This window comes from Burkholderia sp. 28_3, assembly GCF_003253915.1.
Taxonomy (GTDB): Bacteria; Pseudomonadota; Gammaproteobacteria; order Burkholderiales; family Burkholderiaceae; genus Burkholderia; species Burkholderia cenocepacia.
The window spans coordinates 1-112063 of sequence record NZ_QKZF01000022.1 but is presented as its reverse complement, the minus strand read 5'-3'; the positions used below and the strand labels follow the sequence as shown (position 1 = coordinate 112063).

Sequence of the window (112063 nt, the reverse complement as noted above, 5' to 3'; positions counted from 1 at the left end):
ACCAGATCGCCTTCCTCCTGCCGCACCTGCGCATATTCGCGCTCGACCTGCACGAGCGCCTGCCGGTGCGCGACCTCGTCGGCGAGCGGTAGCGGCCAGTCGAGCGCATCGCGCGCGATCCACAGCGCGTTGGCCGCGCAGCCGAATGCCACCGGCGGCAACTGGTCGCGATAGCGCGCGAAATACGCGGGTTCCGGCCATGCGAATTGCAGCGTGATCGGCGGCGACGCGCGGCCGGACCATTGCGAGATGTTCTGTGCGAGCCCGGTCAGCACGAATTCGAACATCACGTGATGCTGGAGGACGGGATTCGCCTGCACGCCGTGCAACTCGAGCGTCGCGCCGCGTTCGTCTTCCGCATAGGTCAGCCGGTACTGGCGATTGCGCATCCGGAAGTAGCGCTGCGTGACCGACAGCGCTTCTCGAATGTCCCGCGCGGTCAAGGTCGCATAACCGAGAAAGCCGTGCACGGTCGGCTTCAGCAGCAGCCCGAACGCGAGCCCGATGCCCGGATCGCCGCCGATTTCGATCGCGTTGAGCACGAGCCGCCCCCATTGCGACGGCGCGACGCGCGCGTCCGGTTCGGCCAGCACCGCGTCGCGCAGGCCCGTGCCGGCGCGCACGGCCGCCAGGTCGACGCCGCGCGCGGCCAGCGCCTGCAGCAGCAGGCGCGTATAGGCGACCGGAATCGTCGGCCGGCGTAGCCCGAGGCGATCCTTGCGAGACGGGGAAGTCATGTCGATTTGGCCGGAAATGACAAGCATTATGGCTGTTTGCCCCCTCACGTTCAAGGCGGCGCGCGCCTACGATGGCAGCCATCGCTTATTGGCCGACTCATCATGACGACACCCTTTCCCCACTTGCTCGCCCCGCTCGATCTCGGCTTCACGACGCTGAAGAATCGCGTGCTGATGGGCTCGATGCATACCGGCCTCGAGGACAGCCGCAAGACGCTGCCGCGCCTCGCCGAATATTTCGCCGAACGCGCGCGCGGCGGGGTCGGCCTGATCGTAACGGGCGGCTTCGCGCCGAACGTGGCCGGCTGGACCAAGCCGTTCGGCGGCACGCTGATGACGTCGGCCGCCGCGCGCCGGCATCGCGAGATCACCGGCGCCGTGCACGCGGAGGACGGCAAGATCGCGCTGCAGATCCTGCATACGGGCCGCTACGGGTATCACCCGTTCGCGGTCGCGCCGTCGAAGATCAAGTCGCCGATCTCGCCGTTCGCGCCGCACGAACTGAGCGCGCGCGGCGTCGAGCGGCAGATTCGCGCGTTCGTGCGCTGCGCGAAGCTGGCCCGCGAAGCCGGTTACGACGGCGTCGAGATCATGGGCTCCGAGGGCTACCTGATCAACCAGTTCATCTCGATGCACACGAACAAGCGCAGCGACGAGTGGGGCGGTGCGTACGAGAACCGCATCCGCCTGCCGATCGAGATCGTCGAGCGCACGCGCGAAGCGGTCGGCCGCGATTTCATCCTGATCTACCGGCTGTCGATGCTCGACCTGATTCCGGACGGCAGCGACTGGCGCGAAACCGTGCAGCTCGCGAAGGCGGTCGAGCGCGCGGGCGCGACGATCATCAACACCGGGATCGGCTGGCACGAGGCGCGCGTGCCGACGATCGCGACGTCGGTGCCGCGCGGCGCGTTCGCGTGGGTGACGAAGAAGATGAAGGGCGAAGTGGGCATCCCGCTCGTGACGACCAACCGGATCAACCGGCCCGAAGTGGCCGAGCAGATTCTCGCGGACGGCTGCGCGGACATGGTGTCGATGGCGCGCCCGCTGCTCGCGGATGCCGAGTTCGTCGTCAAGGCCGCGCAGGGCCGTGCCGACGAGATCAATACCTGCATCGGCTGCAACCAGGCGTGCCTCGATCATGCGTTCAAGAACAAGATTGCGTCGTGCCTGCTGAATCCGCGTGCATGCCACGAGACCGAGCTGAAATACACGCCTGCGTCGCAGCCGAAGCGTATCGCGGTGGTCGGCGCGGGGCCGGCCGGGCTCGCGTGCTCGACGGTGCTCGCGCAGCGCGGCCATCAGGTCGACCTGTTCGACGGCGCGGCCGAGATCGGGGGCCAGTTCAACATGGCGAAGCGAATTCCGGGCAAGGAAGAGTTTCACGAAGCGCTGAATTACTTCGGTCGGCAAGTCGAGCTGACCGGCGTGAAGCTGCACCTGAACCGCCGCGTCGACGCGAGCGACCTGATCGCGGGCGGCTACGACGAGATCGTGCTCGCGACCGGCGTCGCGCCGCGCGACCCGAAGATTCCGGGGCAGGACGGGCCGAACGTGCTCAGCTATATCGACGTGCTCGCGGGCAAGCAGCCGGTCGGCCGGCGGGTCGCGGTGGTGGGCGCGGGCGGGATCGGCTTCGATGTCGCCGAATATCTGGTGCAGGACGGCGAGTCGCCGGCGCTCGATCTGGACGAATGGAAGGCCGAGTGGGGCGTGACCGACCCGGCCGCGACGCGCGGCGGCGTGACGCGGGCGCAGGTGTCGGCGCCCGCGCGGGAAGTGACGTTGCTGCAGCGCAAGGCCGCGCCGCTCGGCAAGGGGCTCGGCAAGACGACCGGCTGGATTCACCGCGCGACGCTGAAGATGAAACAGGTGAAGATGATCGGCGGCGTGAACTACGAACGGATCGACGCGCGCGGGCTGCATGTGTCGTACGGCGAGCAGCGCACCGATCACGAACTGATCGAAGCCGATACGATCGTGCTCTGCACGGGGCAGGAGCCGCAGCGCGCGTTGCTGGCGCCGCTGCAGGCGGCCGGGCGCTCGGTGCACCTGATCGGCGGCGCGGAGCTGGCCGCCGAACTCGATGCGAAGCGTGCGATCGATCAGGGTGCGCGGCTGGCGGCGCGGTTGTAACGGGCGGCCGTTGCGGTGGCCGATTCGGATGATCGTCGCGTGGCGATGATCAGTGTGCGCGACGGTTGGCGGACTGATGCGCCCATTCGCGGGCGCGGCAACCATGACGAACCGCGGCGCCGATGGCGCCACCACGCAACGTGGCGGCGCGCACCCGCAGACCGTGCCCGCGACCGACCGGCGCGACTCAGGCCGCTTCGGCCCGCTCTTCCGCTTCCGCTTCGAGCATCGCCTTGACGATCAGGTAGACGGCCGGCAGATCGTCGTCGTCGCGGTGCCAGTCGACCGGTTCCTCGACGTCCGCGGCGACCAGCCGGCTGTCGCGCAGCCGGATGAACGCGTCGACGACGGTCGGATCGTTGCGGTTCAGGAACCCGGCATTCGAAAACGCCAGCTCCTCGACGTTCAGCAGCGCCTGCCAGCTCATCGTGCGCACGGCCGCCGGATGGGTGCGGCGGCGCAGGCCCAGCGCCCGCTGCGCGGGGCCGCCGACGACACGCTGCAGATCGACGACCGCCCGCTGCGCGGCGCGCTCGAAGTGGACGGGATTGAAGCCGGGTTGCTCGGGATCGAATGCGGAAGCCTGGAACATGGTCGCCTCACAAAAGTCCGTTCGTCTGTGGATGACGGAATTCGGGTCAAATGGTGCAAAAGCACTGTAAATATATACAGTGTTCGGCGCGGTTTCAAGCCCCGAATGCAGGATTTCGTGCATCGGCGATCGATGCGGGCGATCGCGTCGATCAGACGGACGATCTACACCGCCGCCGCGATCGTCTCCCGCAGCCACCGATGCGCCGGATCGCGATGCACGCGCTCGTGCCACAGCATCGACATTTCATAGCCGGGCACCTCGACCGGTGCGTCCACCACGCGCAGCGCCGGCACGTCGCGCACCAGCCGCTCGGGCAGCATCGCGACGAGATCGGTGCTCGCGACGGCCGACATCACGAACAGGAAGTGCGGCACCGACAGCACGACGCGCCGCGTGGCCCCGACCTTCGCGAGCGCTTCGTCCGTCACGCCGAAGAAGCCGCCGCCGTCGGGCGACACGATCACGTGCTCGAGCGTGCCGAACTGCGCGAGCGTGGGGCGCCGCTTCAGCTTCGGGTGGCCGGCGCGGCCGATCAGCACGTAGCGCTCGACGAACAGCGGCAGGCGCCGCATGTCCGGTGGCGACCCTTCGGTCGTATGAAAGGCCAGGTCGATGCCGTTTCGTTCGGCATCCTGCTCGATGCGTGGCGGCACCAGTTCGACGACGGCCAGCCGCGTGCCGGGCGCGGCCGAACGCAGCGTGTGCAGCGCGGGCAGCACGATCGTCGATTCGCCGTAGTCGGTCGCGGCCACGCGCCACGTGTTCGTTGCGGTCGCGGGATCGAACGGCGTGGCCGGAATCACCGCGCGCTCGACCGCTTCGAGCGCATCGCGCAACGGCTCGCGCAGCGCTTCCGCGCGTGCGGTCGGCCGCATTCCGCGCGGCCCGGGCAGCAGCAGCGGATCGCCGAACACGTCGCGCAGTTTCTGCAGCTGCACGCTGACCGACGGCTGCGACATGTTCAGCTTCTCGGCCGCGCGCGTGACGTTGTGCTCGGCGAGCAGCACGTCCAGCGTGACGAGCAGGTTCAGATCGAGCCTTCTGAGATTATTCATGGCTATACCTGAAATATCAGGAATTCATTTCAAATATACCGTCGGAGGCCGCATCCTGCAGTCATTCAATCCACGGAGTGACGAAGATGAATGTGCTGATCGTGTATGCCCATCCCGAACCGCGTTCGCTGAACGGCGCGCTGCGCGATTTCGCCGTCGCGCATCTCGAAGCGGCCGGCCACGCGGTGCAGGTGAGCGACCTGTATGCGATGAACTGGAAGGCGGTGCTGGACGCGAACGACGTGACCGATCGCGCGCCCGACGCGCGGTTCGATCCGTCGCTCGATTCGCGGCGCGCGTTCGCGGCGGGTACGCAAAGCGACGACATCGCGCGCGAGCAGGACAAGCTGACGTGGGCCGACGCGGTGATCCTGCAGTTTCCGCTGTGGTGGTTCTCGATGCCGGCGATCATGAAGGGCTGGTTCGAGCGCGTGTACGCGTACGGTTTTGCGTACGGCGTCGGCGAGCATTCCGATACGCACTGGGGCGATCGCTACGGCGAAGGTTCGCTGGCCGGCAAACGCGCGATGATCGTCGTCACGACGGGCGGGTGGGAGTCGCACTACAGCCCGCGCGGCATCAACGGGCCGATCGACGACTTGCTGTTTCCGATCCAGCACGGCGTGCTGTATTACCCGGGATTCGACGTGCTGCCGCCGTTCGTGATCTATCAGACGGGCAAGATGAACGCCGCGCGCTTCGACAAAACCTGTACGGCGCTCGGCCAGCGTCTCGACGCTCTGTGGACCACGCCGCCGATTCCGTTTCGCCGGCAGAACGCGGGCGATTACGAGATTCCGGCGCTGACGTTGAAGGAGGACATCGCGCCGGGGAAGGTGGGGTTCGCCGCACACGTGACCGCCTGACGGTTACTGCACACCCCGACGCAGGGCGGCACGGACAACCGCCGCCATACGCAAGATGCCGGACGCGGAATGCAAACGACCCGGGCGGCCTGCGTGACATCGCCGGCCGCCCGGGTCGTGCTTCTCGTGGCATCTCGTGCCATTTCGCGGCCGTGGGGCACGGCCGCGATTCATCGCTGCTTACCGATCGTCGTCCCGCACCGAAGACGGATGCCGGCACAGCGCCCGCACCTCCATCTCCATATACGGAAACAGCGGCAGCTGGCTCAGCACGTCATGCAGCTGCTGCACGCTTTCGACGTCGAAAATACTGACGTTCGCATACTGCCCGGCGATCCGCCACAGATGGCGCCACGTGCCTTCGTTCATCAGCCGCTGGCACATCGCCTTTTCTTCGGCCTTCAGCGTGGCCGCCTTGACCGGATCCATGTCCGCCGGCAGGCGAACGGTCATTTCCACATGAAACAGCATCCTGCACTCCTTGCGTTGTCGATTCGTCGAACGGGAAGGGCGCTCACGCCTGCGCGCGGGCCCGCTCGACTTCGCTGCCCGGCACGTCCTGCTTGTCCTTGAGCAGCGTGAAGTCGAAGTCGATCAGCGCGAACTGCCCGTCGACGCCATACGGCTTGCCTTCCGCGCCCTCCGCCTGCTTGACCGGCGGGATCAGCCCGTCGCGCGTCGCGAACGCGAAGTCGTCCCACAGGTGCGGATCGCCGTCGATGTTGATCTGCGTCGTCAGCTTACGATAACCGTCCGCCGAAACGAAGAAGTGAATGTGCGCCGGACGATGGCCGTGGCGGCCGAGCTGATCGAGCAGTTGCTCGGTCTTGCTGCCCGGCGGCACGCTGTAGCCGACCGGCAGCACGCTGCGGAAGCTGTAGCGGCCTTCGGCATCGGTGCGGATCGAGCGGCGCAGGTTGAACGCCGGCTGCGACGCGTCGAAGTACGAGTAATTGCCCAGATGGTTCGCGTGCCACACCTCGACCAGCGCGTTCGCGAGCGGCGCGCCGTCCTGGCCGAGCACCCGGCCGCGCATGATCAGCGTCTGGCCCGGATCGGTGCCGTCGTCGAGCCGCGCGTGGCCGACCGATTCCGGCGCGCCGGCGACGTACAGCGGCCCTTCGATCGTGCGCGGCGTGCCGCCCTGGATGCCGGCCTTGGCCTCGGCTTCGTCCATCCGCACGTCGAGGAAGCGTTCGAGGCCGAGGCCCGCGGCGATCAGCCCGAATTCGCGGCCGGCTTCGTTCAGGTAGTTCAGGGCCGTCCAGAATTCGCTCGGCTGCACGTCGAAGTCCTCGATCGTGTAGCAGATGTCCTTCACGATCCGGTTGACGATCGCGCGCACGCGCGGGTTGCCGGGCTTTTCCGCGGCGTCGTCGAAGGTCTTCAGCAGGGCGTCGATGGCTTGCTTGTTCATCTGTGTCTCCGGTGTCGGTTGTCGTGTGGGGATCAGCGGGCGTCGCGTCGCATCCGTTCGATGCGGGCCCAGTCGAAGGTGATGCCGAGGCCGGGCGTCGCCGGCAGATGCAGCTTGAAATCCTGGTAGCGCAGCGGCTCGACGAGGATCTCCTCGGTGAGCAGCAGCGGGCCGAACAGTTCGGTGCCCCATTTCAGCGAGTCGAACGTGCTGAATAGTTGCGCGGACGCCATCGTGCCGGCCGCGCCTTCGAGCATCGTGCCGCCGTACAGTTCGATGCCGGCCGCCGCCGCGATCGACGCGACGCTCGCCGCGCCCTGCAGGCCGCCCGACTGCGCGATCTTCACCGCGAACACGTCGGCCGCGCGATCCTGCGCGAGCGCGAACGCATCGACGGGGCCGTGCAGCGCCTCGTCGGCCATGATCGGCACCTGCGCGAGCTGCGTGAGGCGTTTGAGCCCCGCGCGGTTGGTCGCGGCGATCGGCTGCTCGACGAGGCTCACGCCGGCGTCGGCCAGCCGCGCGCCGGCCCAGATCGCATCGGTTTCGCTCCAGGCCTGGTTCACGTCGACCCGCACGTCGCCGCGCTCGCCGAGCGCGCGCTTGATCGCGACCACGTGGGCCACGTCGTCGGCGACCGCGTTCGAGCCGATCTTCAGCTTGAACGCGCGATGGCGGCGGGCGTCGAGCATCGCTTCGGCTTCCGCGATGTCGCGTTGGGTATCACCGCTCGCGAGCGTCCACGCGACATCGACCGCATCGGTCCGCCGGCCGCCGAACAGCTCGGACAGCGGTACGCCCAGGCGCCGCGCCTGCGCGTCGAACAGCGCGGTCTCGATCGCGCATTTCGCGAAACGGTTGCCCTGGAACAGCTTGCGCGCCCGCGCGATCGCGGCGCCCGGGCGCGTCGCGTCCATGCCTTGCAGCAGCGGCGCGAAGTAGGTGTCGATGTTGACCTTGATGCTTTCGGGGCTCTCCTCGCCATACGCGAGACCGCCGATGGTCGTCGCCTCGCCGACGCCTTCGATACCGTCCGTGCATCGAACGCGGACCAGCACGAGGGTCTGGCAATTCATCGTCGCGACCGACAATTTGTGGGGCCGGATCGTCGGCACGTCGACCAGCAGCGTGTCGATGCGTTCGATGGTGGCGGCAGTTGCTATCATGCGATTCCTCCTGTTGGTGCACATGGTAGGAATTCCCGCCCCGCGTCGTCCAACACTCTTTCCGACTACTTCCATACCTTTGAGGCATGAAATGGAATTGCGTCAGCTCCGTTACTTCATCGCCGTCGCCGAGGAAATGAACATCACGCGGGCCGCGGAGCGGCTGCACATGACGCAGCCGCCGCTGAGCCGCCAGCTTCAGGCGATCGAGGAGGAGATCGGGTTGCCGCTGTTCGAGCGCGGCGCGCGGCCGCTGAAACTGACCGATGCCGGGCGCGTGTTCCATGCGCAGGCGAAACGTCTGGTCGACCAGGCCGACGAACTGGGGCCGCTGACGCGGCGGCTCGCGCAACTGTCGGAGCGAATCGTGATCGGCTTCGTGCCGTCGACGCTGTACGGCGCGCTGCCGGACGTGATCCGCGCGTTTCGCGAGGCGCAGCCGGACGTCGAGCTGTCGCTGATCGAAATGTTCACGCTCGAACAGCTCGGCGCGCTGAAGGGCGGGCGGATCGACGTGGGGTTCGGCCGCCTGCGCTTCGACGACGACCAACTGGTGCGCGAGGCGCTGATCGAGGAAAAGCTGATCGCGGCGCTGCCGGTCGGGCATCGGCTCGCCGATCCGGGCCGGCCGCTGACGCTCGCGGATCTCGCCGACGAGACGATGATCGTCTACCCGAGCACGCCGCGGCCGAGCTTCGCCGATCAGCAATTGTCCGCGCTGCGCGACGGCGCGGTCGTGCCGGCGGCCGTGCACGAGGTGCGCGAGCTGCAGACCGCGCTCGGGCTCGTCGCCGCGCAGGTCGGCGTGTCGCTGGTGCCCGAGAGCGTGGAGGGCGTACGCGTGAAGGGCGTGGTCTACCGGCGGCTGCCGGAGCCGGGCGCGACGTCGCCGATCATCATGAGCCGCCGGCTGCACGGCGAAAGCGCCGCGACGGCGGCGTTCTGCGCGATTGCGCGGGAGATGATCGTGCCATCGGCGTGATGGCTGACGGCCGACACAAAGCGATCGCCGCATGCCGATTATTGCCGCACATGGTTTTTTCTATCCTGCCGGCAGCCGATAAATCGGCCATGTCGCTCTCCGTAAACAGGGTTGGACGCGGGATTTCCCGTTCCGCTTCGCCCTGGAACAGTGGAGGAGAGCAGCGTGAGCCGATTGGGGAAAAGCATCAAGTTCAGGATCTTTTTCGCGCTTGCCGCGTGTGTCGCGCTCATGGTCGCCATCGGCGTGTTCGGCCTGTTCGGTCTGTCGAGACTGAATTCGAACGTCCATGATGCTTATACGGACAACACCTTGCCGATCAGCGAATTGTCGGAAATTCGCGCCGCGACCTTCGAGACGCAGCTTCGGATGCGCGGGGCATTGTTCGAGCGCGATCCCGCGCGGGTCCGCAGCGGGATCGACGAGACGCGTGCCGGGCAACGCCGTCTCGACACGATATGGAACCGCTATTACGGCCAATCGATCACGAGCGACAAGGAGCGCCGCATCGCGGCCCGGATTCGCGACGTGCTGCCGCGGTTCCGGGCCGGCGTGGACGCGGCACTCGCGGCGGTGGGCGGCGGGGACCGCGACGCGGCCGCCGCGGCGATCGACCGGCTGGCGCCCGCCGCCGGCGCGCTCAAGCAGGCGCTCGACGACGACATCGCACTGAACATCGATCAGGCGAAGTCGTTCGTCGACGACAGCGCGTCGACCTTCGTCATGATCCTGTGGATCGCGATCGGCCTGATCGGCATCGGCGTGCTGGTCGCGGCGTGGGTATCCGCGCACCTGATGCGGCACATCTCGACGCCGCTCGGCAAGGCCGTGCGCGTGGCCGACGAAATCGCCGGCGGGTCGCTGGACAACCGGATCGACGTCGACTCGCACGACGAATTCGGCCGGTTGCTCGGTGCGTTGGCGACGATGGATCGGCAACTCGGTGCGACGGTGCGCGGCATCAAGCGCAGCGCGGAAGCGGTGGGGGTTGCGTCGCGCCAGATCGCGAGCGGCAATGCCGATCTGTCGGCCCGCACGGAAGAGCAGGCCGCGTCGCTCGAGGAAACCGCGTCGAGCATGACGCAACTGACCGAGACCGTGAAGCAGAACGCCGACAACGCGCAGCAGGCCAATACGCTGGCGACGCGCGCGACCGGCATGGCCGATGCCGGCAACGATGCCGTGCAGAGCATGGTCGCGACGATCGGGCAGATCAGCAGCAGTTCCAGCCAGGTTGCCGACATCACGGGCGTCATCGAGAGCATCGCGTTCCAGACCAACATCCTCGCGCTCAACGCCGCGGTGGAGGCCGCGCGCGCCGGCGAGCAGGGGCGCGGCTTCGCGGTGGTCGCGAGCGAGGTGCGCAGCCTCGCGCAGCGCTCGGCGGCGGCTGCGAAGGAGATCAAGGAACTGATCGGCGCGTCGGTGTCGATGATCCGCGACAGCGCGCGGCAGGCCACGGGCGTCGGCGCGACGATGGAGCAGGTGAAGCTCGCGATCAAGCAGGTGTCCGATATCGTCGCCGAAATCGCGGCCGCGTCGCGGGAGCAGAGCCAGGGGATAGGGCAGGTCAATCTGGCGATCGAGCAGATGGACCAGGTGACGCAGCAGAACGCGGCGCTCGTCGAGCAGGCGGCCGCGGCGGCGCATTCGCTCGAGGAGCAGGCCGGCCGCCTGCAGGCGGCGATGGCGGCGTTCAAGCTCGCGCCGAATGCCGACGATGCGCCGGTCATGGCGTCGTCGGCGCCTGCATCCGCGCTTGCCGTCGCACCGACGAAACCGCTGGCGGCGGGGCTGAGCGCCCCTGTCGCGGGCGGCGCCGTCGACTGGAAGGCGTTTTGATCGGGATAACGGTTCGCAGCCTGCTGCGACGGGAGTATCGACCCTTGAATGGCTCGACGCGTTCTGCTCACGTGGTACTCACGCTCGATGCGCTCGTCGACGCATGCGTGCGTTTCGATCCGTTGGACCGGGATCAGCGGCTGATCGTCCGGACGCTGGTCGTGCCGATGCTCGCGCGGCGGCTGAAGTGGCTGGGGCTGTTGCTGCGCGCGAGCCCGCGCAGCGAGGCCACGCGCGCGATGCTCGAACGGATCGAAGGGGCGCTGGCGTGCGCGGCGGCACGGCTCGACCCTGCGCGCCGGCCATCCGCGGATGCGGCGAGCAACGCCGTGCCGCGGCGCGGGCCGCCGGCGTAGATCGCGACGCGAGGTCGTTGCGCGAGTGCGACCGGCCGTCGATTGGGGCGACCGCGCTCATGCGCGGAAGGCGCGAAGGGTGGGAACGGCGATCGGCAGGACGGCGCGCGAAATGCAGCATGCAGCGTGGGGCAGTGCGTGTGCGGACGGCTGCTTCAGCGCCTGGCGTCGAGCGTTTCCGACGGCGATTCGCCGAACTTCTCCCGATACGCGATCGCGAACCGGCCCAGGTGGGTAAACCCGCAATCGAGCGCGATATCGGCGATCCGTCGCTCGGATGTCGACCCACGCAGCAACTCCCTCGCATGGTCGAGCCGCGTCGCGCGCAGATATTGCATCGGGCTCATCCCGCGGAATTGCAGGAACGCGTCGCGCAGCGTCCGTTCGGGCACGTTGGCGGCCTGGACGATATCGGCGAGCTGCAGCGGCTGCGCGTAGTGCGCATCGACGAACTCCTGCGCGCGCCGCACGAAGCCCGGCGCCGGGTCGCGATGCGACGCCTGCGGCATGGACGGCGGATGGCCTTCGATCAGCAGGTCGATCAGCAGATGCTCGAGCTGCGACGCGACGCGCGGGTTCGCGTTCGCGCGTTCGAGCAGCTCGGGCGACCGCGCGACGAGCATCAGTTGCTGACGCCACGCGGCGAGCGCGGCGTCGCTGACGTGCAGCACGGGGTCGAGCGTCGCGCGCGGGTCGCCGGTAAGCGAGCCGACGGTCGCCGCGTCGATGCGCAGCACGAACTGCTCGCAATCGGCCGACAGCACCGCGTCGAAGCGTTCACCGGGCGCGCACAGCACGCCGGTCTGGCCGTCGACGCCGAGCTGCCGCCCCATCGCGCGCACTTCGGCCTGGCCGGACAGGCAGAACATCAGCAGGTAGTAGCCGTCGACGGCATCGACCTGCACGCGCATCGCGTCGCCGAACGCGATCGTGCCGATCCCGAGCCCGCCCAGCTTGACGAAATCCATGTGCGACGCGCCCTGCACGCGGCCGCTCGGCAGCAGCGCGTGCGGCTGCATCACGCGCGAGATCCGCTCGCGCGTCTCGTCGAGATCGCGGGATTCGAACAGCCGGTGCGCGCGTAGCGCGAGCGGCTCGAACGACGTTGGGGACATGGGCCTCAGCCTTGGTAGGGCGACGCGCGCTTCGATCCGACGAATGGGTCGCGATCGTGCGACGGGTCGCGTGTGCCGTCATGCTAGCGCAGAAATCCGCCGAAAGTGGATATTGCACCGCCGCAATCGCACTTTCCGGATAGACGCTGAATATTAGCTTTTCAAAAATCGGCTCCATGCATTCAACGCAACGGATCGACAAGGAGTCCGACATGGAGCAGACAGAATCGCCCGTCGTTTTCGCGGAGCGCGGCGACGCATCCGACGTGACCTTTCCGCACGACGACGGCTCGCGCGTGCCGTACAAGGTGTTCAGCTCGCGGGCGGTCTACGATCGCGAGCAGGAACGCATCTTCCGCGGGCCGACGTGGAACTTCGTCGCGCTCGAAGCGGAGATCCCGAACGCCGGCGATTTCAAGAGCACGTTCGTCGGCGACACGCCGGTGGTCGTCACGCGCGCCGAGGACGGCACGCTGTCCGCGTGGGTGAACCGCTGCGCGCACCGCGGCGCGCAGGTGTGCCGCAAGTCGCGCGGCAACGCGAGTTCGCACACGTGCGTCTATCACCAGTGGAGCTTCGACAACCAGGGCAACCTGCTCGGCGTGCCGTTCCGGCGCGGCCAGAAGGGGATGACCGGGATGCCGGCCGATTTCGATCCGAAGCAGCACGGGCTGCGCAAGCTGCGCGTCGACAGCTATCGCGGGCTCGTGTTCGCGACCTTCAGCGACGCGGTCGCGCCGCTGCCCGAGTATCTGGGCGAGCAGATGCGTCCGTGGATCGACCGGATCTTCCACAAGCCGATCGAGTATCTCGGCTGCACGCGCCAGTATTCGAAGTCGAACTGGAAGCTGTACATGGAGAACGTGAAGGACCCGTATCACGCGAGCATGCTGCACCTGTTCCATACGACCTTCAACATCTTCCGCGTCGGGATGAAGGCGCGCTCGATTCCGGATGCGAATCACGGGCTGCACAGCATCATCACGGTGACGAAGACGAATGACGACACGTCGGCCGCATACAAGCAGCAGAACATCCGTTCGTTCGACGAGGGCTTCCATCTGGAAGACGAATCGATCCTCGATCTCGTATCGGAATACGACGAGGATTGCACCAACCATATCCAGCCGATCTTCCCGCAGCTCGTGATCCAGCAGATCCACAACACGCTGGTCGCGCGGCAGATCCTGCCGAAAGGGCCCGACAACTTCGAGCTGATCTTCCACTTCTTCGGCTATGCGGACGACACGCCCGAGCTGCGCGCGCTGCGCATCAAGCAGGCGAACCTCGTCGGGCCGGCCGGCTACATCTCGATGGAAGATACCGAAGCGACCGAGCTCGTGCAGCGCGGCACGGTGCGCGACGCCGATGCGACGTCGGTGATCGAGATGTCGCGCGGCAATCCGGACCAGCAGGACACGGTGATCACCGAGAGCCTGATCCGCAAGTTCTGGGTCGGCTACCAGAAGCTGATGGGCTATTGAGGCGGGAGCAGGAAAATGACGGAAGACATGAAGACGTGGTTCGAGATTTACATGCTCCAGAACCGCTACATCGGGCACCTCGACAACGATCGGCTCGAACACTGGCCGGAGATGTTCACCGAGGACTGCACGTACGAAATCGTGCCGAAGGAGAACGCCGATCTCGGGCTGCCGGTCGGGATCGTCCACTGCACGAACCAGCGGATGCTGCGCGACCGCGTGGTGTCGCTGCGGCACGCGAACATCTACGAGGAGCACACGTACCGGCACATGACCTCCGGCCTGACGATCGTCGCCGAGCGCGACGGCGAAATCGATACCGAGAGCAACTACGTGGTCGTGCAGACGCGCAGCAACGGCGAATCGAACGTGTATCAGGCCGGCAAGTACTACGACACGGTCGTGCGCACGCCCGACGGCCTGCGCTACAAGACCAAGCGCGTGATCTACGACACGTCGCGCGTGCAGACGCTGCTCGCGACGCCGATCTGACCGCTCTGATCGATCTGACGAAGCAAGGAATCGACATGACTGAAGCAACGCTCGCCCAGTGGCATCCGCTGGGCGCTTTCGACGAATTCTCCGAAGACGAACCGGCGGCGCGCGTCGCCGGCCAGAAGCCGATCGCGGTGTTCCGGATCGGCGACGAACTGTTCGCGATGCATGACCTCTGCACGCACGGCCATGCGCGGCTGTCCGAAGGCTATGTGGAGGACGGCTGCGTCGAGTGCCCGCTGCATCAGGGGCTGATCGACATTCGCACCGGCGCGCCGAAATGCGCGCCGATCACCGAGCCGGTGCAGACCTATCCGATCCGGATCGTCGACGGGCAGGTGGAAGTCAATGTCGGCTGATCCGTTCGTGATCGTCGGCGCCGGCCATGCGGCGCGGCGTACGGCCGAAGCGCTGCGCGCACGCGATGCGGCGGCGCGCATCGTGATGATCGGCGCGGAGCGCGAGCTGCCGTATGACCGGCCGGCGCTGTCGAAGGATGCGCTGCTGACGGACGGCGGCGAACAGCGCGCGTTCATCCGTGATGCCGCGTGGTACGACACGCAGCGCATCGCGTTGCGGCTCGGCACCCGCGTCGACGCGATCGAGCGCGATGTGCAGCGCGTGCGGCTCGACGACGGGGCGACGTTGCCGTACGGCAAGCTCGTGCTCGCGACGGGTTCGCGTGTGCGCACGTTCGGCGGGGCGATCGACGACGGTGTCGCGGTGCATTACGTGCGCACGGTCGACGATGCGCGTGCGTTGCGGGCGCAACTGGCGCCCGGGCGCCGCGTGGCGGTGCTCGGCGGCGGCTTCATCGGTCTCGAGGTCGCGGCGGCCGCGCGTCAGCTCGGCTGCGACGTGACGGTGATCGATCCGGCGCCGCGGTTGCTGCAGCGCGCGCTGCCGGAAGTCGTCGGCGCGTATGCGCGGCAATTGCACGATGCGCGCGGCGTGCTGTTCCGGATGGCGACGCTGCCGCGCGCGATCCGGCGCGCGCCGGGCGGCGGCGCGGTCGTCGAGACCGATCAGGGCGACGTGCCGGCCGACGTCGTCGTGGTCGGCATCGGCGTGGTGCCCAACATCGAGCTGGCGCAGGCGGCCGGGCTCGACGTCGACAACGGGATACGCGTCGACGCGGGCTGCCGCACGGCCGATGCCGCGATCTTCGCGGCGGGCGAGGTGACGATGCACTTCAACCCGCTGCTCGGGCGGCATGTGCGGATCGAATCGTGGCAGGTGGCCGAAAACCAGCCGGCCGTCGCGGCCGCGAACCTGCTCGGTGCCGACGAGACCTATGCCGAGCTGCCGTGGCTGTGGTCGGATCAGTACGACTGCAACCTGCAGATGCTCGGGCTGTTCGGCAGCGAGCGCACGATCGTCGTGCGCGGCGAGCCGGCGAGCGGGCCGTTCACGGTGTTCGCGCTCGGCGACGACGGCAGGATCGTCGCGGTGGCCGCGGCGAACCTCGGACGCGACATCGGCGCGTCGCGCCGGCTGATCGCGGCAGGGGCGGTGCCCGATCCGGTGAAGCTGGCCGATCCGGCCGTCAACCTGAAGACGTTCATGTAGCAGCGGTGCGCGCGGTGCGTATGCGCGGTGCGTGCCCGCGCGGGCCGCGGGTTTGTCGGCTGCGGCGAAATCGGGGATATTAGCGGCATCGCCGATCCGCTCGTCCTCCATGACGCCAGACAAAGCCCTCGAACTGAAACGAAGCAAGCGCCGTGCGCTGTGGCTGCTGCTCGCGGCCGTCGCGGTGTTCGTCACCACCATCGTGCTGCCGCGCGGCCCGTGGGTCGACGGTTTCAAGGCCGTCGCGGAAGCCGCGATGGTCGGCGCGCTCGCCGACTGGTTCGCGGTCGTCGCGCTGTTCCGCCGCGTGCCGATCCCGTTCGTGTCGCGCCACACCGAGATCATCCCGAAGAACAAGGACAAGATCGCCGACAACCTCGCGGTGTTCGTGCGCGAGAAATTCCTCGGCCCCGACGCGCTCGCCGCGCAGATCCGCCAGCACGATCCCGCGCAGAAGCTCGGCGCATGGCTCGGCGAGCCGGCGAACACCGACGCGCTCGGCGGCTACGTGACGAAGCTGATGAGCTTCGCGCTCGACATGACCGACGACGCGCGGATCCAGTCGTTCGTCCACGATGCGTTCCGCGCGGTGATCGACCGGGTCGACCTGTCGCAATCGGCCGGCGCGATCCTCGATACGCTGACGAAGGACGGCCGCCACCAGGCGCTGCTCGACGACGCGATCGAACAGGTGGTCGACGTGCTCGACAAGGAAGAGAACCGCGAGGTGATCGCGGGCTTCATCGTCGAATGGCTGAAGACGCAATACCCGAAGGTCGAGAAGATCATGCCGACGCAATGGTTCGGCGAGAACGGCGCGCGGATGCTCGCCAGCGCGGTGAGCCGCGTGCTCGAAGGCGTCGCGGCCGACCCCGAGCACGAGTTGCGGCAACGCTTCGACCGGACGGTCGTGCGGCTGACCGAGCGGCTGAAGCACGACCCCGCGTTCCTCGCGAAGGGCGACGAGATCAAGCGCTATATTCGCGACGGCGACGCGTTCAACGAGTACGTGCGCGACTTGTGGGACCAGTTGCGTGCGTGGCTGAAGGCCGATCTCGCGCGCCCCGATTCGGCGCTGCACCGGCAGGCCGCGACGCTCGGCGGCTGGCTCGGCGCGCGGCTCGCCGAGAGCCCGGCGCTGCGCGCGTCGCTCAACGAACATGTGGAGCGGGCCGTGCACGAGATGGCGCCCGATTTCGCCGATTTCCTGATGCGTCACATTCGCGACACGGTGCGCAACTGGGACGCGCGCGAGATGTCGCGCCAGATCGAGCTGAACATCGGCAAGGATCTGCAGTACATCCGCATCAACGGCACGCTGGTCGGCGGGCTGATCGGGCTCGGCTTGTATCTCGTGTCGCTGGTGCCGCGCTGGGCGGCCGGGTGGCTGCACTGACACGGGCACGGACGTTGCGCACGTGGCGCGATGCCGTGCGCCGCCGGATCACGCGGCAGCCTTGGCGCCGTGCAATTGCAGGCCAAGCGCCTTGATGACTTTCAGGATCGTGCCGAAGCTCGGATTGCCGTCGTGCGACAGCGCCTTGTACAGCCCTTCGCGCGACAGGCCCGCATCGCGCGCGACCTGCGACATGCCGCGTGCGCGGGCGATCACGCCGAGTGCATGCGCGATGAAGGCCGGATCGTCGCCGGCCTCCTGCAGGCATGCGTCGAAGTAGTCGGCCATGTCGTCTTCGGTTTTCAGGTGTTCGGCCGAATCCCACGGCCGCGTCTTGATCTTGTCCATCGATCACTCCATGTCGAGGTGCGCGAGCATTGCGTGCGCGGCGCGGATGTCGGCCTGTTGCGTCGATTGATCGCCGCCGCACAGCAGGATGACCCATATCGTTCCGCGCCTCACGTCATAGACGCGATAGCCGGGGCCGTGGTCGATACGCATTTCGACGACGGGGGAGCCGGCGGATTTCCAGTCGCCCGGATTGCCCATCGACAGGCGGTCGATGCGCGCCTGGATGCGGCGATCGGGCAGGCCGGCAAACCAGGCGTCGAAGACGTCGGTGGTCCGGATGCTGAATGCAGGAGGACTGTAGGGCATGCATTGCAATGTGTAAACCATGGTTCACATGTCTGTTGAATGGAACATCGTTGCCATGACAGCCCGCCGGTCGCGTCACCGGGTGTCGACTGGCCGTCAGGCCGATCTTTCCGCTGCCGGAGCCGGCCATCCGGTCGAAGCCGGAGTTGCGCGAATCCGTCTACAATCAAAAACGTCTTTGCCGCCTGCGCGTGCTTGCCGCGTGCGGGCGGGTCCGTCCGTCCTCCGGTGTTCGGGGGCGTCGCCGCGCATCACGCATCGCGTCGTGCGCGGCGGGCAGTGCCGTGGTCAGTGTCCAGTAGGTAAGGCGTCCGCGTGCCGTAGGCCGGCGCGCGTCATGAACGCCGCGTGTCCGTAGGCCGGGCAGGCGGCATAACCGAGAGTCCCCATGAAAGCATCGGATCTGTTCGTGAAGGCGCTGGAAGCCGAAGGCGTCGAGTACGTGTTCGGCATTCCAGGAGAAGAAAACCTCGATCTGCTCGAATCGCTGCGGCGATCGAAGATCAAGCTCGTGCTGACCCGGCACGAGCAGGCGGCCGGGTTCATGGCCGCCACCTACGGCCGTCTCACGGGCCGCACCGGCGTGTGTCTCGCGACGCTCGGGCCGGGCGCGACGAACTTCGTGACGGCCGCCGCGTATGCGCAGCTCGGCGGGATGCCGATGCTGATGATCACCGGGCAGAAGCCGATCAAGTCCAGCAAGCAGGGCCACTTCCAGATCGTCGACGTGGTCGACATGATGCAGCCGCTCACGAAGTTCACGCGGCAGATCGTGTCGATCGGCAACATCCCGTCGGCCGTGCGCGAGGCGTTCCGCCGTGCGGAGGAGGAGCGCCCGGGCGCCGCGCACCTCGAACTGCCCGAAGACATCGCGCACGAGGAGGGCGACGGCAAGCCGATCCCGCGCAGCTACAGCCGGCGGCCGGTGGCCGAGGAGAAGGCGGTCGCGCATGCGGTCGACGCGATCCAGGCCGCGCGCCATCCGCTCTTGATGATCGGCGCGGGCGGCAACCGCAAGACCACCTGCAAGATGCTGCTCGAATTCGTCGACAAGACGGGCATTCCGTTCTTCACGACGCAGATGGGCAAGGGCGTGATCGACGAGACGCACCCGCTGTGGCTCGGCAACGCGACGCTGTCCGACGGCGATTTCGTGCATCGCGCGATCGAGCACGCGGATTGCATCATCAACGTCGGCCACGACGTGATCGAGAAGCCGCCGTTCTTCATGCGCACCGACGACAAGACCGTGATCCACGTGAACTTCCTCGGCGCGCAGGTCGACCCCGTCTATTTCCCGCAGATCGAGGTGGTCGGCGACATCGCGAACGCGGTGTGGCAGATGAAGGAGGCGTTGACGCCGCAATCGCACTGGGATTTCGAGCGCTTCAAGATGATCAAGGCGCATTTCGACGCGCACCTGGAAAAGGGCCAGCACGATCCGCGGTTCCCGATGTACCCGGTGCGGATCGTCAACGACCTGTACAACGCGTTGCCGGTGGACGGCATCGTCTGTCTCGACAACGGGATGTACAAGATCTGGTTCGCACGCTACTGGCGTGCGCACGAGCCGAACTCGCTGCTGCTCGACAACGCGCTCGCGTCGATGGGCGCGGGCCTGCCGTCGGCGATCGCGACCAAGATCGTGCATCCGCAGCGCAAGGTGATCGCCGTGTGCGGCGACGGTGGCTTCATGATGAATTCTCAGGAGCTCGAAACGGCGGTGCGGCTGAAGCTCGACATCGTCGTGATGATCCTGCGCGACGACGCGTTCGGGATGATCCGCTGGAAGCAGGAGAACATGAATTTCCCCGATTTCGCGATGACGCTGCAGAACCCCGATTTCGTGTCGTACGCGCAAAGCTACGGCGCGCACGGGCATCGCGTCGAATCGGCCGACGATCTCGAGCCGCTGCTGCGCGAGTGCTTCTCGTCGCCGGGCGTGCACGTGATCGACGTGCCGATCGACTACTCGGACAACGAGCGCGTGCTGAACCGCGAGATCAAGCGCCTGTCGGCGCAACTCTGAATACCCGTTCACAGGAAGGAGTCGTTCCATGTTGAAGGAAACCTATCCGTACTACCTCGCCAACGAAGCCGTCTACGCGAACACCGATCTGGAGGTGACCGACAAGTTCAGCGGCAAGGTCGCCACGCGCGTCGCGCTGGCCGACGCGAAGGCGATCGATGCGGCGATCGCCGCCGCCGTCGACGCCACGAAGCCGATGCGCGAGATGCCGGCCTACCGGCGGCAGGCCGTGCTCGATCATTGCGTCGCGCGCTTTCGCGAACGGTTCGACGAGCTGGCCGAGGCGTTGTGCATCGAGGCCGGCAAGCCGATCAACGATTCGAAGGGCGAAGTCACGCGGCTGATCGACACGTTCCGCGTCGCGTCCGAGGAATCGGTGCGCATCGACGGCGAGATCGTCAACCTCGAGATCTCCGCGCGTGCGCAGGGCTATACGGGCTACACGAAGCGCGTGCCGGTCGGCCCGTGCTCGTTCATCTCGCCGTTCAACTTCCCGCTGAACCTCGCCGCGCACAAGGTCGCGCCCGCGCTCGCGGCCGGCTGTCCGTTCGTGCTGAAGCCGGCGAGCCGCACGCCGATCGGCGCGCTGATCATCGGCGAGGTGCTCGCGGAGACCGACCTGCCGAAGGGCGCGTTCTCGGTGCTGCCCGCGCATCGCGACGGCGCCGACCTGTTCACGACCGACGAGCGCTTCAAGCTGCTGTCGTTCACCGGCTCGCCGGCCGTCGGCTGGGCGCTGAAGGAGAAGGCCGGCAAGAAGAAAGTCGTGCTGGAGCTCGGCGGCAACGCGGCCGCGATCGTCGATGCCGACCAGCGCGAGCGGCTCGACTACGTGGTCGAGCGGCTCGCGTTCGGCGCGTACTACCAGTCGGGCCAGAGCTGCATCGGCGTGCAGCGGATCCTCGTGCATGCCGATCTTTACGACGCGCTGCGCGAGAAGCTGATCGCGAAGACGCGTTCGCTGAAGATGGGCGATCCGAAGGATCCGTCGACGTTCGTCGGCCCGATGATCTCGGAATCCGAGTCGCGCCGGCTGTCGGGCTGGATGGATGCGGCCGTCGCGGCAGGCGCGAAGATCGTCGCGGGCGGCAAGGTCGACGGCGCGATGTTCGAGGCGACGCTGCTGGAGAACGTCGGGCGCGAGCAGGACCTGTACCGCAAGGAGGCGTTCGGCCCGGTCGCGATCCTCGAGAAGTTCGATCGCTTCGACGACGCGCTCGCGCGCGTGAACGACAGCGACTTCGGGCTGCAGGCCGGTGTGTTCACCGATTCGCTCGCGCATGCGCACCGCGCATGGGACGAACTGGAGGTCGGCGGCGTCGTGATCAACGACGTGCCGTCGTTCCGCGTCGACAACATGCCGTACGGCGGCGTGAAGGATTCGGGCCTCGGCCGGGAAGGGATCCGCTACGCGATCGAGGACATGACCGAGCCGCGGCTGATGGTGGTGCGGCGCCGGTAACGCGCGGCAGGCAGCGCGGCGCCGCGACGGCACGCGGGCGGGCGATCGGGCCGGCCTGCGTGCCGTTTTGCATGGCGGCGCGTGGAGCGGCACGGCGCCGCGCATGTGCCGCGCATGTGCCGCGCCGCGGGCCGCCTGAAACAGGCTCGACTGCGGGCCTCGCCTCGTGATGTAATCGCGCGAAACTGCCGACCGGGGTACGACGCCGGAACGCGCGAATTCATTCTTCACGAGGTCGATTCATGTCCCCCGTCTCGGCATTCAAGCTGGTTCTGTTGTCATTCCTCGCGATCGTCGCGCTCGAATGCATCGCCAAGCGGCTGCGGCTGCCGCCCGCGGCCGCGCTGCTGATCGGCGGCATCGGCATCGCGTTCATTCCCGGCCTGCCGCCGATCAACCTCGATCCCGAACTGGTGCTGCTGGTGTTCCTGCCGCCGCTGCTGATGGACGGCGCGTACTTCTCCGTGTGGGAAGAGTTCAAGCGCAACGTCGGCGGCATCCTGATGCTGGCGATCGGCGCGGTCGTGTTCACGACGTTCGCGGTCGGCTTCGCCGTGCACTGGGTGGTGCCGGCACTGCCGTGGGCCGCGTGTTTCGCGCTCGGCGCGATCGTGTCGCCGCCCGATGCGGTCGCGGCGAAAGCCGTGCTCGAACGCGTCGCGCTGCCGCGCCGGCTGATGGTGCTGCTCGAAGGCGAGAGCCTGCTGAACGACGCGGCCGGCCTCGTGCTGTTCCGCTTCGCGGTCGCGGCCGCGCTCACCGGCGCGTTCAGCCTCGAGCACGCGGTCGTGCGCTTTGCGGAGCTCGGGCTCGGCGGCGTGGTGGTCGGCTTCGTGGTCGGCAAGCTCGTCGTGTGGTTCCTGAAGCTGCTCGACGACGACTATCTCGTGATCACCGTCGCGGTGATCGCCGGCTGGATTTCTTACATCGCGGGCGAAATGGTCGAGGTGTCGGGCGTGATCGCGACCGTCACGACCGGCATGATCGTCGGCTGGCATCAGCACGAGGTGTTCTCGGCGGCCGTGCGCACGCGTGGCACGGCATTCTGGCAGGTCATCGTGTTCCTGCTCGAGGCGATGGTGTTCGTGTTGATCGGGCTGTCGCTGCGCGGTGCGATCCATCGGCTCGGCGGTTTCGAACAGGTGCTGGGCACGATGGTGCCGCCGGTGCTCGCGGTGCTGGCGGCGGTGATCGTGTCGCGCTTCGTGTGGATCTACGCGGTCGAGGCGCTGAAGTGGCCGGTGCGCGGCGTCGTACGGCGCGGCGAGGCGCCCGACTGGAAGGCCGCGACGATCATGAGCTGGGCCGGCATGCGCGGCGTGGTGACGCTGGCGATCGCGCTGTCGCTGCCCGAGGCGCTGCCCGGCCGCGACGTGATCCTGGTCGCGTCGTTCGCGGTGATCCTTGTCACCGTGCTGCTGCAGGGCACGACGATCGGGCCGCTGATTCGGCTGCTGCGCCTGCCGCAGCGCGACGAGCGGGCCGCGCACCATCTGACCGAGCCGCAGACGTGGGCGTACGTCGAGGCCGCGCAGCTCGCGGCGATCCAGCCGCTCGTGCGCGACGAGAACGGCGTCGTGATCCATCCGCGCCTGCTCGAGCAATACACGTATCGCGCCGAGCTGACCGAACGCTCGAAGAACGAGCCCGCGTATCCGGCGGAAGTGCGCATGGCGCACTACGACGTGGTGCTGGCCGCGATCCGGGCCGGGCGTGCCGAACTGTTGCGCCTGCACCGGTCGGGGCGCATCCACGACGAGATGCTGCACGCGCTCGAACGCGACCTGGATCTGCAGGAAGTATCCGCGCAGCACGCGCGCGGCTAGGGCGCCCGGCTCGCGAATCGCACGGGCCGGCGCCGTGCCGGCCCTGACCCGCGCGCGGGGCGAGCCACCCCCGTCGCGCGATTTTCCCCTCCCGCCTGCCGATTCGGAGTATCTGAATCCGGCCCTCGATATGACCGACCCCGAGCCTTGCAGCGCATGCAAACCTCATGGCGCCGGTCTCGCAAACGTTATCGTCTCTCGAATCCGGAAATGATCTGATTTAACTGTTTCCGTCTCTTTCTGCATATTTGGCAAAACTAAACCGGAAGGAGATAGATGCTGTGTTCTAATTTCATTTAGAATCAGCCGGTTATGTTTATTGAGAGAAAGAATGCGGAGGTAATGCGGTCGTCGACGGGGGAACAAGCGGCGTCCAAAGCCCCGCAAGGCAGTGCCGACAGGCCAAATCGGCGGAATCAGGCGGGTTTTTCAACTGCCAATATAAGATAGCGTCCAAGTCGGATAAACAACTCCTATGAAAGAATCGATTGGAGATTCGGCGTTTGAAACTGTATTTATGAAAGAATCGAGCAGTGATAATGCCTCGGATTACCTCGAATCGGGGTTATCGGTCCTCCTGGTCGACGACCAGCCGTTCGTCGGCGAGGTGATCCGCCGCGCGTTGCGCAGCGAGCACGACATCGACCTGCACGTGTGCACCGACGCACACCGGGCGATGGCGGTCGCGCGCGACGTGAAGCCGACGGTCATCCTGCAGGATCTCGTGATGCCGGAGATCGACGGCCTCGATCTCGTGCGTGCGTGGCGCGCCGACGCCGGCACCGCCCGCGTGCCGATCATCGTGCTGTCCGCGAAGGAGGAGCCGATCGTCAAGCGCGAGGCGTTCATCGCCGGCGCGAACGACTATCTGGTGAAGCTCCCCGACGCGATGGAGCTGACCGCGCGCATCCGCTATCACTCGAATTCTTACCTGATGTCGCGGCAGCGCGACGAGGCGCTCGATTTCCTGTCGCACGACATGCGTTCGCCGCAGACGTCGATCCTCGCGCTGCTCGACGTCTACCGGACCGAACACGGCGACATGCCGGCGATCATGGAGCGCATCGCCGGCCATGCGCGGCGCGCGCTCGCGCTCGCCGACGGTTTCATCCATCTGACCCGCGCGCAGTCGGAGCGCCGCGCGCACGAGGTCGTGAGTCTCAACGAAATCGTGCTCGACGCCGTCGACCAGCTGTGGGAGAAGGCGGCCGGGCTCGGCTGCCGGGTGATCGCGCACGTGCCCGATACCGAGTGCGTGACGATGGGCGACCGCATGATGCTGACGCGCGCGGTCGCGAACCTGGTCGACAACGGGCTGAAATACGGGCCGGCCGGGATGGACGTACATTGCACGCTGGGCGGCGAGGACGGCGCCTGGCTGATCGGCGTCGAGGACGCCGGCGCGGGCATCGCGCCGGAACAGCGCACGGCCGCGACCGAGTCGTTCGTGCAGCTCGAATCCGCGCACGGCGCGGCGCGCGGCGGCTTCGGCCTCGGGCTCGCGTTCGTCCGCGCGACGGCGGCGCGGCATCGCGGCCAGATCCTGATGCGCAATACGGCGCGCGGCTTCATGGTCGCGCTTCGGCTGCCGGCGCAAGCGGAGCGGTGATTTCGCGGCGCGGCCTGCCGGCGCCGCGCCGCTCGCGAGACCCCGATGCGCTCGTGGCGCGCCACCCGGCGCGCATGCGGACGCGGATTTTTTCAACGCTGAATTTAGAAAGCCCATAACGAACATGGCCACCGTGACGCCCCGCGCGACCAATGAAAGCCTGCATCCGACCATCGGCGCTGGCCGGCTGACGCTCGGCAATCGCATCCTGCTCAGCTTCGGCGTGCTGTTCGTGCTGATGCTGGTGACCGCCGGCGTGTCGTACGAGCGACTGCGCGCGATCAACGCCGAAGCCATCAGCATCGAGCGCGACTCGCTGCCCGGCGTCTACCTCGCGTCGACGCTGCGCGGCTCGGTCAACGAATCGTTCACGCTGCTGCAGCAGGCGACCTTCGTCGATACCGAACCCGAAACCGTGCAGCGCGATCTCGCGAAGATCCCCGACGTGCTGAAGGACATCGAGTCGCTGTCGGTGGACTACCAGAACACGACGTTCCGCGACGACGACCGGCAGCGCTTCGTGGCGTTCCGCGGCGCCTACGATCATTACGCGCCGCTGCTGAACGAAGCGGTGCAGAAGGGCCGCGTGTCGCACGAGGAAGCGGTCGCCGCGTACGCGAAAGTGCTGCCCGCGTGGACCGAGGTCGTGCGCAACGCGAACGTGCTGGTGCAGGAGAACCGCAAGTTCGCCGAGCAATCCGCGAAGCTGATCCGCGAATCGGTGCAGGACACCGAGATCGTGCTCGCGACCGCGCTGGCGTTCGTGCTGCTGTCCGCGCTCGGGCTCGGGTACGTGCTGTACCGTTCGGTCACCGTGCCGATGGCGCGGCTCGTCGAGGTGCACGACGTGATGCGTACCGGCAACCTGACGCGTCGCCTCGATCTGCGCCGTCGCGAGGAATTCGGCACGCTCGAGACGGGCTTCAACCGGATGGCCGACGAGCTGACCGAGCTGGTCTCGCGCGCGCAGCAGTCGTCGCTGCAGGTGACGACGTCGGTGGCCGAGATCGCCGCGACGTCGCGCGAGCAGCAGGCGACCGCGAACGAGACCGCGGCGACGACGACCGAGATCGGCGCGACCTCGCGCGAGATCTTCGCGACGTCGCGCGACCTGCTGCGCACGATGAACGAGGTGGCCGGCGTGGCCGAGCAGTCGGCGACGCTCGCGGGCGTGAGCCAGAGCGGACTCACGCGGATGGGCGAGACGATGCGCAGCGTGATGGATGCGGCCGGCTCGGTGAACGCGAAGCTCGCGATCCTCAACGAGAAGGCGCTGAACATCAACCAGGTGGTCGCGACCATCACCAAGGTGGCCGACCAGACCAACCTGCTGTCGCTGAACGCGGCGATCGAGGCCGAGAAGGCCGGCGAGTACGGCCGCGGCTTCGCGGTCGTCGCGACCGAGATCCGCCGCCTGGCCGACCAGACGGCCGTCGCGACCTACGACATCGAGCAGACGGTCAAGGAAATCCAGTCGGCCGTGTCGGCGGGCGTGATGGGGATGGACAAGTTCTCCGAGGAAGTGCGCCGCGGGATGCTCGACGTGCAGCAGGTCGGCGGGCAGCTGTCGCAGATCATCGCCGAGGTGCAGACGCTCGCGCCGCGCTTCCAGATGGTCAACGAAGGGATGCAGACGCAGGCGAACGGCGCCGAGCAGATCACGCAGGCGCTGTCGCAACTGTCGGAGGCCGCGCAGCAGACGGCCGAATCGCTGCGCCAGTCGTCGCAGGCGATCGACGACCTGACGCTCGTCGCGAACCAGCTGCGCACCAGCGTGTCGCGCTTCAAGGTCGACGCGTGACGCGCGCCGATCCGCAGAACGGCGCCCACGCGCTGTTCCTGATGTTCGAGCTCGACGGCGAGCGCTATGCGCTCGACGCGGCCGGCATCGACGAGGTGCTGCCGCTCGCCGTCATGAAGGCGGTGCCCGGCGCGCCGGGCTGGATCGCCGGGCTGCTGATGCGCGGCGGGCAGCCGGTGCCGGTGATCGACCTGCCGATGCTGGCGCTCGGGCGGCGCGCGCAGGCGCTGCGCTCGACGCGGCTCGTGATGGTCCGCTGTCGCGCGAGTCACGCCGGCCACGCCGACGGCGAACGCACGATCGGCCTGATCGTCGAGCGCGCGACGCAGACGATGCGGATTGACCGCGCGGCGTTCCGCGTGAGCGGCATCGCGACCGCGCGCACGCGCTGGCTCGGGCGGGTCGCGAACACGCCCGACGGCGTCGTGCAGCAGGTGTCGGTGTCCGACCTGATCGACGACGTCGCACGCCTGTCTCTGTTCGACGGCCTGCCGGGCCACGGGGAGGAGTCCGCATGAACGTGTCCGAATCGCGATTTCGCGGCTGGTTGCTGCGCGAGACCGGCATCGACCCCGATTCGCTCGGCAACGATTTCCTGATGCGCGCGCTGACCGATCGCATCCATGCGTGGCAGGCGGACGGCGAGCGCGTGCCGTCGGCCGCGCGGCCGCCCGTGACGCCGGAAGCGCTCGACGCGTACTGGCAGCAGCTCAACGCGTCGGCCGACGAACGGCGCGCGCTGATCGAGCTGTTCGTCGTCCCGGAAACGTGGTTCTTTCGCGACCGCGAGGCGTTCGCGACGCTTGCGCGGCTGGCCGCCGAACGGCTCGCCGCGATGCCTGGCCGCGTGATCCGCGTGCTGAGCGCGCCGTGCTCGACGGGCGAGGAGCCGTATTCGGCGGCGATGGCGCTGCTGGATGCGGGGCTCGAACCGGCCAGCTTCGCGATCGACGCGATCGACCTCAGCCCGCGCGCGATCGAGCAGGCGCGGCTCGGCTGTTACGGGCGCAATGCGTTCCGCGGGACGGCGACGGAGTTTCGTACGCGCTACTTCACGCCGACCCGCGACGGCTGGCTGCTCGACGAGCGCGTGCGGGCGTGCGTGCAGTTCAGTCACGCGAACCTCGTCGAACCGCTGGCCGATACCGGCATTCGCTACGACTTCGTGTTCTGTCGCAACGTGCTGATCTATTTCGACCGCGACGCGCAGGATCGCGTGATCCGCTCGCTCGACGAGCGTCTTGCCGACGACGGCGTGCTGTTCGTCGGGCCGGCGGAGACGGGTGTCGCGATGCGGCACGGAATGCGCTCGGCGCGGGTGCCGCTCGCGTTCGCGTTTCATCGCGAGCCGGCCGGCGCGGCGGCCGAGGCTGGCGCGGCGCGACCGGTCGCGCCGCTGTCCGCGGCGGCGCCGTATCGGGGCGCGGAGCGCTTCACGATCGCACCGCTCGCCGCGCCGCGCCCGGTGGTGGCCGTCGCGCCGCCCGCCTGGCTCGGCGACGTGCGTCAGCCGTTCGCGGCGGTGCCGCCGCCGGTCGTGCCGGCGGCCGCGATCGACGCCCGGGCCGACCTCGCGCTGGCAACCGCCGGGACGGCCGCCCCGGCCAACGACGGCATCGCGGCGGCGCTCGACGATGCTCCGACGCTGGAGGATGCGCAGGCGCTGGCGAACGCGGGCGCGTTCGACGAGGCCGAGCGTGTGCTCGCGCAGTTCTCGGCGCGCGTCGGCCCGCATGCCGATGCGTTTTATCTGAACGGACTGATCGCGGATGCGCGCGGGCGCGCCGCGGAAGCCGGCGACTTCTACCGCAAGGCGCTGTACCTGCGCCCCACGCATCACGAGGCGCTGACGCATCTCGCGACGCTGCTCGACGTCGGCGGCGATCGTGCGGGCGCGCAATGGCTGCTCGAACGCGCCCGGCGTTCGGCCGGCTGACACGATGACGGAAACGGGATCGACACCGCGATGACCAGAGGAATTCATGAACCGCGACGCCGCTGCCACTGACGACGCGACGCTCGACGTCGACGATTGCTGGAACCGGATCGGCACGCGCGGCGACCGCTCGTGCGAGCGGCTGAACGACTGCCTGCGCTGCCTGAACTGCCCGGTCTACGCGTCGCACGCGGCGAAGCTGCTCGAGCGTCCGCTCGACGTGGCCGAGATGACCGACGTCACGCGCCGGATGAGCGCGTTCGGCACCGCGCAAGCGGGCGACGACGACGGCGATACGCGCCATGCGGCGCTCGCGTTCCGGGTGGCCGACGAATGGCTCGCGCTGCCGATCGGCGTGCTGCGCGAGATCGCCGGCACGCGCCCGATCCATTCCTTGCCGCATCGCCGCAATTCGGCCGTGCGCGGCGTGGTCAACATCCGCGGCACGCTGCGCATCGCGATCTCGATCGGCGCGCTGCTCGGCCTCGATGCCGGCAAGGCGGGCAGCGGCAGCGACGACGGCCGGTTCACGCGGCTGCTGGTGGCCGCGCATCAGGGCGAACCGGTCGTGTTTCCGGTCGACGAAGTCGAGGGCGTGCTGCGCTTCGGCGCGTCCGACTGGGTGCCGGTGCCCGCGACGGTCGGGCGCGCGAGCGCCGGCCTGTCGCGCGGCGTGCTGGCGTGGCGCGGCAAGTCGGTGGGGCTGCTCGACGACGATCGTCTGTTCGACGCCGTGACACGGAGCATGCGATGAGCGGCGATGACGACCTGAGCCACCTGTCGCTGCTCGAGCTGTATCGCGAGGAGACGCGCACGCAGACCCAGGCGCTGTCGGAGCGGCTGCTCGCGCTCGAATCGGGCGAGCCCGATTCCGTCGCGCTGGAAGCATGCATGCGCGCCGCGCATTCGCTGAAGGGCGCCGCGCGGATCGTCGGCGTGCCGCTCGGCGTCGACATCGCCGGGCGGATGGAAGAATGCTTCGTCGCCGCGCAGGCCGGCACGATCGCGCTGACGGCCACGCACGTCGACGTGCTGCTGGCCGGCGTCGACCTGCTGGTGCGCGTCGGCGATCCGCAAGGGCCGCCCGTATCGCAGACCGAGATCGACGTGTTCGCGGCGGCGCTGACGGGCGCCGACGGCGCGCAGACGATGCAGGCGCCGGCCGCCGTGCCGCCGCCGATACCGCCGTCGGTCGTGCCGTATCGCGATCACGACGGCGCCGCCAACGAGCCGGTCGGCGCGAGTGCCGCGGTGCCGCCGCTCGCCGTGTCGGGCACGGTGCCCGATCCGGCCCAGGCCGGCCGCGTGGCGGGTGCCGGCGCGATGCGCCGCGTGCGCGCCGATACGCTGAACCGGCTGCTGAGCCTGTCCGGCGAATCGCTGGTCGAATCGCGCTGGCTGAAGCCGTTCGCCGAATCGATGCTGCGCGTGAAGCGTGCGCAGCGCGACGCGGCCCGTTCGCTCGACCTGATGTACGAGCAGTTCGCCGACGATCTCGACGCCGGCATGCTCGCGTCGATGAACGAAGTGCGGCACATGCTCAACGACCTGCAGCGCTCGCTCGCCGAGCGCATGGACGAATTCGACCGCTTCGAGCGGCGCAGCACGCATATCGCCGAGCAGCTGTACGACGAGGCGCTGCAGTGCCGGATGCGCCCGTTCGGCGACGCGACCCGCGCGTATCCGCGCATCGTGCGCGATCTCGCGCGCTCGCTCGGCAAGCAGGTGCGTTTCTCGATCGTCGGCGAAGGCACGCAGGTCGATCGCGACATCCTCGACCTGCTCGACGCGCCGCTCGGCCATCTGCTGCGCAACGCGATCGACCACGGCGTCGATTCGCCCGACGCGCGCCACGCGCGCGGCAAGCCGGCCGAGGCGAGCGTCACGCTCGAGGCGCGTCACAGCGCCGGCTCGCTGCTCGTCAGCGTGATCGACGACGGGCCGGGCGTCGACATGGACGCGCTGCGCGCGGCCGTCGTGCGCCAGCGCCTGACCGACGACGAGACGGCCGCGCGGCTGTCCGATCCCGAACTGCTCGAATTCCTGCTGCTGCCGGGCTTCTCGATGCGCGACGCGGTGACCGACGTGTCGGGGCGCGGCGTCGGCCTCGACGCGGTGCAGGAGATGGTGCGCGGCGTGCGCGGCGCGGTGCGGATCTTCAACGAGCCGGGCGCCGGCATGCGCTTCGTGCTGCAGTTGCCGCTCACGCTGTCGGTGATCCGCAGCCTGCTCGTCGAGGTCGGCGGCGAGCCGTATGCGTTCCCGCTCGCGCACGTGCGCCGCACGCTCGAACTCGCGCACGACGACATCGACGTGCTCGAAGGGCAGCCGCATTTTCCGTTCGACGGCCGGCGCGCGGGCCTCGTCGCCGCGCACCAGCTGCTCGACGCGGGCGAGCCCGACGTGGCGCGCGCCAGCACGGCGGTCGTGGTCGTCGGCGGCGAACCCGAGCTGTACGGCGTCGCGGTCGACCGCTTCCTCGGCGAGCGGATGCTCGTCGTGCAGCCGCTCGACAGCCGCCTGCACAAGATCCAGAACATCGCGGCCGGCGCGCTGCTCGAGAACGGCGACCCGGTGCTGATCGTCGACGTCGAGGACCTGATCCGCTCGGTCGACAAGCTCGTGCGCGGCGGCCAGCTCGCGCGGCTCACGCGCGATCCGCAACTCGCGCTCGCCGACCGGCGCCGTCGCGTGCTCGTCGTCGACGATTCGCTGACGGTGCGCGAGCTCGAACGCAAGCTGCTGGAAAAGCGCGGCTACGACGTGACGGTCGCGGTCGACGGGATGGAAGGGTGGAACGCGGTGCGCAGCGATGCGTTCGATCTCGTCGTGACCGACGTCGACATGCCGCGCATGGACGGCATCGAACTCGTCACGCTGATCAAGAGCGACCCGATGCTCAAGCGCGTGCCGGTGATGATCGTGTCGTACAAGGATCGCGACGAGGATCGCCGGCGCGGGCTCGATGCCGGCGCCGATTACTACCTCGCGAAGAGCAGCTTCCACGACGAGGCGCTGCTCGATGCCGTGCACGACCTGATCGGAGATGCGCGCGGATGAACATCGGCATCGTCAACGACCTGCCGCTGGCCGTGGAGGCGCTGCGCCGCGTGATCGCGCTGCGTGCGGACCATCGCGTGCTGTGGGTCGCGACCGATGGCGACGAGGCGGTGGATTTCTGCGTCGCGCATCCGCCCGACGTCGTGCTGATGGATCTCGTGATGCCGAAAGTCGACGGCGTCGCCGCGACGCGCCGGATCATGGCGCGCGCGCCGTGCGCGATCCTGATCGTGACGGCGAGCGTCAGCGCGAACACGTCGTCGGTGTACGAGGCGATGGGCGCCGGCGCGCTCGATGCGGTCGACACGCCGACGCTCGCGCTCGGGCTGTCGACCGACGCATCGCCGCAGGCGCTGCTCGCGAAGATCGACCAGATCGGCCGGCTGCTCGAAAGCCGCTCCGTGGCGCTCGTGCCGCCGGGGCCGGCGCCCACGCGCGGACAGCCGACGCTCGTCGCGATCGGTGCGTCGGCGGGCGGGCCGACCGCGCTCACCGCGCTGCTGCGCGCGTTGCCGGCCGATTTCCCGGCCGCGATCGTGATCGTCCAGCACGTCGACCAGGCATTCGCGTACGGCATGGCCGAATGGCTCGACGGCTATACGCGGCTGCCGGTGCGCGTCGCACGGCAGGGCAGCGTGCCCGAGGCCGGCGCGGTGCTGCTCGCGGCGACCAACGACCATCTGACGCTGTCGCCCCGCGGCGTGCTCGGCTATACGCGGCATCCGGCCGAAACGCCGTACCGGCCGTCGATCGACGTGTTCTTCAACAGCGTCGCGGACGGCTGGCAGAGCGAGGCGCTCGGCGTGCTGCTGACCGGCATGGGGCGCGACGGCGCGCTCGGCCTGAAGGCGATGCGGGCGAAGGGCTGCTACACGATCGCGCAGGACGAAGCGACCAGCGCCGTGTACGGAATGCCGAAGGCGGCGGCGGCGATCGGCGCGGCGTCGGCGATCCTGCCGCTCGAACAGATTGCGCCCCAGTTGATCGCGCGGATCGCGCTCGCGCCGCGCGACTGACCGCGCGCCGGGCACGCACCGTCGCTGCGTGGCGGCGCGGCGCCTGCATTGCGTGCGTGGCGCGGCGTCGCGTACAATGGCGGCCTGCGGAGATGGCATGCCTCCCTGCGGTCGTTGCCGGCGCGTAGCGCGCGGTGCGGCCCTCAACCGCCGGTTTGCCCGGCTGATGATGCCTGCGTGTTCCTGGGTCGTCAGGAGGTCGCAGGCCGTCCACGCGGTATTCTGCCGCCCAGGTTTTGATGTTCCGTCGAATCTGGAAATCATGTTTTTCACGACTTCTGCCGATCTGTTCGCGACCGTGCGCTATGTGTGCCGCTGGCTCGCGCTTTCAGCCCTGCTCGGCGCGCTGGCCGGCACGGCTTCCGCGCTGTTCCTGATCGCGCTCGACTGGGCGACCGGTACGCGCGTCGCGCATCCCTGGCTGCTGTGGGGGCTGCCGGCCGCCGGTTTTGCCACCGGCTGGGTCTACCATCGATTCGGCCAGTCGGTCGCGCGCGGCAACAACCTGCTGATCGACGAGATTCACGACCCGAAGGCGCTCGTGCCGAAGCGGATGGCGCCGCTCGTGCTGGTCGCGACCGTCGTCACGCACCTGTTCGGCGGCTCGGCCGGTCGCGAGGGCACGGCCGTGCAGATGGGCGGCGCGCTCGCCGATCGCGTCACGCACGTGTTCCGTCTCGATCGCGAACATCGCCGCGTGCTGCTGATGGGCGGCATCGCGGCCGGCTTCGCGTCGGTGTTCGGCACGCCGCTCGCGGGCGCGGTATTCGGGCTCGAGGTGCTCGCGATCGGGCGCGTGCGGTACGACGCGCTGCTGACCTGCGTCGCGTCGGCGATCGTCGCGGACGTCGTGTGCCGCGCGTGGGGCGTCCATCACACGGCCTATGCGATTCCGTTCGTGCCGGCCGTATCGGCGACCGGGCTGGCCGTGACGGTCGTCGCGGGCATCGCGTTCGGCGTGGTCGGGCGGCTGTTCGCGTTTGCGACGCATGCACTGACCGCGTGGTTTCGCCGCGTGATCCGCTATGCGCCGCTGCAGCCCGTGCTCGGCGGCCTGATGGTCGCCGTGGCCGCGACCGTGTTGAACGTGCCGCAGTATCTCGGCCTCGGCATCCCGACGATCGAGGCCGCGTTCCACGGCCCGCTGCCGCTTTACGATTTCGCGGGCAAGTTCGCGTTCACCGTCGTCACGCTCGCGTCGGGGTTCAAGGGCGGCGAGGTGACGCCGCTGTTCTACATCGGCGCGACGCTCGGCAATGCGCTCGGCCAGGTGCTGGCGCTGCCGGCGCCCGTGCTCGCGGGGCTCGGCTTCGTCGCGGTGTTCGCGGGCGCGGCGAACACGCCGATCGCGTCGACGATCATGGCGATCGAACTGTTCGGCGCGGATATCGGCGTGTATGCGATCGTCGCCTGTGTCGTCGCGTATCTGTTTTCGGGACACGCTGGGATTTATCGCGCACAGCGTGTGGCGGTAGGGAAGGGCGCGCAGGTGGAGGCGGAGTGACGCAGGGTGGCAGCCGTGGTGCGAAGTCGTTCGAGCGCGGCGGCCCCGTGCGATATCCGAAGTACAAGAATCGACTGACGGACGCTCAATGACACTGGAAGACTTTCTGACCGAAGCGAAGCGCCTCGCCAGGCCGTGCCACGCGTACCGCTTCGCGGCCGGCGGCGAACCCGTCACCGGCTACTGGCATGGGATCGACGCCGGCGCGTCGTGCATCTCTGTGGAGCGCGACGGCGCCTGGCTGAACGTGTATCTCGACGAAAGCGGTACGGGCGGCCGCGTGGAGACTTCCACGCAACCTGTCCGCTCGGATCACCCGCTGTGCCGATCCGGTGCAACGTCGCTTCCGCCCGTCGATGCGGTGTTCCGCTTCGGCTCGGCCGCGATCGACGCGTACCTCGACGCACACGGCTGGCAGCGCGACTGGGGATTCAACGACAACTTCAAGGGCGCGGCCGCGCACGACTACGCGCGCGAATGGATGGCGCAATGCCCGCTTTACACGGGCGGGGTGGTGGCCGTCACGGGCGGATGGAACATGCCGTGGCCCGACGACGACTGGCATGAACTGACGGACCTCGATCTCGTCCTCTGGACATTCGAGGAGTCGGAGCCGTGGATCGAGGTGTTTTCCGACGGCGCCCGGTTCTCGGTGATCCAGCGGATCACCTAGCACGATGGAAATTCGCCGTTACTGCTTCGGCAGCCGCGCGACGTTGCGCGCCAGCAATTCCTCGATATCGATGCCTTTTTCCGCCAGCAGCGCGGTGACGACGCCGTTCAATTCGCCGAGCGTCTCCTTGACCGATTCCCGGATCGTATCCACGACGACCTGGGTGCTGCGTTCGATCTCGATGTTGACCTTGTCGTTGACGCCCTTCGCATCGAACGTGGTCGCGCGGCGCGTTTCGGGAATCAGCCAGACCTCGAACCAGCCTTCGTCGCGATTGACGTCCGACACGGTGAGGCTGCAGCCGTTGATCGCGATGTAGCCCTTCGCGAACACATAGCGCTTGAACTCGGCCGGCACGCCGATGCGGATCATCCGGTTGTGCTCGGACGATGCGATGTGCACGATGGTCCCCGTGAAATCGACGTGACCGGACAGCGGATGCCCGCCGATCTCCGCGCCGTCCTTCGCGGCCCGCTCGACGTTGACGCGCGCGCCGGTCGTGAGGTCGGCCAGCGTGGTGATCCGCAGGCTCGGCAGCATCACGTCGAAGTCGATCAGCACCGGCGAATGGATGGTCGTCACCGTCAGGCACACGCCGTCGACCGACACGCTCGCACCGATCTCGATATCGTCGGTGAACCGCTCGGGGAATGCGATGCTGAACGTCCTCAGCTCGCCGTGATCCTTGATGGCGTTGATGGTGCCAACACCCTGAACAATGCCTGTAAACATGGTCTGCCTTTCGTCGCGAATTGCTTGGCCGACATGATAAGTGATCCACGGGAGGGGCGCGTGTCCGCGGCGGTCTGACGGCGGCAGGCCGCTTTCATGGAAGTCCCCGCCATGGGCCGGATCACTACGAACAAGGTCGATCGTCGCGAGTTTGCCGCCTATGCCTGCCCGGGCTTTCGCAGGTCACCGGTGCCGGTATCTGATAAACGACCGACACGAATTTCGGGGTCTCGCCACGGCCCGTTACAGTGCCGCCGAGAGACTCGGCGATACGTCGGCTCGGATGGTTCTCCTCGGCAACGGGATAGTTGAAGCGCCGGACGTTGAGCGTCACGCACGCCCATTCCACGACGAGCCTGACCGCCTCTCGTCCGATCCCTTCGCGATGCCGATCTTCGCGGATCCAGACGCCCAGTTCCGGGATGGCCTGCTTGACGTGATGAATCCCCACCAGGCCGAGGAAGGTTCCACCGTCGCGTTGTCGAATCACGAACACGTAGTCTGTGCCGTCGGTTTGTGCATGCAGCCACGTCTGCCAGACGCGATCGAAACTTTCCCTGTTCGCCGGAGGGTCCCAGCCCATATAGCGAGTCAGCGACGGCGTAATGCATGCAAGCGTCGCATCCGCGTCGTTCGCCGAAAACGGTGCGAGCGAAAGGCGATTCGATTCGATACGGGTTTCGTCCGGTTGAAACATCATTTCCTCGTCGTGCGTCGATCACGCCAATCGGATCGCCGGCATGGCCCGGCGATTGAAGCCATGTCGCCGGGTCATGTGACGACCTGCCTGCATCAAACCTCCGCCGGCTCTCCCAACGGCCCGGCATCGCGACCGGCCACGCGCCGCGGCGAATCGGCGAGCCCTTTCGCCAGCTCCAGCGCCTGCCGCTCGAACAGCCGGCGGTAGATGCCGCCGTCGATGCGGATCAGCGCGTCGTGATTGCCTTCCTCGATCACCTTGCCGCGATCGAGCACCAGCAGCCGGTCGAGCGAGCGCACTGTCGACAGCCGGTGCGCGACGACGAGCGTCGTGCGGCCGACCATCAGCCGCTCCATCGCCTGCTGGATCAGCAGCTCGCTTTCGCTGTCGAGGCTCGATGTCGCTTCGTCGAGGATCAGGATCGGCGCATCGGCGAGGAATGCACGCGCGATCGCGACGCGCTGGCGTTCGCCGCCCGACAGCTTGATCCCGCGTTCGCCGACCAGCGTGTCATAGCCGTCCGGCAGCGCGACGATGAAGTCGTGCGCACTGGCCAGGCGCGCGGCGCGCTCGATGTCCGCGCGGCTCGCATCGGGGCGTGCATACGCGATGTTCTCCGCGAGCGTGCGGTGAAACAGCACGGGCTCCTGCTGGACGATCGCGATCTGGCTGCGCAGCGAATCCTGCCGCACCTGCGCGATGTCCTGGCCGTCGATCGTGATGCGGCCGCCCGACACGTCGTACAGGCGCTGGATCAGCTTGATGAACGTCGTCTTGCCCGACCCCGAATGGCCGACGAGGCCCACGCGTTCGCCGGGCGCGATCCGCATCGAGAAATCGTCGTACAGCGGCACCGGATGGTTGCCGTAGCGGAACGTCACGTGCTCGAAGCGGATCTCGCCTTGGCCGATCCGGATCGCCGGCGCGCCGGGGCGATCGTCGATGCCGAGCGGCTGGCGTTCGAGCGCGACGAGTTCTTCCATGTCGTTTACCGAGCGCTGCAGGTTGCGGATGTGCATGCCGACGTCGCGCAAATAGCCCTGCAGCATGAAGAACATCGTCAGCGCGAATGCAATGTCGCCGACGCTCGCTTCGTTGTTCACCCACAGCCGCAGCGCGACGCCGATCATCGCGGCCTGCATCGCGACGAGCATCGCACCCTGCAGCCCGCCGTTGAACGTGCCGCGCACCCACGTGCGGCGCGTGCGCTGCCGCCACTTGCCGATCACGCGCGCGAGCCGCGCTTCCTCGCGCGTTTCCGCGCCGAACGCCTTGACGACCGCGTTGCAGCTCACCGCGTCGGCGAGCGCGCCGCCCATCCGCGTATCCCACAGGTTGCCGAGCCGCGCGGCCGGCGCGACGATGCCGAGCGACACCGCGACCGTCACCGCGATGTACAGCAGCGAACCGGCGCCGACGACGAGCCCCATCACGGGCCAGTGCGTGCCAAGCAGCACGGTCGCGCCGACCAGCATCGTGACCGACGGCAGCAGCGCGATCAGCACGGTGTCGTTGAGCAGGTCGAGCGCCCAGATCCCGCGGGTGATCTTGCGCACGGTCGAGCCCGCGAAGCTGTTCGCGTGCCAGTCGGTCGAGAAGCGCTGCACGCGGTGGAACGACGCGGCGGCGATCTCGCTCATCATCTTCAGCGTGAGCGTGATGATGTTCAGGTAGACGCCCTGGCGCAGCACGGTCGCGCCGATGCCGAGCGCGGCGAGCGTGCCGAACGCGGCGAGGGCCGAATGCCACGCGGCGGCGCGGTCGGTCAGGCCGGTCGACAGCGCGTCGACGAGGCGGCCGGCGAACAACGGCGTCAGGACGTCGGCGAGCGCGGCGAGCAGCGCGAGGCTCGCGACCGCGGCGATGCGCGCCGGCTGCTTGCGCCAGTAACGAATGGTGAAGCCGAAGACGGCCTGGAATGCATGGCCGCCCAGATGGGAGGTTTTTCTGGTCATGTATCGTTGCCCGGCGCATCGCGCGACGGGGCTTTCCGGTTCGGAGAACGTCGAAAACGCAACAGCCGGGCCGCGCGAAACACGCGGGCGGAACGAAACGGGCTGTCGGGAAAAGCGCGGCTGACGGGTCAGCGGAAAACTCGGGAGCCGGCGCGGACGGCGGGCTGGATCAGCTGCGCCGTGGGACCACGTTCGGGAAGGTGGCTGGCATTCGGAACATCTGCACCTCCCTGAAGTGAACGATTGAAAGGACGCCGAAAAGACGTGCAAGGATTCTATCAGGACAGTCGCGCACGCTGCAACGTCTGACGAATGCGGCGTTGCAGCGTCGATACGGTTAGTATTCGGGGTTTTGGCCCCTTTTCGCGGACGTTGTGCGCTGGCAGACCGGGGCCGGCGCGCGCATCGATTACACTTGCGCGTCCGCGGCGCGCGACGAGGCGGCCCGTACAGATTCACTTCGAACCATTCCCGAGGAAACGATGAGCGACGTTCAGCAAGGCATCCTGGCTCCGATCGATACGGCAGCGCGATACCTCACTTTCACGATGTCGAACGACGGCAATGTCGCGGCGGCGCTGGCCGCGCTGCGCGAGATCGTCGACGGACGCGACACGGTCGTCGGTTTCGGGCACGCGCTGGCTGCATACCTCGGCCATCCGGTGCCGGGCCTGACCGACTACCCGGCGTTCGCGGTGAACGACCGCACGCTGCCGATGACGCCGGCCGACGTATGGGTCTGGCTGCGCTCGGACGATCGCGGCGAGATCGTGCTGCGCGCGCGGGCGATCGAGCGCGCATTGGCGCCGGCGTTCGTGCTGCAGGAGGCCGTCGACGGCTTCCGCTATTCGAACGATCGCGACCTGTCCGGCTACGAGGACGGTACCGAGAACCCGGAAGGCGACGACGCGGTGGCCGCGGCGATCGTGACGGGGCAGGGCGCGGGGCTCGACGGCGCGAGCTTCGTCGCGGTGCAGCAGTGGCTGCACGACTTCGACCAGATGGAGCGCATTGCGTCGGGCGACATGGACCACATCATCGGGCGCCGCCGGTCGGACAACGAGGAACTCGACGACGCACCCGAATTCGCGCATGTGAAGCGCACCGCGCAGGAAAGCTTCGAGCCCGAGGCGTTCATGCTGCGCCGTTCGTCGCCGTGGTCGGACGCGCGTCGCGCGGGCCTCTACTTCGTCGCGTTCGGCTGCTCGTTCCGCGCGTTCGACGTGCAGATGCGCCGGATGAGCGGCGCGGAAGACGGGATCGTCGACGGCCTGTTCCGCTTCACGCGGCCGCTGACGGGCGCGTATTTCTGGTGCCCGCCGATGAAGGACGGCAAGCTGGACCTGTCCGCGCTCGGACTGTAAGCGCCGGGCGGGATCGATGAACGGGCGGGGCGCGCACGGATGCGCGCCCCGCCCGTTTCGTTTGTCAGGCGGCAGACCGGACGGCCCGCCGCGTGCGTCAGTTCAGCGTCGTTTCGATCCGCGTGCCGCGCTTGATGAACTGCGTCACCGGGGTTTTCTCGCAGATTTCCGCGAGACGCTGGCGTTGCGCATCGTCGAGCGGGCCGTCGAGCGTGACGACGCGGCGCACGTATTGCACACCTTCGCGATCGGCATGCAGCTCGGTGCGCACGGCGATGCGCGCGGCCGGCCACGTCTTGCGCTGCATGTACATGCGCAGCGTCGCGGCCGTGCATTGCGCGAGCCCGGCCAGCACGAATTCGTATGGCGCCGGCCCGCGATCCTGGCCGCCTTCGCGCGGCGCTTCGTCACCGGTCAGCGCATGCGTGCCGGCCTGCAACTGGACGACGTAGTCGGGCGCGTCGGCATCGAGGACGGCGGCGGCGTGGATGAGCGACATGGCAAGTCTCCGGTAAGCGGATCAAGGAAAGCGGGCGCCGCATGGCGGCGTGCAGCCGTCAGCATACCGTCCCGTTCGCGCGGGCGCCTGCTGCGCTGCTACGCGTCGGCGATGCCGGCGCTGCTGCGCACGAGCGCGGCGATGCGTTCGCGCACCCACTGATGCGCGCGATCGGTGTCGCGCGATTCGTGCCAGTACGCGAGCAGCGGAAACGGCTTGAGCCGCAGCGGCAGCGGTCGCACGACGATCGGCAGCAGCGCGGCCATGCGCAGCGCATAGGTGTGCGGCAGCGTGACGAGCAGGTCGCCGGCCGCGGCGATCTGGCAGGCGGCGAAATAGTGCTGGCACGTGAGCCGGATGTCGCGGAAGCGTCCGTCGTTGCCGAGCAGGACGTCGAGCGATTGCGGCTCGCCGAGCGACGACACGGCGATATGCTGCGCCGCGAAATAGTCGCTGCGTCGCAGCGCGTCGCGCGCGAGCGGATGATCGCGGCGCAGCGCGACGACGAGCGAATCGTCGAGCAGGTGTTCGGTGGCGATGCGCGGGCCGGTCTGTACGCGCCGGTCGACGACGAGGTCGAGATTGCCCGAAGCGAGCTCGCGCTCGATGTCGGATACCGCGATGCGCCGGCTGACGAGCCGCAGGCCCGGCGCTTCGTCGGCGAACGCGGCGACGATGCGCGGCAATGCGATGGATTCGAGCACGTCGCGAATGCCGACCGCGATGCTCAGATCGAGCGTCGCGGGATCGAAGGCGGACGGATCGCGCGCGGTGCCTTGCAAGCCTTTCAAATGCAGCTGCACGTCCGCGATGATCGACCGCGTGCGTTCGGTCGGCACCACACGGTTGCCCTGGCGCACGAACAGCGGATCGTCGAAATGCGCGCGCAGCCGGTTGAGCGCATGCGTGACGGCCGGCTGCGTGAGATGCAGCGCGCGGGCGGCCGCGCCGATGCCGCCGTGCACGTAGACGGCGTCGAGCACGCGAAACAGGTTCAGGTCGAGACGGTGAGCGGCGGGCACGGATCGCGGGCGGCGTGGTGAAGGACGATCGATTCTAAAGGATGTGCAGGCAACGGATGCGCCGGTTGACATGCGCGGCGATCGCGCGCGTTCGATGCGTGTCGATGCCGTTCGGGCCGATACGCGAACGTCTGTTTTGCCGATGGACATCGCCCTCGAATACGCCTGTCATTACCCCCGTCATTGCGGATGACGGCCGCAATAATCGACCGCATCGCATACGCGATTCTGTGCCGGCATACCAGCGGCGGGCAGCAGCCTGTAGTAATCCGCCATCATGCTGTCCCCGTCGGCCATTTCGCGCCAAAGGCGCTACCCGTTCGGCTAAGATGCCGTCGCTTCATATTTCGGGATAGCCGTCCTGTCGCACGCATTCAAACCAAATATAAGCCTGACAGTTCGACGGTATTAGAAGAAGTCGAACAAGTCGGGGGCTTGGCCAGTGAATGCAGCAGATCAGCGGTGGGTCGTTATCTATTTGAGTACGGGGTTTTCGTTGGCCCAGGCTGCGCGCCTCGGCGAAGCTTTCAATCTGGCGAATCGCCTGCATGCGTACAGCGCGGATTACCAGCTGAAGTACGTCTCCGAAAGCGGGGGACTGTTGCAGTCGTCGTCCGGCGTGCGCATCGCGGCCGATCCGCTCGGCGACGAACACAGCCGCCGGGCGCTCGCGTTCTTTCATCTTCATGGCGAGCGCGCGGCCGTCAACTGGGACGACGCCTTGCAGCGGCGCCTGACCGACATTCGCCGGCATGCGCGCTGGATCGTCGACGCGATGGATCTGCCCGCGCTCGCCGCCACGCGACGGCCGTCGTCGGCGATCGACGTGCGGCCGGGCAGGGCCGCGCGCCGCGCCACCACGACGATCGAATTGCAGGCCGGCGAGACCGACGTGTTCGCCGCCGCGCTCGACATGTTCCGCGTCGACCTCGGCGACAGCGCCGCGCAGGAGATCGCCAGCAACATGATGCGGCCGGTCGAGCAGCGCTATGCGCAGTCGATGTGGGCGTTCCGCGAACTGAGTGCGAGCCCGTCGATCCGGATGTCCGCGCAACGGCTGCGCGCGCAGAGCGTGAACCGCATCTCGATTGCGAGCGCCGCGCAGGCGGCCGCGATGAGCGAGCGCAATTTCCTGCGGCGCTTCAAGAAGGAAATCGGCGTGACGCCGACCGAGTTCGTCCAGCACGTGCGGCTCGAACGGGCGTGCCACATGCTGATCCATACGACGCTGCCGGCCGACAAGGTCGCGCGGCGCACCGGCTTCGGCAGCGGCGAGCGGCTCGCGAAGCTGTTTCGGCAGCGGCTGCTGATGTCGCCGACCGAGTTTCGCGTCGCCGAGCGGGAAAAGATCCTCGCGCAGGGCGCGGCGTCGCCCGTTCCGGACGAAGGGCGAGCCGCCGCATGTTGCGACGGCGACGGCGACGTTGACGGAGCGGGGTGCGACGCGTGCGTGGTCGCGCACGATAAAACGGGACGGATACCCGTAAAATCGACGGATCGCGATCTCGATTCCCGGTTTCCATGCCCTTCCTCCCCACTACCGCCACCGCCCCTTTCTGCCCGTCGGAAGTAAAGGGCAGCATTACGATCGACGCCGCCGCGCCGCGCTGGCAGAAGCTCAGGCGTTTCTTCGGCCCCGGCCTGCTGGTCGCGATCGGCTACATGGACCCCGGCAACTGGGCGACCGATATCCAGGCCGGCTCGCAGTTCGGCTATTCGCTGCTGTGGGTCGTCGCGTTCTCGAGCCTCGCGGCGATCTTCCTGCAGATGCTCGCGGCGCGGCTCGGTCTCGTCGCGGGCAAGGATCTCGCGCAGGCCAGCTACGACCGCTACGGCCGGTTCGGCCGCGTCGTGCAGTGGATCACCGCCGAGGTGTCGATCATCGCGTGCGACATCGCGGAAGTGCTCGGCTGCGCGCTCGCGTTCAAGCTGCTGCTCGGCGTGCCGCTCGCGTGGGGCGTCGTGCTGACCGCGCTCGACACGGTGATCGTGCTCGGCCTGCAGGGCAAGGGGTTCCGGCAGATCGAGGCGATCGTGCTCGGGCTGATCGCGACGATGGCGTTCTGCTTCGTCGCGCAGGTGGCGATCACGCCGCCCGACTGGCATGCGGTGGTGAGCGGCCTCGTGCCGGGCGACCCGGGCCACGACCGCAAGGATGCGATCGTGCTCGCGCTCGGCATCGTCGGCGCGACGATCATGCCGCACAACCTGTATCTGCATTCGTCGGTCGTGCAGACGCGGCACGTCGTCGGCGGTGCGCGCGGCGTGATCCGCGACACGCTGGCGCTGGTGCGCATCGATACCTGCGTGTCGCTGTTCGTCGCGATGCTCGTCAACGCGGCGATCCTCGTCGTCGCGGGCGCGGCATTCCATGCGACGGGCCAGCACAACGTGACCGACATCGAGCAGGCGTACCGGCTGATCACGCCGATCGCCGGTGGTGCGGCCGCGCTGTTGTTCGGCATCGCGCTGCTCGCGTCGGGTCAAAGCTCGACGCTGACCGGCACGATCGCCGGCCAGGTCATCATGGATGGCTTCCTGCATACGAAGATCCCGTGTTACCAGCGCCGGCTGATCACGCGCGGGCTCGCGCTCGTGCCGGCGCTGATCGGCGTGCTGTGGCTCGGCGACGGCTCGGTCGGGCAACTGCTCGTGTGGAGCCAGGTGCTGCTGAGCCTGCAATTGCCGTTCGCGATGTGGCCGCTGATCCGCTCGGTCAGCGATCGCCGCACGATGGGCGAGCACGCGATCGGGCGCGGGATGCAGGTGGCCGCGTGGACGCTGTTCGCCGTGATCACCGGCACGAACCTGCTGTTGATTACCGGTGTCGCCGGTTGATACAGCCTGTCACAGGCTGACACAGGCACGTTGCGTGCCTGCGGTAAACTGCGGTCTTTCGATCGTCTCCGAAGTCCATCATGTGGAGTGAAATCAGCAACATCGGCGATGCCGCGCTGACCCTGCCGATCGCGTTGACCTGCGCGGCGTGGCTCGCGCTGACCGACTGGCGCCTCGCCGCCCGCTGGGGCGTGCTGCTGGCCGCCGGGATGGGCGTCGTCGGCGCCACGAAGATCCTGTATGCCGGCTGCGGCATCGAGCTTGCGCAGTTCGATTTCCGCGTGATCAGCGGCCATACGATGCTGTCGACGTCCGTATGGACGGTCGCGCTGTCGATGCTGTGGCAGGCGTTCCGGCACGGCAAGGCGCCCGGCATCGCGGCCGGGCTGGCCATCGGCGCGATCACGGCCGTTGCCCGCGTATTCGATCACTCGCACAGCGTGCCGGAAGTCGTCGTCGGCTGGGTGCTCGGCGCGCTGGTCGCGCTGATGTTCCTGCGCGGCTACGACGGCGTGCGGCAGCGCGCGTTCTCGCCGCGCGTCGCGGCGGTCTGCCTGTTGCTCGTGTCGGGTATCGCGTACGGGCACCGTGCGCCGTTCCAGCAGATGATCGACACGCATTCGCCGCAACTCTGCGCGTTCGTGCGCGCGCCGTCGGGCGACGGCTTCTGACGGTTGCCGATGGCGGGCGCTGCGGCCCGCTTTCCTGCCGCCGGCGTTCGTCCGGCGCTTTCCGGCGCGGTGCAGGATTCGACGCCGGATCATCTTCTCGATGGCTTCCTCGCCCACGCGGAACGCAACGCCCGTTATCCCGATAGTCGACGAGCCGACGCAGCCCATCCGACCGGTCGCGCCGTGCTGTTCGCGGATGGGCGCCGGTACGTTCGGCTCATGAACGGTACCTATGACCGGGCATAACGAATATTCATTTCATCGATCGGCGGCATTCGCGTACGCTGGCTGTCGTTCGAGCGCGGGCGCGCCGCCCGGCCGGTCCGGCGCGCGCCGCGTTCATCTCGATATACTCCCGGAATCCGTGCGGTGCGCCGTCATGTCGGCGCAGCGGCGACCGGCGCACGTCGGTTGGCTGAGACACGGAAACCCCGTTGCGGCAGCGTTCCGCGACGACGATTCACGACAGGAGCAGGTCACATGACAATCGTTTCTCCGCGCCTCGCTGGCAAGTGCGCATACATCACGGGCGCCGCCGGCGGCCTCGGCCGCGCGATCGCGCGCCGGATGGTCGAGCAGGGCGCGCGCGTGTTCCTGACCGACATCGCGGAAGCGGCGGTCCTCGACGCGTTCGCGCAGGAACTCAACGCGGGCCACGCGACGCCGGTCGCGTTCGCCGCGACCCAGGACGTGCGCGACGAAGCGCGCTGGCAGGCGTTGCTCGCGCAGGCGACCGATGCGATGGGCGCTCTGTCGGTGCTCGTCAACAATGCGGGCGTCGGCTCGATCGGCTCGCCCGCGCAAATCGAGCTGGACGAATGGCGCCGCGTGATGGCGATCAACGTCGAGAGCATCGTGCTCGGCTGCAAGCACGCGCTGTCGTATCTGGCCGAGAGCCATCCCGCGTCGATCATCAACATCTCGTCGGTCGCCGCGCTCAAGGTCGAGCCGGATTTCACCGCGTACAACGCATCGAAGGCGGCGGTCGCGTCGCTGACGAAGTCGATCGCGATCGACTGCGCGCGGCGCGAGATCGACGTGCGCTGCAATTCGATTCATCCGGCGTTCATTCGCACGGGAATCGTCGAGCCGCTGTTCCAGTCGCTCGGCGAACGCGACGCGACCCGCAAGCTCGCGCGCGGCATTCCGCTGCGCCGGCTCGGCGAGCCGGACGACGTCGCGCATGCGGCCGTGTATCTCGCGTCCGACGAGAGCCGTTTCGTGACGGCCGCCGAACTCGTGATCGACGGCGGCATGTGCGCGGTCTGACGCGCATCCCGAACGACAACGATTGGAGGAGAACATCATGTCGACACCCGTGAACCGCCAGCTGCTGCTGAAGACGCGCCCGGAAGGGCGGGTCGGCCGCGACCATTTTTCGTTCGTCGAGACGCCGGTGCCGGCGCTCGCCGACGGCGAGGTGCTCGTGCGCGTGCTGTACCTGTCGATGGACCCGACCAACCGCGTGTGGATGAGCGACGTGCCGCAGTACCTGCCGCCCGTCGCGATCGGCGAGGTGATGCGCGCGCTCGGGATCGGCCGCGTGGTCGCGTCGCGCCATGCGGGTTTCGCGGAAGGCGATCTCGTGCAGGGGCTGGTCGGCTGGCAGGACTACGCGGTCGTGCCGGCCGAGCAGGCCGCGCAGCTCGTGAAGCTGCCCGCGCAGTCGGGCCTGCCGCTGCCGACCCTGCTCGGCGCGTGCGGGATGAGCGGGCTGACCGCGTACTACGGGCTGACCGACATCGCGCCGGTGCAACCGGGCGAAACGCTCGTCGTGTCGGCGGCGGCCGGCTCGGTCGGCTCGATCGCCGGGCAGATCGGCAAGATCCACGGCGCGCGGGTGGTCGGCATCGCGGGCGGCGCGGACAAGTGCCGTTACCTGACCGACACGCTCGGCTTCGATGCGGCCGTCGACTACAAGGCCGACGATTTCCGCCAGCAACTGAAGGCGGCGACGCCGGACGGCGTGCACGTGAACTTCGAGAACGTCGGCGGCGAGGTGATGCGGGCGGTGCTGTCGCGGATGGTGATCGGCGGGCGCGTCGCGCTGTGCGGCGTGATCTCGAACTACAACAGCGGCCGCGCGGCGGACGACGTCGGCGTGCTGATCTCGAAGCGACTGACGATGCGCGGCTTTCTGATCCTCGACTACCGCAAGAGCCGCGAAGCCGTGCAGACGCTCGCGGGCTGGCTGCGCGACGGCCGGCTCAAGGCCGAGGAAACCGTGGCCGACGGTCTCGAAAACGCCCCTGACGTGCTGAACCGCCTGTTCGACGGCGACCATCGCGGCAAGCTCGTGCTGCGCGTCGATCCGCACGCGTGACGGGCGTGCGACCTCGGTCGCATCGGGCAGCGGGACGGTGTCGGTCGCGTTGAGTTCGATCAATTCGGCTGCAGTTTAGGACTTGTCCCATATATTGTCCGGGCCGCTCTCCCTACAGTGATTGCCAGCACACAGGCGGCGTGACCGACGCGTCACGCCGCCTGTTTTTCTGGTGACGCGGTAGAGGGGAGGAACCATGCGGAACAACGCGAAGCGGTTGGCAACGGCAACGGCAGGAGGCGCCGGCGTCGTGCGGAAGATGCTGCTCGGGCTCGGTGTCGTACTCGCGATGTCGGCTGCCACGTCGAACGCGATGGCGGCTGGGCAGCCCGCGTCGGATGGCGTCGTCCGGTTCACCGGCTCGCTCGTCGATCTCTACGACGTGACGCTCGATGCCCCGGCGGGTGTGCCCGTCGACGCGGAGCAGGCGGTCGACGGCAGAGCAACGGCCACGGTCCGGTTCGATGCGCATGGCCGGCGTTTGGCCGGTGCGCAGGTGGCGCTGGTCGGGCCCGCCGGCGCGCCGTTCGCGCCCGAGAGCGGCACGGCGGTGCGTGCCACGTGGCGCGATGCGCATACCGGGCGAAGCGTGCTGCTGGCGCCGGGCCGGGTGCAGCGCGTCGGCCCGTATGGCGGCGTGATGACGGTCGCGGCGGATGAAGCAACGGGCGCCGTGGCGCCCGTCCTGATCCATATCCGTCATCCTTGACCGGCGCTTTCCGCAGGCGTGCGGAGCGCCGGCGGCCGGACGTGCGTCATTCGCCCTGTTCGGAGCGTGCGTAGATGTCCCAACTGGCCATGAACAGCGCGGCGACGAGCGGCCCGATCACGAAGCCGTTGATGCCGAACAGCGCCATCCCGCCGAGCGTCGAGATCAGCACGACCCAGTCGGGCATCTTCGTGTCCTTGCCGACGAGGATCGGGCGCAGCAGGTTGTCGACGAGGCCGATCACGCCGACGCAGAACGCGACGAGGATCACGCACTTCCAGACCGCGCCGATCATCAGGAAGTAGAGCGCGGCCGGCACCCAGACGAGGCTCGCGCCGATCGCGGGCAGCAGCGACAGGAACGCCATCAGCGCGCCCCACAGCACGACGCCCTCGATCCCGAGGATCCAGAAGATCAGCCCGCCGAGCGCGCCCTGGACGAGCGCGACCGCGATGTTGCCCTTCACCGTTGCGCGCACGACCGTCGTGAATTTCGCGAGCAGCAGGTTCTTGTGCTCTTCGTCGAGCGGCAGCGCGCGGCGCACGCGCCGGCCGATCTCGCCGCCGTCGCGCAGCAGGAAGAACACCATGTACAGCATCACGCCGAAGCTCACGACGAACTGGAACGTGTTCTGGCCGATGCTGAGCGCCTGGGCGGCTGCGAACTGGCTGATCTGCGCGGCGCCGTCGGTCAGCTTCTTCTGGATGCCCGGGATGTTGGTCAGCCCGTACTTCTGCAGCAGGTTCTGGATCGACGTCGGCAGCGCGTGAATGATGTCATGGAAGTACTGCGAATAATTCGGCTGCGCGTCCTTGAGCTCCTGGTACACGTACGCGATTTCCTGCACGAGCGTCGCCGTGACGAACACGAGCGGCAGGATCACGATCAGGATGATCAGCGACATCGTGACGAGCGCGGCCAGGTTGCGCCGCTTGCCGAAGCGCGCGGCGAGCCAGCGTTGCACGGGCTGGAACAGGATCGCGAGTATGGTGCCCCAGAACACGGCGCCGGAGAACGGCGCGAGGATCCAGCACAGTCCGACGGTGACCGCGAACAGCAGGAAGTAGAAGAATTTTTGGTGGTCGTGTCCGCTATCCATGGGTGACATTCGCGCAGATTGATGCGTGGTTTGATTGAATCTCGTTGTCCCGTGCGCGATCGGTTCGCGAACGTCACGGGTTCGCGGCGCAATGCGCCGCCGGGCGGCCCATGCGGAGTATGCCCGCAAAGGTGCCGCCATCATAGCCGCTGCGTGAGACACATGCGAAAACGCCGCGGCCGGGGCCGCGGCGCTGCCGGGAAGCGAACGCGGCGCGAGGCCGCGTACCGCGTCGTCAGATGTTGAGCTTGGTGACCTTCGTGCCGTTCACCGACAGGTCGCCCATCAGGCCCGCGTTGGTCAGGACCAGCACTTCCACCGGTGCGGTAGCCGTGTTGGAGTCGACCGCGCCGTTCGCGCCGACCTTCACGACCGCGACCGATGCGTCGGCGCCGGCCGACCAGCCGTCCGACTTGCGGAACGAGTCGAGCGCATCCTGCGTCATGAACAGGAACACGACCGCCTTCGACTGCGCGCCGGCCTGCAGGCCGACCGACAGCGACGACGTGTTGTAGTAGCCGACGGTGCTGCCGCCGACCCGCAGCGCGCCGTTGCCGGACTGGGCGCCGACGATGAAGCCGGCCTGCAGCACGTTCGGGAACACGAGGACGCCGCGTGCTTTCGAGACCAGGTCGCGCGAACCCGGCACCGTCGAATACAGGCGCGACAACGTGGCGTTCACGCTGGCGTCGATCGACTGACGCTTCGACGCGCTGGCCGCGGCGCTATCGGGTTTGCCGGACGTGGTCGTGCAGCCGGCGAGGGCGAGGCTGCCCAGCATCACGGCGGCGGCGGCTTTCATGGCGAGGGACTTCTGCATGGCGGTTCTCCTTCGTTGTCTGATGGATGACGGGCGGGGCGGGCGGCGTTGCACGCGGCCCCGTTCAACGGCGGGAAAGGAGCAGGCCCGCAACGAACGCGAGGCCCGCGACGACGCCGGCGGTTTGCCAGGGGTTGTCGTGCACGGCCTGCGATACGCGTTCGGCCGAATCGCGCAGCCGGGCGGCCGCGCTGCCCGACGCGTAGTCGAGCGCGCTGCGCGCTTCATCGAGCCGCGATTGCACGCGCTTGCGCAGGGCGGCGATATCGCCATCGCCATCGTTCTTCAGCAGATCTTCCAGTTCGTCGACCAGCCCGCGCAGATCGTCGGTCACGTCGGCATGCAGGTCGCGGGCCGCCGAGCGCGTCGTGCGGCCCACGCGCCGGCCGGTGCGACGGATGTCGGACAGGCCGCGGTCCAGCTTGTGTTCGATCGAGTCGGTAAGCGCCATGGTGTTTATCCTCCTTTGATTCCAGGCAATTTGAAGATAAGACGAATCGCAGCAACTGATGTGATTCACTTGATCCGATTGAGTTTCGAGACAAATTTTCAATGCGTCGGCAGGATCGCCGGGGAGCCCCGTCGCGCGGGGCCGCGCAGCGGTTGAAAAAATTTCGCGTGTCGGGGCGGTACAGCGTGTCGAGCAGCGGGGCGCAGTGAAGGTCCGGTAAATATGGCGTCGCCAGGGGCATCAGGTAAATAGTGCCGTTGCAGGTCGGTTGTTGATGCAAATGCACTACTCGACGCGTCATCGATGCGCACGATTTGTGCCCGGTGCCGGTTGCGCGGCGGCCTCGTCCAGCGCGACGTCGATGACGACGGGATCGTGGTCCGACGAGCGGTAGGCGTCGGGTGCGTAATAAGTCGACCGGCGCGCGGACGTTTTGTAATCGGGCACGGGTTGCAGAACGAGCGGTTCGTCGGCGTTGATGTGCCAGAACCGCACGGCTTTCACGCGCGCGGCGAGCGGCGGCGTGGCCAGCGCATGGTCGAGATTGCCGGCTTCGCCGCGAAATACGTAGCTGTACGCAGCATCGCCGACGAAGCGCGCCACCAGGTTCGCATAGCCGCGCGCCTCGAGCGCGCGAACCGGGTCTTCCTTCGCATAACTGTTCAGATCGCCGATCAGCAGCACGCCGCCGGCGGCGACGCCCGTCGGCGAGGTGGCGAGCCAGTCGGCGACGCGCGCGGCGGCCCGCGTGCGCGCCGCATTCCAGCAGCCCTGGCCGTCGGATTGGTCGAGATTGGCGCCGCTCGCGTGCGGGCAATTCTTCGACTTCAGGTGATTGACCGCGACGGTGAAAGCGTGCGTGCCGCCGATGCGCCGGAACGTCTGCGCGAGCGGCGGGCGATGGCGGCCGCCGAGGGCGACGGTGGCGGCGCGCCCGACCGGCTCGACCGTGCGGCTGTCGTATAGCAGTGCGACCGCGATCGCGTCGCGACCCAGCCGCGCGGTGCCGGGGTCGACCGTGCGCCAGCCGTCGCCGAGCTGCGCGGCGAGCCGTCGGATGGCGCTCGCGTCGCCGTGGCCGTTGTTCGCGATTTCCATCAGCCCGATCACGTCGGCGCGCAGCGCGCGCAACGCCGCGACGATCTTCGCTTCCTGCCGCGCGAACGCGGCGGGCGTTTTCGCGCCGCGGTTGCCCGGCGCGTCGAATCCGCCGCCATGGCCGTCGCCGTTGAAATAATTGAAGACGTTGAACGACACGACGCGCACGTCGGCATCGGGATGCCGGGCCGGTGCCGCGCGACGCGGGTTCGCGGCGGCATCGAAGACGGGCGCCGCGCCGGCCACCGGCTGCAGCCGCCAGGTGCCGTAGCGCCATTCGAGCACGCCTTCGACGCCGCGTACCGTATAGCCCGCGCGCAGCGTGTTGGCGGCGCTCAGCGCGGGCGGCGGATAGCGGACGGTCGCCGGGTCGCGCCGGTTCGACCCATCGTCGAGCACGATGCGGTTCAGTACGTTGGCCGCGGCGTGCGCGGCGGCGTCGGCCGGCGGCCCGACCTTGGTCGGCGTGCGCAGCCGGCCGTTGCTCAGCACGATGCTGCCGTAGCGGCCGAGTTCGTGGGTATCGCTGACCGTCAGCGTTTGCGGCAGGCGTACGCGCATCGCTTCGTGCGCGGCCAGGACGGCCGGCGACGCGACCGGCAGCGTGAGCGTCGCCGGCGTGACCGTCTGCCCGCGCGCGCAGACGGCCATGCCGCCCGTCAGCGTGAATTGCGTGCGGCCGTATTGCTCGTCGACCTTGCCCGTCAGATGCACGAGATCGCCGGGCGCCGCGCGCGCGTTCGGTGCGTAGACGAACAGGCCTTCCGGGATACCCGGCCGGCGCCGCCGCTGCGCGTCGGCCTGCTGGACGAAGAAGCCGCCCAGGCCGTCGGCGCCACCGAACGCCGCGGTGACGACCGCTTCGATCGACGTCGTTTGCCCGGCGAGCGGCGACGGGCCGCCGGCGCGACGGATCTCGGCGATCGCCGTGGCCGCGCCGCCGCAGCCGCTGCTGACCGGCAGCGCGGCGGCGGGCCGGGCACAGAGGGCCACGGACAGCCCGACGGACGACGCCACGAACGGCGCAACGGCAAACAGGGGAAGCGGGCGTGACATGAGACGGTCCACAGGATCAAAATCCGACAGTTCGGGACCGCATCTTGAAGGCAAAATGTCAGGCTGCGGCCGAAATGGCCGTCCGGCCAGTACCGATTGGCCAACGATGCGGCAAGCCGCCTCGCGGCTGTTACGCTTTCGCACCGGGCGCCGCGTGCCGCTCGCCCGGCGCATGCCGCCGCGCCCCGTCCCCACAGGAGAAATCCATGTCTTACATGCTGTTGATTGTCGAACCGACCGAACAGCGCGCCGAGCGCACACTCGACGAAGGTCAGGCGCTCTATGCGCGGATGGTCGATTTCGCCGAGTCGCTGAAGGCGCGCGGCGTGCTGCGCGGCGTCGAGTCGCTCGAGCGGTCCGAGCGCGGCACGCGCGTGCAGGTGCGCGACGGCGAGACGCGCCTGCTCGACGGCCCGTTCGCCGAGGCGAAGGAGATGGTCGGCGGCTTCTTCCTCGTCAACGTCGACACGCGCGAGGAAGCGATCGAAATCGCGCGCCAGTGCCCGGCCGCGCAATGGTGCACGGTCGAGGTGCGCGCGGTCGGCCCGTGCTTCCTGTGAACGTCGCGACTCGGTATTTACCCTGATTTGTCGTGGCGCATGTCGATCGGGCCATCTTCCGCCCGTCGTCCGGATAAGGCGCCGCGGAACGGGCGCCGCCTTCCACCGACGACAAGGAGTAAACGATGCGATTCATGATCATGATCCGGGCGAACGCCGTCAGCGAATCCGACGCGTTGCCGGACAACCGGCTGGTCGAGGCCATGACGGTCTATCACGAGGAGCTGGCGAAAGCCGGCGTGCTGCTCGACGCCAACGGCCTGCGGTCGAGCGCCCACGGCTGGCGCGTGCGCTACACGGGCGGCAAGGGCACGGTGATCGACGGCCCGTTCGCCGAAACGAAGGAACTGATCGCCGGCTATACGCTGATCCAGGTGCGCTCGCGCGACGAGGCGCTCGAATGGACGCGCCGGTTCCCCGCGCCGTTCGGCGCCGAGCTCGACTGCGAGATCGAGGTGCGGCCGCTGTTCGAGCTCGACGACCTCACGCCGAGCGATGCGGTCGAGCGGTTCCGTGACCTCCACGTCGGCCGCAGCCACGCCTGAATCCCACCTCACCGGAGTATCCGTCATGCACAAGATGGTTTTCATCAACCTGCCGGTAGCCGACCTGCCGCGCGCGAAGACGTTCTACCAGGCGCTCGGTTTCGAGGTCGTGCCGGCCTATACCAACGAGCAGGCCGCCTGCATCAAGATCAGCGACACGATCTTCGCGATGCTGCTGGTGCGGCCGTTTTTCCAGACCTTCACCGACAAGACGATCATCGATCCGGCCACGCATATCCAGGTGTTGTCGTGCCTGTCGTGCGACAGCCGTGCCGAAGTCGACGGGCTCGTCGCGAAGGCGCTGGCGGCCGGCGGGGCCGCGCCGCAGGCGCCGCGCGAGTATCCGAACATGTACGGCCACGGGTTCACCGATCCGGACGGTCATACGTGGGAGCTGATGGCCATGCCGCTGGATGCGTCCGCCCAGGGGCAGGCGTCGTGACGCATGAGGCCACGCATCGTGCGATCGAGGCAGTCTGGCGAATCGAGGCGCCGAAGATCATCGCGCGCGCCGCGCGCGTGGTGCGCGACGTCGGCGTGGCCGAGGAACTGGCGCAGGACACGCTCGTCGCGGCGCTCGAGCACTGGCCCGTCGACGGCGTGCCCGACAACCCGGCCGCCTGGCTGATGACGGCCGTGAAGCGCCGCGCGCTCGACAGGGTCCGGCAGGAGTCGCTTCATGCGGCGAAGCGCGACCAGCTCGGTCACGAGATGGACGCGCTCGAAGCGCACGTCGTCCCCGACATCGCGGACGCGCTCGCCGACGCGAGCGACGACGACATCGGCGACGACCTGCTGCGGCTGATCTTCACGTCGTGCCACCCGGTGCTGTCGACCGACGCGCGCGTCGCGCTGACGCTGCGGCTGCTCGGCGGGCTGACGACGGGCGAGATCGCCCGGGCGTTCCTGACGCCCGAGCCGACGATCGCGCAGCGGATCGTGCGCGCGAAACGCACGCTCGCGGCGGCGCACGTGCCGTTCGAGGTGCCGGCCGCCGATGCGCGGCCGGCGCGGCTCGCGTCGGTGCTCGAAGTGATCTACCTCGTGTTCAACGAGGGCCATGCGGCGACGGCGGGCGACGACTGGATGCGTCCGGCGCTCTGCGACGAGGCGTTGCGGCTCGGCCGCGTGCTGGCCGGGCTCGCGCCGGATGAAAGCGAAGTGCTCGGGCTCGTCGCGCTGATGGAGCTACAGGCGTCGCGCATGCATGCACGCGTCGATGCACAGGGCCGGCCCGTGCTGCTGCTCGACCAGGACCGCAGCCGCTGGGATCCGTTGCTGATCCGGCGCGGCCTCGCGGCGCTGGAGCGGGCGACGAAGCTCGGCGGCGTGCGCGGGCCGTATGCGCTGCAGGCCGCGCTCGCGGCTTGCCACGCGCGCGCGCGGCAGGCGGCGGACACCGACTGGGCGCAGATCGTCGCGCTGTATGACGCGCTCGCCGAAGTCGCGCCGTCGCCGGTCGTCGAACTGAATCGCGCGGTGGCCGTGGGCATGGCGTTCGGTCCGGCCGCGGCGCTCGAACTCGTCGACGTGCTGCGTGACGATCCGGCGCTCGCGCGCTATCACTGGCTGCCGAGTGTGCGCGGCGATCTGCTCGCGAAGCTCGGCCGCGCCGACGAGGCCAAGCTGGAGTTCCGCCGCGCGGCGGATTTGACGCGCAACGAGCGTGAGCGCGAATTGCTGCTCAAGCGCGCGATGGATGCGTGACGCGCTGCCGTATGACGCGTGATGCATGACGCGCGCGCTCCGTCTTCCCGACCGTCCGCCTTGCACCCCGCACCCGACACTATCGTCCGCATTGAAAAAGCCTATTGGGTGATGCGAACGCGAGCGCCTAGATTGAAGAGCACGATGCGCGCCCGGCGCACGCATCGTTCCCCACATATCTGATCGGCCCGGCGTCGCACGCGGCCGCGCCGACTCGAACGGAGGCGCAAATGGCTCAACTCAAGGGCAGCAAAACCGAAGAGAACCTGAAGGCCGCATTCGCGGGCGAATCGCAGGCGAATCGACGCTATCTGTATTTCGCTTCGAAGGCCGACGTCGAGGGGCAGAACGACATCGCCGCGCTGTTCCGCTCGACCGCCGAAGGCGAAACCGGCCATGCGCACGGCCATCTCGAATACCTGGAAGCCGTCGGCGATCCGGCCACGGGCTTGCCGTTCGGTTCGTCGCGCCTGAATCTCGAATCGGCGATCGCCGGCGAAACGCACGAATACACCGACATGTATCCGGGCATGGCGAAGACCGCGCGCGACGAAGGTTTCGACGAAATCGCGAACTGGTTCGAGACGCTCGCGAAAGCCGAACGCAGCCACGCGAACCGCTACACGAAGGCGCTGGACAGTCTCGTCGACTGACGAGCCGCCGCGGGCCGCACGGCGTCGCCGTGCGACCGGCCCGCAGCCGGCCGTTCGTTCCGTCGCCGCCCGCAGCGCGCGGGCGGTGCGCTTGCGCACATGCGCGCCACGCGGGAGCGTCCCATGCCCCACAAGGAAGGCAGTCTCGAAGCGCCGACCCGGCATCCGCTCGACTGGCAGTCCGAAGCGTTCTACGACCAGGCCGCGATCGATGCGGAAATGACCCGTGTATTCGACATCTGCGCCGGCTGCCGGCGCTGCGTGTCGCTGTGCGGCGCGTTTCCGGCGCTGTTCGACCTGGTCGACGACACGCCGACGGGCGACATCGAGGAAGTGCCGAAGGCCGCGTTCGGCAAGGTCGTCGACCAGTGCTATCTGTGCGACCTCTGCTACATGACGAAATGCCCGTACGTGCCGCCGCACGCGTGGAACGTCGATTTCCCGCACCTGATGCTGCGCGGCAAGGCCGCGCGTTACAAACGCGGCGAAGCGACGTTGCGCGACAAGGTGCTGTCGAATACCGATGCGCTCGGCCATTTCGCGGGCATTCCGGTCGTCACGCAGGCAGTCAACGCGGTGAACCGCACGCCGCCCGCGCGCCACGCGCTCGAAGCGGCGCTCGGCGTCGATCGTCATGCGTGGCTGCCGGAATTCGCGCCGCGCAAGTTCCGGCGCGCCGCCAGACGTTCGGACAACCCGCCCGTGCGCGACGGCGAACGCACGCCCGGCAAGGTCGCGATCTATGCGACCTGCTACGTGAATTTCAACGAGCCGGGAATCGGCCACGACCTGCTCGCGATCCTCGCGCACAACGAGATCCCGTACGAACTCGTCGCGCGCGAAGCGTGCTGCGGGATGCCGCTGCTCGAGCAGGGCAATCTCGACGGCGTCGCCGCGAAGCAGGCCGTCAACATCCCGGTGCTCGAACGCTACGCGCGCGACGGCTATGCGCTGATCGGCGCGATTCCGAGCTGCGTGCTGATGTACAAGAGCGAGCTGCCGCTGATGTTCCCTGATGACGCAGCCGTGCGCGCGGTGGCCGACGCGTTCTGGGACCCGTTCGAATACGTGATCGCGCGGCATCGCGACGGGCTGCTGAAGACCGATTTCAAGACCGGCCTCGGCACCGTGTCGTATCACGTGCCGTGCCATGCGCGCGTGCAGAACATCGGCCGCAAGACGGCCGATGCGCTGTCGCTCGTGCCCGATACGCGCGTGAACGTGGTCGAGCGTTGCTCGGGCCACGCGGGCACGTTCGGCGTGAAGAGGGCATTTCATGCGGAGGCAATGCGGATCGGCGCGCCTGTGTTCAAGGCGATGGCCGAGCCGCAGCCGGACGTCGTTTCGTCCGACTGCGCGCTCGCCGGCCATCACATCGTGCAGGGCATCGACGAAAAGGGGCTGCCGCACGCGCCGCTCGCGCATCCGCTGACGCTGCTGCGCCGCGCGTACGGCATCTGAGCCGCTGCCGGCCATCCACGAGGACATCCATGACGCTGACCCGCGACTCCCTGCTGACGCTCGAAGCGTACGCGAAGATCCGCAAGGCCGAACACGCGCGGCTCGTCGCGTACAAGCGCCGCCGCGCGGTGGCGCTCGGCAACCACCTGCGTTTCCTGTTCGAGGACGAGACGACGATCCGCTATCAGATCCAGGAGATGCTGCACATCGAGAAGATCTTCGACGAGGCCGGCATCGAAGGGGAGCTCGACGCGTATCTGCCGCTGGTGCCCGACGGCACCAACCTGAAGGCGACGATGCAGATCGAGTACGAGCATGAAATCGAACGGCGCGCGGCGCTCGCGCGGCTGATCGGCGTGGAGGATCGCGTGTACCTGCGGGTCGACGGGCACGCGAGCGTCTACGCGATCGCCGACGAGGATCTCGAGCGCGACAACGCGGAGAAGACGTCGGCCGTGCACTTCGTGCGCTTCGAGTTCGATGCGCCGATGTGCGCGGCGCTCAAGGGTGGCGCGGCACTGTCGATCGGCTGCGATCACCCGGCCTACACGATGCCGCCGCAGCGGGTGGACGCGGACGTGACCGCGTCGCTGGCCGGCGATCTGCGCTAGCGCCAGGGCCTCCCCGCGCCGCGTGCCGCGCACGCGGGCTTGCGCTTTTCCGTTCCGACCCGAGGAAACCCGCGCCCCGCGCCGTCCGGCGCGGCCGTGCGGCGCTCGCCGCGAAAATGTAACAAGCGTGACGGATTTGCATGCGGGGACACATTGGGCGCGCGGCGTCAGCGTGTTTTCATCACTCGCAGAGAAACAATAAAGAGATTGTGCATGAAGATAATTTGATTCAGCGCAATTTGAATGATTTACCGATTCGTGAATATCTTGTTACGAATTTTCCCCTGATTTACCGATTTTCGGAGGCTATTCCGGGCGGTGTTGCCGGCAGGGGTCGGAGCAGCCCGAAACCGCCTGTTTCAGCGCATTCTTCAGACGCTGCGGAGCCCCGCCGGACGGGCCTTTGCAGCCATCGGCATAAAGATCTCGCAAAAAAATTCAAGCGTAAATGGATTGCCCGCCCATGGCAGGTTGTTTCAGTGCGTAACATTAAGTCATTGTCATATTGAGATAAACCCTAGGGATGGTATGCTTCGTGCACAAAAATTCCCACATTGGAGTGAGACCGCGATTTGTGCGCCATTGCCGGGAATCGCGGCACCGTGAAAGTGCGGTGTCGCCCGGTATGCACAACGCCGGATAACCATAATGTGCAACCTGGCCGCCCCGCGACGCGATGTGTCGCGACGGCGCCGCCAATCGCAGCCCCGGCCTGGCTGCGTGGAGAGATCGACTATGTTCTTCGATGAGCTTAACGATGAAGAGTGGTTTCGCCTTTCAGCGCTGATCGCCGATGAACCCATCCGGCTGAACCGTCGCGGGCGTCCACGCGCCGAACCGCGTGTCGTCGCCAACGCGGTGCTGTGGATCCTGACGACCGGGGAAGCCTGGTCCAAGCTGCCCGGTCGCTATCCGTCCGGGCCGACGTGCCGTCGTCGCTACGAGGAGTGGCTCGCGAACGGCACGCTGCTGCAGATGATCGACGTGCTGACCCAGTTCAGCGGGCGCACGTTCGCGTATATTCCGCCGCCGCCGGAGGCCGTCGTGCCGGCTCGCCGCGCGGAGCCGGTGCCCGACAACGATCGTCTGCGTGGCGTGTTCTGGCAAAACCCCGAGTCGTGGCAATTGCCGGTTGCGCAGGCAAACGTTTGGGAGGGCGAGGGTGCGTCGTTGAGCACGATGTCGGCCGACCAGGTGGACGGCCGCGCCGACGTGTCGTTCTCGGTGCCCGGCGCGCCGGCCACGGAACTGCGCCATGCGCGGGCGTCGTCCGCGAGCTTCTCGTCGGCCGAGCCGCAGATCGACGAGTATCGCGGCTATACGATCAGCGGCACCGCGCAGCCCGTGCAGAACCTGATGTATCGCGCGTGGGCCGAGATCTCGCAGGACGACCGGCGCGTCGAACGCTCGGGCCTGATCGGCCCGCGCTTCACCGATGCCGAGGAAGCCGAGCAGTATGCGCTCGACTGGGCGCGTCAGTGGATCGATCGCCACGGTGCGAGCGACGCGCCGGCGCGCGAGCCGCAAGGCGAAGTGCTGGCCGGTTTGTCGGCGCTGGCGCGTGCGGAATCGGACATCAAGCGCTTCATCGCCGAGCGTCGCGCGGGTGCGTTGTCGGAAAGCCGCAACGATCCCGTGCAGTCGGAGCGTCGCGAATACGCGTATCGCGTCGGTTGATCGTCGTCCCCGCGCGACGCGCGGGCCGTCGTGTGCCACGATGCCCGCGCCGCGCGCCCGTCCGGTTTTTCCATCATGTCCGTATTGCCCGGGCGCCGCCGTCGAAGCGGCGCCCGGGGGTGCATGGCGCGTTACTGCCGGCCGTAGGTATCGTCGAAGCGGACGATGTCGTCCTCGCCGAGATACGCACCCGACTGCACTTCGATCAGTTCGAGCGGCATTTTGCCCGGGTTCTCCAGGCGGTGCGATACGCCGAGCGGAATGTACGTCGATTCGTTTTCGGACAGCAGGAACGTTTCGTCGCCGCGCGTGATGCGCGCGGTGCCGCGCACGACGATCCAGTGTTCGGCGCGGTGGTGGTGCATCTGCAGCGACAGTTGCGCGCCCGGCTTCACGACGATGCGTTTCACCTGGAAGCGCTCGCCGGTGTCGACCGAGTCGTAGTGGCCCCACGGACGATGGACCTTGCGGTGATCGGTCGCTTCGGTGCCTTGTCGCGCCTTGATGTGCCCGACGATCTTCTTCACGTCCTGCACGCGCGATTTGTCCGCGACGAGCACGGCGTCGGGCGTTTCGACGACGACCAGGTTCCGCGTGCCGACGCACGCGACGAGGCGGCTTTCCGAATGCGCGAACGTCGATTCGGCGCCTTCGAACAGCACGTGGCCGCGGCCGACGTTGCCGGTCTCGTCCTTCGCCGAGATCTGCCAGATCGCGTCCCACGAACCGACGTCCGACCAGCCCGCGTCGAGCGGCACGACCACGCTCTCGCACAGTTGCGGCTGGCTCGCGAGCGGTTCCATCACCGCATAGTCGATCGAGTTCGACGGCGACGCGGCGAACGCGTCGCGATCGACGCGGAAGAAATCGCCATCGTCCCGGCCCTGGGCGACGGCCTGTTCGCACGCTGCGTAGATCGCGGGTTCCAGCTGCCGGATCGCCTTCAGCCAGACCGACGCGCGCACGATGAAGATGCCGCTGTTCCACCAGTATTCGCCCGACGCGACGTACTGCTGCGCGAGCTCGAGGTGCGGCTTCTCGACGAAACGGTCGAGGCGGCGCACGTCGAGGGTGCCGGTCCCGGCGTCGCCGAGCGGCGCGCCGACGCGGATGTAGCCGTAGCCGGTCTCCGCGTGCTTGGGCACGATGCCCATGGTCGCGATCTTGCCTTGCGCGGCGCAGTGCACGCCGGCCGCGACGGCCGCGTGAAAGCGCGGCAGGTCGGCGACCGCATGGTCGGCCGGCATCACGGTCATCACCGCATCGTTGCCGTCGGCGACGAGCCGCAGCGCGGCGAGCGTCAGCGCGGGCGCGGTGTCGCGGCCGAGCGGCTCGAGCATGATGGTCGCGCGCTTGGCCGTCAGGCGCAGCTGTTCGGCGGTCGTGAAGCGATGATCCTCGCCGCATACGATCAGCACGTCGTCGTTCAGCGGGTGATCGGCCGTCAGGCCGTCGAGGCGCAGCGCGGTCGACTGCAGCAGTGAATGATCGCCGAGCAGGCCGATCAGCTGTTTCGGGAAACGCTCGCGCGACATCGGCCACAGGCGCGTGCCGGAACCGCCGGCAAGAATCACGGGCTGCACGGCGAGACGCATACCGACGGCGGGCGTGCCGACGGCGGTTGCGGCGGAAGAAGAATGGCGCGTTTCGGCGGCCACTGCCGGAGCATTCATGATGACACTCTCCACGGTTGAAGTCAGTGCCTGTCGTTGTAGCATGAAGTAAATCGACAATAAAACCGGACCCAATGCCGAATATCCGCCACGCATTCATCCGGAAGAATTTTCCTCGATGGCATCGGCTGGAAATAAAAAAATAAAAAATAATTCCGGTCGCCGGCCGGACGTGCCCGCCCGCAAAGGGTGCACGGCAAGCGTAACGACTCTGAAAAAATCCCTGTTTCCGCCCGATTCGGGAAAACCTGCCGATTTAATTAAAAAAGATCGCGGCAAGAATTTCCGATTATTTTTCGAAATACTTGTGCGCTTGAGGGGGAATTTTCTTGTCGCTTCAATAGCGTCATGCAACGTTTGAATCGAAGGTGCGGCACGGGTCGCACGAGGAGCTGTTCGGCAAACGCCTGTTCAAAGAAGAGGAAACGGACATGTTGAGCGTGCTGGCGAGAGTCATCGATATCGCGATGGTCGTGACGGGCGCGCTGATCGCGGCCGCGCTGCACGACGGCAGCATCGGGCTCAGCGACCTGCAGCGCACGACGGTGCTGTTCGACTGCCTGCTGGTCGTCGTGTTCTTTCCGGCCGTCGGCATCTACCAGTCGTGGCGCGGCAAGCGTCTCGTCGGGCTGATGGGGCGCGTCGCGTTCGCGTGGCTCGCGGTCGAGCTCGCGGGCATCCTGATGAGCTTCAGCTTTCACCAGTCGGGCGACCTGTCGCGGCTGTGGCTGGGTTACTGGGCGCTGGTGACGATGGCGCTGCTCGCCGGCTCGAAGGCCTGCGTGCACGTCGTGCTGCGGCAGTTGCGCCGCGGCGGCTACAACCTGAAGGCGGTCGCGATCGTCGGCGGCACGCCGGCGGCGCGGCGGCTGATCGCGCAGATGCGGGCGCGGCCGGAGGCCGGCTTCAACCCGGTGTGCGTGTACGACGAAAGCGAGGCGCCGGGCGAAGTCGCGCTCGACGACGTGCGCATCGAGCGGCAGTTCGAATCGCTGGTGTGGCTGGTGCGCAGCCGCGCGATCAGCGAGCTGTGGCTCACGCTGCCGATCACGGAGGAGCGCCGGATTCACCAGATCGTGACGGTGTTTCGCCACGACTTCGTGAACATCCGCTTCATTCCGGACGTGCGCACGCTGTCGTTCTTCAATCAGGAAGTGGTCGAGGTGCTCGGCGTGCCGGCGATCAACCTCGCGGCGTCGCCGATCACCGACGTGCGGATCCTGCCGAAGTTCGTGTTCGACCGGCTGTTCGCGCTGGCGGCGCTCACGGCGCTCGCGCCGGTGATGGTGCTGATCGCGGCGCTGATCAAGCTGACCTCGCGCGGGCCGGTGTTCTTTCGGCAGAAGCGCAAGGGCATCGACGGGCACGAGTTCGAGATCTACAAGTTTCGCTCGATGAAGGTGCATCAGGAAGTGGCCGGGCAGGTCACGCAGGCAACCAAGAACGACTCGCGCGTGACGCCGGTCGGCCGGTTCCTGCGCCGCACGAGCCTCGACGAGCTGCCGCAGTTCATCAACGTGCTGAAGGGCGAGATGTCGGTGGTGGGGCCGCGCCCGCATGCGCTCGCGCACGACGACATCTACAAGGATCTGGTCAAGGGCTACATGTTCCGCTACCGGATCAAGCCCGGCATCACCGGGTGGGCGCAGATCAACGGCTTTCGCGGCGAAACCGACCAGATCGAGAAGATGATGGGCCGCGTGAAGCTCGACCTGTACTACATGCAGAACTGGTCGTTCTGGCTCGACATCAAGATCGTCGTGCTGACGCTGTGGAAAGGGTTCACCGGCAGCAACGCGTACTGACACCGACGCGCTGCGTCACGCAGGCATTCCGGTTTTACGAATTTCGAATCATTGGTCAAGGGGTCCGACACATCATGAATCTGACTATCATCGGCAGCGGTTACGTAGGGCTTGTCACCGGCGCCTGTCTCGCCGACATCGGGCACGACGTGTTCTGTCTCGACGTCGACCAAGCGAAGATCGACATCCTGAACGACGGCGGCGTGCCGATCCACGAGCCGGGCCTGAAGGAAGTGATCGCGCGCAACCGTTCGGCCGGCCGCCTGCGCTTCTCGACCGACATCGAGGCCGCGGTCGCGCACGGCGACGTGCAGTTCATCGCGGTCGGCACGCCGCCTGACGAGGACGGTTCGGCCGACCTGCAGTACGTGCTCGCGGCGGCGCGCAACATCGGCCGCTACATGACCGGCTTCAAGGTGATCGTCGACAAGTCGACGGTGCCGGTCGGCACGGCCGAGCGCGTGCGCGCGGCGGTCGCCGAGGAGCTCGCGAAGCGCGGCGGCGACCAGATGTTCTCGGTCGTGTCGAATCCGGAATTCCTGAAGGAAGGCGCGGCCGTCGACGATTTCACGCGGCCGGACCGCATCGTGATCGGCTGCGACGACGACGTGCCGGGCGAGCGCGCCCGCGAGCTGATGAAGAAGCTCTACGCGCCGTTCAACCGCAATCACGAGCGCACGCTGTACATGGACGTGCGCTCGGCCGAGTTCACGAAGTACGCGGCGAACGCGATGCTCGCGACGCGCATCTCGTTCATGAACGAGCTGGCGAACCTCGCCGACCGTTTCGGCGCGGACATCGAGGCCGTGCGCCGCGGGATCGGCTCCGATCCGCGCATCGGCTACCACTTCCTGTACGCCGGCTGCGGCTACGGCGGCTCGTGCTTCCCGAAGGACGTCGAGGCGCTGATCCGCACGGCCGACGAGCACGGCCAGTCGCTGCAGATCCTGAAGGCCGTGTCGTCGGTCAACGCGACGCAAAAGCGCGTGCTCGCCGACAAGATCGTCGCGCGCTTCGGCGAGGACCTGAGCGGCCGCACGTTCGCGCTGTGGGGCCTCGCGTTCAAGCCGAACACCGACGACATGCGCGAGGCGCCGAGCCGCGAGCTGATCGCCGAGCTGCTGTCGCGCGGCGCGCGCGTCGCCGCGTACGACCCGGTCGCGCAGCAGGAAGCGCGCCGCGTGATCGCGCTCGATCTGGCCGATCACCCGAGCTGGCTCGAACGCCTCACCTTCGTCGACGACGAGGCGCAGGCCGCGCGCGACGCCGACGCGCTCGTGATCGTCACCGAATGGAAGGCGTTCAAGAGCCCCGACTTCGTCGCGCTCGGCCGCCTGTGGAAGACGCCGGTGATCTTCGACGGCCGCAACCTGTACGAGCCGGAGACGATGAGCGAGCAGGGCATCGAGTATCACCCGATCGGGCGGCCGGGCTCGCGCCAGGCGGTCGCCGCCCGCGTGCCGGGCGCCGCGCGCGCCAGCGCGTAACCCGTTTTCCGTCACTCGTTACGAGACGCCATGTTCCGGAACATCCTGATCGTCTGCCACGCGAACGTCTGCCGCAGCCCGGCGGCGGAAATGCTGTTCAAGTCGCACGCCGCGTCGCGCGGCGGCCCGCGTCCGACGTTCCACTCGGCCGGCGTGCACGCGAACGACGGCGACGGCATCGATCCGGTGATGCGGCAACTGCTGGCCGAGCGCGGCGTCGATGCGACGACCCACCGCTCGCGGCGGCTGTCGCGCCGGATCGTGCGCGACGCCGACCTGATTCTCGTCAGCGAGCGCCGACAGATCGCGGCCGTCGAAGCGGTCGATCCGTTCGCGCGCGGCAAGGTTCACCTGCTCGGCAAGTGGGAAGGGGCCGAGATTGCGGACCCGCACGGCGGCCCGGAGGCCGACTACCGCGAGAGCTACTCACTGATCGAACGTCTGGTTCAAGGATGGCTACAGAAACTATGCTGAAACGCCCGATGCGCCCGGTGGCGCTTGCCGTCGCGCTGACGACTTTCCTGTCAGCCTGTGCAACCACGCCCGGCAACTACCTCGACTCGTCGAACCTGAAGGACGAAGGCCGGCAGGAAGCGGCCGAAACCTATCCGGTTCATTACATCGACGCCAAAGTGGTGATGGACCAGCTGCAGAAAGCGCAGGTCGATCACCCGCTGCCGCCGGGACGTTACACCGATCCGTCGCAGTACACGTATCGCGTCGGCCCGCAGGACATCCTCGGCGTCACCGTGTGGGATCACCCGGAGCTGACGACGCCGCAGGGCCAGTCGTTCTCGAGCGGCGGCAACACGACGCAATCGGTCGCGGGCGCGCTGCAGCAGCCGTATACGACCGCGCTGCCGGGCCAGGCCGATCCGTACGGCCAGACGGTCGCCGCCGACGGCACGATCTTCTTCCCGTTCGTCGGCCGCATCCGCGTGGCGGGCAAGACGGTCGCGCAGATCCGCGACGAGATGGCGTCCAGCCTCGCGCGCTACGTGAAGAATCCGCAGCTCGACGTGCGCGTGCTGTCGTTCCGCAGCCAGAAGGTGCAGGTGACGGGCGAGGTCAAGCAGCCGGGCCCGCTCGCGGTGAGCGACGTGCCGCTCACGCTCGTCGACGCGATCTCGCGCTCGGGCGGTTCGACCGCCGAGGCCGACCTCCAGCGCGTGCGCCTGACGCGCGACGGCAAGCTGTACACGCTCGACGCGAACGGCGTGCTCGATCGCGGCGAAGTGAAGCAGAACGTGATGCTGCAGCCGGGCGACATCGTCAACGTGCCGGACCGCAGCGACAGCCGCGTGTTCATCATGGGCGAGGTCAAGACGCCGGTCACGGTGCCGATGCTCAAGGGCCGGCTGACCATCGCCGATGCGCTGACCGCGGGCGGCGGGATTCTCGACACCGATGCGAACCCGCGCAAGATCTACGTGATGCGCGGGATGCGCGACAACCCGACGAAGCCTGAAGTGTTCCGTCTCGACATGACGCAGCCCGACGCGCTGATGCTGTCGAGTCGCTTCCCGCTTCAACCGCTCGACGTCGTCTACGTCAGCACGGCCAGCTCGGTGCAGTTCAACCGCGTGCTGCAGCAGGTGCTGCCGACGATCCAGACGATCTTCTACATGCGGCAAATCACGCGCTGATAGCCCGCCGGGGTGGCGTCCGCCCCCCGGCACCACTCAAGCGGGAACGAATGGTGAACACGCAAGCGAAACACTCCTACGCGGACCTGACCGCGAAGACCGAGGAAGAGGACGTCGTCCTCGGCCAGTTGCTCCAGGTCATCATGGACGACATCTGGCTGCTGCTCGGCATCGCGGTGACGGTCGTCGCGCTCGCCGGCCTCTACTGCTTCATCGCGAAGCCGGTCTACCAGGCGGACGTGCACGTGCGGGTCGAGGGCAACGACAACACGTCGCAGGCGCTCACGCAGACGCAGACGGGCGCGTCGATCAACAGCGGCCCGCAGCAGGCGCCGACCGACGCGGAAATCGAGATCATCAAGAGCCGCGGCGTCGTCGCGCCGGTCGTCGACCAGTTCAAGCTGAACTTCACGGTCGCGCCGAAGACGCTGCCGGTGATCGGCAGCCTCGCCGCGCGCCTCGCGACGCCGGGCACGCCGTCGCGGCCGTGGCTCGGCCTGAAATCGTATGCGTGGGGCGGCGAAGTCGCCGACATCGACACGATCAACGTCGTGCCGGCGCTCGAAGGCAAGAAGCTGACGCTGACGGCCGGCCCGAACGGCACCTATTCGCTGGTCGACGAGAACGGCACGCGGCTGCTGGCGGGCCGCGTCGGCGAATCGGCGCAGGGCGGCGGCGTGACGCTGCTCGTGCAGAAGCTCGTCGCGCGCCCCGGCACGCAATTCACGGTGGTTCGCTACAACGATCTCGACGCGATCAGCGGGTTCCAGGCCGGTATCCAGGTGAGCGAGCAGGGCAAGCAGACCGGCGTCGTGCAGATCTCGCTCGAAGGCAAGGACCCGGACCAGACCGCCGCGATCGCGAACGCGCTCGCGCAGTCGTACCTGAACCAGCACGTGGTCGCGAAGCAGGCCGAAGCGACCAAGATGCTCGACTTCCTGAAGGGCGAGGAGCCGCGCCTGAAGGCCGACCTCGAACGCGCGGAGGCCGCGCTCACGCAATACCAGCGCACGTCGGGCTCGATCAACGCGAGCGACGAGGCGAAGGTCTACCTCGAAGGCAGCGTGCAGTACGAGCAGCAGATCGCCGCGCAACGCCTGCAGCTCGCGTCGCTCGCGCAGCGCTTCACCGATTCGCACCCGATGGTGATCGCCGCGAAGCAGCAGCTCGCGGAGCTGCAGGGCGAAAAGGACAAGTTCAGCAACCGCTTCCGCAGCCTGCCGGCGACCGAAGTGAAGGCCGTCCAGCTCCAGCGCGACGCGAAGGTCGCCGAGGACATCTACGTGCTGCTGCTGAACCGCGTGCAGGAACTGTCGGTGCAGAAGGCCGGCACGGGCGGCAACATCCACCTGATCGATTCGGCGCTGCGCCCGGGCGCGCCGGTCAAGCCGAAGAAGGTGCTGATCCTGTCGGCCGCCGTGTTCCTCGGGCTGATCCTTGGCACCGGCGTCGTGTTCCTGCGTCGCAACCTGTTCCAGGGCATCGAGGATCCGGACCGCATCGAGCGCGCGTTCAACCTGCCGCTGTACGGGCTGGTGCCGCAAAGCGCCGAGCAGGTGAAGCTCGACGCGGCGGCGGAGAAGGGCGGCAGCCGTGCGCGGCCGATTCTCGCGAGCCTGCGGCCGAAGGACCTGAGCGTCGAAAGCATGCGCAGCCTGCGCACCGCGATGCAGTTCGCGATGATGGACGCGAAGAACCGCGTGATCGTGCTGACCGGCCCGACGCCGGGCATCGGCAAGAGCTTCCTGACGGTCAACCTCGCGGTGCTGCTTGCGCATTCGGGCAAGCGCGTGCTGCTGATCGACGCCGACATGCGGCGCGGGATGCTCGACCGCTACTTCGGCCTCACCGTGCAGCCGGGCCTGTCGGAGCTGCTGAGCGATCAATCGGCGCTCGAGGATGCCGTGCGCGAGACGCCGGTGCAGGGCCTGTCGTTCATCTCGGCCGGCACGCGCCCGCCGAACCCGTCGGAGCTGCTGATGTCGACGCGCCTGCCGCAATACCTCGAAGGGCTCGGCAAACGCTACGACGTCGTGCTGATCGATTCGCCGCCGGTGCTGGCGGTGACCGACGCGACCATCATCGGCCGCATGGCCGGCTCGACCTTCCTCGTGCTGCGCTCGGGCATGCATACCGAAGGCGAGATCGCCGATGCGATCAAGCGCCTGCGCACCGCGGGCGTCGATCTGGAAGGCGGGATCTTCAATGGCGTGCCGCCGAAGGCGCGCGGCTACGGCCGCGGCTATGCGGCCGTGCACGAATACCTGAGCGCGTGACCGGGTCGCGCGAAACCGGGCCGGCGCCACGCGCGCCGACCCGGCCGACTGGAGAACCTCGAATGAAAATTTCCGTGCTCGTTCCGACCTATCGGCGTCCCGCCGACCTCGCGCGCTGCCTGCTGGCGCTGCAGCGGCAGCAGCGGCTGCCCGACGAGGTGATCGTCGTCGCGCGCCCGGAGGACGACGCGACGCACGAACGGCTCGCCGATCCGGCGGTCGGCGGCGCGCTGCCGCTGCGCCTCGTGCCGGTTGACGTGCCGGGGCAGGTCGCCGCGCTGAACAAGGGGCTCGACTCGGCGAACGGCGACATCGTCGCGATCACCGACGACGATGCGGCGCCGCGTCCCGACTGGCTCGCGCGCATCGAAGCCGCGTTCCTGTCCGATCCGCGCGTGGGCGCGGTCGGCGGACGCGACTGGGTGCACGAGAAAGGCCGCGTGCTCGACGAATCGAGAGAGCTCGTCGGCCAGCTCACGCTGTCCGGCAAGATCGTCGGCAATCATCACCTCGGCGTCGGCGGCGCGCGCGAAGTCGACATGCTCAAGGGCGCGAACATGAGCTACCGGCGCGCGGCGATCGAGCGGCTGCGCTTCGACACGCGGCTGCGCGGCGCCGGCGCGCAGGTGCACAACGACATGGGCTTCAGCATGCACGTGCAGCGCGAAGGCTGGAAGCTCGTCTACGACCCGTCGATCGCGGTCGATCACTTCCCGGCCGAGCGCTTCGACGACGACCGGCGCGATGCCGCGTCGCTGAACGCGATCAGCAACGGCGCGTACAACCTGCATCTGATCCTGCGCGAGCATTTGCCGCCGCTGCGGCGCGAGATCGCGTGGTGGTGGTGGACGCTGGTCGGTACGCGCGTCTATCCCGGCTTCGCGCACGTGCTGCTGTCGCTGCCTGGCGCCCGGCGCGAGCGTGTGCTCGCGCACTGGCGCGCGGTGCGCCGCGGCGCGCGCGATGCGCGCCGCACGAATCTCGCCCCCCACCGTGCGGCGATGCCGCCGGTGACGTCTTGAACGGCCCGCGCGCACCGCGCGCGGCCCCCTCCGGAGGGCTCGCATGACCACGAAGGCTGCAACGAAAGTCCACGTCCATCTGTTCCACGGCGCCGATCCGCGTACCTACCGGAAAGGCGACGACATCGGCTGCCTGTACGGCTATCACCACGCCGAATCCGACGAATTCCGGCTGACCTATTCGCAGGACGGCGCCGAAAACCGCGTCGTGAGCGTCGCGCGCCGCGCGCTGAAGGCGGCGCTCGGCTTCGACGTCGTGCATGCGTGGCGCAATCGCGCGGCGTTGCTCGATACCGACGTGATCTGGACGCATACCGAGCAGGAGCATCTGGCTGCCGCGTTGATCCTGAAGCTCGCCGGTGAGCAGGGCAAGCGCCCGCTGCTGCTCGCGCAGAGCGTGTGGTTGTTCGACAAGTGGGGCAGCTTCGGCGGCCCGCGCCGCTGGCTGTACCGCAAGCTGATCGCGCGCGCCGACGCGCTGACCACGCTGGCCCGCGACAACGCCGACCTGTGCCGCCGCTATCTCGGACGCGACGCCGAGTTCGTCTACTACGGGCTGAACACGCAGGATTTCCCGCCGGTCGAGCCGCAGCAATGGACGCCGAACCGGCCGTTGCGGATCGCGGCGATCGGTAACGACCGCGACCGCGACTGGCGCACGTTCCTCGCCGCGTTCGGCGGCGACGCGCGCTACGACGTGCGGCTCGCGACGCGCCGCCGCGTGCCGCGCGAATGGCACGCGCCGAACGTGAAGATCGGCCCCGCGTCGGGGCTCGCGAAGCAGCATGAACTGTACGCGTGGGCCGACGTGATCGTCGTGCCGCTGCGGCCGAATTTCCACGCGTCCGGCATCACGGTGATGCTCGAGGCGGCAGCCGTCGGCAAGCCGATGATCGTGTCCGACGTGGGCGGCCTGAGCGACTACTTCCCGCACGATACGGCCGCCTACGTGCCGGCGTTCGACGCGCAGGCGATGCGCCAGGCCGCCGATCGCTTCGTCGCCGATCCGGTGGCGGCGCTCGACTGCGCGCGGGCGGCCGCCGCGTGCCTGCGCGAGCGCGACCTGACCACGCAGGCGTTCGCCGAGCAGCACGTGCGGATCACGCGCGACATGCTGCGCCGGCGCCGCACGCCCGCGGCGGCCGGCGTCGCGATGCCGCTCGCGGATTCGCGTCCGTCGTCGCGCTGAGAGCGGATCGATGAGTACGATTGCCGCCGAACGTGCGCCGTCGCGCGCCCGCAGCTGGTTCGCCGAGCCGAAGCACTGGGCCGGCCAGGCCGGGCTGTGGACGTTTACCGCCGCGCTGATCGCCATCCACCAGGGCAAGGTGCTGACGCTCGCGTTCCCGGTGCTGGCCATCGCGGTCGGCATCTGGCTGTATTTCAAGAGCCCGGCGCGCTATGTCGGCTTCATGTGGTGGGTGTGGTTCCTGAGCCCGGAGGTGCGTCGCCTGGCCGACTGGTCGAAGGGCGCGTTCACGCCGACGAGCCTGATCCAGGTCGCGCCGCTCGCGGTGACGATGATCACCGGCCTGGGGCTGCTCAGGCATTACCGCGTGCTCGCGCAGCGGCGCGGCATCCCGGTGCTGCTGATGCTGTTCGGGCTCGCGTATGCGTACCTCGTCGGGATCGTGTCGAGCGGCGTGATGGCCGCGACCTACGATCTCGCGAACTGGGTGTACCCGGTGCTGATCGGCTTCCACATCATGGTCAACGCGCGCGACTATCCCGAGTATCGCGACGTGCTGCTGTCCACGTTCATGTGGGGCATGCTCGTGATGGGCCTGTACGGCATCGTGCAGTACTTCGTGATGCCGCAGTGGGACGTGCTGTGGATGATCGGCTCGGACATGGGCTCGCAGGGCGAGCCGGTGCCGTACGGCGTGCGCGTGTTCAGCACGATGAACTCGTCCGGCCCGTTCGCGTTCGCGATCATGGGCGCGCTGGTGTTCGTGTTCGCGGCGCCGCAGAAGATCCGCTGGTTCGCCGGGGCGGCCGGCTTCGTGTCGTTCGCGCTGTGTCTCGTGCGCTCGACGTGGGGCGGCTGGGTGATCGCGCTCGCGATCCAGCTCGTGCAATCGAGCAACCGCGTGCGGATGCGGATCCTGATCAGCGGCGTCGTGCTGGTCGGGCTGTGCGTGCCGCTGCTGACCGTCGGGCCGGTGGCCGACCGGCTCGGCGCGCGCCTGCAGTCGATCACGAACCTGAAGGACGACCGCAGCTACGACGACCGCAACAAGTTCTACGCGACCTTCGCGCAGACGGCGTTCACCGACGTCGCCGGCGAAGGGATGGGCGCGACCGGCGCGTCCACGAAGCTGTCGAGCGACAGCGGCGAACTCGGCAAATACGGCAGCTTCGACAGCGGCGTGATGAACGTGCCGTTCGTGCTCGGCTGGCCCGGCACGCTGCTGTATCTCGCCGGCGTCGTGATGCTGTTCGGCCGCACGCTGCGCGCGGCGTTCAAGTTGCGCCAGGACAAATTCGTCGCGGCATGCCTGAGCCTGTGCCTGTCGACCTTCGCGATGCTCGTGTTCACGAACTCGCTGATCGGCACCGGCGGCCTGCTGATGTTCACAGCCATTTTTTCGATACTTGCCGCGGCGCACTGGCAGAAGGCGCAACGCCTGCTGGCCGCCGCGCGTTCACGGGGAGGCGACCATTGAGAATCGCGATCGTCACGCACGTCGTGCGACATAACGACGGGCAGGGCCGCGTCAATTACGAAATCGCGCGCGCGGCGCTGGCCGAAAACTACGAGGTCACGCTGGTCGCGTCGCACGTCGCGCCCGAGCTGCTGGCCGACCCGCGCGTGCGCTGGGTGCCGGTGAAGGTCGGCGGCTTCTGGCCGTCGAACCTCGTCAAGCAGCAGGTGTTCGCGCTGAAAAGCGCGGCGTGGCTGCGCGCGCACCGCGGCGAATACGACGTGCTGCACGTGAACGGCTTCATCTCGTGGATCAAGGCCGACGTGAATACCGCGCACTTCGTGCACGGCGGCTGGTTCAAGAGTCCGTACTATCCGTTCGGGCCCACCAAGGGGCTGTGGTCGGCTTACCAGTACGTCTATACGCGCGTGAATACCGTGCTCGAGCGCTGGGCGTACAAGCGTTCGCGCGCGATTACCGCGGTATCGCAGAAGGTGGCCGACGAGATTGCCGGGCTCGGCATCGACAGCCGCAAGATCAGCGTGATCTACAACGGCGTCGACGGCAGCGCGTTCGCGGGCGCGCAGGCCGACCGCGCGGCGTTCAAGCTGCCGGACGACGCGTTCCTGCTGCTGTTCGTCGGCGACCTGCGCACGCCGCGCAAGAACCTCGGCACCGTGCTGAAGGCGCTGACGAAGCTGCCCGCGAACGTGCATCTGGCGGTGGCCGGCTATCTGCCCGGCAGCCCGTATCCGGAAGAAGCGCGCGCGCTCGGCATCGATTCGCGCGTGCATTTCCTCGGTCTCGTGAAGAACATGCCGACGCTGATGCGCTCGGTCGACGCGTATGTGTTTCCGTCGCGCTACGAAGCGATGAGCCTGTCGCTGCTGGAGGCGATGGCGGCCGGGCTGCCGGTCGTCACCGCGCGCACGGCGGGCGGCGCGGAAATCATCACGCGCGAATGCGGGATCGTGCTGGAGGACCCGGACGATCCCGCCGCGCTCGCGCAGGCGATCGGCGCGCTCGCGGCATCGCGCGACACCTGTCGCGCGATGGGCGACGCGGCCCGTGAACTGATGACCCGTTTCGGCTGGGCGCACATGGGCGCCCAGTACGTCGCGCTTTACCGGCGCATCGGCCAACCCACGCAGCCGTCCGCCTTCGAGCGGGTCGAGCATGCAATCACGCAGGAGCAACCGTGATGTCCCAATCTTCCCGGCCGATCAAATCGTTGCAGATCGGCATGCACTGGTTTCCCGAACGCGCGGGCGGCCTCGACCGGATGTACTACTCGCTCGTCGGCGCGCTGCCCGGCGCGGGCGTCGAGGTGCGCGGGCTCGTCGCCGGCTCGCCGAAGGTCGCCGACGACACGGGCGGGGCGATCCAGGGTTTCGGTCCCGCGTCGGAGCCGCTCGCGCGCCGGATGCTCGCCGCGCGGCGCGCGCTGCGCGACGAGATCCGCAGCGCGCGGCCGGACGTGATTTCGTCGCACTTCGCGCTGTACACGTTCCCGGGGCTCGATGTGACGCGCGGGATTCCGCAGGTGTCGCACTTCCAGGGGCCGTGGGCCGACGAAAGCCAGGTCGAGGGCGCCGCGTCGCTCGGACAGCGCGCGAAGCGCTATCTCGAACAGGCCGTCTATACGCGCTCGTCGCGGCTGATCGTGCTGTCGCAGGCATTCGGCCAGATCCTGACGAACCGCTACGGGATCGATCCGTCGCGCGTGCGTGTGATCCCGGGCTGCGTCGATACCGCGCAGTTCGACACGCCGCTCACGCCCGCCGAGGCGCGGCACAAGCTGCAACTGCCGCAGGACCGGCCGATCGTGCTGGCCGTGCGCCGGCTCGTGCGGCGCATGGGGCTGGAGGACCTGATCGATGCGATCGGCCTCGTCAAGCGCCGTCACCCGGACGTGCTGCTGCTGATCGCCGGCAAGGGCAAGATCGGCGAGGAACTGCAGCAGCGCATCGACGAAGCGGGGCTGCAGGACAACGTGAAGCTGCTCGGTTTCGTGCCCGATCACCATCTCGCGGCGTTGTACCGCGCGGCGACGGTCAGCGTCGTGCCGACGGTCGCGCTCGAGGGCTTCGGCTTGATCACCGTCGAATCGCTGGCGTCCGGCACGCCGGTGCTGGTCACGCCGGTCGGCGGGCTGCCGGAGGCGGTCGCCGGGTTGTCGAACGATCTGGTGTTGCCGTCGACGGGCGCCGATGCGATCGCGGAAGGGCTCGGCGGTGCGCTGTCGGGCGCGATCGCGCTGCCCGACGAGGCCGCGTGCAAGCGCTATGCGCGCGATCATTTCGACAATGCGGTGATCGCGCGCCGCGTGGCCGGCGTGTACGAGGAGGCGATTCAGGCAGCCGGCTGAACGCCCGCGGCGCGCCGCCGAACCGCAGCGGAACCGAAAGCCCGACCGGCGCGCGTGCGCGGCCGGTTCGCGTGCCGGCCGCCCGCCGAGGGCGGGCCGGCTTTTCCCGTTCGATCCGCACGGCCGGCGCGCCTCACGCGCGCCTGAGCGTCGCGGCCCACACGCCGAGCGCGGCCACGCTCACCGCCGCACCGAGCACGCAGACGCCGGTCCAGCCGGCGCGCGCGTACATCATCGTCGCCGCAATCGCGCCGAGCCCGCTGCCGGCCGAATAGAACAGCATGTAGCAGCCGACGAGGCGCGCATGCGCGTCGGGCCGCGCGCCGAGAATCATGCTTTGGTTGACGACGTGCACGGCCTGTCCGCCGACGTCGAGCAGCACGATGCCGACGATCAGCAGCGCGATCGACGTATTGCCGAACGCGAGCGGCAGCCACGCGCATGCGAGCAGCGCGAGTGCGGCGCCGGTCGTCGCTTCGCCGCGCCCGCGATCCGCGAGCCGGCCCGCGCGGGCGGCGGCCGCCGCCCCGAGTGCGCCGACGAGGCCGAATGCACCGATCTGCGTGTGCGACATCGCGTGCGGCGGCGCGCTCAGCGGCAGCACGAGCGCGCTCCAGAAGATGCTGAACGCCGCGAACATCAGCAGCGCGATCGCGCCGCGCACGCGCAACGCACGTTCATCGCGCAGCAGCGCGACCATCGACCGCAGCAGCGCCGCGTAACCGATGCGTTCGCGCGGTTCGCGCATTGCGGGCAGCAGCCGCGACAGCACGACCAGCATCGCGATCGCGAGGGCGCCCGATACGAGATAGACGGCCCGCCACCCCGCGATGTCGGTGACGACACCCGCCAGCGAGCGCGCGGCCAGCAGCCCGACCACGACGCCGCCCTGCGCGGCGCCCACCACGCGCCCGCGTTCGCCTGCGCCGGCGAGAGCGGCCGAGCACGCGATCAGTCCTTGCGTCATCGCGGTGCCGAGCAATCCGACCGCGACCATTCCCGCCAGCAGCGCGATGCGTGTCGACGCGGCGGCCACGCCGATGCAGGCCGCGGTCAGCAGCAGAAGCTGCACGGCGATCAGGCGCTTGCGGTTCAGCAGGTCGCCAAGCGGCACGACGAACAGCAGCGCGAGCGCGCAGCCCAGCTGCGTCGCGGTGACGACGCCGCCGACGGCGGCCAGCGATACGCCGAAATCCTGCGCGATCGAATCGAGCAGCGGCTGCGCGTAGTAGACGTTCGCGACGCTCGCCGCGCAGCAGACGGCCAGCAGCACGACACGCGCCGACGACAGGCGGGCGCCCTCAGCCGGATGGATCGCGCCGGTTGGCGCGTTCGATGCAACGGTGCCGGAATGGCAGGACGATTCCATGGGTTGCCTCACGCAATGTAGTTGCAATTTGAAACTGGTTTGGAGTGTAGGAAAAGTAGTTTTAAAATGCAACCTGTTGGGTGACGGGCCAGCGGCCCGTGCCGGATGGCCGGCATGCCTGCGAAGGCGGCCGGCGTGATTGCGGAGAGCAACATGGCCAGGCAGAAAAGTCTTGCGGATTCGCCGTGCCCGGTGGCGCGCGCGACCGATATCGTCGGCGATCGCTGGGCGTTGCTGATCGTGCGCGATGCGTTCGACGGCGTGCGCCGCTTCGGCGATTTCCGCGCGAGCCTCGGCGTCGCGAGCAACATCCTGTCCGACCGGCTGAAGATGCTGGTGGACGCGGGCGTGTTCGACGTCGTGCCGGCGTCCGACGGCACCGCGTATCAGGAGTACGTGCTGACCAAAAAGGGCGAGGGGCTGTTTCCGGTCATCGTGATGCTGCGGCAGTGGGGCGAGGCCAACCTGTTCGCGCGCGGCGAGCGGCATTCGGTGCTGATCGATCGCGGCACCGGGCGCGCGATCCGCAAGCTCGCGCTGCGGCACGACGACGGCCGGCCTTTGAAGGCGGCCGATACGGTCGTGAAGAAGATCGATGACGAAGCGGGCGCGGCGCGTCGGTGAGCGTCATGCGCGAGGGTCGTGCCGTCGGATGGCATTCGGCGCGACAGCACGAGCGCGGCACTGCCGGCTACGCGAGTCGATTCACGCAGACCTTCTTTCGTCGGCGTTACCTGATCCAGCCTCACCTCGGTGACGCGTGACCGCACGCGTGCGATCGACCGGTGGCGTCGCCCGAGGCGCGGGAGAGGCACCGCGATCCGCATCGGTCCGCACACGGGTCGCGAGCAGTGCGGCCGCGAGCAGCAGCGCGACCGACACGGCGGTTTCGATCCGCAACCCGCTGACGACCTGCGCTGCACCGCCGCCGCCGGCGAGCGCACCGAATGCCGCGACGCCGATTGCACCGCCGGCCTGCCGTGCGGTATTCAGCACCGCCGACGCGATGCCGGCCCGGTCGGGCGCGACCGACGCGAGCACGGCCGTCGTCATCGCGGGCACCGCGAAGCCCATGCCCGACGGAATCAGCAGGAACGGCACCAGCACCATGACGAGCGGCGTCGTTGCATCGACGACATGCAGCGACCCGTAGCCGAGCGCGGCGACGAGCGCGCCGGCCACCATCGGCATGCGCGGGCCGTGGCGCGCGACGACGCGTCCGCTCGCGAGATTCGACAGCAGGAACCCGCCGGTGAGCGGCAGGAACGCGAGCCCGGCCTGCAACGCCGACTGGTCGCGTGTGCGTTGCAGGTACAGCGCGAGCATGAATACGGTGCCGTAATACGTGAGGTTTACGCAGATCCCGAACAGCACGGCCGCGCTGAACGTGCGGTGGCGGAACAGCGATAGCGGCAGCATCGGCGTGGCCGTGCGCGATTCGATCGCGACGAACGCGAGCGCGGCCAGCGCCGCCAGCGTGAAGCCGCCGGTCACGACCAGGTGCGTGAAGCCGAGCGGCCGCCATTCGATCACGGCGCCGGTCAGCGCGGTCAGCATCGCGATCGCGACGAACTGGCCGCGCGGATCGAGCGAACGGGCCGAGCGTGCCGGGGCAGCCTGCTCGCGGCGCGCGGGCACCCACGCGAACGTAGCGGCGAGCCCCGCCGCGCACAGCGGCAGGTTCACGAGGAAGATGCCGCGCCAGCCCCACGCGGCAATCAGCAGGCCGCCGACGACCGGGCCGGCCGCGATCGCGATGGACCCGGCCGCCGTCCACCCACCGACCGCGCGGGCGCGCAGGCGCGGGTCGTGCCGGCACGCGTCGTTGAGCAGCGCGAGCGAATTCGGCAGCATGGCCGCGGCGCCGACGCCTTGCAGCGCGCGGGCCGCGATCAGCATCGCGGGCGCGACGGCGGCGCCGCATGCAAGCGACGCGAGCGCGAACAGCAGGAGGCCGGCGACGTACAGGCGGCGCGCGCCGAAGCGGTCGCCGAGCGCACCGGCCGACAGCATCAGCACCGCGAACGCGAGCGTGTACGCATCGACGACCCATTGCAGGCCGGCGACCGGCAGGTGCAGGTCGGCGGCGAGATGCGCGAGCGCGATATTGACGATCGTCACGTCGAGCTGCGTGACGACGAAACCGATGCTGACGGTGGCGACGACGCGCGCGAGCGCGGGCGGGAAAGCCGGGGACGGTGTGGTCGTATCCATGCGTCCATCGTAGGCGGCGACGGACAGGCGATGTTTCAGCGGGACGCGAAGCGTCGATACGGATGCCGACGCGAATGCGTGCCGCTGGCTACGTGCGTCGATGCGTATTCAGCGAGGCCGATGCGTTCAATGCCGTTCGCCGCGCCAGCGTCCCGGCGCCACGCCGAAGCGCTTCGTGAACGCATGCGTGAACGTGCTCTGGTCCGCGAAGCCGACGCTGCCCGCGATGTCGACCAGCGCATGCCGGCCGTCGGCGAGCAGCACGATCGCGGCGTCGAGCCGCAGCCGCTGCAGGTAGCGATGGGGCGTTTCGCCGAATGCATCGACGAACAGTTGATGAAAGCGCCGCATCCCGTAGCCGCAGTGCGCGGCGAGATCGGCGATGCGCAGCGGTTCGGCGAGCCGCGCGCGCAGCCAGCGGTCGATGCGCGCGAAATCGAGGCCCGACGCAGGCGCGGCGATGCCCGCATCGTCGAGCAGCGCGTCGCACAGGCGCGCCGCGGCCTGCCACTGAAAGCGGTGCGCGGCGGCCTGCCGTGCGTCGCCGTCCGGCACATCGTGTTGCGCGGCGGCCGCCGCGACCTGCGCGACGAGCGACGTGAGCGCCGGGTCGATCGACACGGCCCGTGCATGGTCGAACAGCCGCTGCGGTACCGCGAGCGACGCGGCGGGCAGGTCGATCACGAGCTGGCGATTGTCGCCGAGGCCCGCGTAGTCGTGACGCGCGCCGGCCGGAATCAGCCAGGCCGCGTGCCGGTCGATGCGCTGGCCGATTCCGTCCACCGCCATCACCATCGCGCCATCGACGCCGAGCACGACCTGGTGGAAGTCGTGCACGTCCGACGCTTCGCACGCGGCGTAGCGGCGCAGCGCGATGGCGGGGGAGGCGATGCGTTCCATCGGGAAGAAAACGACCGGGTGCAGGGTCAGACGTCGAGCAGTTCGACTTCGAACACGAGCGTCGCATTCGGCGGAATCACGCCGCCTGCGCCGCGCGGGCCGTAGCCGAGTTGCGGCGGGATCGTCAGGCGACGCACGCCGCCGACCTTCATGCCCTGCACGCCTTCGTCCCAGCCCTTGATGACCATGCCGCCGCCGAGCACGAACGCGAACGGGTCGTTGCGATCCTTGCTCGAATCGAATTTCTGACCGTCGGTCAGCCAGCCCGTGTAGTGGACGCTGACGGTCTTGCCGGCTTGCGCTGCCGCGCCGGTGCCTTCGGTCAGGTCTTCGTACTTGAGGCCCGATTCGGTCGTGATGACGGACATGATTTCTCCTGAAAGAGGTTGCGTGAAACCGCTATTGTAGGCGAGCGCGCAGCGGGCCGGCGCGCGTGGATTTCGCGCCGTTTCACGCGGCGCGGGGCAGCGTGGCGGGGCGTGCCGGCGTGAGCGCCCGAAACGCAATTGGAACGCGCGTTTGAATTTTTCGCGAGCGGCGGGGGCGAGGGTGCACCGCGACCGTGCGCGGCGCGTATGAATCGATGCGAACGGCTCACGTGACAGCCTGCTGCACGAGCGTTGCCCGATCCCGCGAAAGGCCCGCCGCACGGGGCCTGCGGGCCGCTGGCGGGGCGCCGCGCCGCATCCGGCGCCTCGCCCCGACGCGCGCGCCCGCGTTCGAATCGCGGCCCGGCCGAATGTCGTTCGAGCGCCGTTTTTTCCGTCTTTCCGACCGTGCCCTGTTTGGAAGCGCGCATCTACCGCGCGGCTTGCATGCGCCGGCGCGCGCGGCCTATCGTTACATCTGTCGATGTCAGGATTTTGGCGGCGCGCGATGCGCCGCCCGGGCTTGCGCCGGCCGCGTCGGACGATGCGCCGGACGGCTCCGCAACAGGAGAACGATGAACATGAAGTCAGCCGCTTCCGCCACCGCAGCCGGGATCATGCCGGTGCGCCGCGACCTGCGCTTCGACCTGCCGGTCGAACGCGCGAAGGACTGGCATGGCCTCGGGTCGCACGTGACCCATTTCTTCAACGCGCTGTCGCTGCTGTTTCCGGCCGGCGAGCGCTTCTTCATGGATTCGGTGCGCAACTATCGCGACCGGATCGACGATCCCGTGCTGAAGCAGCAGGTGCTCGGCTTCATCGGCCAGGAAGCGATGCATACGCGCGAGCACATCGAATACAACGAGCTGATGCAGGCGAACCGGCTACCCGCGCGCAAGCTGGACCAGCGCGTGTGGACGGTGCTCGGCTACATGAAGCGCAAGCTGCCGCATTCGGTGCAGCTCGCGCATACGGTGGCGGCCGAGCATTACACGGCGATGCTCGCCGACTGGCTGCTGCGCGACCCGACGCGCCTCGACGGTTCGGTCGAAGGCTACCGGCAGATGTGGATCTGGCACGCGCTGGAGGAAACCGAGCACAAGGCCGTGTCGTTCGACGTGTGGAATGCCGCGATGAAGCCGGGGCTGCGTCGCTACCTGATCCGCATCGGCGTGTATCTGCTGACGACGCTGACGTTCTGGCCGACCGTGTTCCTGATGCATGCGACGCTGCTGTGGCGCGATCGCGGCGCCGGCCATCACGTGCGCGGCATGCTGCGGATGATCGCGTTCCTGTACGGGCCGCGTCGCGGGCTGTTCCCGCGCATCGCCGGCGAATGGCTGAGCTTTTTCCGGCCGGGCTTCCACCCGTGGGATCACGACAATCGCCACCATCTCGCGCGGGTCGATGCACTGGCCGCCACCTATGGCGAACACGGCGGCGCGCCGGCCGGCCGCGGCCGCGCGAACACGCCCGCGCCGCTCGCGTCGGGCCGCTGACCCCTCACCCCGCCGCACGGCGGGGCGCCGCGCATGTTGCGTTCGTGCATCAGCCGGCTTCTTCCGACGATTGACGAAAATCAACCGGAACCGGTTGCCCGGGCGTCCGCCTGCCCGGCGGACCGGTTGCGCGCGCATGGGCCGGCGCACGAATCGGGCGTGCGCCGCGTCCTTCACGATCGCCGTGCGCCAGCACCGGCGCGGCTTTGCGCGGTCGGGGCCGGGCCTTTCCGGTCGCGCGCGGCGCCCGCCACCGGGATAACACCCATCTAGCCGCGGGCCGGCCGCATCGATATACCGTTCATGACAACGCCGACCTCCGGCGCGATTCATGCGCAGGGGGATTTTATTCGGACGGAAATACGGCCAATATGTCGGTTCGATCGTGTCCGTCGTACGCGGCGGCGAGCCGGCGCGCGATACCAACGCCAAGCGGGGAACAACGATGGTTGCAAGGTCACCCGACGCAAACGGGCAGGCGGCGCCCGAGATGACGGACGTGTCCGTCACCGCCCCCGAGGCCGGACGCAAGCTGTTCGTGATCATGCGCACGCCCGACGAGCCGTTGCTGGCACAACTGCGCGGGCTCGGCTGGGAGATCGCGGTCGCGAAGACGGCCGGCGCCGCGCAGAACATGACCTCCGGCGTGAGCGTGGCCGCGGGGCTCGTCGATTTCACCGGCTTCACGTCGCGCGACTATCCCGCGCTGAAGATGTGTCTGAGCCAGCCGGCGATCGGCTGGATTTCCATCGCGCAGGCCGGCATCACGATCGGCCCCGCCGTGCGCGAACTGATCCGCAGCTATTGTTTCGATTACGTGACGCTGCCGCTGCCGTACGAATGGATTTCGCACGTGCTCGGCCATGCGCGCGGGATGGCCGCGCTCGATCGCGTCGACGGCGCCGCCTACGCGGCGTCGATCGGCGAACACGGGATGATCGGCAACTGCGAGGCGATGCAGCAGCTGTTCAGCACGATCCGCAAGGTCGCGAAGACCGACGCGAGCGTGTTCATCTCGGGCGAGTCGGGCACCGGCAAGGAGCTGACGGCGCTCGCGATTCACGAGCGCTCCGGCCGCGGCAAGGGGCCGTTCGTCGCGATCAACTGCGGCGCGATTCCGCATCACCTGCTGCAGTCGGAACTGTTCGGCTATGAACGCGGCGCGTTCACCGGCGCGAACCAGCGGCGCGCGGGCCGGATCGAATCGGCGAACGGCGGCACGCTGTTTCTCGACGAGATCGGCGATATGCCGGTCGAAAGCCAGGCAAGCCTGCTGCGCTTCCTGCAAGAGGGCAAGATCGAGCGGCTCGGCGGGCAGGAATCGATCGCGGTGGACGTGCGGATCATCTCGGCCACGCACGTCGATCTCGACGGCGCGGTCGAGGCCGGGCGCTTCCGCGCGGATCTCTATCACCGCCTGTGCGTGCTGCGCATTCACGAGCCGCCGCTGCGCGCGCGCGGCAAGGACATCGACATCCTCGCGCACTACGTGTTGCAGAAATTCAAGGCCGACAGCGGCCGCAAGATCAGCGGCTTCACGTCGGCCGCGCTCGATGCGATGCGGCGCTACGAGTGGCCCGGCAATGTACGCGAACTGATCAACCGCGTGCGGCGCGCGATCGTGATGGCCGAGAGCCGGCTGCTGACGCCGCACGATCTCGGGCTCGACACGCCCGGCGAAACCGAACCGGTGACGCTCGAACAGGCGCGGGCGCTGGCCGAACGCACCGCGATCGAGAATGCGCTGCTGCGCAACGACCACCGGATCAACAAGGCCGCCGCCGAACTCGGCATTTCACGCGTGACGCTCTACCGGATGATGATCGAGCACGGGCTGAACGATCACGACAACAACGGCGGCAGCGGCGGGAATGGCGACAGCGGCGGGCACGACGGCGCGCCGTCGGGCGACGCGGGGCATCAGCGGGTCGGCTGAGCGGCGGGCGCGATGCGTGCGGGCCGGCTCAGCGATAGGTCCACAGCCGGTGCAGCACGAACGTGACGGGCGGCACGCACAGCACGACCGCGACGATGCTCCACGCGCGGGCGAGCCCGAGTGCGTCGGTGCCGTGCGCCAGCAGCATCGTCACGGCGAGGCCGGCCATCGCGACCGCGAGAAAGCGCATGAAGTTGCCCCACGTCACCGGCGACGAAAAACTCCACAGCGTATTGGCGAGATACGAGAACGCCGTCGAGCAGACGAACGCGCTCGCGTTCGCGACGACGGGCGTCGCGTCGCACAGCGCGAACATCGCGGCGGCGATCAGCGCATGCAGCGCGGTCGAGCCCAGGCCCGACACGCCGAAGCGGATCAGTCTGGCACGTTCGGCGGCGAAGGTACGGAGCATCGTGGGCAGTGGTCGGCGTGAAGTCGCGTGAAGCGGAGTCGCAGTATAGCCATGCGATCGGCCGCCGCGTCCAGCGCGATGGACGGTACGCGTCGCCGGCGCCGGCATGTAAAGCGCATGAAACATTTCGCGTCGGCCGCCGGAGGAATTGCCGCGCCGAACCGGTCCGGTCGGCCGGTCCGTCGCCGGTAAAAATTCCGCGCTCCATTGTTCAGCCTTATTCCGCAAGGCCCCGCCGTTGCAGGGCCGGCGCGCGCCGCGGCCCCGATGTTTCAGTTTCGTAACTTCCCGTATGCCACACCCGTGCCGGCCGTCAGCCGGCCTGACCATCGCCTTGTCCGGCCGGGCTCGCGCAGCGCTGGCCCGGTCCTTGCGAAGAGGGACATGCGAGAGTCGACGACGCGAGGTCCGTCCGGTCAGGCGGCGCAAGCCTTCGGTACCGGCCAGGACGCAGTCCGCGGGGATGCGGCGGCCGCGCGCGGGGCAGCAGCCGCGTCGCGGCGAGCACGGGACGTCGTCGCCTGATCGCCGGGGCATCGGCATCGTCCGGTTGCCGGAACAAACATCAGACAGCAAACGGGGTAGAAAAATGATCGATCATCACACGCCGCGGTCCGCTGGCCGCGATCGCCGTGATTCGGGACATCGCCGCTCGAACGTCGCGCTTGCGGCCGACCGGCATGCCTCGACAGGCCATCTCTCCGCGCCCGGTGCGAGGCGGATCCGGCTGGTTGCCGGTCATCCGCGCCGGGTCGGCACTTTCCTGCACGCGAACCCGGTCCGCATGGGCATGTGCACACGGGCGCCGGTACCGCGACGCCCGATCTTCGCCTATTGACCAGAACGGCACGACATCCATTCGCATGGCGTGTCGTTGTCTCAGAGAGTCGATCTGCAGTCCAAACAATAATGCAGGGGTCCTGCCGCGTGCCGCATACGACGCAGGACGACCTGCATTCGATGCAACGGCGAACCGCTCGATGCCGTTGCCATCCGGTTGCAAGGGGAGGGGCGGTCGGACGCGTGCGACGGAAGCAGTATCCGTACGCGCGCGACGCCGTTTTCAACTGCCGTAGATGTCGAAGTCGAAGTACTTCGACGCGAGCCGCTTGTAGGTGCCGTCCTTGACCATGTCGAGGATCGCGCGATCGATCTTCGCCTTCAGGTCGGTATCTTCCTGGCGCAAGCCGATGCCCGCGCCGATGCCGAGCACCTTTTCGTCGACGAGCTCGGGCCCGACGAACGTGTAGTTCGCGCCGCGCGGCGATTTCAGGAACCCGATCGCGGCCTGCACTTCATCCTGCAGCGCCGCGTCGAGGCGGCCGGCGATCAGGTCGGCATACACGCCGTCCTGGTTCTGGTACGACACGACGTTCGCGCCTTGCTTGCCCCAGTACGCCTTCGCATACGTCTCCTGCGTCGTGCCCTGTTCGACGCCGATCGATTTGCCCTTCAGCGATTCGGCGGTCGGCAGCAGCGGCGAGCCCTTCTTCACGACGAGCCGCGTCGGCTGGTTGTAGATCTTCGTCGTGAAGCCGATCTGCTGCGCGCGTTGCGGCGTGATCGACATCGACGACAGCACCGCGTCGAACTTCTTCGCCTTCAGCGCCGGAATCATCCCGTCGAAATCGTTCTCGAGCCACACGCATTTCGCCTTCAGGCGCGCGCAGATCTCGTTGCCGAGGTCGATGTCGAAGCCGACGAGCTTGCCGTCGGGCGCCTTCGACTCGAACGGCGCGTAGCTGGCATCGGTGCCGAAGCGGATCGTGGTCCAGTCCTTCGCGACGGCGGGGCCTGCGGATACCGCGAGCAGGGCGATCGAAACAGCGGCAATCAGTCTCTTCATGGTGCGTTCCTTGGCGTGGTGCATCCGGTTTCTGTGCGACACGGTCTCCACGGACACGACCCGCGCCGTGACGCGGGGTCCGCACGGCCATTAACGCAGAAAATAAAATAAGAGTCCAGAATGGACAAAAAATATCGATTTGTCGGATGGGCGTGGCGATCGCTGGGTGCGACCCTTGCAAAAATACGAGAATGGACTAATCTTGTTAGTAGATTCGTTTTGAGACTAACCGTCATGTCACAGCCCGCCTACGATTCGCATTCCGCCTTGCCGCACGCTTCGGTCGCGCAGATGTCGGCGGCCGGCCTGCGCGCGTTTTTCAACATCGCGCGCGACTGGGAACTGACGATCGACGAGCAGATCGTGCTGCTCGGGTCGCCCGGCCGCTCGACGTTCTTCAAGTGGAAGGCCGCGCCGGAATCGGCGCGCCTGCCGCGCGATACGCTCGAGCGCCTGTCGCTGCTGCTCGGCATCTACAAGGGGTTGCAGATCCTGTTGCCGCAGCCCGCCGCGGCCGATGCGTGGGTCAAGCGGCCCAACGATGCGGCGCCGTTCGGCGGCAAGCGCGCACTCGACCGGATGCTGGCCGGCAACGTCGGCGATCTGGTGGCCGTTCGCCAATATCTCGATGCGATGCGGGGTGGCTGGGCGTGACGACACCGACCGACGTCACCCGGTGGCCCACGACCACCGTCGACTGGGCACCGGCCTATCGCGTGATTCCCACCCGTTTTCCTGCCATCAACCTGTTCGACCGCGTCGCGTCCGCGGAGGATTTCGACGCGCTCTATGCACTCGAATCGCTGACCAACGACCGCATCCGCAACGAAGTCGGCACGCTCGAGCTCGTGCCGCCCGCCGAACGCCGCTACGGGCAGGGCTGGGGGCCGATCATGGCCGCGTTCACGCACCTGAATCCGCTGGGCAGCCGGTTTTCGGACGGCAGCTACGGCGTGTTCTACTGCACCCGCTCGCGCGACACGGCGATCGCCGAAACGCGCTATCACAGCGGGTTGTTCCTCGCCGCGACGAAGGAGCCGCCGATGCGCCAGCAGATGCGGCTCTATACCGTGTTCGCGCACGGCGACGTCGCCGACGTGCGCACGTGGCCGCAGCGCGATCCCGCGCTGCTGGACCCGGTCGACTACCGCGCGGGGCAGGCCTTCGGTCGCGCGGTGCGCAACGCGGGTGGCGCGGGAATCGTCTATCCGTCGGTGCGCGATCCGCGCGGCGAGTGTCTCGCCGCGTTCCGCACGACGCTGCTGCGCGACTGCCAGCATGCGGCCTATCTCGAATACAACTGGAACGGCTCGGCCGTCGATGCGGTGTTCGAACTGAATCAGGTCGGCTAGGGTGCGCGTGGGGACGCAGGCGCCGGCCGGCGCGTCAGGGTAGCGGCCAGTCGCCCGCGTGGCGTTCGCGCGCTTCGGTCTGCGTCATCGACCATGTGCGGCCGGTGCGCGGCTCGGCGAGCGTGAGCCGCCCGGCCGGCGCGAACGCACCCGTGTCGATGAACCATTGCGCGCCGATCCGTTGCGGCTCACGCACCGGTGTGTGCCCGGTGCACGTCAGCGACAGTCCGGCCTGCCGCGCCGGATCGGCGAGCCCCTGGACCAGATCGCGGCCCCAGATCAGCCGCTCGCGCACGTCGTGCGGATAGCTGCCGGTATCGAGCTCCGCGTCCGAGCCGAAGAATTCCGCGTGCAGCACGTTGAAGCGCGTCGGGCCGTCGCCGATCACCCGCACGAGCGGCAGCGCGTCGACGCGCGCCGCATGCGCGCGCAGCCGTTCCGGCGGCAGGTCGGCGCCCCAGTCGCCGCCGATCCTGCGCCACGCGTCGGGCGGCAGCTTGCCGCGCGCGACGAGGCTCAGCACTTCCTCGTGATTGCCGCGCACGACGTGACACCACGGCCGGTCGAGCAGGTCGAGCGCGGTGTCGGAGGCCGGGCCGCGGTCGACGAGATCGCCGACCGAGAACAGCCGGTCGCGCGCCGGATCGAAGCGGACGTCGTGCAGCAGCGCGCGCAGCACGTCCACGCAGCCGTGCAGGTCGCCGACGACGAAATCGCGGCCGGCCGGGTTCGCGGGATGGCGGCAGAGCAGGGCGGGGGCAGTCATCCCCTTATCTTAGGCGCTCGCGCCCATCGCCACGTGGCGACGGAATGGCGATAATCGGGGCGCGTTACCCGCCGGCGCGGCGGCTTTCCCGCGCACCGGCCGAATCCTTTCCATCCGCTTTCGGAATCACACGATGACGCTTTATCCGCAGGTATTACGCAACCGGCCGCGCATGGTCGCGGCGTTCGTCGCCGGCGTGCTGTGCGCGGTCCTGCTGCCGTTTCCGCTGCGCCCGACCGCGCGCGCACTGATTGGCTGGGACTGCGCGGTCTGGCTGTATCTCGTGCTGATGTGGGTGCGCATGGTCACCGCGCATCATCACAAGGTGCGCGAAGTCGCGATCCGCGAGGATGAAAACGCGACGACCGTGCTGACCGTCGTGTGCCTCGCGACCGTCGCGAGCGTGGCGGCGATCGCGATCGAGCTCGCGACCGCGAAGAGCGTCGGCTTCAGCGCGGGGCTCAGCCACTACGCGATCACGGGTGCGACGCTGTTCGGCGCGTGGTTCCTGATCCCGACCATCTTCACGCTGCACTACGCGCGGCTCTATTACGGCTCGCCGAGCAGCGATCGCGCGCTCCGCTTTCCGGACCAACACCCGGAGCCCGATTACTGGGATTTCCTGTATTTCGCGTTCACGCTCGCGGTCGCGTCGCAGACGGCCGACGTGTCGCTCGCGAACCGCTCCGCGCGGCGCTCGGTGCTCGCGCAGTCGATCCTGTCGTTCTACTTCAACATGGCCGTGCTCGGCTTGTCGATCAACGTCGCGGCGGGGCTGCTGAGCTGACGCCGGCTACTTGAGCAGGTCGTACCGGCCGCCGCGCTCCAGCGCCCGCTGGTACGCCGGCCGCGCATGGATCGTGTCGAGAAAGCGCGCGATTGCCGGATACCGGCTGCCGCCGCCGCGCGCGGTCGCGGCTTCGAGCGGAAAGCTCATCTGGATGTCGGCCGCGCTGAAGCCGTCGCCGACGAACCAGCCGCTGCGTGCGAGCGCGCCGTCGACATGGCCGAGATGCAGATCGATCTGCGGATCGACGAAACCCGATTGCAGCGTCGCGGCGATCTTGCGCGCGATCGGCCGCGCGAAGAACGGCATCGGCGCATGCGCGATCCGCAGCGCGACGAGCTTGAGCAGCAGCGGCGGCATCGCCGACCCTTCCGCGTAGTGCAGCCAGTACGTGTAGTCGTGCCGCTCGGGCGAGCCGGGCGGCGGCGCGAGGCGCCCGTTGCCGTAGCGTTCGACCAGGTATTCGATGATCGCGCCCGATTCGGCGAACGTGCGGCCGTCGTCGGTCACGACGGGCGACTTGCCGAGCGGATGGATCGCGCGCAATTCGGCCGGCGCGAGCATCGTTTTCGGATCGCGTGCGTAGCGCACGATCTCGTATGGCACATCCAGTTCTTCGAGCAGCCAGAGCACGCGCTGCGAACGCGAGTTGTTCAGGTGATGGACGGTGAGCATGTCGAGGCCGGAAGGGGGCGGGAACGACATCATACCGAGTGCCTGCGGCGCGTTCGCGAATCGCGTGGGGCGGGCCATCGCGGGCCGCATCGAACCGTCACGCGCGTCGCACCGCGATCCACGCGCCCCAGAACAGGCTCGCGAAAAAGCGCAGCGGCGCGTCGAAGCCCGCGTCGCGCAGCAGCGCGAACACGGCTTCCTCGGATGCGGGCGGATCGGCGCCCTGCAGGATTTTCGCGAGTTGCGCGCGCACCGCGTCGGGCGTGGCACCCTTCATGCGCCAGCGCTGCTGCCACGCATCGAGCAGGCGCGGATGGTCCGCGTAGCGGCGATGGTTGCCGGCGAGCACGAGCGGCGCGCCGGGCTTCAGGCGTCGCGCGATTGCGTGCAGCAGCGCGACTTTCGCGTCGTCGCCCGGCACGTGATGCAGCACGCCGATCAGCGTCGCGCCGTCGAACGCGGGCGCGTCGGGCAATGCGTCGACGCCGTCCTCGACGAACGCGGTACGCGCGCCGAAACCCGCTGCTTCAACGTTCGAGCGCGCGAGCGCGAGCATCGGCGCGGACGGGTCGACGGCCGTGAACCGCCAGCCCGGTTCGAGCGCGGCCGTGACGCAGATTTCCTGCCCCGTACCGCCCGCGCCCGCGACGAGAATCCGGGCATCGGCCGCCCCGATCACTGACGCGAGCATGCACGCGGCGAGTTCGTGGCAGGCATCGTAGCCGGCCAGCGCGATGCGCGATTGCTCGGCGTATTCGTGGGCGCGTGACGGATCGAATTTCGCGGCGCTGGCGGGAAGCGACATGGCGGAGTCCTCGGGTCGGTGCGCGGACGACGTGTCCGCGAGCATCACGCAGAGCGTAGGGGCGCGCGGCCGGCGCAACAAGGCGAGCGATCATTCCGGTATGCCGACTACCCGACCCGCCGGCGCGTGACGGTCGCCCGTTTCCACGGGTGGTTGGCCGGGGTCGATTCGCATTTAAAAATGTCTGACCACGGTGCATCGCGGTGGCGAATCCGGCGCATACTCGTTTCTCTCCCCAGCCTGGCCGTCGCATGCCGGGCCCCGATGCGCTGCGCCAGTGGCGCGGCCATGCCGCTCGGTACGCACGAGGAGCGCATGATGTCCGATTGTCCGCACGATCCGTACGCGCAGCACTACATCCATTGCTTGCCGTTTGGCGCGCAGCCCTGCGGCGCGCTCAGCCCGACGCCGCGCACGCATTTCCGCGTGTGGGCGCCGGGCAGCACCCACGTCCAGCTCGAACTCGATATCGGCTACGGCCCGACGCTCGTGCCGATGACGAGCGCCGGCCCGAACTGGTTCGAAGTCTTCGTCGACTGCGGCGCGGGTGCGCGTTACCGCTATCGGCTCGACGATACCGTGTCGATTCCCGATCCCGCGTCGCGCTCGCAACCCGAAGGGCTCAACGGCCCCAGCGAGGTCGTCGATCCGCGCGCGTTCACGTGGCGCAATACGTTCTGGCACGGGCGCGCGTGGGAAGACATCGCGCTCTACGCGATTCGCCCGCACGCGGTGGGCGGCTTCGACGCCGTGCGCCGTCGCCTGCCGCAGCTCGCGCGCCTCGGCGTGACCGCGCTGGAGCTGCTCGCGTCGCCGCACGACAGCCTGCCGTTCGCGCCGCTCGCGGCCGAAGGCGGCCCCGACGCGCTGAAGGCGCTGATCGATGCCGCGCATGGCTACGGTCTCGCGGTGCTGCTGGAGCTCGACTACGCGCGCTTCGGCAGCGGCACCGATGCGCTGCGCCACTACGCAGGGCCGTTCTTCCATACGCGCGACGATCCGCTGCAGGCCGCGCCGCTCGCGCTCGATCATCCGGAAGTGTGCGATTTCTTCTGCGACAACGCGCTGTATTGGATCGACGAATACCGTTGCGACGGGCTGCGCCTGCGCGAAGCCGACCGGATCGGCGTGTCGTGGCTGCGCGAGATCGCGGACCGCGTGCGCGCGGCCGTGCCGGCCGACCGGCTGATCCATCTCGTGCTCGGCAGCGAGCGGCACCCCGCGCATCTGGCCGATACCCATTTCGACGCGCAGTGGAACGGCTGCGGCGAACGCGCGCTGCACCGGCTCACGGGGCGCGACACGTCGGCCCACGAGGGCATTTCCACGCACCAGTCGATTCACACGCTCGCCCGCGCGCTGACCGCGGCGGGCGCGGCGTACCAGCCGGCCGCGTCGGCGGACGGCATGGCCGCCGATGGCGGACTGGCGCTGACGTCGCTCGTGCTGTCCGATGGCGCATGGCGCGACAGCGGCCACGGCGATCACGGGCAGGCGGCCGGACTGGCCGCGCTCGCGCTGTCGTTGCTCACGCCGCAGATCCCGCTGGTCTTCGACGAAACCGCGCGCGACGTCGATCGTGCGCATTTCGTGCAGTCGGCGCTCGCGGTGCGCGCCAAGCTGATCGCGCCAAGGCTGTCCGATTGCCGGCCGCAGGACGCACGCGCGCTGAAGGCGGACGGCGACGGCGATGCCGACGCGCTGTGCGCATCGTGGCGGCTCGCCGACGACGAAACCTTGACGATCGCGTTGAACCTGTCGCCGGACGCGGTGCCGTTCGACGCACCGGGCGGCCGGGTGGTGTTCGAGACGCCGGCGCGCGCGCGCGACCGGGTCGATGAAGGGGAGTTGCCGCCGTATTCGCTCGTCGCGTGGCTGACGGGCGACGTCAATCGCTACGCGTTGACGCACGACGTGCGTCGCATCGACGACGGTTCGTGGCGCGGGATGCGTGCGAACCTGAATGCATGAGCCGATGAAGTTGTGAAGCGGCGGGACCGCGCGCAGTCGCACCCGGCGGCGCGCCCGGAAGGCCCCGAATTACCAGAACCCGCGAATCCCCGCGATGCCGTACGCGCCATGACGGCGCGCGTCGTCGAGATGCGCGCGCGTCATGCCGCCGAGCGCGAACACGGGCATCGCGGCCTGGGCGGCCAGCATGTCGAATCGCGTCCAGCCGAGCGTCGGCGCGCCGGGGTGGCTGAGCGTCGGCAGCACCGGCGAAAGCGTGACGAAATCCGCGCCGGCCTGTGCGGCCAGCAGCAGGTCGTCTCGCGAGTGACACGCGGCGGACACCCACCGGTCAGCCGGCAGCGGCCGCTGCGTGACGCCGCGCAAGGCGGCGCCGTCGAGATGCCAGCCGGCGCCGTCGAGCCGCATCACGCCGGCTGCGTCGATCGGGCCGTTCAGCATCAGGTGCGCACCGGCGGCGTTGCAGCGCGCGAGCGCCGCGGCGGCCAGCGCCGCGAACGCGGCCGCGTCGAGCGATTTCACGCGCAGTTGCACGAGCGTTTCGCCGCGCGCGAGCACGGCCGACAGCCGGTCGAGAAACGCGGCCCGATCGGCCGCCGACGCGGACGCCGGTTCCGGCGTGATCACGCAGCAGCGCGGCAGCGGCGCGTTCATCGTGCGCCGCAACGCGCGGCCGTCATTCGTCGGCCTCTTTCGCGATCTTCGGATAGACGCGCACGAGCACGATGCGCGGCCCGTTCATCTTCTTCACGACGACGTCGAAGCGGTCGAACGACACGCGCTGCCCTTCGGTCGGCAGGTCGCTCAACGCCTGGATCACGAGGCCGCCGACCGATTCCGCGCGGCCTTCGTCGATGTCGATGCCGAGCGCCTGCTCGAGCGACACGACGGGCAGGCTGCCCTTGCCCATCAGCGTGCCGTCGTCGAGGCGGCTCCAGTCCGCATCGCCCTGGCGGAACTCGTCGTGGATCTGGCCGACCAGCGCGCCGAGCAGGTTGTCGAGCGTCAGGAAGCCGATCGGCTTCTCGCCCTTGTTGCCGACCAGCGCGAAGTGCGGGGCGCCCTTGCGGAAGCGGCGGAACAGCTCCAGCGCCGGCGTGTCGGGCTTCACGTACTGAACCGGGCGCACGTAGTCGGACAGATCGTCGAGCGCGGCGCCCGCGTGACGCGCGAGCAGCAGGTCCTTCAGGTGGATCAGCCCGCTCACCTGTTCGCGCGACGCATCCTCGAACAGCGGATAGCGGCTGAAACGGTGCCGCGCGACGATCTCCATGTTGTCGGGCAGCGGCAGGTCGCGCCGCAGGCCGATCATTTCATGGGCCGGCCGCATCAGGTCCGACACGGTCATCGACGAAAAATCGAGCGAATGCGCGAGCGTGTTCCATTCGTCGTTGCTGTACGTGCCGCGCGCCGGCTGGGCCGCATTGCCGGCCGCGCTGCGGCGGCTGCGCAGGATCAGCTTCAGCTCGTCGGTCGAATAGTGCGCGTCGCCGCCGTGGTCGGCCGACAGCCCCGCGAGCCGCAGCACCGCGTTGGCGCTGGTATTGAGCACCCAGATCGCCGGATACATCGCCCAGTAGAACGCGTAGAGCGGCAGCGCGACCCACAGGCCGACCTTCTCCGACTGGCGGATCGCCATCGATTTCGGCGCCAGTTCGCCGACGACGATGTGCAGGAACGAGATCAGCGAGAACGCGAACACCAGCGAGATCAGATGCACGACGCGTTCGGACTGCACGCCGATCAGGTCGAGCAGCGGGCCGATCAGTTGCGCGAACGCCGGTTCGCCGACCCAGCCGAGGCCGAGCGACGCGAGCGTGATGCCGAGCTGGCACGCGGAAAGATACGCATCGAGCCGGCCGTGGACGACGGCGAGGATGCGCCCGCGCAGGCCGTGCTTGCGGGCGAGGGTCTTGACGCGCGTCGCGCGGAGTTTGACGAGGCCGAATTCGGCGGCAACGAAGAACCCGTTCAGGGCCACCAGGAACAACGCGCCGATGAGCGCGAAGATCTGTAACAAAGAATCGCTCCGGTTATGACAGGCTCATCAGTATAGAGCCAGAAAGGAATTCGTAATGTATCGGGCGACCGCTTGCTTACACCGGCGCCTCGCAGGGAATCGAGAAGGTGATCGTGGCGGTCGCGCCGTCGGCGAACACGTCGTGCGTGAACGTGCCGCCGTGCGCCAGGGCGACGCGCTGGCACAGCGCGAGTGTCCACGCGCTGCGTTTCGCGTCGCGCTCGCGCAGCATTTCGCGCCGCGCGAACGATTCGAACACGTGCGGTTGTTCCGGGTCGACGAGTACGTCGGCGTTCACCGTGCAGGTGGCGCGCGCGGTGAACTGCGCGCCGTCGCGCGTGCACGCGAACGCGACGCGGCTGCCCGCGGCGCTGGCCTCGACGGCCGTCGTCAGCAGGGTCCACAGCGCCTGCGCGACGCGTTCGCGGTCGACCGTGAGCGACGGCTCGCCGTCCGGCAGCGTCGCGTCGAGCGCGACCTGGCGTGCGTCGGCGAGCGCGACACGCACGAGCGCGATCGTGTCGTCGAGCAGCGCACGCAGCGCGAACGGCCGCGGCGCGAGCGCGAGCGTGCGCGTTTCCGCGCGCGGCGCGTCGAGCACGCCGTCGATCAGCGCGACCTGCTGGTCGATGCCGGTGCGGATGCCCGCGAGCGCGCGCTGCAGGTTCGGATCGGCATTGGCGAGCTGGCGCTCGAGCACGTAGGCCCAGCTGTGCATCGCATTCAGCGGGCTGCGCAGGTCGTGCGACGCGGTGGAGAGCGCCTGGTCGCGCAGGAACAGTGCCGCCTGGGCGGCGTAGTGCGCTGCGCGTTCGCGCAGCAGGTCGGCGGCGGGATCGACGGAAGTGGACGTCACGGAGCAGGCCTGTCGGAAGCGGTTGGCGTGAAAGTCACGCGAATCGCCATTATAGGGACGGTGGGCGTCACGCCGGCAGCGCGTCCTCGTCCTTTTTCCGTGCGTCGCCGTTCGGCAGCAACTGGCACGCGAGCAGGCCGGCGAGCATCAGTGCGCAGCCGACCAGCGCGCGCAGCGTCAGCGTTTCGCCGAGCGCGGCCCAACCGGCGATCGCCGCGAACACGCCTTCCATGCTGAAGATCACGGCCGCGTGCGCGGGCGCCGCGTCGCGTTGCGCGACGACCTGCAGCGTATAGCCGACCCCGACCGACAGCAGCCCGCCGTACAGCAGCGTCGGCAGCGCGCCACGCAGCATCGCGACGCTGACCGGTTCGACGGCCAGCCCGACCGCGAGACACGCGACGCCGCACACGACGAACTGCAGGAACGCGAGCACGAGCGGATCGTGACGTTTCGCGAGATGGCCGACCGCCATCACGTGCGCGGCAATGATGACGGCGCCCGCGAGCTGGAACCAGTCGCCGTAGAGCACCGAGAAGTGCTCGTCGATGCTGAGGAAATACAGGCCGATCGCGGCCAGCAACGCGCCGAACCATGTGCCCGCGCCGATCCGGTGGCGCGCGAACACGCCCATCAGCGGCACGATCACGACGTACAGCGAGCTGATGAAGCCGGCGTTGGCGATCCGCGTGTATTGCAGGCCGAACTGCTGCAGCGAGATCGACACCGCGAGCAGCCCGCCGAGCGCGACACCCGGCAGCAGCAAAGCCGGTTCGCGCCGGATCGCCGCGAGCTGCGCGCGCGACGCGGTATTGACCATCAGCAGCGGCACCAGCACGAGCGCGCCGAGCAGGAACCGCAGCCCCGTGAACAGGAACGGCCCGATCACGTCGAGGCTCAGGCGTTGCGCGACGAAAGCGGAACCCCAGATCGCGGCGGCGCCGAGCATCAGCAGGTTGGCGCGGAGGTGCTTGCGGGCTTCGGGCTTCATCGGAATTCGTCTGGAGATTGCGGCGGAGCCCGCTAGTTTACGCCGAGATTGCAAGACTGTCGGCGAACCTGCGCAACGCGGCCGCGGCGCGGGCGTCGCGTACGCGCGAATACAGCACGACCTGCGATTGCGGCAGCGGCGGCAGCCCGAATTTCGCGCCGACGTCGACGAGCGTGCGCGGCGCGACGCGGCGCGCGAGCGGGCACACGGCCAGCCCTGCCGCGGCGGCGGCCGTGACCGCCGCGACCCCGCCGCCCGTGAAGCGCTCGCGCCACGGCAGCCCCGCGCGGTCGAGCGCGCGCAGCGCGGCGGCCCGCACGCCGCACGGGCCGGCCAGCACCGCGAGCGGCAGCGGCTCGCCGGCGCGCGGCGCCCAGTCGGGCGCGGCGAGCCAGGTCAGCGGCTCGGTGAACAGCAGCGTGCCGTCGTCGCGCGGCGGATCTTCGCCGGGCTCGTGGCGGACGATCACCGCGTCGAACCGCCGTTCGTCGTATTGCGGCAGCAGGCTCGTCGACGCCCCGAGATGCATTTCCAGCGACAGGCCCGGATCCTGCCGGTGCAGGCTCGTGAGCACGGCCGGCAGGTCGGGCACCGCGACGTGCTCGCTGACGCCGAGCGACAGGCGCACCGTGCCGGTCGAGATCGCGCCGAGCGCATGTTCGTGCGCGTCGAGCAGCGCGCGGGCGGCCGGCAGGAAATTCTCACCGTCGGCGGCCAGCTTGACGACGCGCGGCGTGCGCGCCAGCAGCGGCTTGCCGAGATGCGCCTCCAGCCGCTTCAGCTTCAGGCTGACGGCCGATTGGGTGGTGCCGAGCGCATCGGCGGCGCGCGTGAAGCTGGCGAGGTCGGCGACCAGCACGAACGCGCGGACGGCATCGAGATCGAGTACTTTCATTTCAAATGAAAATGAATGAAATATTCATCAATGACTGTTCATTATAAGTTGGCGCGCCTAACCTGACGCTGTGTTTTCGTTCTTCAACGTCACTCACCGACAGGAGCAGCACCATGCCATTCACCCGTATCGCCGTCCGCGAAGGCAAACCGGCCGCCTACCGCAGGGCCCTCGTCGACGGCGTGCACCGCGCGCTGATGCACACGTTCAACGTGCCGGAGGACGACATCTTCATGGTCGTGACCGAGCATGCGGCCGAGAACTTCGTGTTCGGCCGTCACTACTACGATATCGAGCGCAGCGACGATCTCGTGATGATCCAGATCACCGCGAACAACACGCGCACGCTCGAGCAGAAGCGGGCGCTGTACCGGACGATCGCCCAGAACCTCGCGCAGCAGCCCGGCGTGCGGCAGGAAGACGTATTCATCAGTCTGGTCGAAGTGCTGAAGGAGGACTGGTCGTTCGGCAACGGCATCGCGCAATACGCGGTCTGACGTGCCGGCTTGACCTGCCACAGGGCGGCGGGGCCGGATCGACGCCTGCGCGTTTGGGCGGCGTGTACTATGGAAGCTGCTTCACGAGCGACGCCGGCGCGGTCGATGCGCCGGCGGTCCTTCATGTGCAGGAGCCTCCATGTCGCGTGTGCTGGAAATCGTGTTGTCGCTGTCGCTGGAAGGGTGGCCGGTCAAGGGCGCGAGCCGCGCCCGGGGCGCGCAGCGCGAGTTCGGCGCCGAACTCGTGCGCGCGTGGCGGATCTGCCCGCAGGTCCGGATGCGGCGCGGCCACGAGCGCGTGACGATCGAGCCGTGCCAGATCGAGGAGGCCGAGCGGAGTCCCGGCGCGAACTGGTGGACCTGGGTCGAATCGAACGCGCACGGCACGCGGGTCGTCGCCTCGCGCACGCAGACGTTCGCTCCCGGCGTCACGCAGCGTGAACTGTTCGACGCGGAGCACGCGGGGATCGTCGTCGCGACGCCGCTGCCGATACCCGCGACACGTACCGCAGCCGAGGCCGAGGCCGATGCGGCGGCCGCCGAAACCGGCGGCGTTGCACCGGACACCGACGAAGCGCGCGCCCAGGCGGCGGCGCTGCGCATCGTCAGCGAGCGGCGGCGCGGGCGCTGGGCCGACGACAGCGGCGTCGTGGTCGAGATGACGCTCGACGACATCACGCTGCACGGCGGCGGCGAGCCGCCGCGCCGCTACGTCGAGCTGCGCCTGGCCGCGCCCGACTGGGAAACCGTCGCCGCGCGCACGGCGGCGCTGCATGCGCTGTTTGCCGCGGCGCGCGAACTGAGCGGCGCGTGGCCCGCCTTCGTGCAACTGACGAGCGTGATCGACCGCGCCTGTGCGGGCGGACCGGTGGCCGCCGTGCTGGTCAAGGCGCAGTCCGTCGATCTGACCGGCATCCGCACGCAGCGCGCCGCGTTGTTCGCGCTGTCCGGCGACATCACCGCGCAATGGCTCGGCAACGAATGCGGCGTGCTCGAGCGCGACGATCCCGAATTCGTGCACCAGATGCGCGTCGCGCTGCGCCGCCTGCGCACGCTGATGCGCTTCTTCCCGCGCTTTACCGACGATCAATGGAAGGACACGCTCGGCGTCGACCTGCGCTGGCTCGCCGCGCTGCTCGGCACGGTGCGCGATTGGGACGTGTTCGCGACCGAGAGCCTGCCCGCGCTGATCGCGGCCGACGGCGGCGGCAGCGACTGGGACGGCACGCTCGACGCCGCCCGCGCGCAGTCGATGGCCGCGCGCGTCGAGCTGCGCCAGGCGCTGCATTCGGCCCGCTATGCGCGGCTGACGCTCGGCTGGCTCGAATGGCTGAGCGCGCTCGCGCTGCCGGCGGCCGACGGCGACGACGCACCGTCGCTGCGGCGTCACGCGACCAAGCGCGTGCGGCGGCTGTTCGGTCATCTCTATGGATCGCCGTCGCTCACGTCGCTCGACACGGCGGCACGCCATCAGGTGCGGATCGACGCGAAGCGGCTGCGCTACGCGCTCGAATTCTTCGCGTCGCTCGCGTCGCGCCGCACGCGCAACGAGACGGTCAAGACGCTCACGCGCGTGCAGAGCGTGCTCGGCGAAGCGAACGACGCGATGGTTGCGCTGCACCATCTCGAGCAACTCGCGGCGCCGCCGTATCAGCTCGGTTTCGTGCGCGGCTACGGCGCCGCGCTCGAACAGCGCGCGGCGCGCGACGCCGAGACGCTGCTGGCCAGCCTGCGGCCGCCGAAGCTCGACGGCAAGCCGGGCTGAGCGCCGCGCGCCGACCCTATAATGGCCGCCCGTTTCCCGCACGCATGCCGATGATGACCGACGCTCCGCATTCCTCCTCGTCCGCCGAACCGCTCGAACTGGGCGGCGAGCTGTGGCTGCGCGCCGGCGACCAGACGCTCGGCGGCGCGACGCGCATCGCGTTGCTCGCGGCGATCGGCGACACCGGTTCGATCACGCGCGCGGCGAAGGCCGTCGGCCTCAGCTACAAGGCCGCGTGGGATGCGGTCGACACGATGAACAATCTCGCCGGCGAACCGCTCGTCGCGCGTTCGACGGGCGGCAAGGGCGGCGGCGGCACGACGCTGACGCCGCGCGCGACGTCGCTGATCGCCGCATTCCGCACGATCGAGCGCGAGCATCGCCGCTTCATCGAAGCCGCGAGCGCGGCCGTGGCCGGCTTCGACGTCGACTGGGCGCTGATCGGCCGGATCGGGATGAAGACCAGCGCGCGCAACCAGTTGTTCGGCAAGGTCGCGTCGATCGTGCGCGGCACCGTCAACGACGAGGTGACGCTTGCGTTGCCCGGCGGACAGTCGGTCGTCGCCGTGCTGACGCACGAAAGCGCCGACGCGCTGGGGCTGCGGGAAGGGGCGGACGCGTGCGCGCTGGTGAAGGCGTCGTGGGTCGTGCTCGCGGTCGACGATGGCGGGCCCGATCTGAAAGTGTCCGCGCGCAACCGGCTGCGCGGCAGCGTCGACGCCGTCGCGGCGGGCGCGGTGAACAGCGAGGTGACGCTCGCGCTCGACGGCGGCGGGACGCTGACGGCCGTCGTGACCAACGACAGCGTCGATGCGTTGCAGCTCGACGCCGGCCGGCGCGCGATCGCGCTGTTCAAGGCGTCGAGCGTGATCCTGGCGGTGACGGGCTGACCCGGCCGCCCGCGCGGCTCCCGTGGCCGGCGTGCGGTGACGGCGCGAAGCCGGTGCCGCGTTCGTCCGCATCGCACCGGCTTCGTGTCCGCTTTCAGCATGTGCCGCGCTGCGGCGTCTCTCAGGCTCCAACGTGGCGACCGGCGCCACGCTCACGACCATGGCGTCGCGCGTTCAGGTGACGCGCGTCGGCCACTCGGCGTGCGGCGGGTTCGCCTGCACGCGTCCTTCGCTCAACTGCACGACCTGGTCGCCGAACGCGGCGACGTCGTCGGGGTCGTGGGAGATCAGCACCATCGGGATGTCGAGCCGCGCCTGCAGTTCGGCGAGCTCGTGGCGCATGCGCTGGCGCATCGCGCCGTCGAGCGCCGCGAACGGTTCGTCGAGCAGCAGGATGCGCGGCTGCGCGACCAGCGCACGCGCGAGCGCCACGCGCTGCTTCTGCCCGCCTGACAACTGCGACGGATATTGCCCCGCGAGCGCTTCGAGGTCGAACGCGCGCAGCCAGTACGCGACCTCCGGCGGCACCGCCTTCGCGCGCGGGTTGCGCAGCCCGGACGTGAGCCCGAACGCGATGTTCTGCCGCACGTTCAGATGCGGGAACAGCGCGTAGTCCTGGAACAGGTACGCGACCCGGCGTTCGCGGGTCGGCACGTCGATGCGGCGCGCGGCGTCGAACAGCGGCTCGCCGTTCAGCGTGATCGTGCCCGCGTCGGGCGTCAGCAGCCCGGCGATCGCCTGCAGCGTCATGCTCTTGCCCGCGCCCGACGGTCCGAACAGCACGACGCGCTGCGTCGTCGCGGTGAACGACATGTCGAGCGTGAAGCGCCGCTCGGCGTTCGCGTAGGTCTTGCGGATGTCGACGACGAGGCTCATGCGGGCCTCCGCCGCGGCAGGCCGCTAGCCGGACGGCGCCGGCGATACGGATGGAACAGGTGCGTCATGTCAGCTGGCTCCGCCGGGCGCGCGACGGCACGAGCCAGCCGGTCGCGAGCAGCACGAGCACGCAGGTGATCGACGTCACCAGCACGAGGAAATTGGCCGTGTTGTCGTCGCCGGCCTGCACGGCCGCGTAGATCGCGACCGACAGCGTCTGCGTGCGGCCGGGCAGGTTGCCCGCGATCATCAGCGTCGCGCCGAATTCGCCGAGCGCGCGCGCGAACGCGAGCAGCGCGCCCGCGAGAATCCCGCGCGTGGCGAGCGGCAGCGTCACGCGGAAGAACACCGCGACTTCGCCGAGCCCGAGCGTGCGCGCGGCGCGCTCGAGATGCGGGTCGACGCCTTCGAACGCCGCGCGCGCCGATTTCAGGATCAGCGGAAACGCGACGACCATCGACGCGATCACCGCACCTTGCCACGTGAACACCAGCTCGATGCCGAGCGTGTCGAGCCACGCGCCGAACACGCCGCGCCGGCCGAGCAGCACGAGCAGGTAATAGCCCAGCACCGTCGGCGGCAGCACGAGCGGCAGCGTCAGCACGGAGTCGACGACGTCGCGCAACGGCGAGCGCCAGCGCGCGAGCACGAACGCGGCCGCGACGCCGAGCACGATGTCGAGCGCGGTCGCCCAGCCGGCGACCTTCAGCGACAGCAGCAGCGGGACCCAGGCGTCTTGCATCGCGAGTCGCTCACTTGGCGGGCTTGAAGCCGAACGTCGACAGCACGGCCTGGCCCTGGGACGACGCGACGAAATCGATGAACGACTGCGCCTGCGCGGCGTGGCGGCTGTCCTTGACCACGGCGATCGGGTAGGTGATGGCCGTCCGGGTCGGCACCGTCAGCGCGACCTTCACGCGGCCCGGCATGATCGCGGCGTCGGTGCCGAACACGAAGCCCGCGTCGACCTCGCCGCGGGCGACGTAGTCGAGGCTCTGGCGCACGTTGGCGGCCAGCACGCCCTTCGCGCTGACCGCATCCCACACGCCGGCCGCGCGCAGCGCGCCCTCGGTGTAGCGGCCGACCGGCACCGAGGCCGGGTCGCCGTACGCGATGCGTTTCACGCCGGGCGCGGTCAGGTCGTTCAGCGACGTCGGCGCGGCCGCGTGGCTGTCCGCCGGCACGATCAGCACCAGCGAGTTCGCCGCGAAATCGCGGCGCGTGCCGGGCACGATCACCTTTTCGTTCACCGCGCGATCCATCGCCTTCTGGTCGGCCGACGCGAACACGTCGGCCGGCGCGCCCTTGGCGATCTGCTGCATCAGCACGTCCGATGCGCCGAAGTTGAACAGCACCTTGGTGTCCGGATGCTGCTTCTCGTACGCGTCGCCGACGGCCTTGAATGCGTTCGTCAGGCTGGCGGCGGCCGACACGACCAGTTCGTCGGCGGCGGAAGCGGGCGCGCTGAACGCGAACCCGGCGGCAAGCGTGGCGATCGGCAGCAGGCGAAGCAGGGTGCGGCGAAGCGGACGGACGGTTGAGCGCATGGTGGATTCGTTTCGAATGGGTGGAAACCGTAATCGTAATATAGGGCGGGTTATAACGCTCGACATACTGTTCATGCGACGGTGCGCATGAAATGGTCAGACGTGAAAAGGGGCGGGCGTGACGGCCGGGCCGCCGGTCACGTGTGAAGCGTGCGCGGCGCCGATTCGGTGCGCTGCAGCGACGACGGCTGCGACGCGGGATGGTAGTTCGGGTTGGCCTTCCAGCGCGCGCGGACGAACGGGCGCTCGTGGCCCGACAGTTGCAGCGCGACCTTGGTGACCCAGCGATGCGACGGCACCGTGATGCCGTGCAGCGCCACGGTGACGAGCGCGAGGCTCGCGACGACCGCGGGCACCGACCAGCGGTGCGGCACCGCGCGCCACGAGCCGGCGATGAACGCGAGCGCGGCGATCGCGCCGACGATGCAGCCGGTGATCGATTCGGACGGCGAATGCGCGTCGAGCGCGACGCGCGACACGCCCACCGCGATGCCGGCCGCCAGGCCGAGCGCGATGCCGGCGATCCGCACCGGCGTGCGCGTGCGGATCAGCGCAAGGAAAATCGCGACCGGATACACCGACGTCGACAGCATCGCATGGCCGCTGAACCCGGTGAAATCCCACGCACGAATGCCGATGCCCCAGCCGAGGAACGCGATCTTGGTGAGCGCCACCACGCCGATCGCGGCCGCGAGCACGCCGAGCCATGCGGCCGCGCGCTGCCACGAGTAGCCGAGCGCGAGCCAGACGGCAATCGTGATCGCGAGCGGCAAGGTCAGGCCGGCGCCGCCGAACGCGGTGATCATGATCCACAGGTGAGAGGACAGGTCGAACATCGGAAGGGGACGAACGAAGGCGGGGAGGATGCTTAAATCAACGCGCGAGCCGGGAAGAACGACTACAACGGATACAAGCGGCGAAACCCCAGTATAGCGCCGCGTCCGCATGAGGCCCGTTTTTTGCGCCGCCGGGAACTATCGGCGCGCAGGAAAAATCCCAGAAACAATGTTATGGTGCATTGCACAAAGTCGAACGATGCACCCGTTGTGGTGCCTTCATGGCGCCCCTATTTTTCCTGACTGCGAGCCCGATCGATGACCAAAAGTCTGACCAAGGTATGGCTGGGCGGCATGAAACGCATGCTGTCTCCGGCCGCCAAGCGCGCGGTACGCGATGCGCAGCGCATCACACGCGACGCACTCGAGGCCGCCACCTCTTCCGCCGTATCCGATCTGTCCCCGCCACGCGAATCGCGCGTGCGGCCGCGCGCGGCCGCGTGGGCTGCGGGCGAATGGACGCGCGGCGAGCATCCGATGGCGCCCGCGCTCGGCCGCCTCGTCCAGAATCTCGCGTACGGGCTCTACGTGCCGCCCGGCCGCCGACGCGGCGCGATGCCGCTCGTCGTGATGCTGCACGGTTGCCAGCAGTCGGTCGACGAATTCGCGCAGGGCACGCGGATGAACCTGCTGGCCGACAAGCACGGCTTCGCGGTGCTGTATCCGGAACAGTCGCTGCGCGCGCACGCGCACGGCTGCTGGCACTGGTATGAGGACACCGACCGCGCGGGGCGCGGCGAGGCGAATGCGGTGGTGTCGCTGGTCGACGCGCTGGTCGACGAACACGGCTTCGACGCGTCGCGCGTCTACGTGGCGGGGCTGTCGGCCGGCGCCGGTCTGGCGTCGCTTCTTGCACTGCACCATCCGGACCGTTTCGCGGCGGTCGCATTGCACTCGGGGCCGGCGCTGGGCGAGGCGAATTCCGGCATCACCGCGATGGACGTGATGCGGCGCGGCCTGCGGCAAAACCCGGCCGCGGCGGTCGATGCGCTGGTCGAGGGCGGCGCGTATCCGGGCATGCCCGCGCTGATCGTCCAGGGCGACGGCGATCATGTCGTCGCGCCGAAGAATGCCGATCAACTGACCGTGCAGTTCATGCGTCTGAACGGGCTCGCCGACAGCCGCGGCGCGCTGCGCGGCGGCGAACGGGTCGAGACGCGCGAAACGGGCGCCCAGATCACCGATGTGTGCCGCGACGGCGAGCCGGTGGTGCGGCTGTGCCATGTGAAAGGGCTCGATCACGCATGGGCCGGCGGCGACGAAGCCGTGCCGTTTCATGCGGCAGTCGGCCCCGACGCAAGCGCGATGATCTGGGCCTTTTTCGAAGCCAATCAGCGCACTGTGGCGACCGAACGACGCATCGTTTGATCGACGCTGGTCAAAGACTAGGGTTTTCCCTATAATTCGGGGAAACCCTAGTCCAGAACCTTTGAATAGCGAGATCGAACATGTACCTGCTGAGCCACCTCTTCCTGATGCTGACCAAGAACGCTGAAAAGGCCGCGAAAGAGCGCACCGACGCGTACCTGGCCGAAGCCACCGACATCTACGACCTCGAATTCCGCATGCGCAAGATCGATCGCGACGCGGCGCTGAACCGCCCGTATTCGATCGGCGCGCGCTAAGCGGCGCACGCGGGCCTGGCGGCCCGCCATTTCGACGAATCGCGCAAAAGGGCGCGTGCGGCATGTGCCGCACGCGCCCTTTTTGTATTTTTCCTGGCCCTGCGTCGCGTCAGACGACCGCCAGGCGCACCGGCACGTTGTTGCGCGTGGCGTTCGAGTACGGGCACACGTGGTGCGCCTTGTCGACCAGCGCCTGCGCGTCGGCCTTGTCGAGCCCCGGCAGCGACACGCGCAGTTCGATGTCGAGCCCGAAGCCGCCAGCGTCGTTCGGGCCGATGCCCACTTCCGCCGTGACCTGCGTATCGGCCGGCAGTGTCTGCTTGTTCTGGCCCGCGACGAATTTCATCGCACTCAGGAAACAGGCCGAGTAACCTGCGGCAAACAGTTGCTCCGGATTCGTGCCTTCCGCGCCCGTGCCGCCGAGTTCGCGCGGCGCGGCCAGCTTCACTTCCAGCTTGTGGTCGGCGGATACCGCGCGGCCGTCGCGGCCGCCCGTGCTCGTGGCGCTGGTCTTGTACAGAATGTTCATCGTGCAGCTCCTGTCGGGAAGAGGGAGAAAAGCGGTCCGGTCAGACGGGTGTCGCCGGCCACGAGTGAAATATAGAGCACAAATCATTAGTGTGCAAATGAAATTTTGGAGAAAAACCCGGCAGCGCAGGGCGAGGTCGTCTGCGCTTGGCGCGTCAGCGTTCGTTGGCCGCCGACAATGCGTCGCGCAACTGCTGGAGATCCGCGCGCAGCCGGATCAGGAATTCGGGCGTTTGCTGCATCGCGCAAAAGAGCTCGGCGGGCACCGAGCGCGCGCGATCCTTCAGCGCACGGCCGGCCGACGTCACACGCACGTTGACGACGCGTTCGTCAGCCGCGCTGCGCACGCGCTCGACGTAGCCGAGCGCTTCCAGCCGCTTCAGCAGCGGCGTGACCGTGGCGGGATCGAGGTCGAGCCGCGCGGCGATGTCCTTCACGGCCATGTCGTCGCGCTCCCACAGCACGAGCATCGCGAGATATTGGGGATAGGTCAGCGACAGCTTGTCGAGCAGCGGCTTGTACGCCTTCGTCATCGCGTGCGAAGTCGCGTAAAGCGCGAAGCACAATTGCTCGTCGAGCGTCTGGGGCAGCGGGGGCAGGCGATCCATGGTTCGGGAAGCGCGGCGGATGCGCGAACGATTTGTACGCAAATTATTTTGCGCGCAAAAGATTCGATTGAACAGGGGCGGCCGGAGGAAAGCGAGACGGGAAAGGGGGGCAGAAGAAGCGCGCCGGGCGACGACCCGGCGCGAAACAGTGCGACGGCGGGCGACATGCGCCGGCCGAAAGAGCGGGTTCAGCGACCGGACATCGTCGTCGGCGCGCCCGGTTCCTGCACGCCGAAGCAGCCGCGATAGGTCGCGTAGAACGAGCAGTACAGCATCGTGACGATGATGATCGTCACCGGCATCATGATCGTCAGCGCATACGCGCCGGCGCCGAGCGCCTGCAGCAGCAGCGACAGCGCGAGCGACGTGCCGAGCGCGACGGCGAACCACAGCACGCCGTATACGACGAACGCGCCGCGATTGCGCCAGCAGCTGACGACGCTGAAGAACAGCGCCTTCGCGGGCGGGACGTCATGCCATGCGACCAGCACCGGCGCGAACCAGAACAGCATCGCGACCGGCAGATAGAGCAGCGTCGCGAAGAACAGCGCGCCGAGCGTGCCTTGCGCGGCGAGCGTCTCGGGCGTCGTGTTCGCTTCGTCGGCCGCGCCCATCATCACGTGGAACAGCGCGCCGCCGTCCACGAACGACGAAGCGGCGAACACCAGCACCATCGACGCGACGTAGATCACGCCGAGCGCGAGCAGCCGCTGGGTCGCGACGGTGCCGTACGAGCGAAAGCCGTCGACGAGGATCGTCGGCATCACGGTCTTGCCGGCCACGGTGTCGCGGCACGCGGCCATGAAGCCGACCGCGATGCCGGGAATGAACACCAGCGGCAGCGCGGAGCCGATCACCGGCACCATCGACACGAGCGTGATGGCGAGCAGGTACGTGAAGAACAGCGTGATGAACGCGAGCGGATTCCGGCGGAACAGCCAGATGCCTTGACGGAACCAGACATAGCCCGTTTTCGCGGGCACTTCGATCAGTTGCATGCGGTTTGGATCTCGGGAAGCGCGGGCGTATGCGCGATACGCTCGCGCAGGATGCGTTCGAAATGGCCGGGGTCGTGCGGCTTGAGCATCTCGGCCGCGCGCGGCAGGTAGAAATCGTACAGGCGCGACACCCAGAAGCGGTACGCACCGGCGCGCAGCATGTCGCTCCAGTGGCGACGTTCCTCGGCCGTGAACGGCCGGACGGTCTGGTACGCGCGCAGCAGCGCATCGGCGCGCGCGACGTCGAGTACGCCGGTCGCGAGGTCGACGCACCAGTCGTTGACGGTTACCGCGACGTCGAACAGCCACTTGTCGCAGCCCGCGAAGTAGAAGTCGAAGAAGCCGCCGAGGCGTACGTCGTGACCGGTGCCGGGCGCCGCGTGCGCGAACAGCACGTTGTCGCGGAACAGGTCGCAATGGCATGGCCCGGCCGGCAGCGCCGCATAGTCGTCCGACGCGAAGAAGCCGGCCTGGTGCGCGAGCTCGCCTTCGAGCAGCGTGCGTTGCGCGTCCGTGATGAACGGCACGATGGCCGGTACGTTCTCCTGCCACCACGGCAGGCTGCGCAGGTTCGGCTGGCTGCGGGGATAGTCGCGGCCCGCGAGGTGCAGGCGCGCGAGCATCTGTCCGACCTCGATGCAGTGTTCGACCCCCGGCGCGAGTTCGGCCGCGCCGTCGAGCTTCGTGACGATCGCGGCCGGCTTGCCGTGCAGTTCGCCGAACAGCGCGCCGTCGTCACGCGGGATCGGGTCCGGGACCGGCACGCCGTGGGCGGCCAGATGGCGCATCAGGTCGAGGTAGAACGGCAGCTGCTGCGCCGTCAGCTTTTCGAAGATCGTGAGGACGTATTCGCCGCGCGTCGTCGTCAGGAAGAAATTGCTGTTTTCGATACCGGACGGAATGCCGCGGAACGCAAGCACGTCGCCCAGTTCGTAGTGGCGCATCCATTGCGCGAGATCGGAGTCGGAAACAGCGGTGAAAACGGCCATGCGGGATGCGTCAGGTCAGGGTGTCGGCACGCGGGCGGCGTGCATCGCGACAGCAGGTGAAGGGGCGGCGCGGCGCCCGGTGCGCCACGCCACGGAATCAGTAGCGCAGGTTCAGCGACGGCAGGCGCGTGATCGGGATGCCCGCGTCGTGCGGCTTCGGCGACGTGTCGGGCGTCGAGCTCATCTGGTAGCGCGTGCCGAAGTTCGATTTCACGTCGATCTCGACCGGCTTGCCGCGGTCGCGGTACTCGGTGACTTCGGTGCCGTTCTTGCTCTTTTCGTGGAAGCTCGGCGTGCGGCGGATGTCGGCGAAGTCCACTTTCGACGTGACTTCGGCGCCCGGCCGGTTGATCTTGCGGAGATCGGGCAGGCCGGCGGCTTCGTTGGCCTCGGCCCGGGCCTGCGCGTCGGCGTCAGGCGTGCCGCCGGCGGCGTGAGCGACGCCGGCGGCGGCAAACGCGACGGCAGCGGCGACGAAAATGAGCGGCTTCATGATGAGTCTCCAGTGAACCTACCGATTTTAGCAAATACTGCGCGCCATCCGGCCCCTGCGTGCGCAGGGGCGGCCATAAGGGCGACCGGGTTCCGTGGTAATGTCGTCGGATCTGACGAGGTGATGAAAATGAAAAACGATTTGAGCCGCCGGCACCGTGTGCTGTCGCCCGAAAGCCCGTCGGTCGAGGCTTTCGACGATCCGGTCGCCGCCGTCGCGCGGCTGTCCGCCATTTACGACACGAATACGGGCTTCCTGCGCGATGCGTTCGCGCGCTATCGCCGCCACGAAGCGATTACCGAGCACGTGCGCGCGTGCTACCCGTTCGTGCGGATCCGGACCGACGTCAACACGCACGTCGATTCGCGCCGCTCGTACGGCTTCGTCGCGGGTCCCGGCGTATTCGAGACGACCGTCACGCGCCCCGATCTCTTCGCGAACTACTACCGCGAGCAATTGCGTCTGCTGTCGAAGAACCACCATGTCAAGATCGAGATCGGCGTGTCGTCGCAGCCGATTCCGATCCATTTCGCGTTTCCGGAAGGCATCCATCTCGAGGGCGAACTCGATCGCGACCGCCTGCTCGCGATGCGCGACATCTTCGACACGCCCGACCTGTCGTATCTCGATGACCGCATCGTCAACGGCACGTTCGAGCCGGCGCCGGGCGAGCCGCATCCGCTCGCGCTGTTCACGGCGGCCCGCGTCGACTTCTCGCTGCACCGGCTGCGTCACTACACGGCGACGTCGCCCACGCATTTCCAGAACTACGTGCTCTACACGAACTACCAGTTCTACATCGACGAGTTCGTGAAGCTCGGCCGCACGCTGATGACCGAAAGCGACGATCCCGAGGTGCGCGCGTACCGCAGCGAGTACAGCGCGTTCGTCGAGCCGGGCGACGTCGTCACGTACAACGCGAACCTCGGCAGCGAGCCGGCCGAGGGCACCGCGCCGCCGCGCCTGCCGCAGATGCCCGCGTATCACCTGAAGCGCGCGGACGGCAGCGGGATCACGATGGTCAACATCGGCGTCGGCCCGTCGAACGCGAAGACGATCACCGATCACATCGCGGTGCTGCGTCCGCACGCTTGGGTGATGCTCGGTCACTGCGCGGGGCTGCGCAACACGCAGCGCCTCGGCGACTACGTGCTCGCGCACGGTTACGTGCGGGAAGATCACGTGCTCGACGCCGACCTGCCGCTGTGGGTGCCGATTCCGGCGCTGGCCGAAGTGCAGCTCGCGCTCGAGCGCGGCGTGGCCGAGGTCACGCGGCTGGAGGGTGCGGAACTGAAGCGGGTGATGCGCACGGGCACGGTCGCGAGCGTCGACAACCGCAACTGGGAACTGCGCGACCATCGCGAGCCCGTGCAGCGGCTGTCGCAGAGCCGCGCGATCGCGCTCGACATGGAAAGCGCGACGATCGCAGCCAACGGCTTCCGCTTCCGGGTGCCGTACGGCACGTTGCTGTGCGTATCGGACAAGCCGCTGCACGGCGAGCTGAAACTGCCGGGCATGGCCGACACGTTCTATCGCGGGCAGGTCGACCAGCATCTGCAGATCGGCGTGAAGGCGATGGAGATCCTGCGCACGAACGGGCTCGACAAGCTGCATAGCCGCAAGCTCCGGAGCTTTGCGGAAGTGGCGTTTCAGTAACAAGCCCTTGCGGTATAAGGCTTCCCGGATGATCCCGGGAGCCTTCGTGTCTAACATAAGCGCCGGTGTCTAACTTAGACGCGTCAACGGAACTGGTTGGACGCGTTCTACTTCGCGCGATTTCGTGTAGTGCGCCGTCATGCCTTCGGTCGTGTGGCCGGCCAGTGATTGCGCTACCGCGGCGCCCCGTTGCCGCTTCAGATCGGTCAGCGCCTTCGCACGCAGGTCGTGGAAATGCATGCCGATCAGGTATAGCGGATTCGGGTGATTCCTCTTTCCTTGCAGTCCTTCTCGTAGGCCGCTCGTGCGCGCTTACGACCGAGCGCTTTTCGTTGAATGGCTTGTGCAGGCGCGACATCTGGCCGTTGGTGTTGACCGTGAACTGACGCGTCCGTGCTGGACATGCGAGCACTGGAGCGGATACATCGCAGGCAGCGACAGGTCGGCCGTGTGCTTCCTACCTGGCGCGGAACATGTCCGCGCGATCGCTGTATCCGGCTGCGCCTTCTGGATCCGCGCGACCGGGCTCGACGAGCTGACGAACGCGCAATGCGACGCGTTTGTGCAGGACTACCAGCCGCAATTCCCGTACAAGAAGCGCCGGCGCGCGCCGCAAAAATGATGTGCGAGACGATCGCCGCCGCGCGCGGCATCACACACCCGCAGCTCGACGTCCGACGAGCAGCCGACCAGCAGCAAAAAGCCGCCGGGCACTTCGGTGCCGGCGGCTTTTTTTCGGCCATGGCCGTGCGCGATGTCGGCGGCCTCAGGCGCCCTTGGAGCGGCCGGCCGCTCGATGGCGCGCCGCAGGTGCGCCAGCACGCGGCAGGCCGCTGGCGAGCCTGCTGACGCGCGCTGGAGGCCGCCCCTGGGGGGGCGGATCGGTCCGGGATGAGGCCGACGCGGACCGGGCGCGCGCAGTTGTGACCCCGCCCCACCTGCCCGCAGAAATGAACGGTTTTTATGCACTCATGCGCTAGGCGCTCGAGACCGCCTAGCGTGGGCCGCGCGGCGATAGGCCGTCCCATTCGGCCATGCACTTTCATGCGCCTTGGGTATGCAGTCTCAACGTATCTTTACTCTCCGTGGGCCATTCATTGGCCGTAATCGAGCGCTCACGCGGCGCCGATTTCGTGCAGTTAAGCCCGCCCCCGGATGCCAGCCGGTCGCGCGAGCGGCGTATGGAGAAAGTCGTTCGTCGAGTGAGGCATTGGCCAGCGATCGCGTCAGCGTAGCGAAGGGTGGGGTGAGGCGGGCGAGCTCGCGGCGCCTTGGTGTAGCGGTATGAGCCAGCACACGTTCGAGTAGGGTCATTGTTGATCCCATCCAAGTTAAAACGTCGATCGCATCTGCGAAAAATCGGGGCGCTCGGCCTTTGATTAATTTGCGGCCGCTATTTTGTCGATTTGCTTTATTTATTGTTTGCCATTGGTTGGGAAATGGGTGGTGTGGGCTCTATTGCTGTCAAATTTAAGAATTTAGTTGTGAAACTTCCGCGGGTGCGTTATAACTGCTCCGCCATCGAGTGGATGGCTAGTTGTAGTGGGGTTTTTAATTTGCGAGAGGGCTTGCTGTAAAGGTGAGTATATTTTAGATAAAATATAAGGAATGTTAGAAATGAAAATAAAGATGGTGATTTTATTTTTTGCGACATTGTTTCCTTTGTTTGCTGGTGCAAAAATACTTGATGTAAATCAAACAATTTACAGCAGGGGAGGGGTGGCTTCTGATAATGGCCAATACTATCTAACTCTTCAGGATGATGGAAATCTCGTTCTTGTTAGTCAAGGCAAAGCTGTTTGGGCGTCAGGAACGGCCGGGAGTGGCGCTAAACGTGCCGTGATGCAAGATGATGGAAATTTCGTTCTTTACACTGGAGATAACAAGCCGGTATGGAATCTCGCTACCGAGCGTCCCGGGGCAACCTTGTCTGTTCAGGATGACGGTAATATCGTACTTTATTGGCAACGAGCGATTTGGGCGAGTAACACCGTAGATGCTAATAATATTCAGACGGATCAAGTGCGGGTGCTAAGGTCGGGTGAGCGGATTTTTGCTGGGAATGGATATCAGAATGGTCAATATTTCTTGATACTCCAGGCGGATGGAAATCTCGTTTTATATAAAAATGGCGGAAATCCAATTTGGAATAGCGGCACCGCTGGGCGCGGAGTGACCGACGCTTTGATGCAAGATGACGGAAATTTTGTTTTGTATTCTAACGGAAAGCCAATCTGGGCAACAAATACTGCCGGCAATGGAGGGGCGATATTCGCATTTCAGCCTGACGGTAATTTGGTAATCTACGCGAGGACCGTTTCGTGGGATCGGTTTAACACGTGGCATCATCCTGATTATCGAGATCATAGGGGGCCCGGGTCTGGTATCTGCCTTTGCCGGTCCGTTAGCTTCACGTTCTAGAAATCGACTCTAGGCTCACGAATTTCTTTATATGTGGCTGCCTTTGAAGGGCAAGGCCCGCTAAGTGCGGGCTTTTTTTATGCTATGGATGTGATGCAGGGAACGTGTCGTGCAGCTATTTCCCAACCCGAAAAGACTAGAGCGACAAAAAAATTTAACCTTGGCGTGAATTCGTCTTCGAGGATTGCATTCGCGCTCTCAAGTAGCTTTCGCTTCGAAGCGGTGGTTAGTATTAAGGCGTATCCAATCCAACTTCAATCCTTGCCCTACAAGGCAGGGGAGGCGACGGAAGGACTGTATTTTGGAAACGAGGAAGCCCGCTAAGGAAACGCTGATTTATTCGGCTCGGCGGTCATCGCAGACGTAGCCGAGGACGTTTAGAAGACAGCTCACGGAACGGACCCACGACGATGAA

The 112063-nt window shown here is 68.1% G+C and carries 108 protein-coding genes and 1 riboswitch (1 of these 109 cut by a window edge); of the genes, 65 read left to right on the top strand and 43 right to left on the bottom strand.

The window, feature by feature from the left end; genetic code table 11:
• Positions 1–764 carry the 5' portion of an AraC family transcriptional regulator gene (locus tag DFS13_RS32180; RefSeq protein WP_059722539.1) on the bottom strand. It extends 319 nt beyond the left edge of the window, so only the first 764 of its 1083 coding nucleotides appear in the window; its start codon is at positions 762–764; its stop codon lies beyond the left edge, outside the window.
• A gap of 75 nt (positions 765–839) precedes the next feature.
• On the opposite strand from DFS13_RS32180, the gene DFS13_RS32175 reads away from it, so the two are divergent.
• Positions 840–2873, top strand: coding sequence for an NADPH-dependent 2,4-dienoyl-CoA reductase (locus DFS13_RS32175; protein ID WP_060212634.1), 2034 nt, complete (start codon positions 840–842; stop codon positions 2871–2873).
• 187 nt (positions 2874–3060) lie between these two features.
• On the opposite strand, the gene DFS13_RS32170 is transcribed toward DFS13_RS32175, so the two are convergent.
• Both DFS13_RS32170 and DFS13_RS32165 read right to left on the bottom strand, forming a co-directional pair.
• Positions 3061–3465 carry a DUF2471 family protein gene (locus DFS13_RS32170; RefSeq protein WP_006484347.1) on the bottom strand — a complete coding sequence of 135 codons (405 nt, stop codon included), beginning with the start codon at positions 3463–3465 and terminating at the stop codon, positions 3061–3063.
• Between the two features lie 164 nt (positions 3466–3629).
• Positions 3630–4523: a LysR family transcriptional regulator gene (locus DFS13_RS32165; RefSeq protein ID WP_006484342.1), complete on the bottom strand. Its 894-nt coding sequence runs from the start codon at positions 4521–4523 to the stop codon at positions 3630–3632.
• A gap of 86 nt (positions 4524–4609) precedes the next feature.
• Between DFS13_RS32165 and DFS13_RS32160 the strand changes: the two genes are divergently transcribed.
• Entirely contained in the window at positions 4610–5389 is a 780-nt protein-coding gene (locus DFS13_RS32160) for an NAD(P)H-dependent oxidoreductase (RefSeq protein WP_060212980.1), read from the top strand.
• 180 nt (positions 5390–5569) lie between these two features.
• Here DFS13_RS32160 and catC read toward each other — a convergent pair whose 3' ends face one another.
• Genes catC through DFS13_RS32145 form a run of 3 tightly spaced genes read right to left on the bottom strand, consistent with a single transcriptional unit; the run spans position 5570 to position 7972 of the window.
• Positions 5570–5860: a muconolactone Delta-isomerase gene (gene catC / locus DFS13_RS32155; protein ID WP_006484359.1), complete on the bottom strand. Its 291-nt coding sequence runs from the start codon at positions 5858–5860 to the stop codon at positions 5570–5572.
• A gap of 43 nt (positions 5861–5903) precedes the next feature.
• Complete coding sequence (gene catA / locus DFS13_RS32150; protein ID WP_006496024.1) at positions 5904–6806, bottom strand: catechol 1,2-dioxygenase; 903 nt, start codon at positions 6804–6806, stop codon at positions 5904–5906.
• Positions 6807–6838: 32 nt separating this feature from the next.
• Positions 6839–7972, bottom strand: a complete 1134-nt coding sequence (locus tag DFS13_RS32145; RefSeq protein WP_058902842.1) for a muconate/chloromuconate family cycloisomerase — start codon at positions 7970–7972, stop codon at positions 6839–6841.
• Positions 7973–8063: 91 nt separating this feature from the next.
• Here DFS13_RS32145 and DFS13_RS32140 point away from each other — a divergent pair, with 91 nt between their 5' ends.
• The 3 genes from DFS13_RS32140 (at position 8064) to DFS13_RS32130 (ending at position 11152) form a co-directional block, all read left to right on the top strand.
• Positions 8064–8954, top strand: coding sequence for a LysR family transcriptional regulator (locus DFS13_RS32140; RefSeq protein ID WP_006484368.1), 891 nt, complete (start codon positions 8064–8066; stop codon positions 8952–8954).
• A 165-nt stretch (positions 8955–9119) separates the two neighbouring features.
• Positions 9120–10796 (top strand): methyl-accepting chemotaxis protein, encoded by a 1677-nt coding sequence (locus DFS13_RS32135; RefSeq protein ID WP_060212972.1) that lies wholly within the window; start codon positions 9120–9122, stop codon positions 10794–10796.
• A gap of 44 nt (positions 10797–10840) precedes the next feature.
• Complete coding sequence (locus DFS13_RS32130; protein WP_012493170.1) at positions 10841–11152, top strand: hypothetical protein; 312 nt, start codon at positions 10841–10843, stop codon at positions 11150–11152.
• A gap of 155 nt (positions 11153–11307) precedes the next feature.
• Here the strand turns inward: DFS13_RS32130 and andR are convergent, their stop codons facing one another.
• Complete coding sequence (andR, locus tag DFS13_RS32125; RefSeq protein ID WP_006490985.1) at positions 11308–12267, bottom strand: anthranilate 1,2-dioxygenase regulatory protein AndR; 960 nt, start codon at positions 12265–12267, stop codon at positions 11308–11310.
• A gap of 212 nt (positions 12268–12479) precedes the next feature.
• Between andR and andAc the strand changes: the two genes are divergently transcribed.
• The 5 genes from andAc (at position 12480) to DFS13_RS32100 (ending at position 17211) form a co-directional block, all read left to right on the top strand.
• Positions 12480–13751, top strand: coding sequence for an anthranilate 1,2-dioxygenase large subunit AndAc (gene andAc, locus DFS13_RS32120; RefSeq protein ID WP_006496020.1), 1272 nt, complete (start codon positions 12480–12482; stop codon positions 13749–13751).
• Positions 13752–13766: 15 nt separating this feature from the next.
• Complete coding sequence (andAd, locus tag DFS13_RS32115; RefSeq protein ID WP_006490977.1) at positions 13767–14243, top strand: anthranilate 1,2-dioxygenase small subunit AndAd; 477 nt, start codon at positions 13767–13769, stop codon at positions 14241–14243.
• Between the two features lie 35 nt (positions 14244–14278).
• The gene (gene andAb, locus DFS13_RS32110; protein WP_006496019.1) at positions 14279–14605 is read left to right on the top strand and encodes an anthranilate 1,2-dioxygenase ferredoxin subunit AndAb; all 327 of its coding nucleotides are present in this window, start codon (positions 14279–14281) and stop codon (positions 14603–14605) included.
• On the top strand, positions 14595–15815 hold the full coding sequence (gene andAa, locus DFS13_RS32105) for an anthranilate 1,2-dioxygenase system ferredoxin--NAD(+) reductase (RefSeq protein ID WP_060212632.1): 1221 nt from the start codon (positions 14595–14597) through the stop codon (positions 15813–15815). Before andAb ends, andAa begins: the two co-directional genes overlap by 11 nt.
• 109 nt (positions 15816–15924) lie before the next feature.
• Complete coding sequence (locus DFS13_RS32100; RefSeq protein WP_006490986.1) at positions 15925–17211, top strand: DUF445 domain-containing protein; 1287 nt, start codon at positions 15925–15927, stop codon at positions 17209–17211.
• Positions 17212–17259: 48 nt separating this feature from the next.
• On the opposite strand, the gene DFS13_RS32095 is transcribed toward DFS13_RS32100, so the two are convergent.
• Together DFS13_RS32095 and DFS13_RS32090 are read right to left on the bottom strand one after the other, a co-directional pair.
• Entirely contained in the window at positions 17260–17559 is a 300-nt protein-coding gene (locus DFS13_RS32095; protein WP_006490972.1) for an addiction module antidote protein, read from the bottom strand.
• Between the two features lie 3 nt (positions 17560–17562).
• Positions 17563–17868, bottom strand: a complete 306-nt coding sequence (locus DFS13_RS32090) for a type II toxin-antitoxin system RelE/ParE family toxin (RefSeq protein WP_060212629.1) — start codon at positions 17866–17868, stop codon at positions 17563–17565.
• Positions 17869–18256: 388 nt separating this feature from the next.
• Between DFS13_RS32090 and DFS13_RS32085 the strand changes: the two genes are divergently transcribed.
• The 12 genes from DFS13_RS32085 to DFS13_RS32025 all read left to right on the top strand — a co-directional run bounded on the left by DFS13_RS32085 (position 18257) and on the right by DFS13_RS32025 (position 34784).
• Positions 18257–19897 (top strand): acetolactate synthase large subunit, encoded by a 1641-nt coding sequence (locus DFS13_RS32085; RefSeq protein WP_006490980.1) that lies wholly within the window; start codon positions 18257–18259, stop codon positions 19895–19897.
• Between the two features lie 28 nt (positions 19898–19925).
• Positions 19926–21359, top strand: coding sequence for an aldehyde dehydrogenase family protein (locus tag DFS13_RS32080; RefSeq protein ID WP_060212627.1), 1434 nt, complete (start codon positions 19926–19928; stop codon positions 21357–21359).
• Between the two features lie 242 nt (positions 21360–21601).
• Positions 21602–23185, top strand: a complete 1584-nt coding sequence (locus DFS13_RS32075; RefSeq protein WP_006490983.1) for a Na+/H+ antiporter — start codon at positions 21602–21604, stop codon at positions 23183–23185.
• Between the two features lie 475 nt (positions 23186–23660).
• Entirely contained in the window at positions 23661–24794 is a 1134-nt protein-coding gene (locus DFS13_RS32070) for a hybrid sensor histidine kinase/response regulator (protein WP_006490975.1), read from the top strand.
• 124 nt (positions 24795–24918) lie between these two features.
• A complete protein-coding gene (locus DFS13_RS32060; protein ID WP_111442593.1) occupies positions 24919–26595 on the top strand; it encodes a methyl-accepting chemotaxis protein in 1677 nt (558 codons plus the stop codon).
• Positions 26592–27113 (top strand): chemotaxis protein CheW, encoded by a 522-nt coding sequence (locus DFS13_RS32055; protein WP_060212625.1) that lies wholly within the window; start codon positions 26592–26594, stop codon positions 27111–27113. The genes DFS13_RS32060 and DFS13_RS32055 overlap by 4 nt, the downstream gene beginning before the upstream one ends.
• On the top strand, positions 27110–28531 hold the full coding sequence (locus DFS13_RS32050) for a protein-glutamate O-methyltransferase CheR (RefSeq protein WP_012493174.1): 1422 nt from the start codon (positions 27110–27112) through the stop codon (positions 28529–28531). The genes DFS13_RS32055 and DFS13_RS32050 overlap by 4 nt, the downstream gene beginning before the upstream one ends.
• A gap of 46 nt (positions 28532–28577) precedes the next feature.
• Positions 28578–29285, top strand: coding sequence for a chemotaxis protein CheW (locus tag DFS13_RS32045; RefSeq protein ID WP_006487850.1), 708 nt, complete (start codon positions 28578–28580; stop codon positions 29283–29285).
• On the top strand, positions 29282–31591 hold the full coding sequence (locus DFS13_RS32040; RefSeq protein WP_006497326.1) for a hybrid sensor histidine kinase/response regulator: 2310 nt from the start codon (positions 29282–29284) through the stop codon (positions 31589–31591). Before DFS13_RS32045 ends, DFS13_RS32040 begins: the two co-directional genes overlap by 4 nt.
• Positions 31588–32607 carry a chemotaxis response regulator protein-glutamate methylesterase gene (locus tag DFS13_RS32035; RefSeq protein ID WP_006497325.1) on the top strand — a complete coding sequence of 340 codons (1020 nt, stop codon included), beginning with the start codon at positions 31588–31590 and terminating at the stop codon, positions 32605–32607. Before DFS13_RS32040 ends, DFS13_RS32035 begins: the two co-directional genes overlap by 4 nt.
• Positions 32608–32686: 79 nt before the next feature.
• A riboswitch (Fluoride riboswitch) is annotated at positions 32687–32790 on the top strand.
• Between the two features lie 79 nt (positions 32791–32869).
• The gene (locus DFS13_RS32030; RefSeq protein WP_006487801.1) at positions 32870–34111 is read left to right on the top strand and encodes a voltage-gated chloride channel family protein; all 1242 of its coding nucleotides are present in this window, start codon (positions 32870–32872) and stop codon (positions 34109–34111) included.
• A gap of 88 nt (positions 34112–34199) precedes the next feature.
• Entirely contained in the window at positions 34200–34784 is a 585-nt protein-coding gene (locus tag DFS13_RS32025; protein ID WP_060212623.1) for a hypothetical protein, read from the top strand.
• An 18-nt stretch (positions 34785–34802) separates the two neighbouring features.
• On the opposite strand, the gene DFS13_RS32020 is transcribed toward DFS13_RS32025, so the two are convergent.
• The 3 genes from DFS13_RS32020 to DFS13_RS32010 all read right to left on the bottom strand — a co-directional run bounded on the left by DFS13_RS32020 (position 34803) and on the right by DFS13_RS32010 (position 38171).
• Positions 34803–35516: a riboflavin synthase gene (locus tag DFS13_RS32020; protein ID WP_006497322.1), complete on the bottom strand. Its 714-nt coding sequence runs from the start codon at positions 35514–35516 to the stop codon at positions 34803–34805.
• A gap of 124 nt (positions 35517–35640) precedes the next feature.
• The gene (locus DFS13_RS32015) at positions 35641–36213 is read right to left on the bottom strand and encodes a GNAT family N-acetyltransferase (RefSeq protein WP_006487806.1); all 573 of its coding nucleotides are present in this window, start codon (positions 36211–36213) and stop codon (positions 35641–35643) included.
• Positions 36214–36308: 95 nt separating this feature from the next.
• Positions 36309–38171, bottom strand: coding sequence for an ABC transporter ATP-binding protein (locus DFS13_RS32010; RefSeq protein WP_060212620.1), 1863 nt, complete (start codon positions 38169–38171; stop codon positions 36309–36311).
• Positions 38172–38653: 482 nt separating this feature from the next.
• On the opposite strand from DFS13_RS32010, the gene DFS13_RS32000 reads away from it, so the two are divergent.
• On the top strand, positions 38654–39535 hold the full coding sequence (locus DFS13_RS32000) for a Dyp-type peroxidase (protein WP_012493176.1): 882 nt from the start codon (positions 38654–38656) through the stop codon (positions 39533–39535).
• A 97-nt stretch (positions 39536–39632) separates the two neighbouring features.
• Here DFS13_RS32000 and DFS13_RS31995 read toward each other — a convergent pair whose 3' ends face one another.
• Complete coding sequence (locus DFS13_RS31995) at positions 39633–40034, bottom strand: OsmC family protein (protein WP_006487795.1); 402 nt, start codon at positions 40032–40034, stop codon at positions 39633–39635.
• Positions 40035–40132: 98 nt separating this feature from the next.
• Positions 40133–41056: a LysR family transcriptional regulator gene (locus tag DFS13_RS31990; RefSeq protein ID WP_034202650.1), complete on the bottom strand. Its 924-nt coding sequence runs from the start codon at positions 41054–41056 to the stop codon at positions 40133–40135.
• Positions 41057–41552: 496 nt separating this feature from the next.
• Here DFS13_RS31990 and DFS13_RS31985 point away from each other — a divergent pair, with 496 nt between their 5' ends.
• From DFS13_RS31985 to DFS13_RS31950, 7 genes are all read left to right on the top strand, one after another.
• Entirely contained in the window at positions 41553–42629 is a 1077-nt protein-coding gene (locus DFS13_RS31985; RefSeq protein WP_006487833.1) for a helix-turn-helix domain-containing protein, read from the top strand.
• Positions 42578–43894: an Nramp family divalent metal transporter gene (locus DFS13_RS31980; RefSeq protein ID WP_012493178.1), complete on the top strand. Its 1317-nt coding sequence runs from the start codon at positions 42578–42580 to the stop codon at positions 43892–43894. Before DFS13_RS31985 ends, DFS13_RS31980 begins: the two co-directional genes overlap by 52 nt.
• Before the next feature lie 80 nt (positions 43895–43974).
• Positions 43975–44565, top strand: a complete 591-nt coding sequence (locus DFS13_RS31975; RefSeq protein ID WP_006487811.1) for a phosphatase PAP2 family protein — start codon at positions 43975–43977, stop codon at positions 44563–44565.
• Between the two features lie 9 nt (positions 44566–44574).
• Complete coding sequence (locus DFS13_RS31970) at positions 44575–44811, top strand: hypothetical protein (protein ID WP_080431256.1); 237 nt, start codon at positions 44575–44577, stop codon at positions 44809–44811.
• Positions 44812–45045: 234 nt separating this feature from the next.
• Positions 45046–45834 carry an SDR family oxidoreductase gene (locus DFS13_RS31960; protein WP_060212614.1) on the top strand — a complete coding sequence of 263 codons (789 nt, stop codon included), beginning with the start codon at positions 45046–45048 and terminating at the stop codon, positions 45832–45834.
• 37 nt (positions 45835–45871) lie between these two features.
• The gene (locus DFS13_RS31955; RefSeq protein ID WP_060212970.1) at positions 45872–46888 is read left to right on the top strand and encodes an NADP-dependent oxidoreductase; all 1017 of its coding nucleotides are present in this window, start codon (positions 45872–45874) and stop codon (positions 46886–46888) included.
• A 196-nt stretch (positions 46889–47084) separates the two neighbouring features.
• Entirely contained in the window at positions 47085–47597 is a 513-nt protein-coding gene (locus DFS13_RS31950; protein ID WP_060212612.1) for a hypothetical protein, read from the top strand.
• 46 nt (positions 47598–47643) lie between these two features.
• Here DFS13_RS31950 and DFS13_RS31945 read toward each other — a convergent pair whose 3' ends face one another.
• From DFS13_RS31945 to DFS13_RS31930, 4 genes are all read right to left on the bottom strand, one after another.
• Positions 47644–48696 (bottom strand): AI-2E family transporter, encoded by a 1053-nt coding sequence (locus tag DFS13_RS31945; protein ID WP_006487821.1) that lies wholly within the window; start codon positions 48694–48696, stop codon positions 47644–47646.
• A gap of 235 nt (positions 48697–48931) precedes the next feature.
• The gene (locus DFS13_RS31940) at positions 48932–49516 is read right to left on the bottom strand and encodes a YSC84-related protein (protein ID WP_006479499.1); all 585 of its coding nucleotides are present in this window, start codon (positions 49514–49516) and stop codon (positions 48932–48934) included.
• 64 nt (positions 49517–49580) lie between these two features.
• Complete coding sequence (locus tag DFS13_RS31935; protein WP_006487804.1) at positions 49581–49967, bottom strand: YqjD family protein; 387 nt, start codon at positions 49965–49967, stop codon at positions 49581–49583.
• A gap of 297 nt (positions 49968–50264) precedes the next feature.
• Positions 50265–52121, bottom strand: coding sequence for an ExeM/NucH family extracellular endonuclease (locus DFS13_RS31930; protein ID WP_060212610.1), 1857 nt, complete (start codon positions 52119–52121; stop codon positions 50265–50267).
• 206 nt (positions 52122–52327) lie between these two features.
• Between DFS13_RS31930 and DFS13_RS31925 the strand changes: the two genes are divergently transcribed.
• The 8 genes from DFS13_RS31925 (at position 52328) to DFS13_RS31890 (ending at position 59335) form a co-directional block, all read left to right on the top strand.
• Positions 52328–52681 (top strand): YciI family protein, encoded by a 354-nt coding sequence (locus DFS13_RS31925; protein WP_060212608.1) that lies wholly within the window; start codon positions 52328–52330, stop codon positions 52679–52681.
• Positions 52682–52806: 125 nt separating this feature from the next.
• On the top strand, positions 52807–53226 hold the full coding sequence (locus tag DFS13_RS31920; protein ID WP_006482945.1) for a YciI family protein: 420 nt from the start codon (positions 52807–52809) through the stop codon (positions 53224–53226).
• A gap of 25 nt (positions 53227–53251) precedes the next feature.
• Entirely contained in the window at positions 53252–53668 is a 417-nt protein-coding gene (locus DFS13_RS31915) for a VOC family protein (protein ID WP_006482943.1), read from the top strand.
• Positions 53665–54933 (top strand): RNA polymerase sigma factor, encoded by a 1269-nt coding sequence (locus tag DFS13_RS31910; RefSeq protein ID WP_006482940.1) that lies wholly within the window; start codon positions 53665–53667, stop codon positions 54931–54933. The genes DFS13_RS31915 and DFS13_RS31910 overlap by 4 nt, the downstream gene beginning before the upstream one ends.
• A gap of 230 nt (positions 54934–55163) precedes the next feature.
• Positions 55164–55586, top strand: a complete 423-nt coding sequence (locus DFS13_RS31905; RefSeq protein ID WP_060212606.1) for a rubrerythrin family protein — start codon at positions 55164–55166, stop codon at positions 55584–55586.
• Between the two features lie 123 nt (positions 55587–55709).
• Positions 55710–57047, top strand: coding sequence for a heterodisulfide reductase-related iron-sulfur binding cluster (locus DFS13_RS31900; RefSeq protein WP_060212604.1), 1338 nt, complete (start codon positions 55710–55712; stop codon positions 57045–57047).
• Positions 57048–57076: 29 nt separating this feature from the next.
• Positions 57077–57658, top strand: a complete 582-nt coding sequence (locus DFS13_RS31895; protein WP_060212602.1) for a DUF3501 family protein — start codon at positions 57077–57079, stop codon at positions 57656–57658.
• A gap of 735 nt (positions 57659–58393) precedes the next feature.
• Entirely contained in the window at positions 58394–59335 is a 942-nt protein-coding gene (locus DFS13_RS31890) for a DUF6566 family protein (RefSeq protein WP_006482942.1), read from the top strand.
• A gap of 131 nt (positions 59336–59466) precedes the next feature.
• Here the strand turns inward: DFS13_RS31890 and DFS13_RS31885 are convergent, their stop codons facing one another.
• Together DFS13_RS31885 and DFS13_RS40450 are read right to left on the bottom strand one after the other, a co-directional pair.
• Positions 59467–61008: a mannose-1-phosphate guanylyltransferase/mannose-6-phosphate isomerase gene (locus DFS13_RS31885; protein ID WP_060212599.1), complete on the bottom strand. Its 1542-nt coding sequence runs from the start codon at positions 61006–61008 to the stop codon at positions 59467–59469.
• Between the two features lie 96 nt (positions 61009–61104).
• The gene (locus DFS13_RS40450) at positions 61105–61362 is read right to left on the bottom strand and encodes a hypothetical protein (RefSeq protein WP_162490345.1); all 258 of its coding nucleotides are present in this window, start codon (positions 61360–61362) and stop codon (positions 61105–61107) included.
• Between the two features lie 77 nt (positions 61363–61439).
• Between DFS13_RS40450 and DFS13_RS31880 the strand changes: the two genes are divergently transcribed.
• The 10 genes from DFS13_RS31880 (at position 61440) to DFS13_RS31835 (ending at position 74257) form a co-directional block, all read left to right on the top strand.
• Complete coding sequence (locus tag DFS13_RS31880) at positions 61440–62813, top strand: undecaprenyl-phosphate glucose phosphotransferase (protein WP_034203384.1); 1374 nt, start codon at positions 61440–61442, stop codon at positions 62811–62813.
• 74 nt (positions 62814–62887) lie between these two features.
• Positions 62888–64300 (top strand): UDP-glucose/GDP-mannose dehydrogenase family protein, encoded by a 1413-nt coding sequence (locus DFS13_RS31875; protein WP_006497289.1) that lies wholly within the window; start codon positions 62888–62890, stop codon positions 64298–64300.
• Between the two features lie 30 nt (positions 64301–64330).
• Positions 64331–64774, top strand: coding sequence for a low molecular weight protein-tyrosine-phosphatase (locus DFS13_RS31870; protein WP_006482944.1), 444 nt, complete (start codon positions 64331–64333; stop codon positions 64772–64774).
• Entirely contained in the window at positions 64768–65946 is a 1179-nt protein-coding gene (locus DFS13_RS31865) for a polysaccharide biosynthesis/export family protein (protein ID WP_111442592.1), read from the top strand. Before DFS13_RS31870 ends, DFS13_RS31865 begins: the two co-directional genes overlap by 7 nt.
• 50 nt (positions 65947–65996) lie before the next feature.
• Positions 65997–68222, top strand: a complete 2226-nt coding sequence (locus DFS13_RS31860; RefSeq protein ID WP_006482932.1) for a polysaccharide biosynthesis tyrosine autokinase — start codon at positions 65997–65999, stop codon at positions 68220–68222.
• Between the two features lie 62 nt (positions 68223–68284).
• Complete coding sequence (locus tag DFS13_RS31855) at positions 68285–69244, top strand: glycosyltransferase family 2 protein (RefSeq protein WP_006482934.1); 960 nt, start codon at positions 68285–68287, stop codon at positions 69242–69244.
• A gap of 43 nt (positions 69245–69287) precedes the next feature.
• Positions 69288–70433, top strand: a complete 1146-nt coding sequence (locus DFS13_RS31850) for a glycosyltransferase family 4 protein (protein ID WP_006492002.1) — start codon at positions 69288–69290, stop codon at positions 70431–70433.
• Between the two features lie 10 nt (positions 70434–70443).
• Complete coding sequence (locus DFS13_RS31845) at positions 70444–71910, top strand: O-antigen ligase (protein WP_060212597.1); 1467 nt, start codon at positions 70444–70446, stop codon at positions 71908–71910.
• Positions 71907–73091 (top strand): glycosyltransferase family 4 protein, encoded by a 1185-nt coding sequence (locus DFS13_RS31840; protein WP_006482819.1) that lies wholly within the window; start codon positions 71907–71909, stop codon positions 73089–73091. Before DFS13_RS31845 ends, DFS13_RS31840 begins: the two co-directional genes overlap by 4 nt.
• A complete protein-coding gene (locus DFS13_RS31835) occupies positions 73091–74257 on the top strand; it encodes a glycosyltransferase family 4 protein (RefSeq protein ID WP_006482818.1) in 1167 nt (388 codons plus the stop codon). The genes DFS13_RS31840 and DFS13_RS31835 overlap by 1 nt, the downstream gene beginning before the upstream one ends.
• Positions 74258–74390: 133 nt before the next feature.
• Here DFS13_RS31835 and DFS13_RS31830 read toward each other — a convergent pair whose 3' ends face one another.
• Entirely contained in the window at positions 74391–75626 is a 1236-nt protein-coding gene (locus tag DFS13_RS31830; protein WP_060212595.1) for an MFS transporter, read from the bottom strand.
• 153 nt (positions 75627–75779) lie between these two features.
• Here DFS13_RS31830 and DFS13_RS31825 point away from each other — a divergent pair, with 153 nt between their 5' ends.
• A complete protein-coding gene (locus DFS13_RS31825) occupies positions 75780–76250 on the top strand; it encodes a helix-turn-helix domain-containing protein (protein ID WP_012493181.1) in 471 nt (156 codons plus the stop codon).
• Positions 76251–76331: 81 nt separating this feature from the next.
• Here DFS13_RS31825 and DFS13_RS31820 read toward each other — a convergent pair whose 3' ends face one another.
• The 3 genes from DFS13_RS31820 to DFS13_RS31810 form a co-directional block, all read right to left on the bottom strand.
• Positions 76332–77840: an MFS transporter gene (locus DFS13_RS31820; protein ID WP_060212592.1), complete on the bottom strand. Its 1509-nt coding sequence runs from the start codon at positions 77838–77840 to the stop codon at positions 76332–76334.
• Between the two features lie 126 nt (positions 77841–77966).
• The gene (locus DFS13_RS31815) at positions 77967–78740 is read right to left on the bottom strand and encodes an AraC family transcriptional regulator (RefSeq protein WP_048988695.1); all 774 of its coding nucleotides are present in this window, start codon (positions 78738–78740) and stop codon (positions 77967–77969) included.
• A 26-nt stretch (positions 78741–78766) separates the two neighbouring features.
• Positions 78767–79108 carry an FKBP-type peptidyl-prolyl cis-trans isomerase gene (locus DFS13_RS31810; protein ID WP_006482165.1) on the bottom strand — a complete coding sequence of 114 codons (342 nt, stop codon included), beginning with the start codon at positions 79106–79108 and terminating at the stop codon, positions 78767–78769.
• 581 nt (positions 79109–79689) lie between these two features.
• Here DFS13_RS31810 and DFS13_RS31805 point away from each other — a divergent pair.
• Complete coding sequence (locus tag DFS13_RS31805; RefSeq protein ID WP_012493182.1) at positions 79690–80607, top strand: metal-dependent hydrolase; 918 nt, start codon at positions 79690–79692, stop codon at positions 80605–80607.
• Between the two features lie 445 nt (positions 80608–81052).
• The gene (locus DFS13_RS31800; protein WP_020979476.1) at positions 81053–82543 is read left to right on the top strand and encodes a sigma-54 dependent transcriptional regulator; all 1491 of its coding nucleotides are present in this window, start codon (positions 81053–81055) and stop codon (positions 82541–82543) included.
• A gap of 28 nt (positions 82544–82571) precedes the next feature.
• Here the strand turns inward: DFS13_RS31800 and DFS13_RS31795 are convergent, their stop codons facing one another.
• Positions 82572–82955, bottom strand: a complete 384-nt coding sequence (locus DFS13_RS31795; RefSeq protein ID WP_012493184.1) for a GtrA family protein — start codon at positions 82953–82955, stop codon at positions 82572–82574.
• A gap of 589 nt (positions 82956–83544) precedes the next feature.
• Here DFS13_RS31795 and DFS13_RS31790 point away from each other — a divergent pair.
• Complete coding sequence (locus DFS13_RS31790; protein WP_077020940.1) at positions 83545–83793, top strand: hypothetical protein; 249 nt, start codon at positions 83545–83547, stop codon at positions 83791–83793.
• Positions 83794–84018: 225 nt separating this feature from the next.
• On the opposite strand, the gene DFS13_RS31785 is transcribed toward DFS13_RS31790, so the two are convergent.
• Positions 84019–84801, bottom strand: coding sequence for an ABC transporter substrate-binding protein (locus DFS13_RS31785; RefSeq protein WP_006490696.1), 783 nt, complete (start codon positions 84799–84801; stop codon positions 84019–84021).
• Positions 84802–85035: 234 nt separating this feature from the next.
• Between DFS13_RS31785 and DFS13_RS31780 the strand changes: the two genes are divergently transcribed.
• Positions 85036–85455: an MbcA/ParS/Xre antitoxin family protein gene (locus DFS13_RS31780; RefSeq protein WP_006490694.1), complete on the top strand. Its 420-nt coding sequence runs from the start codon at positions 85036–85038 to the stop codon at positions 85453–85455.
• Entirely contained in the window at positions 85452–86153 is a 702-nt protein-coding gene (locus tag DFS13_RS31775) for an RES family NAD+ phosphorylase (protein ID WP_006490695.1), read from the top strand. The genes DFS13_RS31780 and DFS13_RS31775 overlap by 4 nt, the downstream gene beginning before the upstream one ends.
• Before the next feature lie 34 nt (positions 86154–86187).
• Here the strand turns inward: DFS13_RS31775 and DFS13_RS31770 are convergent, their stop codons facing one another.
• A complete protein-coding gene (locus tag DFS13_RS31770) occupies positions 86188–86919 on the bottom strand; it encodes a metallophosphoesterase (RefSeq protein ID WP_006493108.1) in 732 nt (243 codons plus the stop codon).
• Positions 86920–87052: 133 nt separating this feature from the next.
• Between DFS13_RS31770 and DFS13_RS31765 the strand changes: the two genes are divergently transcribed.
• Positions 87053–87706: a DUF1345 domain-containing protein gene (locus DFS13_RS31765; protein ID WP_006486145.1), complete on the top strand. Its 654-nt coding sequence runs from the start codon at positions 87053–87055 to the stop codon at positions 87704–87706.
• Positions 87707–87712: 6 nt separating this feature from the next.
• Here the strand turns inward: DFS13_RS31765 and DFS13_RS31760 are convergent, their stop codons facing one another.
• The gene (locus tag DFS13_RS31760; RefSeq protein WP_012493186.1) at positions 87713–88381 is read right to left on the bottom strand and encodes a glutathione S-transferase; all 669 of its coding nucleotides are present in this window, start codon (positions 88379–88381) and stop codon (positions 87713–87715) included.
• 97 nt (positions 88382–88478) lie between these two features.
• The gene (locus DFS13_RS31755) at positions 88479–89186 is read right to left on the bottom strand and encodes a class I SAM-dependent methyltransferase (protein ID WP_048988747.1); all 708 of its coding nucleotides are present in this window, start codon (positions 89184–89186) and stop codon (positions 88479–88481) included.
• A 318-nt stretch (positions 89187–89504) separates the two neighbouring features.
• On the opposite strand from DFS13_RS31755, the gene DFS13_RS31750 reads away from it, so the two are divergent.
• Positions 89505–91157, top strand: coding sequence for a DUF3459 domain-containing protein (locus tag DFS13_RS31750; protein WP_006486141.1), 1653 nt, complete (start codon positions 89505–89507; stop codon positions 91155–91157).
• A 69-nt stretch (positions 91158–91226) separates the two neighbouring features.
• Here DFS13_RS31750 and DFS13_RS31745 read toward each other — a convergent pair whose 3' ends face one another.
• From DFS13_RS31745 to DFS13_RS31725, 5 genes are all read right to left on the bottom strand, one after another.
• Positions 91227–91811 (bottom strand): thiamine phosphate synthase, encoded by a 585-nt coding sequence (locus tag DFS13_RS31745; RefSeq protein ID WP_109342366.1) that lies wholly within the window; start codon positions 91809–91811, stop codon positions 91227–91229.
• A 22-nt stretch (positions 91812–91833) separates the two neighbouring features.
• Positions 91834–93177 (bottom strand): hemolysin family protein, encoded by a 1344-nt coding sequence (locus DFS13_RS31740; protein ID WP_006486244.1) that lies wholly within the window; start codon positions 93175–93177, stop codon positions 91834–91836.
• Positions 93178–93253: 76 nt separating this feature from the next.
• Positions 93254–94033, bottom strand: a complete 780-nt coding sequence (locus DFS13_RS31735; RefSeq protein WP_006497274.1) for a sensor histidine kinase KdpD — start codon at positions 94031–94033, stop codon at positions 93254–93256.
• Between the two features lie 67 nt (positions 94034–94100).
• Entirely contained in the window at positions 94101–95024 is a 924-nt protein-coding gene (locus DFS13_RS31730; RefSeq protein ID WP_034202638.1) for a DMT family transporter, read from the bottom strand.
• A gap of 37 nt (positions 95025–95061) precedes the next feature.
• Positions 95062–95919 carry a LysR family transcriptional regulator gene (locus tag DFS13_RS31725; protein ID WP_012493188.1) on the bottom strand — a complete coding sequence of 286 codons (858 nt, stop codon included), beginning with the start codon at positions 95917–95919 and terminating at the stop codon, positions 95062–95064.
• 113 nt (positions 95920–96032) lie between these two features.
• On the opposite strand from DFS13_RS31725, the gene DFS13_RS31720 reads away from it, so the two are divergent.
• The 3 genes from DFS13_RS31720 to DFS13_RS31710 all read left to right on the top strand — a co-directional run bounded on the left by DFS13_RS31720 (position 96033) and on the right by DFS13_RS31710 (position 99071).
• Entirely contained in the window at positions 96033–96416 is a 384-nt protein-coding gene (locus DFS13_RS31720) for a tautomerase family protein (protein ID WP_060212590.1), read from the top strand.
• Positions 96417–96555: 139 nt separating this feature from the next.
• Entirely contained in the window at positions 96556–98181 is a 1626-nt protein-coding gene (locus DFS13_RS31715; RefSeq protein ID WP_111442591.1) for a CHAD domain-containing protein, read from the top strand.
• Positions 98182–98234: 53 nt separating this feature from the next.
• Positions 98235–99071, top strand: coding sequence for a TOBE domain-containing protein (locus tag DFS13_RS31710; RefSeq protein WP_060212967.1), 837 nt, complete (start codon positions 98235–98237; stop codon positions 99069–99071).
• A gap of 174 nt (positions 99072–99245) precedes the next feature.
• On the opposite strand, the gene DFS13_RS31705 is transcribed toward DFS13_RS31710, so the two are convergent.
• The 4 genes from DFS13_RS31705 to DFS13_RS31690 all read right to left on the bottom strand — a co-directional run bounded on the left by DFS13_RS31705 (position 99246) and on the right by DFS13_RS31690 (position 102330).
• Positions 99246–99947, bottom strand: a complete 702-nt coding sequence (locus tag DFS13_RS31705; RefSeq protein WP_034202636.1) for a sulfate/molybdate ABC transporter ATP-binding protein — start codon at positions 99945–99947, stop codon at positions 99246–99248.
• Positions 99948–100011: 64 nt separating this feature from the next.
• A complete protein-coding gene (modB, locus tag DFS13_RS31700) occupies positions 100012–100689 on the bottom strand; it encodes a molybdate ABC transporter permease subunit (RefSeq protein WP_006486472.1) in 678 nt (225 codons plus the stop codon).
• Positions 100690–100699: 10 nt separating this feature from the next.
• Entirely contained in the window at positions 100700–101494 is a 795-nt protein-coding gene (modA, locus tag DFS13_RS31695; protein WP_006486460.1) for a molybdate ABC transporter substrate-binding protein, read from the bottom strand.
• 137 nt (positions 101495–101631) lie between these two features.
• Positions 101632–102330 carry a phosphatase PAP2 family protein gene (locus tag DFS13_RS31690; RefSeq protein ID WP_006496013.1) on the bottom strand — a complete coding sequence of 233 codons (699 nt, stop codon included), beginning with the start codon at positions 102328–102330 and terminating at the stop codon, positions 101632–101634.
• Positions 102331–102588: 258 nt separating this feature from the next.
• Between DFS13_RS31690 and DFS13_RS31685 the strand changes: the two genes are divergently transcribed.
• Both DFS13_RS31685 and DFS13_RS31680 read left to right on the top strand, forming a co-directional pair.
• On the top strand, positions 102589–103698 hold the full coding sequence (locus DFS13_RS31685; RefSeq protein ID WP_111442590.1) for a PHB depolymerase family esterase: 1110 nt from the start codon (positions 102589–102591) through the stop codon (positions 103696–103698).
• A gap of 80 nt (positions 103699–103778) precedes the next feature.
• The gene (locus tag DFS13_RS31680; protein ID WP_006486452.1) at positions 103779–103955 is read left to right on the top strand and encodes a DUF3563 family protein; all 177 of its coding nucleotides are present in this window, start codon (positions 103779–103781) and stop codon (positions 103953–103955) included.
• Between the two features lie 109 nt (positions 103956–104064).
• Here the strand turns inward: DFS13_RS31680 and DFS13_RS31675 are convergent, their stop codons facing one another.
• The 5 genes from DFS13_RS31675 to DFS13_RS31655 all read right to left on the bottom strand — a co-directional run bounded on the left by DFS13_RS31675 (position 104065) and on the right by DFS13_RS31655 (position 107571).
• Complete coding sequence (locus tag DFS13_RS31675) at positions 104065–104484, bottom strand: organic hydroperoxide resistance protein (RefSeq protein WP_006486430.1); 420 nt, start codon at positions 104482–104484, stop codon at positions 104065–104067.
• 154 nt (positions 104485–104638) lie between these two features.
• The gene (locus tag DFS13_RS31670; RefSeq protein ID WP_006496011.1) at positions 104639–105091 is read right to left on the bottom strand and encodes a MarR family winged helix-turn-helix transcriptional regulator; all 453 of its coding nucleotides are present in this window, start codon (positions 105089–105091) and stop codon (positions 104639–104641) included.
• 188 nt (positions 105092–105279) lie between these two features.
• A complete protein-coding gene (locus tag DFS13_RS31665) occupies positions 105280–106089 on the bottom strand; it encodes a BPSS1780 family membrane protein (RefSeq protein WP_006486425.1) in 810 nt (269 codons plus the stop codon).
• The gene (locus DFS13_RS31660) at positions 106080–107078 is read right to left on the bottom strand and encodes a homoserine kinase (RefSeq protein ID WP_006486428.1); all 999 of its coding nucleotides are present in this window, start codon (positions 107076–107078) and stop codon (positions 106080–106082) included. Before DFS13_RS31660 ends, DFS13_RS31665 begins: the two co-directional genes overlap by 10 nt.
• Positions 107079–107175: 97 nt before the next feature.
• Positions 107176–107571, bottom strand: coding sequence for a hypothetical protein (locus DFS13_RS31655; protein ID WP_006486478.1), 396 nt, complete (start codon positions 107569–107571; stop codon positions 107176–107178).
• A 129-nt stretch (positions 107572–107700) separates the two neighbouring features.
• Here DFS13_RS31655 and DFS13_RS31650 point away from each other — a divergent pair, with 129 nt between their 5' ends.
• From DFS13_RS31650 to DFS13_RS31635, 4 genes are all read left to right on the top strand, one after another.
• The gene (locus tag DFS13_RS31650) at positions 107701–109227 is read left to right on the top strand and encodes an AMP nucleosidase (RefSeq protein ID WP_012493190.1); all 1527 of its coding nucleotides are present in this window, start codon (positions 107701–107703) and stop codon (positions 109225–109227) included.
• A 304-nt stretch (positions 109228–109531) separates the two neighbouring features.
• Positions 109532–109849 (top strand): hypothetical protein, encoded by a 318-nt coding sequence (locus DFS13_RS40030; RefSeq protein ID WP_134163180.1) that lies wholly within the window; start codon positions 109532–109534, stop codon positions 109847–109849.
• Complete coding sequence (locus tag DFS13_RS31640; RefSeq protein WP_111442589.1) at positions 109849–110076, top strand: hypothetical protein; 228 nt, start codon at positions 109849–109851, stop codon at positions 110074–110076. Before DFS13_RS40030 ends, DFS13_RS31640 begins: the two co-directional genes overlap by 1 nt.
• A 768-nt stretch (positions 110077–110844) precedes the next feature.
• Complete coding sequence (locus DFS13_RS31635; protein WP_111442588.1) at positions 110845–111648, top strand: curculin (mannose-binding) lectin; 804 nt, start codon at positions 110845–110847, stop codon at positions 111646–111648.
• Positions 111649–112063: the final 415 nt, after the last annotated feature.

Bases quoted from the DNA above. Each gene is read 5' to 3' on its own strand.
- DFS13_RS32100 (WP_006490986.1), top strand. From the start codon at position 15,925: ATGACGCCAGACAAAGCCCTCGAACTGAAACGAAGCAAGCGCCGTGCG.
- DFS13_RS31745 (WP_109342366.1), bottom strand. From the start codon at position 91,811: ATGAACGCGCCGCTGCCGCGCTGCTGCGTGATCACGCCGGAACCGGCG.
- DFS13_RS32070 (WP_006490975.1), top strand. From the start codon at position 23,661: ATGAAAGAATCGATTGGAGATTCGGCGTTTGAAACTGTATTTATGAAA.
- DFS13_RS31790 (WP_077020940.1), top strand. From the start codon at position 83,545: ATGATCGATCATCACACGCCGCGGTCCGCTGGCCGCGATCGCCGTGAT.
- DFS13_RS31890 (WP_006482942.1), top strand. From the start codon at position 58,394: ATGTTCTTCGATGAGCTTAACGATGAAGAGTGGTTTCGCCTTTCAGCG.
- DFS13_RS31855 (WP_006482934.1), top strand. From the start codon at position 68,285: ATGAAAATTTCCGTGCTCGTTCCGACCTATCGGCGTCCCGCCGACCTC.
- DFS13_RS31660 (WP_006486428.1), bottom strand. From the start codon at position 107,078: ATGGCCGTTTTCACCGCTGTTTCCGACTCCGATCTCGCGCAATGGATG.
- DFS13_RS32140 (WP_006484368.1), top strand. From the start codon at position 8,064: ATGGAATTGCGTCAGCTCCGTTACTTCATCGCCGTCGCCGAGGAAATG.
- DFS13_RS31920 (WP_006482945.1), top strand. From the start codon at position 52,807: ATGCGATTCATGATCATGATCCGGGCGAACGCCGTCAGCGAATCCGAC.
- DFS13_RS32170 (WP_006484347.1), bottom strand. From the start codon at position 3,465: ATGTTCCAGGCTTCCGCATTCGATCCCGAGCAACCCGGCTTCAATCCC.
- andR (WP_006490985.1), bottom strand. From the start codon at position 12,267: ATGTCCCCAACGTCGTTCGAGCCGCTCGCGCTACGCGCGCACCGGCTG.
- DFS13_RS32090 (WP_060212629.1), bottom strand. From the start codon at position 17,868: ATGCCCTACAGTCCTCCTGCATTCAGCATCCGGACCACCGACGTCTTC.
- DFS13_RS31640 (WP_111442589.1), top strand. From the start codon at position 109,849: ATGTGCGAGACGATCGCCGCCGCGCGCGGCATCACACACCCGCAGCTC.
- DFS13_RS31955 (WP_060212970.1), top strand. From the start codon at position 45,872: ATGTCGACACCCGTGAACCGCCAGCTGCTGCTGAAGACGCGCCCGGAA.
- DFS13_RS32050 (WP_012493174.1), top strand. From the start codon at position 27,110: ATGAACGTGTCCGAATCGCGATTTCGCGGCTGGTTGCTGCGCGAGACC.
- DFS13_RS31820 (WP_060212592.1), bottom strand. From the start codon at position 77,840: ATGGATACGACCACACCGTCCCCGGCTTTCCCGCCCGCGCTCGCGCGC.
- DFS13_RS31715 (WP_111442591.1), top strand. From the start codon at position 96,556: ATGTCGCGTGTGCTGGAAATCGTGTTGTCGCTGTCGCTGGAAGGGTGG.
- DFS13_RS32145 (WP_058902842.1), bottom strand. From the start codon at position 7,972: ATGATAGCAACTGCCGCCACCATCGAACGCATCGACACGCTGCTGGTC.
- DFS13_RS31975 (WP_006487811.1), top strand. From the start codon at position 43,975: ATGTGGAGTGAAATCAGCAACATCGGCGATGCCGCGCTGACCCTGCCG.
- DFS13_RS31860 (WP_006482932.1), top strand. From the start codon at position 65,997: ATGGTGAACACGCAAGCGAAACACTCCTACGCGGACCTGACCGCGAAG.
- DFS13_RS31900 (WP_060212604.1), top strand. From the start codon at position 55,710: ATGCCCCACAAGGAAGGCAGTCTCGAAGCGCCGACCCGGCATCCGCTC.
- DFS13_RS31785 (WP_006490696.1), bottom strand. From the start codon at position 84,801: ATGAAGAGACTGATTGCCGCTGTTTCGATCGCCCTGCTCGCGGTATCC.
- modA (WP_006486460.1), bottom strand. From the start codon at position 101,494: ATGCGCTCAACCGTCCGTCCGCTTCGCCGCACCCTGCTTCGCCTGCTG.
- DFS13_RS31765 (WP_006486145.1), top strand. From the start codon at position 87,053: ATGACGCTTTATCCGCAGGTATTACGCAACCGGCCGCGCATGGTCGCG.
- andAc (WP_006496020.1), top strand. From the start codon at position 12,480: ATGGAGCAGACAGAATCGCCCGTCGTTTTCGCGGAGCGCGGCGACGCA.
- DFS13_RS32075 (WP_006490983.1), top strand. From the start codon at position 21,602: ATGTCCCCCGTCTCGGCATTCAAGCTGGTTCTGTTGTCATTCCTCGCG.
- DFS13_RS31670 (WP_006496011.1), bottom strand. From the start codon at position 105,091: ATGGATCGCCTGCCCCCGCTGCCCCAGACGCTCGACGAGCAATTGTGC.
- DFS13_RS31880 (WP_034203384.1), top strand. From the start codon at position 61,440: ATGTTGAGCGTGCTGGCGAGAGTCATCGATATCGCGATGGTCGTGACG.
- DFS13_RS31655 (WP_006486478.1), bottom strand. From the start codon at position 107,571: ATGAAGCCGCTCATTTTCGTCGCCGCTGCCGTCGCGTTTGCCGCCGCC.
- DFS13_RS31635 (WP_111442588.1), top strand. From the start codon at position 110,845: ATGAAAATAAAGATGGTGATTTTATTTTTTGCGACATTGTTTCCTTTG.
- DFS13_RS31675 (WP_006486430.1), bottom strand. From the start codon at position 104,484: ATGAACATTCTGTACAAGACCAGCGCCACGAGCACGGGCGGCCGCGAC.
- DFS13_RS31730 (WP_034202638.1), bottom strand. From the start codon at position 95,024: ATGAAGCCCGAAGCCCGCAAGCACCTCCGCGCCAACCTGCTGATGCTC.
- DFS13_RS31930 (WP_060212610.1), bottom strand. From the start codon at position 52,121: ATGTCACGCCCGCTTCCCCTGTTTGCCGTTGCGCCGTTCGTGGCGTCG.
- DFS13_RS31710 (WP_060212967.1), top strand. From the start codon at position 98,235: ATGACCGACGCTCCGCATTCCTCCTCGTCCGCCGAACCGCTCGAACTG.
- andAa (WP_060212632.1), top strand. From the start codon at position 14,595: ATGTCGGCTGATCCGTTCGTGATCGTCGGCGCCGGCCATGCGGCGCGG.
- DFS13_RS31865 (WP_111442592.1), top strand. From the start codon at position 64,768: ATGCTGAAACGCCCGATGCGCCCGGTGGCGCTTGCCGTCGCGCTGACG.
- DFS13_RS31760 (WP_012493186.1), bottom strand. From the start codon at position 88,381: ATGCTCACCGTCCATCACCTGAACAACTCGCGTTCGCAGCGCGTGCTC.
- DFS13_RS32040 (WP_006497326.1), top strand. From the start codon at position 29,282: ATGAGCGGCGATGACGACCTGAGCCACCTGTCGCTGCTCGAGCTGTAT.
- DFS13_RS31780 (WP_006490694.1), top strand. From the start codon at position 85,036: ATGTCACAGCCCGCCTACGATTCGCATTCCGCCTTGCCGCACGCTTCG.
- andAd (WP_006490977.1), top strand. From the start codon at position 13,767: ATGACGGAAGACATGAAGACGTGGTTCGAGATTTACATGCTCCAGAAC.
- DFS13_RS31815 (WP_048988695.1), bottom strand. From the start codon at position 78,740: ATGGAACGCATCGCCTCCCCCGCCATCGCGCTGCGCCGCTACGCCGCG.
- DFS13_RS31875 (WP_006497289.1), top strand. From the start codon at position 62,888: ATGAATCTGACTATCATCGGCAGCGGTTACGTAGGGCTTGTCACCGGC.
- DFS13_RS32045 (WP_006487850.1), top strand. From the start codon at position 28,578: ATGAACCGCGACGCCGCTGCCACTGACGACGCGACGCTCGACGTCGAC.
- DFS13_RS31750 (WP_006486141.1), top strand. From the start codon at position 89,505: ATGTCCGATTGTCCGCACGATCCGTACGCGCAGCACTACATCCATTGC.
- DFS13_RS32060 (WP_111442593.1), top strand. From the start codon at position 24,919: ATGGCCACCGTGACGCCCCGCGCGACCAATGAAAGCCTGCATCCGACC.
- DFS13_RS32080 (WP_060212627.1), top strand. From the start codon at position 19,926: ATGTTGAAGGAAACCTATCCGTACTACCTCGCCAACGAAGCCGTCTAC.
- DFS13_RS31970 (WP_080431256.1), top strand. From the start codon at position 44,575: ATGGCGGGCGCTGCGGCCCGCTTTCCTGCCGCCGGCGTTCGTCCGGCG.
- DFS13_RS31885 (WP_060212599.1), bottom strand. From the start codon at position 61,008: ATGAATGCTCCGGCAGTGGCCGCCGAAACGCGCCATTCTTCTTCCGCC.
- DFS13_RS32165 (WP_006484342.1), bottom strand. From the start codon at position 4,523: ATGAATAATCTCAGAAGGCTCGATCTGAACCTGCTCGTCACGCTGGAC.
- DFS13_RS31725 (WP_012493188.1), bottom strand. From the start codon at position 95,919: ATGAAAGTACTCGATCTCGATGCCGTCCGCGCGTTCGTGCTGGTCGCC.
- DFS13_RS31755 (WP_048988747.1), bottom strand. From the start codon at position 89,186: ATGTCGCTTCCCGCCAGCGCCGCGAAATTCGATCCGTCACGCGCCCAC.
- DFS13_RS31705 (WP_034202636.1), bottom strand. From the start codon at position 99,947: ATGAGCCTCGTCGTCGACATCCGCAAGACCTACGCGAACGCCGAGCGG.
- DFS13_RS31870 (WP_006482944.1), top strand. From the start codon at position 64,331: ATGTTCCGGAACATCCTGATCGTCTGCCACGCGAACGTCTGCCGCAGC.
- DFS13_RS32035 (WP_006497325.1), top strand. From the start codon at position 31,588: ATGAACATCGGCATCGTCAACGACCTGCCGCTGGCCGTGGAGGCGCTG.
- DFS13_RS31800 (WP_020979476.1), top strand. From the start codon at position 81,053: ATGGTTGCAAGGTCACCCGACGCAAACGGGCAGGCGGCGCCCGAGATG.
- DFS13_RS31835 (WP_006482818.1), top strand. From the start codon at position 73,091: ATGTCCCAATCTTCCCGGCCGATCAAATCGTTGCAGATCGGCATGCAC.
- DFS13_RS31810 (WP_006482165.1), bottom strand. From the start codon at position 79,108: ATGTCCGTCATCACGACCGAATCGGGCCTCAAGTACGAAGACCTGACC.
- DFS13_RS32175 (WP_060212634.1), top strand. From the start codon at position 840: ATGACGACACCCTTTCCCCACTTGCTCGCCCCGCTCGATCTCGGCTTC.
- DFS13_RS31980 (WP_012493178.1), top strand. From the start codon at position 42,578: ATGCCCTTCCTCCCCACTACCGCCACCGCCCCTTTCTGCCCGTCGGAA.
- DFS13_RS31935 (WP_006487804.1), bottom strand. From the start codon at position 49,967: ATGGCGCTTACCGACTCGATCGAACACAAGCTGGACCGCGGCCTGTCC.
- DFS13_RS31690 (WP_006496013.1), bottom strand. From the start codon at position 102,330: ATGTTCGACCTGTCCTCTCACCTGTGGATCATGATCACCGCGTTCGGC.
- DFS13_RS32025 (WP_060212623.1), top strand. From the start codon at position 34,200: ATGACACTGGAAGACTTTCTGACCGAAGCGAAGCGCCTCGCCAGGCCG.
- catC (WP_006484359.1), bottom strand. From the start codon at position 5,860: ATGCTGTTTCATGTGGAAATGACCGTTCGCCTGCCGGCGGACATGGAT.
- DFS13_RS31950 (WP_060212612.1), top strand. From the start codon at position 47,085: ATGCGGAACAACGCGAAGCGGTTGGCAACGGCAACGGCAGGAGGCGCC.
- DFS13_RS32020 (WP_006497322.1), bottom strand. From the start codon at position 35,516: ATGTTTACAGGCATTGTTCAGGGTGTTGGCACCATCAACGCCATCAAG.
- DFS13_RS31680 (WP_006486452.1), top strand. From the start codon at position 103,779: ATGTACCTGCTGAGCCACCTCTTCCTGATGCTGACCAAGAACGCTGAA.
- DFS13_RS31825 (WP_012493181.1), top strand. From the start codon at position 75,780: ATGGCCAGGCAGAAAAGTCTTGCGGATTCGCCGTGCCCGGTGGCGCGC.
- DFS13_RS31805 (WP_012493182.1), top strand. From the start codon at position 79,690: ATGAAGTCAGCCGCTTCCGCCACCGCAGCCGGGATCATGCCGGTGCGC.
- DFS13_RS32015 (WP_006487806.1), bottom strand. From the start codon at position 36,213: ATGTTTCAACCGGACGAAACCCGTATCGAATCGAATCGCCTTTCGCTC.
- DFS13_RS31940 (WP_006479499.1), bottom strand. From the start codon at position 49,516: ATGCAGAAGTCCCTCGCCATGAAAGCCGCCGCCGCCGTGATGCTGGGC.
- DFS13_RS31995 (WP_006487795.1), bottom strand. From the start codon at position 40,034: ATGTCGCTCATCCACGCCGCCGCCGTCCTCGATGCCGACGCGCCCGAC.
- DFS13_RS32160 (WP_060212980.1), top strand. From the start codon at position 4,610: ATGAATGTGCTGATCGTGTATGCCCATCCCGAACCGCGTTCGCTGAAC.
- DFS13_RS31685 (WP_111442590.1), top strand. From the start codon at position 102,589: ATGACCAAAAGTCTGACCAAGGTATGGCTGGGCGGCATGAAACGCATG.
- DFS13_RS31795 (WP_012493184.1), bottom strand. From the start codon at position 82,955: ATGCTCCGTACCTTCGCCGCCGAACGTGCCAGACTGATCCGCTTCGGC.
- DFS13_RS31915 (WP_006482943.1), top strand. From the start codon at position 53,252: ATGCACAAGATGGTTTTCATCAACCTGCCGGTAGCCGACCTGCCGCGC.
- DFS13_RS31650 (WP_012493190.1), top strand. From the start codon at position 107,701: ATGAAAAACGATTTGAGCCGCCGGCACCGTGTGCTGTCGCCCGAAAGC.
- DFS13_RS32095 (WP_006490972.1), bottom strand. From the start codon at position 17,559: ATGGACAAGATCAAGACGCGGCCGTGGGATTCGGCCGAACACCTGAAA.
- DFS13_RS32000 (WP_012493176.1), top strand. From the start codon at position 38,654: ATGAGCGACGTTCAGCAAGGCATCCTGGCTCCGATCGATACGGCAGCG.
- andAb (WP_006496019.1), top strand. From the start codon at position 14,279: ATGACTGAAGCAACGCTCGCCCAGTGGCATCCGCTGGGCGCTTTCGAC.
- DFS13_RS31845 (WP_060212597.1), top strand. From the start codon at position 70,444: ATGAGTACGATTGCCGCCGAACGTGCGCCGTCGCGCGCCCGCAGCTGG.
- DFS13_RS32030 (WP_006487801.1), top strand. From the start codon at position 32,870: ATGTTTTTCACGACTTCTGCCGATCTGTTCGCGACCGTGCGCTATGTG.
- DFS13_RS31720 (WP_060212590.1), top strand. From the start codon at position 96,033: ATGCCATTCACCCGTATCGCCGTCCGCGAAGGCAAACCGGCCGCCTAC.
- DFS13_RS31945 (WP_006487821.1), bottom strand. From the start codon at position 48,696: ATGGATAGCGGACACGACCACCAAAAATTCTTCTACTTCCTGCTGTTC.
- DFS13_RS31895 (WP_060212602.1), top strand. From the start codon at position 57,077: ATGACGCTGACCCGCGACTCCCTGCTGACGCTCGAAGCGTACGCGAAG.
- DFS13_RS31960 (WP_060212614.1), top strand. From the start codon at position 45,046: ATGACAATCGTTTCTCCGCGCCTCGCTGGCAAGTGCGCATACATCACG.
- DFS13_RS31830 (WP_060212595.1), bottom strand. From the start codon at position 75,626: ATGGAATCGTCCTGCCATTCCGGCACCGTTGCATCGAACGCGCCAACC.
- modB (WP_006486472.1), bottom strand. From the start codon at position 100,689: ATGCAAGACGCCTGGGTCCCGCTGCTGCTGTCGCTGAAGGTCGCCGGC.
- DFS13_RS31665 (WP_006486425.1), bottom strand. From the start codon at position 106,089: ATGCAACTGATCGAAGTGCCCGCGAAAACGGGCTATGTCTGGTTCCGT.
- DFS13_RS32085 (WP_006490980.1), top strand. From the start codon at position 18,257: ATGAAAGCATCGGATCTGTTCGTGAAGGCGCTGGAAGCCGAAGGCGTC.
- DFS13_RS31925 (WP_060212608.1), top strand. From the start codon at position 52,328: ATGTCTTACATGCTGTTGATTGTCGAACCGACCGAACAGCGCGCCGAG.
- DFS13_RS31905 (WP_060212606.1), top strand. From the start codon at position 55,164: ATGGCTCAACTCAAGGGCAGCAAAACCGAAGAGAACCTGAAGGCCGCA.
- DFS13_RS31850 (WP_006492002.1), top strand. From the start codon at position 69,288: ATGACCACGAAGGCTGCAACGAAAGTCCACGTCCATCTGTTCCACGGC.
- DFS13_RS32010 (WP_060212620.1), bottom strand. From the start codon at position 38,171: ATGACCAGAAAAACCTCCCATCTGGGCGGCCATGCATTCCAGGCCGTC.
- catA (WP_006496024.1), bottom strand. From the start codon at position 6,806: ATGAACAAGCAAGCCATCGACGCCCTGCTGAAGACCTTCGACGACGCC.
- DFS13_RS31770 (WP_006493108.1), bottom strand. From the start codon at position 86,919: ATGACTGCCCCCGCCCTGCTCTGCCGCCATCCCGCGAACCCGGCCGGC.